The sequence below is a fragment of the Clostridium aromativorans genome, assembly GCF_020908015.1.
GTDB lineage: Bacteria > Bacillota > Clostridia > Clostridiales > Clostridiaceae > Clostridium_B > Clostridium_B aromativorans.
In genome coordinates, this window is the sequence record NZ_JAJJPB010000001.1 from 1 (window position 1) to 115343 (window position 115343).

At 33.4% G+C, this 115343-nt stretch carries 100 protein-coding genes, 5 tRNA genes, 3 riboswitches and 4 other annotated features (1 of these 112 running past the window's edge); of the genes, 27 read left to right on the plus strand and 78 right to left on the minus strand.

The genetic code is table 11. The features are described from left to right. The 6 genes from LN736_RS00005 to LN736_RS00030 all read right to left on the minus strand — a co-directional run. A partial coding sequence (locus tag LN736_RS00005) for a Gfo/Idh/MocA family oxidoreductase (protein WP_229980736.1) occupies positions 1-158 on the minus strand: 158 nt, incomplete at its 3' end. 72 nt (positions 159-230) lie between these two features. Next, a complete protein-coding gene (locus tag LN736_RS00010) occupies positions 231-1550 on the minus strand; it encodes a nucleotide sugar dehydrogenase (RefSeq protein ID WP_229980374.1) in 1320 nt (439 codons plus the stop codon). 125 nt (positions 1551-1675) lie between these two features. Beyond that, the gene (locus LN736_RS00015; RefSeq protein ID WP_150356191.1) at positions 1676-3532 is read right to left on the minus strand and encodes a polysaccharide biosynthesis protein; all 1857 of its coding nucleotides are present in this window, start codon (positions 3530-3532) and stop codon (positions 1676-1678) included. A gap of 101 nt (positions 3533-3633) precedes the next feature. After that, complete coding sequence (gene galU / locus LN736_RS00020; protein WP_150356192.1) at positions 3634-4557, minus strand: UTP--glucose-1-phosphate uridylyltransferase GalU; 924 nt, start codon at positions 4555-4557, stop codon at positions 3634-3636. Between the two features lie 37 nt (positions 4558-4594). Beyond that, complete coding sequence (locus LN736_RS00025; protein ID WP_150356193.1) at positions 4595-5701, minus strand: tetratricopeptide repeat protein; 1107 nt, start codon at positions 5699-5701, stop codon at positions 4595-4597. 28 nt (positions 5702-5729) lie between these two features. After that, on the minus strand, positions 5730-7454 hold the full coding sequence (locus tag LN736_RS00030) for a phospho-sugar mutase (protein ID WP_229980376.1): 1725 nt from the start codon (positions 7452-7454) through the stop codon (positions 5730-5732). Positions 7455-7736: 282 nt separating this feature from the next. On the opposite strand from LN736_RS00030, the gene LN736_RS00035 reads away from it, so the two are divergent. Beyond that, positions 7737-9197, plus strand: coding sequence for an aminotransferase class I/II-fold pyridoxal phosphate-dependent enzyme (locus LN736_RS00035; RefSeq protein ID WP_150356195.1), 1461 nt, complete (start codon positions 7737-7739; stop codon positions 9195-9197). A gap of 61 nt (positions 9198-9258) precedes the next feature. Here the strand turns inward: LN736_RS00035 and LN736_RS00040 are convergent, their stop codons facing one another. The 4 genes from LN736_RS00040 to LN736_RS00055 form a co-directional block, all read right to left on the minus strand. Then, positions 9259-10155 carry a bifunctional enoyl-CoA hydratase/phosphate acetyltransferase gene (locus tag LN736_RS00040; RefSeq protein WP_150356196.1) on the minus strand — a complete coding sequence of 299 codons (897 nt, stop codon included), beginning with the start codon at positions 10153-10155 and terminating at the stop codon, positions 9259-9261. Positions 10156-10260: 105 nt separating this feature from the next. Continuing rightward, complete coding sequence (locus LN736_RS00045) at positions 10261-11280, minus strand: alpha-hydroxy-acid oxidizing protein (protein ID WP_150356197.1); 1020 nt, start codon at positions 11278-11280, stop codon at positions 10261-10263. A 326-nt stretch (positions 11281-11606) separates the two neighbouring features. Continuing rightward, positions 11607-13967, minus strand: coding sequence for an endonuclease MutS2 (locus LN736_RS00050; RefSeq protein WP_150356198.1), 2361 nt, complete (start codon positions 13965-13967; stop codon positions 11607-11609). Between the two features lie 34 nt (positions 13968-14001). Further along, positions 14002-16371 (minus strand): DUF3656 domain-containing U32 family peptidase, encoded by a 2370-nt coding sequence (locus LN736_RS00055; protein ID WP_150356199.1) that lies wholly within the window; start codon positions 16369-16371, stop codon positions 14002-14004. 192 nt (positions 16372-16563) lie between these two features. On the opposite strand from LN736_RS00055, the gene LN736_RS00065 reads away from it, so the two are divergent. The 3 genes from LN736_RS00065 to LN736_RS00075 all read left to right on the plus strand — a co-directional run bounded on the left by LN736_RS00065 (position 16564) and on the right by LN736_RS00075 (position 20472). Continuing rightward, the gene (locus LN736_RS00065) at positions 16564-18618 is read left to right on the plus strand and encodes an exosporium glycoprotein BclB-related protein (RefSeq protein ID WP_407647086.1); all 2055 of its coding nucleotides are present in this window, start codon (positions 16564-16566) and stop codon (positions 18616-18618) included. 323 nt (positions 18619-18941) lie between these two features. Beyond that, positions 18942-19991 carry a glycosyltransferase gene (locus LN736_RS00070; RefSeq protein ID WP_229980738.1) on the plus strand — a complete coding sequence of 350 codons (1050 nt, stop codon included), beginning with the start codon at positions 18942-18944 and terminating at the stop codon, positions 19989-19991. A 205-nt stretch (positions 19992-20196) separates the two neighbouring features. Then, entirely contained in the window at positions 20197-20472 is a 276-nt protein-coding gene (locus tag LN736_RS00075; RefSeq protein ID WP_150356201.1) for a metal-sensing transcriptional repressor, read from the plus strand. 151 nt (positions 20473-20623) lie between these two features. Here LN736_RS00075 and LN736_RS00080 read toward each other — a convergent pair whose 3' ends face one another. The 12 genes from LN736_RS00080 to ytxC form a co-directional block, all read right to left on the minus strand. Then, positions 20624-22861 (minus strand): methyltransferase domain-containing protein, encoded by a 2238-nt coding sequence (locus tag LN736_RS00080; protein ID WP_229980378.1) that lies wholly within the window; start codon positions 22859-22861, stop codon positions 20624-20626. A gap of 40 nt (positions 22862-22901) precedes the next feature. Next, entirely contained in the window at positions 22902-23888 is a 987-nt protein-coding gene (locus tag LN736_RS00085; protein WP_150356203.1) for a glycosyltransferase, read from the minus strand. After that, positions 23889-24893: a glycosyltransferase gene (locus tag LN736_RS00090; RefSeq protein ID WP_150356204.1), complete on the minus strand. Its 1005-nt coding sequence runs from the start codon at positions 24891-24893 to the stop codon at positions 23889-23891. It lies immediately after the preceding gene. Between the two features lie 148 nt (positions 24894-25041). After that, positions 25042-25641: a cell division protein ZapA gene (gene zapA, locus LN736_RS00095; RefSeq protein ID WP_150356205.1), complete on the minus strand. Its 600-nt coding sequence runs from the start codon at positions 25639-25641 to the stop codon at positions 25042-25044. Between the two features lie 199 nt (positions 25642-25840). After that, positions 25841-28222, minus strand: a complete 2382-nt coding sequence (pheT, locus tag LN736_RS00100) for a phenylalanine--tRNA ligase subunit beta (RefSeq protein WP_229980380.1) — start codon at positions 28220-28222, stop codon at positions 25841-25843. A gap of 67 nt (positions 28223-28289) precedes the next feature. Beyond that, positions 28290-29312, minus strand: a complete 1023-nt coding sequence (gene pheS, locus LN736_RS00105) for a phenylalanine--tRNA ligase subunit alpha (protein WP_268253714.1) — start codon at positions 29310-29312, stop codon at positions 28290-28292. Positions 29313-29376: 64 nt separating this feature from the next. After that, positions 29377-29599: a binding site (T-box leader), on the minus strand. 61 nt (positions 29600-29660) lie between these two features. Beyond that, on the minus strand, positions 29661-30449 hold the full coding sequence (locus tag LN736_RS00110) for a TrmH family RNA methyltransferase (protein ID WP_150356207.1): 789 nt from the start codon (positions 30447-30449) through the stop codon (positions 29661-29663). A 103-nt stretch (positions 30450-30552) separates the two neighbouring features. Continuing rightward, positions 30553-30912, minus strand: a complete 360-nt coding sequence (gene rplT / locus LN736_RS00115; RefSeq protein WP_150356208.1) for a 50S ribosomal protein L20 — start codon at positions 30910-30912, stop codon at positions 30553-30555. 24 nt (positions 30913-30936) lie between these two features. Next, positions 30937-31134, minus strand: coding sequence for a 50S ribosomal protein L35 (gene rpmI, locus LN736_RS00120; RefSeq protein ID WP_150356209.1), 198 nt, complete (start codon positions 31132-31134; stop codon positions 30937-30939). 15 nt (positions 31135-31149) lie between these two features. After that, complete coding sequence (infC, locus tag LN736_RS00125; protein ID WP_150356210.1) at positions 31150-31674, minus strand: translation initiation factor IF-3; 525 nt, start codon at positions 31672-31674, stop codon at positions 31150-31152. 17 nt (positions 31675-31691) lie between these two features. After that, positions 31692-31819: a sequence feature (ribosomal protein L20 leader region), on the minus strand. Between the two features lie 49 nt (positions 31820-31868). Beyond that, complete coding sequence (thrS, locus tag LN736_RS00130) at positions 31869-33782, minus strand: threonine--tRNA ligase (protein WP_229980383.1); 1914 nt, start codon at positions 33780-33782, stop codon at positions 31869-31871. Positions 33783-33862: 80 nt separating this feature from the next. Beyond that, positions 33863-34088: a binding site (T-box leader), on the minus strand. Positions 34089-34153: 65 nt separating this feature from the next. After that, a complete protein-coding gene (ytxC, locus tag LN736_RS00135; RefSeq protein ID WP_179977891.1) occupies positions 34154-35056 on the minus strand; it encodes a putative sporulation protein YtxC in 903 nt (300 codons plus the stop codon). Between the two features lie 250 nt (positions 35057-35306). On the opposite strand from ytxC, the gene LN736_RS00140 reads away from it, so the two are divergent. From LN736_RS00140 to LN736_RS00160, 5 genes are all read left to right on the plus strand, one after another. Beyond that, positions 35307-35382 (plus strand) — tRNA-Val (locus tag LN736_RS00140). Between the two features lie 6 nt (positions 35383-35388). Further along, a tRNA-Asp gene (locus LN736_RS00145) sits at positions 35389-35465 on the plus strand. 3 nt (positions 35466-35468) lie between these two features. Then, positions 35469-35544: transfer RNA gene (locus LN736_RS00150), tRNA-Phe, on the plus strand. A gap of 14 nt (positions 35545-35558) precedes the next feature. Further along, positions 35559-35633, plus strand: a tRNA-Gly gene (locus LN736_RS00155). 9 nt (positions 35634-35642) lie between these two features. After that, positions 35643-35716: transfer RNA gene (locus LN736_RS00160), tRNA-Cys, on the plus strand. A 73-nt stretch (positions 35717-35789) separates the two neighbouring features. Here the strand turns inward: LN736_RS00160 and LN736_RS00165 are convergent. The 4 genes from LN736_RS00165 to LN736_RS00180 are packed head-to-tail and all read right to left on the minus strand — an operon-like array spanning position 35790 to position 39963. After that, positions 35790-37157: a HAMP domain-containing sensor histidine kinase gene (locus tag LN736_RS00165; RefSeq protein WP_179977892.1), complete on the minus strand. Its 1368-nt coding sequence runs from the start codon at positions 37155-37157 to the stop codon at positions 35790-35792. Continuing rightward, positions 37141-37830, minus strand: coding sequence for a response regulator transcription factor (locus LN736_RS00170; RefSeq protein ID WP_229980385.1), 690 nt, complete (start codon positions 37828-37830; stop codon positions 37141-37143). The genes LN736_RS00165 and LN736_RS00170 overlap by 17 nt, the downstream gene beginning before the upstream one ends. A gap of 38 nt (positions 37831-37868) precedes the next feature. After that, entirely contained in the window at positions 37869-39032 is a 1164-nt protein-coding gene (locus tag LN736_RS00175) for an ABC transporter permease (protein WP_229980387.1), read from the minus strand. Beyond that, on the minus strand, positions 39025-39963 hold the full coding sequence (locus LN736_RS00180) for an ABC transporter ATP-binding protein (protein WP_268253716.1): 939 nt from the start codon (positions 39961-39963) through the stop codon (positions 39025-39027). The genes LN736_RS00175 and LN736_RS00180 overlap by 8 nt, the downstream gene beginning before the upstream one ends. Before the next feature lie 151 nt (positions 39964-40114). Here LN736_RS00180 and LN736_RS00185 point away from each other — a divergent pair, with 151 nt between their 5' ends. Then, positions 40115-41263, plus strand: a complete 1149-nt coding sequence (locus LN736_RS00185; protein WP_229980389.1) for a pyridoxal phosphate-dependent aminotransferase — start codon at positions 40115-40117, stop codon at positions 41261-41263. 122 nt (positions 41264-41385) lie between these two features. On the opposite strand, the gene dapB is transcribed toward LN736_RS00185, so the two are convergent. From dapB to pckA, 5 genes are all read right to left on the minus strand, one after another. Continuing rightward, positions 41386-42132 carry a 4-hydroxy-tetrahydrodipicolinate reductase gene (dapB, locus tag LN736_RS00190; protein ID WP_229980391.1) on the minus strand — a complete coding sequence of 249 codons (747 nt, stop codon included), beginning with the start codon at positions 42130-42132 and terminating at the stop codon, positions 41386-41388. Positions 42133-42275: 143 nt separating this feature from the next. After that, positions 42276-43157 (minus strand): 4-hydroxy-tetrahydrodipicolinate synthase, encoded by an 882-nt coding sequence (dapA, locus tag LN736_RS00195; RefSeq protein ID WP_229980393.1) that lies wholly within the window; start codon positions 43155-43157, stop codon positions 42276-42278. A gap of 37 nt (positions 43158-43194) precedes the next feature. Continuing rightward, positions 43195-44190, minus strand: coding sequence for an aspartate-semialdehyde dehydrogenase (locus LN736_RS00200; RefSeq protein ID WP_150358329.1), 996 nt, complete (start codon positions 44188-44190; stop codon positions 43195-43197). Between the two features lie 212 nt (positions 44191-44402). Then, positions 44403-45236, minus strand: coding sequence for an undecaprenyl-diphosphate phosphatase (locus LN736_RS00205; protein ID WP_229980395.1), 834 nt, complete (start codon positions 45234-45236; stop codon positions 44403-44405). A gap of 289 nt (positions 45237-45525) precedes the next feature. Next, positions 45526-47112, minus strand: coding sequence for a phosphoenolpyruvate carboxykinase (ATP) (pckA, locus tag LN736_RS00210; RefSeq protein WP_150358327.1), 1587 nt, complete (start codon positions 47110-47112; stop codon positions 45526-45528). A 347-nt stretch (positions 47113-47459) separates the two neighbouring features. Between pckA and LN736_RS00215 the strand changes: the two genes are divergently transcribed. Continuing rightward, entirely contained in the window at positions 47460-48809 is a 1350-nt protein-coding gene (locus LN736_RS00215; protein ID WP_229980743.1) for a MurT ligase domain-containing protein, read from the plus strand. Between the two features lie 32 nt (positions 48810-48841). After that, entirely contained in the window at positions 48842-49582 is a 741-nt protein-coding gene (locus LN736_RS00220; protein ID WP_150358044.1) for a type 1 glutamine amidotransferase, read from the plus strand. An 88-nt stretch (positions 49583-49670) separates the two neighbouring features. On the opposite strand, the gene LN736_RS00225 is transcribed toward LN736_RS00220, so the two are convergent. The 18 genes from LN736_RS00225 to LN736_RS00310 all read right to left on the minus strand — a co-directional run bounded on the left by LN736_RS00225 (position 49671) and on the right by LN736_RS00310 (position 69002). Further along, positions 49671-50588 (minus strand): DMT family transporter, encoded by a 918-nt coding sequence (locus tag LN736_RS00225; RefSeq protein WP_150358043.1) that lies wholly within the window; start codon positions 50586-50588, stop codon positions 49671-49673. A 423-nt stretch (positions 50589-51011) separates the two neighbouring features. Beyond that, entirely contained in the window at positions 51012-52133 is a 1122-nt protein-coding gene (locus LN736_RS00230; RefSeq protein ID WP_179977895.1) for a sodium ion-translocating decarboxylase subunit beta, read from the minus strand. Continuing rightward, the gene (locus tag LN736_RS00235; protein ID WP_179977896.1) at positions 52120-52281 is read right to left on the minus strand and encodes a hypothetical protein; all 162 of its coding nucleotides are present in this window, start codon (positions 52279-52281) and stop codon (positions 52120-52122) included. The genes LN736_RS00230 and LN736_RS00235 overlap by 14 nt, the downstream gene beginning before the upstream one ends. Positions 52282-52337: 56 nt before the next feature. Then, positions 52338-52751: a biotin/lipoyl-containing protein gene (locus LN736_RS00240; RefSeq protein ID WP_179977897.1), complete on the minus strand. Its 414-nt coding sequence runs from the start codon at positions 52749-52751 to the stop codon at positions 52338-52340. Between the two features lie 12 nt (positions 52752-52763). Beyond that, positions 52764-53126 carry a hypothetical protein gene (locus tag LN736_RS00245; protein ID WP_150358040.1) on the minus strand — a complete coding sequence of 121 codons (363 nt, stop codon included), beginning with the start codon at positions 53124-53126 and terminating at the stop codon, positions 52764-52766. A gap of 26 nt (positions 53127-53152) precedes the next feature. Continuing rightward, positions 53153-54694 carry an acyl-CoA carboxylase subunit beta gene (locus LN736_RS00250; RefSeq protein ID WP_150358039.1) on the minus strand — a complete coding sequence of 514 codons (1542 nt, stop codon included), beginning with the start codon at positions 54692-54694 and terminating at the stop codon, positions 53153-53155. Positions 54695-54722: 28 nt separating this feature from the next. Continuing rightward, a complete protein-coding gene (gene mce / locus LN736_RS00255) occupies positions 54723-55130 on the minus strand; it encodes a methylmalonyl-CoA epimerase (protein WP_150358038.1) in 408 nt (135 codons plus the stop codon). Position 55131: 1 nt separating this feature from the next. Continuing rightward, positions 55132-56088: a methylmalonyl Co-A mutase-associated GTPase MeaB gene (gene meaB, locus LN736_RS00260; RefSeq protein WP_229980397.1), complete on the minus strand. Its 957-nt coding sequence runs from the start codon at positions 56086-56088 to the stop codon at positions 55132-55134. A gap of 17 nt (positions 56089-56105) precedes the next feature. Beyond that, complete coding sequence (locus tag LN736_RS00265; RefSeq protein WP_150358036.1) at positions 56106-56504, minus strand: cobalamin B12-binding domain-containing protein; 399 nt, start codon at positions 56502-56504, stop codon at positions 56106-56108. 27 nt (positions 56505-56531) lie between these two features. Beyond that, complete coding sequence (locus LN736_RS00270) at positions 56532-58196, minus strand: acyl-CoA mutase large subunit family protein (protein WP_150358035.1); 1665 nt, start codon at positions 58194-58196, stop codon at positions 56532-56534. A 16-nt stretch (positions 58197-58212) separates the two neighbouring features. After that, on the minus strand, positions 58213-59736 hold the full coding sequence (locus LN736_RS00275) for an acetyl-CoA hydrolase/transferase family protein (RefSeq protein WP_150358034.1): 1524 nt from the start codon (positions 59734-59736) through the stop codon (positions 58213-58215). 212 nt (positions 59737-59948) lie between these two features. Further along, positions 59949-60281 carry a DUF3870 domain-containing protein gene (locus LN736_RS00280; protein WP_179977898.1) on the minus strand — a complete coding sequence of 111 codons (333 nt, stop codon included), beginning with the start codon at positions 60279-60281 and terminating at the stop codon, positions 59949-59951. Between the two features lie 42 nt (positions 60282-60323). Further along, a riboswitch (cobalamin riboswitch) is annotated at positions 60324-60499 on the minus strand. Positions 60500-60510: 11 nt separating this feature from the next. Further along, a complete protein-coding gene (gene clpB, locus LN736_RS00285; protein ID WP_150358032.1) occupies positions 60511-63105 on the minus strand; it encodes an ATP-dependent chaperone ClpB in 2595 nt (864 codons plus the stop codon). A gap of 90 nt (positions 63106-63195) precedes the next feature. After that, complete coding sequence (locus tag LN736_RS00290; RefSeq protein WP_150358031.1) at positions 63196-64458, minus strand: helix-turn-helix domain-containing protein; 1263 nt, start codon at positions 64456-64458, stop codon at positions 63196-63198. A 19-nt stretch (positions 64459-64477) separates the two neighbouring features. Further along, the gene (locus LN736_RS00295) at positions 64478-65782 is read right to left on the minus strand and encodes a helix-turn-helix transcriptional regulator (protein WP_150358030.1); all 1305 of its coding nucleotides are present in this window, start codon (positions 65780-65782) and stop codon (positions 64478-64480) included. Between the two features lie 246 nt (positions 65783-66028). After that, entirely contained in the window at positions 66029-66181 is a 153-nt protein-coding gene (locus LN736_RS00300; RefSeq protein ID WP_150359005.1) for a YtxH domain-containing protein, read from the minus strand. Between the two features lie 105 nt (positions 66182-66286). Continuing rightward, positions 66287-67228 (minus strand): YkvA family protein, encoded by a 942-nt coding sequence (locus LN736_RS00305; protein WP_150359004.1) that lies wholly within the window; start codon positions 67226-67228, stop codon positions 66287-66289. Between the two features lie 76 nt (positions 67229-67304). Then, positions 67305-69002, minus strand: a complete 1698-nt coding sequence (locus LN736_RS00310) for a MutS-related protein (protein WP_150359003.1) — start codon at positions 69000-69002, stop codon at positions 67305-67307. Positions 69003-69337: 335 nt separating this feature from the next. Between LN736_RS00310 and LN736_RS00315 the strand changes: the two genes are divergently transcribed. Next, positions 69338-71095, plus strand: a complete 1758-nt coding sequence (locus tag LN736_RS00315; protein ID WP_150358948.1) for an ATP-dependent metallopeptidase FtsH/Yme1/Tma family protein — start codon at positions 69338-69340, stop codon at positions 71093-71095. A 66-nt stretch (positions 71096-71161) separates the two neighbouring features. Here the strand turns inward: LN736_RS00315 and LN736_RS00320 are convergent, their stop codons facing one another. Next, positions 71162-72184 carry a rhomboid family intramembrane serine protease gene (locus tag LN736_RS00320; protein WP_150358947.1) on the minus strand — a complete coding sequence of 341 codons (1023 nt, stop codon included), beginning with the start codon at positions 72182-72184 and terminating at the stop codon, positions 71162-71164. A gap of 88 nt (positions 72185-72272) precedes the next feature. Continuing rightward, entirely contained in the window at positions 72273-73334 is a 1062-nt protein-coding gene (locus LN736_RS00325; RefSeq protein WP_150358946.1) for an HD-GYP domain-containing protein, read from the minus strand. A 229-nt stretch (positions 73335-73563) separates the two neighbouring features. Between LN736_RS00325 and LN736_RS00330 the strand changes: the two genes are divergently transcribed. Next, positions 73564-73899 carry a hypothetical protein gene (locus LN736_RS00330; protein ID WP_150358848.1) on the plus strand — a complete coding sequence of 112 codons (336 nt, stop codon included), beginning with the start codon at positions 73564-73566 and terminating at the stop codon, positions 73897-73899. Between the two features lies 1 nt (position 73900). Here LN736_RS00330 and LN736_RS00335 read toward each other — a convergent pair whose 3' ends face one another. From LN736_RS00335 to LN736_RS00360, 6 genes are all read right to left on the minus strand, one after another. Further along, on the minus strand, positions 73901-74329 hold the full coding sequence (locus LN736_RS00335) for a Fur family transcriptional regulator (RefSeq protein ID WP_150358849.1): 429 nt from the start codon (positions 74327-74329) through the stop codon (positions 73901-73903). A 20-nt stretch (positions 74330-74349) separates the two neighbouring features. Then, the gene (locus LN736_RS00340; RefSeq protein WP_150358850.1) at positions 74350-74901 is read right to left on the minus strand and encodes a manganese efflux pump MntP; all 552 of its coding nucleotides are present in this window, start codon (positions 74899-74901) and stop codon (positions 74350-74352) included. Between the two features lie 93 nt (positions 74902-74994). Continuing rightward, entirely contained in the window at positions 74995-75711 is a 717-nt protein-coding gene (locus LN736_RS00345; protein WP_150358851.1) for a M48 family metallopeptidase, read from the minus strand. Positions 75712-75913: 202 nt separating this feature from the next. Further along, positions 75914-76828 carry a branched-chain amino acid transaminase gene (locus LN736_RS00350; protein ID WP_150358852.1) on the minus strand — a complete coding sequence of 305 codons (915 nt, stop codon included), beginning with the start codon at positions 76826-76828 and terminating at the stop codon, positions 75914-75916. 136 nt (positions 76829-76964) lie between these two features. Further along, positions 76965-78005, minus strand: a complete 1041-nt coding sequence (ltaE, locus tag LN736_RS00355) for a low-specificity L-threonine aldolase (RefSeq protein ID WP_150358853.1) — start codon at positions 78003-78005, stop codon at positions 76965-76967. A gap of 80 nt (positions 78006-78085) precedes the next feature. Continuing rightward, entirely contained in the window at positions 78086-79342 is a 1257-nt protein-coding gene (locus LN736_RS00360; protein ID WP_150358854.1) for a glutamate-5-semialdehyde dehydrogenase, read from the minus strand. Between the two features lie 325 nt (positions 79343-79667). On the opposite strand from LN736_RS00360, the gene LN736_RS00365 reads away from it, so the two are divergent. The 4 genes from LN736_RS00365 to dapD all read left to right on the plus strand — a co-directional run bounded on the left by LN736_RS00365 (position 79668) and on the right by dapD (position 82533). Next, positions 79668-79937 carry an alpha/beta-type small acid-soluble spore protein gene (locus LN736_RS00365; protein WP_150358569.1) on the plus strand — a complete coding sequence of 90 codons (270 nt, stop codon included), beginning with the start codon at positions 79668-79670 and terminating at the stop codon, positions 79935-79937. A 78-nt stretch (positions 79938-80015) separates the two neighbouring features. Continuing rightward, complete coding sequence (locus LN736_RS00370) at positions 80016-80759, plus strand: class I SAM-dependent DNA methyltransferase (protein ID WP_179977901.1); 744 nt, start codon at positions 80016-80018, stop codon at positions 80757-80759. A gap of 45 nt (positions 80760-80804) precedes the next feature. Continuing rightward, positions 80805-81695, plus strand: coding sequence for an Hsp33 family molecular chaperone HslO (hslO, locus tag LN736_RS00375; protein ID WP_179977902.1), 891 nt, complete (start codon positions 80805-80807; stop codon positions 81693-81695). A gap of 121 nt (positions 81696-81816) precedes the next feature. Beyond that, positions 81817-82533: a 2,3,4,5-tetrahydropyridine-2,6-dicarboxylate N-acetyltransferase gene (gene dapD, locus LN736_RS00380; protein WP_179977903.1), complete on the plus strand. Its 717-nt coding sequence runs from the start codon at positions 81817-81819 to the stop codon at positions 82531-82533. Between the two features lie 62 nt (positions 82534-82595). On the opposite strand, the gene LN736_RS00385 is transcribed toward dapD, so the two are convergent. The 9 genes from LN736_RS00385 to pdaB all read right to left on the minus strand — a co-directional run bounded on the left by LN736_RS00385 (position 82596) and on the right by pdaB (position 89969). Then, complete coding sequence (locus LN736_RS00385) at positions 82596-83012, minus strand: methyltransferase MtaB domain-containing protein (protein WP_179977904.1); 417 nt, start codon at positions 83010-83012, stop codon at positions 82596-82598. 30 nt (positions 83013-83042) lie between these two features. After that, positions 83043-83687: a cobalamin B12-binding domain-containing protein gene (locus tag LN736_RS00390; RefSeq protein WP_229980399.1), complete on the minus strand. Its 645-nt coding sequence runs from the start codon at positions 83685-83687 to the stop codon at positions 83043-83045. A gap of 11 nt (positions 83688-83698) precedes the next feature. Then, on the minus strand, positions 83699-84814 hold the full coding sequence (locus LN736_RS00395) for a hypothetical protein (protein ID WP_229980401.1): 1116 nt from the start codon (positions 84812-84814) through the stop codon (positions 83699-83701). A gap of 30 nt (positions 84815-84844) precedes the next feature. After that, complete coding sequence (locus LN736_RS00400; RefSeq protein ID WP_150358575.1) at positions 84845-85600, minus strand: amino acid ABC transporter ATP-binding protein; 756 nt, start codon at positions 85598-85600, stop codon at positions 84845-84847. Continuing rightward, positions 85600-86319 carry an amino acid ABC transporter permease gene (locus LN736_RS00405; protein WP_150358576.1) on the minus strand — a complete coding sequence of 240 codons (720 nt, stop codon included), beginning with the start codon at positions 86317-86319 and terminating at the stop codon, positions 85600-85602. Before LN736_RS00405 ends, LN736_RS00400 begins: the two co-directional genes overlap by 1 nt. A 45-nt stretch (positions 86320-86364) precedes the next feature. After that, a complete protein-coding gene (locus tag LN736_RS00410; RefSeq protein ID WP_150358577.1) occupies positions 86365-87180 on the minus strand; it encodes a transporter substrate-binding domain-containing protein in 816 nt (271 codons plus the stop codon). Between the two features lie 291 nt (positions 87181-87471). After that, a riboswitch (SAM riboswitch) is annotated at positions 87472-87579 on the minus strand. Between the two features lie 111 nt (positions 87580-87690). After that, positions 87691-88431 carry a single-stranded DNA-binding protein gene (locus tag LN736_RS00415; protein ID WP_150358581.1) on the minus strand — a complete coding sequence of 247 codons (741 nt, stop codon included), beginning with the start codon at positions 88429-88431 and terminating at the stop codon, positions 87691-87693. A gap of 90 nt (positions 88432-88521) precedes the next feature. Then, positions 88522-89019 carry a hypothetical protein gene (locus LN736_RS00420; protein ID WP_150358578.1) on the minus strand — a complete coding sequence of 166 codons (498 nt, stop codon included), beginning with the start codon at positions 89017-89019 and terminating at the stop codon, positions 88522-88524. 194 nt (positions 89020-89213) lie between these two features. Then, entirely contained in the window at positions 89214-89969 is a 756-nt protein-coding gene (pdaB, locus tag LN736_RS00425) for a polysaccharide deacetylase family sporulation protein PdaB (protein WP_407647087.1), read from the minus strand. Positions 89970-90135: 166 nt separating this feature from the next. Here pdaB and LN736_RS00430 point away from each other — a divergent pair, with 166 nt between their 5' ends. Next, positions 90136-90663: a DUF4364 family protein gene (locus LN736_RS00430; RefSeq protein WP_150356917.1), complete on the plus strand. Its 528-nt coding sequence runs from the start codon at positions 90136-90138 to the stop codon at positions 90661-90663. Between the two features lie 3 nt (positions 90664-90666). Here LN736_RS00430 and LN736_RS00435 read toward each other — a convergent pair whose 3' ends face one another. Continuing rightward, positions 90667-91554, minus strand: coding sequence for a YncE family protein (locus tag LN736_RS00435; RefSeq protein ID WP_229980403.1), 888 nt, complete (start codon positions 91552-91554; stop codon positions 90667-90669). Between the two features lie 147 nt (positions 91555-91701). On the opposite strand from LN736_RS00435, the gene LN736_RS00440 reads away from it, so the two are divergent. Further along, entirely contained in the window at positions 91702-91959 is a 258-nt protein-coding gene (locus LN736_RS00440) for a TIGR03905 family TSCPD domain-containing protein (RefSeq protein WP_150356919.1), read from the plus strand. A gap of 89 nt (positions 91960-92048) precedes the next feature. On the opposite strand, the gene LN736_RS00445 is transcribed toward LN736_RS00440, so the two are convergent. Beyond that, a complete protein-coding gene (locus LN736_RS00445) occupies positions 92049-93395 on the minus strand; it encodes a bifunctional folylpolyglutamate synthase/dihydrofolate synthase (RefSeq protein ID WP_229980405.1) in 1347 nt (448 codons plus the stop codon). A gap of 20 nt (positions 93396-93415) precedes the next feature. Continuing rightward, the gene (locus LN736_RS00450; RefSeq protein WP_229980406.1) at positions 93416-96064 is read right to left on the minus strand and encodes a valine--tRNA ligase; all 2649 of its coding nucleotides are present in this window, start codon (positions 96062-96064) and stop codon (positions 93416-93418) included. Between the two features lie 57 nt (positions 96065-96121). Continuing rightward, positions 96122-96333 (minus strand) — a binding site (T-box leader). A 168-nt stretch (positions 96334-96501) separates the two neighbouring features. Between LN736_RS00450 and LN736_RS00455 the strand changes: the two genes are divergently transcribed. Next, a complete protein-coding gene (locus tag LN736_RS00455; RefSeq protein ID WP_150356922.1) occupies positions 96502-96819 on the plus strand; it encodes a hypothetical protein in 318 nt (105 codons plus the stop codon). 119 nt (positions 96820-96938) lie between these two features. On the opposite strand, the gene LN736_RS00460 is transcribed toward LN736_RS00455, so the two are convergent. Together LN736_RS00460 and LN736_RS00465 are read right to left on the minus strand one after the other, a co-directional pair. After that, positions 96939-97958: an ABC transporter substrate-binding protein gene (locus LN736_RS00460; RefSeq protein ID WP_150356923.1), complete on the minus strand. Its 1020-nt coding sequence runs from the start codon at positions 97956-97958 to the stop codon at positions 96939-96941. Between the two features lie 77 nt (positions 97959-98035). Then, positions 98036-102331 carry a 2-hydroxyacyl-CoA dehydratase gene (locus tag LN736_RS00465; protein WP_150356924.1) on the minus strand — a complete coding sequence of 1432 codons (4296 nt, stop codon included), beginning with the start codon at positions 102329-102331 and terminating at the stop codon, positions 98036-98038. A 318-nt stretch (positions 102332-102649) separates the two neighbouring features. On the opposite strand from LN736_RS00465, the gene LN736_RS00470 reads away from it, so the two are divergent. The 3 genes from LN736_RS00470 (at position 102650) to LN736_RS00480 (ending at position 104702) form a co-directional block, all read left to right on the plus strand. After that, positions 102650-103408 carry an ABC transporter ATP-binding protein gene (locus LN736_RS00470; RefSeq protein ID WP_150356925.1) on the plus strand — a complete coding sequence of 253 codons (759 nt, stop codon included), beginning with the start codon at positions 102650-102652 and terminating at the stop codon, positions 103406-103408. Next, the gene (locus tag LN736_RS00475) at positions 103408-104211 is read left to right on the plus strand and encodes an ABC transporter permease (RefSeq protein WP_150356942.1); all 804 of its coding nucleotides are present in this window, start codon (positions 103408-103410) and stop codon (positions 104209-104211) included. Before LN736_RS00470 ends, LN736_RS00475 begins: the two co-directional genes overlap by 1 nt. A 131-nt stretch (positions 104212-104342) precedes the next feature. Further along, positions 104343-104702 carry a tetratricopeptide repeat protein gene (locus LN736_RS00480; RefSeq protein WP_150356926.1) on the plus strand — a complete coding sequence of 120 codons (360 nt, stop codon included), beginning with the start codon at positions 104343-104345 and terminating at the stop codon, positions 104700-104702. Between the two features lie 50 nt (positions 104703-104752). Here the strand turns inward: LN736_RS00480 and LN736_RS00485 are convergent, their stop codons facing one another. From LN736_RS00485 to LN736_RS00495, 3 genes are all read right to left on the minus strand, one after another. Then, positions 104753-105940 (minus strand): transglutaminase-like domain-containing protein, encoded by a 1188-nt coding sequence (locus LN736_RS00485; protein WP_229980408.1) that lies wholly within the window; start codon positions 105938-105940, stop codon positions 104753-104755. Between the two features lie 115 nt (positions 105941-106055). Next, complete coding sequence (gene recX, locus LN736_RS00490) at positions 106056-106907, minus strand: recombination regulator RecX (protein ID WP_150356928.1); 852 nt, start codon at positions 106905-106907, stop codon at positions 106056-106058. Between the two features lie 95 nt (positions 106908-107002). After that, on the minus strand, positions 107003-108235 hold the full coding sequence (locus LN736_RS00495; RefSeq protein WP_229980410.1) for a M16 family metallopeptidase: 1233 nt from the start codon (positions 108233-108235) through the stop codon (positions 107003-107005). A 152-nt stretch (positions 108236-108387) separates the two neighbouring features. Between LN736_RS00495 and LN736_RS00500 the strand changes: the two genes are divergently transcribed. Both LN736_RS00500 and LN736_RS00505 read left to right on the plus strand, forming a co-directional pair. After that, positions 108388-109968, plus strand: coding sequence for a DEAD/DEAH box helicase (locus LN736_RS00500; protein WP_150356930.1), 1581 nt, complete (start codon positions 108388-108390; stop codon positions 109966-109968). 154 nt (positions 109969-110122) lie between these two features. Further along, on the plus strand, positions 110123-110704 hold the full coding sequence (locus LN736_RS00505; protein ID WP_179977910.1) for a flavin reductase family protein: 582 nt from the start codon (positions 110123-110125) through the stop codon (positions 110702-110704). A 30-nt stretch (positions 110705-110734) separates the two neighbouring features. Here LN736_RS00505 and LN736_RS00510 read toward each other — a convergent pair whose 3' ends face one another. Beyond that, complete coding sequence (locus LN736_RS00510) at positions 110735-111196, minus strand: YbaK/EbsC family protein (RefSeq protein WP_150356932.1); 462 nt, start codon at positions 111194-111196, stop codon at positions 110735-110737. A gap of 151 nt (positions 111197-111347) precedes the next feature. Beyond that, positions 111348-111449, minus strand: a riboswitch (SAM riboswitch). 103 nt (positions 111450-111552) lie between these two features. Continuing rightward, positions 111553-112017, minus strand: coding sequence for a transcription elongation factor GreA (gene greA / locus LN736_RS00515; protein ID WP_150356933.1), 465 nt, complete (start codon positions 112015-112017; stop codon positions 111553-111555). Positions 112018-112442: 425 nt separating this feature from the next. Here greA and LN736_RS00520 point away from each other — a divergent pair, with 425 nt between their 5' ends. Further along, on the plus strand, positions 112443-113288 hold the full coding sequence (locus LN736_RS00520; protein WP_150356934.1) for a YitT family protein: 846 nt from the start codon (positions 112443-112445) through the stop codon (positions 113286-113288). Positions 113289-113336: 48 nt separating this feature from the next. Here LN736_RS00520 and LN736_RS00525 read toward each other — a convergent pair whose 3' ends face one another. After that, a complete protein-coding gene (locus LN736_RS00525; protein ID WP_229980413.1) occupies positions 113337-114452 on the minus strand; it encodes a DUF917 domain-containing protein in 1116 nt (371 codons plus the stop codon). Positions 114453-114476: 24 nt separating this feature from the next. After that, on the minus strand, positions 114477-115343 hold the 3' portion of the coding sequence (locus LN736_RS00530; RefSeq protein WP_229980415.1) for a M29 family metallopeptidase. 177 nt of this gene lie beyond the right edge of the window; 867 of the gene's 1044 nt are visible here — the last part of the coding sequence; the start codon falls outside the window, past its right edge; the stop codon is at positions 114477-114479.

Genomic DNA, 115343 nt, shown 5'->3' on the forward strand with positions numbered 1-115343 from the left:
ATTTTATCCGCATATTCATTTTTTCTTTTCTCAGCCTTTTCACTTACTACATCACATACTGCCACTAAAACTGCTTCATCTTTATTGGCTGCCAGAGCTTCAACATGTTTATATGAAATCCTTCCACAGCCTATAATGGCAAATCTCAATTTCTTCATAGAAGTAACCTCTCTCTCTTTCTTTATCAATAGTATAAGTCCTACAAATTAGGACTTATACAAATTTCACTTTTATAATTTATGAATTTTATTTCTGTTGTTCTTAACATCTTTTGTAGCATTTCTGGTATCATATACAAGTTTTGCCCTTTCCACAATCCGCTCATAATCATAACAGCTGTGGTTTGTAGTTATAATTACTATATCACTTTCATCTATAACTTTTTCCCAGTCAACACTGTGATATTCTTTTCCCTTGTGCTTAAAATTCGGTATATAGGGATCATTTATTATGATATCCGCACCATTTGCTTCAAGATGTTCTATTACCTTGAGAGCAGGTGACTCCCTCATATCATCTATATCATTTTTATATGCTACTCCCATAAGGAGTACTTTTGCCCCATTCATGGCCTTTTTCTCATACTTGTTCAAAAGTTTCATGGCATTGTCCACTACAAATAGAGGCATTGAATCATTTATGTCTCCAGAAGTCTCTATAAGCTTAGTGTGAAAATCATACTCTTTTGCCTTCCATGAAAGATAAAATGGATCAAGTGGTATACAATGTCCTCCTAATCCCGGTCCCGGATAAAATGGCATAAATCCATAGGGCTTAGTCTTTGCCGCCTCAATTACTTCCCATATGTCTATTTTCATTCTATTACATAATATTGCCATTTCATTTATAAGTCCTATATTTATATTTCTAAATGTATTTTCAAGTATCTTCTCCATTTCAGCTACTGCCGGCGAAGATACCGTAAACACATCACTATTAAGTACACTTTTGTAAAGAGCTGCTGCAACTTCCGTACATTCGGGTGTACAGCCTCCAACTACCTTGGGTGTATTTTTGGTATTGTATTTTTTATTCCCGGGATCAACTCTTTCAGGTGAAAATGCCAAAAAGAAATCCTCTCCACATTTCAATCCACCTTTTTCAAGTATAGGTTTCAGCACTTCTTCTGTTGTTCCAGGGTATGTAGTACTTTCAAGTACTACAAGCATTCCTCTGTGAAGATATTTCGCCACACTTTTAGTAGAATCAACTACATAGGACAAATCCGGCTGTTTGTATAGATCAAGTGGTGTGGGAACAGATATCGTAACTGCATCCACGTCCTTAACAAATCCAAAATCAGTAGTTGCCTTAAGTTTTCCTGCTTCAACAAGTTTGGATAAATCTGAATCAACTATATCGCCTATATAATTATTCCCTTTATTTACCATTTCTACTTTCTTATCCTGAACATCAAATCCTATAACATTAAATCCTACTTTTGCTTTCTCCACAGCAAGGGGAAGTCCTACATATCCTAAGCCTACCACTCCCAGCTTAGCAGTTCTATCCTTCAATTTTAATATCAATTCATCTTTTAATTGTGACATTTCTTTCCTCCCGAGTTCTATAATTTATATAAGTTCACCATATAGTTTTGTAACTTTTTTGGCATTTGTATTCTACGTAAAATACTTTTGGATTGTATTCTTTCCTGTATTGCCTCCCTGTCTGTTTATGCAGATTCCTCCTCATTTTTCTTTCTCCTATAAGTCGGAACCTTTTCCTCCATAAGCTTAAATATATCTTCCCTGCTTCCAACAACAGCTCTTTCAAATTGTGCTATGGATTGTTCCACAAACTTAATATCTACATTATCCGATTTTTCTACAAATATTTTATTGTGTTCCGTTGCAGTAAGTGCTATTTCATTCATAAGTGGTTCCTCATATAACTTTTCTCCGGGCCTCAATCCAGTATACTCTATTTTAATGTCAACATCAGGCTTATACCCGGAAAGTGTTATCAAGTCTCTTGCCAAATCAACTATTTTAACTGGCTTACCCATATCCAGAACGAATATCTCGCCTCCATGGGCTATAGCTCCGGCCTGTATAACCAGCTGGGCAGCCTCAGGTATTGTCATAAAAAATCTGTTTATCTCTGGATGTGTAACAGTAACCGGTCCCCCATGGGATATCTGTTTCTTGAAAAGTGGTATAACCGATCCATTGCTGCCAAGGACATTTCCAAATCTGACAGCAACGTATTCAGTACTACTTATTTGATCAAAAGCCTGAACCATGATTTCACAAAATCTCTTGGTAGCTCCCATAATATTGGTAGGATTAACAGCCTTGTCTGTGCTTATCTGGACAAATTTTTTGACATTGAATTCATTGCAGCATTTAAGTACATTATAAGTTCCTATTATATTGTTCTTTATTGCTTCTTCTGGATTCAATTCCATAAGCGGAACATGCTTATGGGCAGCAGCATGAAAAACCACATCTGGCTTATATTGTGAAAATATGCTTCTCATTCTATTTATATCCCTTATAGATGCTATTATAACTTCTTTATTCAACTCCGGATGATTGTAGTTCAATTCCATTTGAACACTGTATACATTATTTTCATATATATCCAGTATCAATAATTTTCTTGGATTGAACTTCGATATCTGCCTGCATAATTCTGAACCTATAGAACCGCCGCCTCCAGTTACCAATATTACTTTATCCCTTATGTACTTGTTTATATTACTGTTATTTAATTTTACCTCTTCTCTTCCAAGCAGATCCTCTATATTGACATCTCTCAGTTTGCTTATATTCACTCTTCCATCTACAATTTCATATATACCAGGAAGTGTTTTTAGCTTGCAATCGGTTTTTTTGCATATATTTATAATATTCCTCTTCGCATCTATATCCACGGAAGGAATTGCAATTATTATCTCTTCAACTTCCTTCCTTTTGCAAATATCTACAATATCATCTCTTCCCCCTAGTACCTCAATTCCACTTATAAACTTTCCCTTCTTGGAAACATCATCGTCAATAAGTCCCACTATATCGTAATTTAGATTATTATGTCTTTTTATCTCCTTTATCAGTATTGACGACGCATCACCTGCCCCTATTATTAAAAGCTTCTTACATCTTTTCCTTACTTCCTTTTCTCCCTTGCTCTGATCCACTATCCTTATTAAAAATCTGGTTCCACCCAATGTAATTACAGATAATATCCAAAAAATTATATGTACGGAAAATGGAAATCTATAATACCTATTCTCCAAAAATCTAAAATTTACAAAATGACTGTAAATCACAAATACAACATTTGAAAGTGAAATAGAATATATTATAGACATCAATTCCTCTATAGAGGCATACTTCCATATGCTGTTGTACAATTTAAAAAACTTATTAAATATAAGTGTTATGGCTATTACTGGAATTAAAGAAAGCTTCAAAAAGCCCATATATTCATCAGGTATCTTAAAGTCGAATCTTAAAAGCAGTGCAAAATACAACGAACCAACCAGTAAAACTATATCATATATAATAAGTTTTCTATCTTTCTGCATACCAACACTTCCTAAAGTTTTTTGCAAAAGTTTTAGACAAAACTCCCTTTTTCTATTTTACCTCATAATAAAAATTATTCAACATAATTTTATTTACGAATTTATGAACTTATTTTGTCAGATTTATCTATTATCTCCTCGTTTACTTTCTTAAATAATTCGGTTTTTTTCAAATCCAGAAGGTATTTCATAAAAGGCTTTTTAAGTTCATCCCTCTTCAAAGCATATTCTACAGTAGCCTGCAGGAACCCCAATTTGTCACCTACATCATATCTTCTCCCTTCAAAAGCATATGCATACATGGCTTCATTTTGAGCAAGTGTCCTGAGGGCATCTGTAAGTTGAATTTCTCCTCCTTTTCCAGGAGTGGTATTGTCAAGTATTTCAAATATAGATGGAGTTATTATATATCTGCCGAGTATAGCTATATTGGAAGGAGCTTCTTCCACTTTAGGTTTTTCTATTAAATCTTTAACCTTATATACTTTATTTTCTATATACATACCCTTAACTATACCGTATTTATAAACCTCGTTTTTATCTACTTCCTGAACTCCTATGATTGAAGTCTTATATTCATCGTAACAAGCTATAAGTTGTTTCAAGCAGGGAACTTTACTGTCTACAACATCATCTCCAAGCATTACTGCAAAAGGTTGATTACCCACAAAGGTCTTAGCACAACTTATGGCATGACCTAGTCCCCTAGGCTCTTTTTGCCTTATATAGTAAATATCCGCCATATTGGATATATCCTGCACCATCTTGAGAAGATCACCCTTACCTTTACTGTCCAGTTCTTTTTCAAGCTCCACAGATTTATCAAAATGATCCTCTATTGCCCTTTTATTTCTTCCGGTTATTATAAGTATCTCTTCTATTCCAGAGGCCACTGCCTCTTCTATAATATACTGTATAGTAGGCTTATCTACTATAGGAAGCATTTCTTTAGGTTGAGCTTTGGTAGCAGGTAAAAATCTTGTTCCAAGCCCCGCTGCCGGTATTATAGCCTTTTTTACATTCATTTTAAAGCATCCTTTCCATAATTTATTTAATACGTCTTTATTCTAAATGTTTTTTCGAATTGGGTATATTTTTGATTATATTCTCCAATTGAATTACTACCTCATCTTTTGGATTCAACTTTTTTGCCATCTCCAAATGAATTTTTGCATCTTTTAAATTTCCCAAATTTAAATAGCACATTATGAGATTCGTACATATTTCCACAGACTTAGTAGCTTCAAAAGCCTTCCTTAAATAAGCTACAGCAGTTTCGTAATCCCCTAAAGAAGCATAATTTATTCCCATTTCATTCACAATTTCCACTATACTGCTGTCTATATTTAAAGCTTCATTTAGATAATAAATTGCTTTTTCATAGTTTTCAAGCATCCTATAGGCAACAGCTATATAGTAGTATAAAAGAGCGCTGTCACCTAAGGTATCCATGAGTGGTATCAACAGCTTTAAGGCCTTTGTAGGATTAGCCGGTGTACCTTCTAAAAGCTCTTTCCCTCTGTCATAATTCACAATGGATATCAGCCACTGCTTTAAATCCGTTACCTCTATGGTTTCTTTGCCGCCATTTTTTATATAGGAATTTATACAAAATAATGCCCTCTCATAATCCCCATCTTCTTTTTTTAAAATGGCTTCATAAAAATATGGAAGTGCATAGTTTTCTTTGCCTTCAGCCTTTTCCAGAACATTTAATTCCTCTTCTCTATATACATTATTTTTCTTTCTCATTTCATCTACCATAATTATAAGTTTGTCATATATTTTTTTAGTATCTTCTAAAACAGACAGTCCTTTTAAATTTATATAAGCGTCCTCATAGTCTTTATCTTTAATATTTTTAGAAATTACACCCTTTATAAATTTATTATTGTCCTCATGGCTTATCAATATATCTTTATAATATTTGTCAAATTTGAAATTTTCGTCTGCGCCCAATACATAGTACATTCCTTCAATAAAATATCCTACAGGTATTTCATCCATATTCCTCTTGAATTTAATATTATTTACTATATATTTAGAATTAACAGGCAAATATATGTTTTCTGAAATTCTAACTCCAAATATCTTTTCCACATTTCTCTTGCTGATTTCAAGAAATAAAAATCCAGATAACTTCTCTGCAAAATATGATCTTATATCCATAAATTTTTATCACCTACACCGTTTATCATCAATCTGCATTTCTAATTATATCCATGACGTTTTTTTCCAGTACTGTCATCTTATTTTGGGAATCCTCAAGGCTTCTGCCTATTACAGAAAGATATATTTTTATTTTGGGTTCTGTTCCTGAAGGCCTTACCACAAACCAGGATTTATCCTCCATAATAAATTTAAGTACATTTGATTTAGGAAGCTCTATATTCTTTTCACTTATATTCACCAAATCTTTTTCCACACTCAATTTATAATCCAGTTTTTTAACTATTTTCACATCTCCAAGTACTCTTTTCATTGAATGCCTGAGGCAATGCATTATTGTCTCGATTTTTTCATGCCCTTTCTTTCCCTTAAGTTCTATTGGTATAAGCTTTTCCCTGTAAAAGCCATATTTTTTATAAAGATCTATCAAAGCTTCATAAAGACTTTTACCTTTCATTTTATAGTACAAAGTCATCTCACATACTAAAGTAGATGCAATCACTGCATCTTTATCCCTTACAAAATCTCCAGCTAAGTATCCATAGCTTTCTTCAAAACCAAATATATATTTTTTATCTCCCTCTTCTTCAAATTCTTTTATTTTCTCTCCTATATATTTGAATCCAGTGAGTACATTTATCAAATTGACTTTATATTCTCTTGCTATATCAGCTGCCATTTCTGTAGTAACTATAGTTTTAACTATTTCACCATTTTCAGGAAGCTTATTAAATTCCTTCAAAGAAGATAGAATATAATCGGTCAGAAGCACTCCAACCTGATTTCCTGTAAGTACTCTGTATTCACCCAGAGAATCTTTTACAACTACACCAAGTCTATCACAATCCGGATCTGTCCCAAATATTATATCCGGCCTTATATCTTTTGCCATATCTAGGGCAAGATGAAATACTTTTGGATCCTCTGGATTTGGATAAGCTGCCGTTGGGAAATTCCCATCTGGTTTCTCCTGTTCCTCAACCACAAATACATTTTTATATCCAAGTTCCTTTAGAGTTCTTCTCACCGGAATGTTTCCAGTTCCGTGAAGAGGTGTATATATAACTTTCAGATTTTCTGCATGAGAACGTACGAATTCTTTTCTTATCACCAGATTCTTCACTTTTTCTATATAAGACGTATCTATTTCTTCCCCTATAATATATAGAAGATCTCTATTCTCAGCTTCATCCATACTGATGTGTTTTATCTCTGAAAAATCTTCAATACTCTCTATATTTGAAAGTATTTCATTTGCCCAGTCATCCGTTATCTGGCCGCCGTCTTCACCATATACTTTATATCCATTATATTGTTTTGGATTGTGGGATGCTGTTATGACAATGCCAGCTTTACATTTTAATTCTCTTACTGCATAAGAAAGCATTGGCGTAGGATGAAGTGTTTTAAAAAGATTTACCTTTATTCCATTTGCGCATAAATTACATGCTGCAGTCTGTGCAAATTCCCTGGACATTATTCTGCAGTCATAGGCTATTGCCACGGAAATATCTTTTTTATATTTTTTTATAAGATATTTAGACAACCCTTCCGTAGCTTTCCCAACAGTATATATATTCATTCTATTTGTACCCAGACCTATTATTCCTCTAAGTCCACCTGTACCAAATTCTAAATCTTTATAAAATCTATCTTCTATCTCTCTTTCATCATTTATGTTTTTTAATTCGAATTTTCCTTTCTCATCTATATAAGGTGAGTTCAGCCAATATTCATATTTCTCTCTATACATACCATTTCCCCCTATATGCACTATTTAATAAGTACTATTATACTATAAAACAAGATTAAAAACACTTAAGCCATATATTTTTACTATAGTTTTACTTTATACATTTATATGAAATATTATTTAAAATCTGTCAATAATTTATTCCATAAAATTTATGCCTATATTGTTGAATTTATAGATCATTTAACATATAATTATATTAGTTTTTATTAATAATACAGTCCAGCCCTTTAATTTCAAGAGTTAGAGGGATATTTTTATGAAGGAAGGTGCTTTATCAAGTTGTATAGATTAGATCAAAGTGAAACACCGTTATTTGATGCATTGATGGAATATGTAAATAGAGAAACTATACCTTTTCATGTTCCAGGTCACAAAAAAGGTGTTGGAGCAGATATGGAATTTAAAAAATTTATGGGTGAAAATCCTTTTAAAATCGATGTTACCGTATTTAAATTAGTAGATAGCCTTCATCACCCTAATGGGCCTATAAAAAAGGCTCAACAATTAGCTGCTGACGCTTATGGTTCAGATGCTGCTTTTTTCTCAATTCACGGCACTTCTGGAGCCATCCAGGCAATGATCATGTCCGTGGTAACTTCAGGTGATAAGCTCATAATCCCCAGAAATGTTCACAAATCTGTTACTGCTGGAATTATACTGAGCGGAGCTATCCCCGTATATATGCAGCCTGCCCTGGACAAAACTATTGGTATCGCACATGGTGTTACTCCCGAAACCGTAGAAAAAACCTTAAGGGAAAATCCTGATGCAAAAGCAGTTTTAATCATAAATCCCACTTATTATGGAGTGGCTGCGGATATAAAAAAAATTACAGACATCGTACATAATCATAACATTCCATTAATTGTAGACGAGGCTCATGGACCTCATCTTGGTTTCAATGACAATCTGCCGATATCATCTATACAAGCTGGTGCAGATATGTGTTCTCAAAGCACGCATAAAATAATTGGCGCCTTGACCCAGTGTTCACTACTTCATGTTAATTCAGAATATATCGACATAAATAGGGTACAGCAAGTATTATCATTACTTCAAACAACTTCCCCTTCATATATTTTAATGGCCTCTCTGGACTGTGCTAGAAGGCAAATAGCTCTCCACGGAAAAGAGCTATTGGATAAAGCTATTGAACTGGCAAATTATGCCCGATATGAAATAAATAATATTCCAGGCTTCTACTGCTTCGGCAAAGAAATAATAGGAAATGAAGGCGTATTTTCCCTAGATCCTACTAAAATAACCATAACCTGCAGGGACTTAGGAATTACTGGATATGACTTGGATATGATCTTATCAAATAAATACCACATTCAAATGGAGTTGTCGGATATATACAATATTCTAGCTGTAGGCTCCTTCGGTGATACAAGAGAAAATATGGATTCTCTGATTCATGCTTTGAAAGAAATAAGCAATGAATACTATGGTAAGGGAAATAAAAAATCAGATTTTCTGGATATACCTGCTATACCAAAACAATTAATAATTCCTCGAACAGCTTTCAATTCCACAAAAGTTTCAGTAGCTTTAAAAGACAGTGTAGGAATGATAAGTGGTGAATTTTTAATGGCATATCCACCGGGAATACCCATACTTTGCCCTGGAGAAGAAATAACAGGGGAAATTGTAGACTATGTACAGGAACTGAAAAATACTGGCCTATACATTCAGGGTACAGAAGATCCTGAAGTTGAATATATAAAAGTTGTAAAATAAAAAATCCGGTATATAAAGCATCCCATAAATACTTTATATACCCTTTATTATTCTCTTCAAGCTATGAAACAACTGATCCAAGAGCTATTGAATAAAGTTTTGACATTGCACTATTTGTTCTAGATACCAATACTACAGGACATTTAGCTCCAACTATAATTCCTGCATTTTCTGCACCTGCAAAATATGTCATGGATTTTCCAAGTAAATTACCTGCTTCTATATTGGGAACCAGCAATATATCTACATCACCTGCTACTTCACTTGTTATTTTTTTATGTTCTGCAGAGGTTTTAGACACAGCCACATCCAATGCTAGAGGTCCATCAACTATGCAGCCGCCTATCTGTCCTCTTTTATTCATTTGAGCCAGAACTGCCGCATCCAGCGTTGACTGCATATGTGCATTTACAACCTCCACTGCGCTTATGGCAGCTACCTTAGGCAAGGTTATTCCCAACCTGTTAGCTACAAAAACTGCATTTTTTATTATTCCGATTTTCTCTTCTAAATTAGGATAAGTCAGCATTCCTCCATCTGTCAAAAATAATAATTTATGGTATGCTGGAACTTCATAGATCATTACATGAGATAAAAGTTTACTTTTTCTAAGCCCCGTTTCTTTATTTAAAACAGCCTTCAGCATTTCTGCCGTTTTAAGCATACCCTTCATTATAAATTGAGCTTTTCCCTCAGATACAAGTTTCACCGCTGCCGCTGCTGCTTTAGATGGATCTTTCTCATTTACTATCTCTATATTATTTTTATGTAAATTTTCTCTTTCTAAAATATCAACTATACTTTTCTTATCCCCTACTAAAATTGCATCTATGATTCCAAGTTTTACTGCTTCTGTAACAGCTTTTAAAACTTCTTCATCTTGAGCTACAGCCACAGACAGTACTTTTTTACTTTTTTCTTTAGCTATATCCACAAGTTCCACTAGTTTTTTTACCATTTTACATGTTCCCCTTCCACACCTCAAAAATAGCAAAAGTAAATTTTTTTAATCCTATGATAAAATTTACTTATTGCTATTTTCATTCTATGTTATTAAATTTGATTATCTGCTGTATAATATTCTACTATCTACATGCTCAATAGATTTACATCCAGTTAAAACCATGGCTGACTTCAGTTCACTCTTTAAATTTTCCACGTATAATTTTACTCCTTCTCGCTGTCCTCCAAAAGATGCAGTTACGAATGGTCTACCTATAAGCACGGCATCTGCGCCAAGTGCTAACATTTTGAGTATATCTACACCGCTTCTGATTCCGCCATCTGCTAATATTGTAACCTTTCCCTTAACTGCTTTAGCTATGTCCGGAAGAACTTCTGCCACTCCTGGAGTTTGATCTAAAACCCTACCACCGTGATTTGAAACTACTATTGCATTGACTCCGGCTTCTACAGCAAGCTCTGCCTCATCTGGCGTCATTATACCCTTTAGTATAAATGGAAGTTTAGTGCTTTCCACTATCTCTTTTATCTCCTCTATAGTTTTAGGGCCCACGGGTTTTCCATGAAGTGCTAAAGTTATAAGACCTGCTGCATCTATATCCATTCCCACGGCAAAAACGCCTGCCTCTTCTGCAATTTTTATTTTACTTATAACATTTTTATTTTCCCAGGGTTTTATTATAGCTATACCATTGCCACTATATTCCTTCAGCTTTTTTAAATTGGTTATCAGAAAAGAATCTACAGCAGTATCTCCCACTATAGGATATATCCCTCCATCCAGACATCCTCCTATAACCCAGGATATATATTCTTCTTCAGTAAATTTCCCTCCCATGTTAAGGGTAGTCCCAGAGACTGGAGCTGCCAGTACAGGTATGTCCATTTTTCTTCCAAATATCTGTATGGAGGTATCTGGATTTTTAGCATCATGTATAACCCTCATATTCAGCTTGTATTTATTAAGTGAATTGAAGTTTTCTTTAAAAGAATCTCCTGTTCCCTTTCCTCCCATACCTGGAACTTCTCCAGCACAGGCATTTCCATTACAAGCAGGACATACCCTGCAACTTCCATTTAAATTTTCACGTGCATTTTTCAATACATCCTTATAATTCATGACAATAATACCGTTAAATAATGAAATTACATTAGCATGTAGAATTTTCATTATTCAGCGGATTTTTCACCCCTCTCTCTTTTAATAAAATTTTCTTTCAACGCTGCCCCTGTCAACATCCCCCAGCCTCAACTCTATGAAGTCATGGACAGACATTGGCAAATACCTATATAATTCTTCTAATATTCAGATGCAGAAAGTATATTTCCATGAGTAAACTTACCTAAGTCTAAATAACATTTAATATAATAATTATATCATATAAGATAGCGCTATTACTGTTAAAAAGTTTTAGAAAAATTTTTCATCTTACTTCATAGATTTAATCATTTTAACTCTACTATTGTGACGCCTGTACCGCCTTCACCATATTCCCCTAACCTATAATTTTTTACATGAGAATGATGTTTCAGCATATCTGCTATAGAATTTCTAAGTACACCGGTACCTTTTCCATGTATTATAGTGACTTCCTTCAGCCCACCTAGATAAGCGTCATCTAAATATTTATCTGTAATATAAGTTGCCTCTAAAGAATCCATTCCCCTCAAATCTACGGAAGTAGAAACACTTCTTAAATTCAGTTTAGCTTCTCTTTTAACCTTCTTCTTATCATTACTTGGGCTATTTTTACATGCTCTTAAATCTCTTAGATTCACTGTTATCTTCATAATTCCAGCTTGAACCTGAAGTTCCCCTTTAGCATCCGGTTTAGACAAGACCAGTACTTTTTGATTCAAAGAAGGTATAAACACTTCCTGCCCTTCTTTTACCGACTCAAGCCTATCCCCTTCCTCATCTCTGGTTTTATACAGATCCTCCTCAGTTTTTTCCAGTTTATTTTTCAATTTTTTTCTGTTTTCCTCTAGCTTATGTCTCGCTGAAGAAGTATATCCCATCCTCTCCAATTCTCTCATGTCCTTTAAAATTTTGTCCGCCTCTTCCTTGGCCTGTTTTAATATTTCTTTTGCCTCTCTCTTGGATTCAATAATAGATTTATCTCTTATATTCTGAAGTCTATCTGCTTTTTCCTGATATTTAGATTTAATCTTATCTGCCTCATTTTTTAAAATTTCTGCTTCTCTGGCAAAATTTTCAGCTTTTGCCCTCTTTTCTTGAAGACTCTGAATCAAATCTTCAAATCTCAAAGCATCGCTGGTTATATTTCTCCTTGCATCCTCTATAATAAATTCGGGAAGTCCAAGTCTTTTTGATATTTCAAAAGCATTTGACTTTCCGGGCAATCCTATCATAAGTCTGTAAGTAGGCCTCAATGTTTCCACATCAAATTCCACCGATGCATTTTCCACCCCTTTACTTTTCAGTGCATATACTTTCAATTCACTGTAATGAGTTGTAGCAACTATGGTGCATCCCCTATTCTTTAAATTTTCAAGTATGGACACCGCTAGTGCTGCACCCTCCGTAGGATCTGTACCTGCACCCAGCTCATCAAATAGCACCAAGGATTTCTCATCTGATTTCTTGATTATATTCACTATATTAGTCATATGAGAAGAAAAAGTGGATAAATTCTGCTCAATGCTCTGTTCATCTCCAATATCTGCAAATATCTCATTAAAGAACCCCACAGTTGAATTTTCTCTTGCAGGTATCATAAGCCCACTCAATGCCATAATATGTAAAAGGCCTATGGTTTTAAGAGCTACAGTTTTACCTCCTGTATTCGGCCCGGTTATGACCAGACATGTAAAGTCCCTGCCTATGTGCATATCCATTGGCACTACAATTTTCCTATCTATAAGAGGATGTTTACCTTCTATTATATCCACCAATCCCTCATCATTTACATTCGGCACAACTGCATTTAATTCACTTCCAAACTTAGCCTTTGCAAACACAAAATCCAATTCCCATATTATATCTGCATTGATTTTAACTTCATTTATATTCCCATATATTTCACTGGACAATTGAGCCAATATCCTGTCTATTTCTGCTTTTTCCTTCAATTTTAGTTCTTTTATCTCATTGTTTAAATTTACAAGCCCCATTGGTTCTATATAAAGAGTAGCTCCGCTGGAACTCTGATCATGGACAAGACCTGGTACTGAAGCTTTATTTTCTGCTTTCACAGGCAGTACATATCTATCTCCTCTCATAGTATATAAATTATCCTGTAAATATGAAGAATAAGACCTCATAAGTGAATTCACCTTATCCCTGACGGAAGTATTTTTATCTTGTAAATTTCTTCTTATACTATATAATACAGGGCTTGCTTTATCCGACACCCTTTCTTCACTTTCTATGGACATAAAAATTTTATTCTCCAGCTCCATCAAAACCGTAATATTTGAACATATATCCTCTATTATTTTAAAATGCTCTTCTTCCTCTTTGGCACTTATATACTTTTTAAATCTTCTAGCAGCTCTTAAAATAGCACCTATCTTCAAAATTTGTTCCGGCATCAGCACAAAACCTTTTTGGGCCATCTCTATGCCCTGTCTTACATCATACACTCCTTCAAAAGGCGGTGCTCCCTTAAGCACAAGAAGTCTTAAAGCCTCACTGGTTTCCTTCAAATGCTCCTTTACTTCATATATATTATTGTATGGAGCTAGAGATTCTATTAGATCTTTCCCTGCACCGGTATTTGCATATTTTTTTAATTTTTCTTTTATTTTATAAAACTCCAGTATTTTTAAAGACTTTTCATTCATTTAAATCTATCTATCCTTTCAGTCAAAAATAAATTTATTCTACACCATTTTTATAATGACCCCGTGTAAACTTGCTAAAATCACCCTTAAACATTTCTTTTTGAAAACATGACAATATACTTTTAACCTCATTATAATCTTCATCAATAAAATCTGCTCTGAAGCTATTAATACCTATACTTCTCAACTCCTTCATATTCGATATCAAATTAATAGGTACAGAATTGTATATATAACTTCTACAAAATTTATCTGTTTTCAACACAAACTTTTTTTTCTTTCTGTCCAGAAGTAAAAAACCTTCCCTTCTGCAGGGTTCACTGCAATTTTTAAAACGGCCTTTATTCCCTATAGTACTTCCTACAACACAGTATTCACTTACCATAAGTTCTATTTTGCCGTATACGAGCACTTGTGCTTTAACATCACTTTTCCCAATAATATCTTCTATTTCATTTCTATTTAATTCCACACTTAGACAATCTCCACTTGTGATTTTACCATAAAAATCTAATGCAGAACTATTGGTTATATTTAATTTGTAATCCCCTAAAATTCTTATTTTATCTTTAAATTTACTCATTATGCCTAAGTTAGCTGTAACTATACCTTCAATCTTATTTAAGTTTTTATTTATAAAATTCTCTATATAACTAAACTCTCCTCTTATTATATTAGGTACTCTGACATATATTTTTTTGAATTTCAAGCTTTCTAAATTATTAATTTTTTCCCGCTGAAATGGATTTATGCATATATACTGAAAGTCCGATTCCAGTACTGCTTTTAATTGTTCACAGTTGTTTACAAATATCATTTTACGAGGCAGCTCATTTCCAACAAATTTACTTTTTATAATAAACGGATGATGAATTTCATTGTTGAAATTATTATCGTTTCTACCTTTACGCAATATATATTCCCTGACTTTTTTCAAAAGCTTTCTTCTAACTTCATTTAAAGCAGATATAGGTAAAAATCCACTTTCAAAATATTTAAATTCTATACTTTTGAATTCAAACATCTCTTTTCCCGTTTTATTTAAACTTTCACATATTCTCTCTTTGCTCAAAGGCTGCTTTAATGCCTCTACAATTTTTTCCCCCTCTACCCTAAAATCCAGTTGATCATAAACTGTATGTAGTGCAATAGGCTCTCCCCTCTTAAATTTCACGGTTAAAAGTAATTCAATTTTTTTCAGAGATCCATCCTTATAATTTTCTCTCAGTTTTTTAATCTGAAGAAAATCAGAAGTTCTATACACAATATTTCCAACTTTATAATTAGAAGGGAGAATTTTTACATTTTCTCCTGTACAAGCTTTTATTACCTCCCTCTTTCCCTTTAATATTTTAGAAATCACAAATCCTGAATTTCCCATCCGGACTCCATCACCTACAGATATGTCCTCCATTAAAGAAATACTTTTATCCTCTTTAATAGTACCTATTTTTACGCCAGTGTTTTTAGGAAAAGCATAGGACATCATATCTTTCCCAGTATTTCCAAACAAGTAGGCTTTCGAAAATCCCTCTCTATTGAACAATTGCAAAAGATTTCTTTTACTGTAATTCAAATAAGACATATCTTCTAATTTTTCAGGATTTTCATAAAAGCTATCAATCATTTTTCTATATTCTTTTACCACTCCTGCCACATATTCGGGTCTTTTCATCCTGCCCTCAATTTTTAAAGAAGATGTACCGGTTTTTATTATTTCTCCTATATTTTCAATGGTACACATATCTTTAGGACTTAAAAGATATCCATGTTTTCTATTTTTACCCTTTTCATCTATTATTTCATAGGGCAGCCTGCAGGGCTGTGCACATCTTCCTCTATTACCACTCCTACCTCCGATAATACTGCTCATAAGACACTGTCCCGAATAGCAAACACACAATGCACCATGTACAAACACTTCTGTTTCTAAACCTAGATCTCTTGATATACGTTCTACTTCATTCAGTGAAAGTTCTCTTGAAAGCACTATTCTTTTAAACCCCATTTTTTTTAAAAATAAGGCAGCTTCTCCATTATGTATGGTCATTTGAGTGGATGCATGTAATTCAAAATTTGGAAGTATCCTTTTCAAAATAGAAGAAAAACCTATATCCTGTACTATAAGGGCATCTACTCCAATATCATATAAGAATGTTGCATATCTACAAGCTTTTTTCAATTCTTCTTCCTTTATTATAGTATTTACAGTTACATATATTTTAACATTGCGGAGATGGCAATATTCCACTGCATTTTCCATATTCTTATCATCAAAATTAGGTGCATAAGCCCTGGCAGAAAATTTACTTCCCCCAAGATAAACAGCATCTGCTCCTAATTCAACTGCCGCATACATGCTTTCTAAATTTCCTGCTGGAGCCAATAGTTCTATCTTTTTCATCGATTTCTCTCCTCCATATCAATATTATATAATAAACCAATATAATTGAAAATCACAGGGTTATTTTATCTTTTTAAATATATATTATTTTAAAACATGTAACAAAACGCCAAAAAATTTATATATTATAATTGAAACAGTTTTAAATTATTGTACAAGAGAATAATACTCGAAAAGTGAGGAGGAAAATTTATGGCTTTTTACAAGGCTTATCCAACTGATGATGTATATATATCTCAATTCTTTCCAAATCAAAACTTCGTTTCATCATCCGTTTTGTATACAGGAGAATATGTCCAATACAATGGATGCCCAGATGATTATAGAAGCCTATTAAAATTCGATATTGCCAGCTCAATACCTTCTGGAGCCACAATAGCGAATGCAACCCTATATCTTTATGTAAATCGAAAAGAACAATCTGATTGTCAACAGCCATATCAACAGATAACTGTTTATAATAATTTAAGTGATTTTAATGAAAGTTCAGTTACCTGGAATAATGCACCTAATATTTCCATGACCCCATACACTAAAAGAATATTAGATGAGGATGTTTGCAATTATATACAAATAGATATCACAAATTTAGTCCTTAATTGGTATGAAAACACAGTTGCAAATAATGGAATAACCTTAGCTAGTTCAGAAGACATCATTAATACTATAATAGGTTACGACAGCAGCAGAGGAAATTACCCACCTTATTTACTAATAAGAGATGACTACTGCCATGATCCTTGCGATGATCCCTGTTATGATCCTTGTCATCCCATATGCCCACCAGTATGCCCAACTGGCGCCACAGGCCCGACAGGACCGACTGGTGCTACTGGACCAACTGGTCCTCAAGGCATACAAGGTGTTCAAGGACCTACCGGCGCTACTGGTCCTCAGGGAATTCAAGGCGTAACTGGACCAACCGGGCCTACTGGACCTCAGGGTATTCAAGGCGTTCAGGGACCTACCGGCACTACTGGTCCTCAGGGAATTCAAGGCGTAACTGGACCAACCGGGCCTACTGGACCTCAAGGTATCCAAGGTGTAACTGGACCTACAGGATCAACCGGTCCTCAGGGTATTCAAGGAACTCAAGGGCCTACCGGCGCTACTGGTCCTCAAGGGATCCAAGGCGTAACTGGATCTACAGGATCAACCGGTCCTCAAGGCATACAAGGACCAACCGGTCCCACTGGATCTCAGGGTATCCAAGGTGTGACTGGACCTACCGGTCCTCAGGGTATCCAAGGCGTTCAGGGACCGACAGGTGCCACCGGGCCGCAAGGTGTTCAAGGTGTGACTGGACCAACCGGGCCTACTGGTCCTACTGGACCTCAAGGTATCCAAGGTGTAACTGGACCTACTGGGCCTACTGGGCCTCAGGGCATTCAGGGTATTCAAGGACCTACTGGGCCGACCGGGCCTCAAGGCATTCAAGGCGTTCAGGGACCGACCGGCGCTACTGGTCCTCAGGGAATTCAAGGCGTAACTGGACCAACCGGGCCTACTGGACCAACCGGACCTCAAGGTGTTCAAGGACCTATAGGGCCAACCGGGCCTCAAGGTGTTCAGGGTATTCAGGGCGTTCAAGGACCCACCGGCGCTACCGGACCTCAAGGTATTCAAGGTGTGACGGGACCTACTGGACCGACCGGGCCAACGGGACCTACTGGACCTCAAGGTATTCAGGGCGTTCAGGGGCCGACCGGTGCTACTGGCGGAGGCGGTGCTATAATCCCATTTGCATCAGGTGTTCCCACTTCATTAACTACTGTTTTAGGTGGGTTATTAGGTACCGTAAGCCTAGTTGGGTTTGGCAATTCAGCTGCTGGTGTTAATATTGCAAGCAATGGTACTATTGATTTAACAGGTGCTTCGGGAACTTTGCTTAACCTGGCACTTTCTGTTCCTCGTACCGGTACTATAACTTCAATAACTGCATATTTCAGTACTACTGCATCATTGACTCTTATGGGATCAACCGTAAGCATTACCGCACAATTATACCAGTCAACTGTACCCGATAACACTTTCACCCCAGTTTCTGGTGCTGCTGTAACATTATCTCCAGCATTAACAAATATAATTTCAATTGGCTCTGTCAGCAGCGTTTCTATTTCAGGTCTGTCGATACAAGTAACTACGGGGACTCGTTTATTAATGGTATTTTCAGCAGACGTCACATCCGGTATTGATTTAGCTACAACTATTGCAGGTTATGCAAGTGCTGGCGTCAATATTGACTAGCTTAGTCCTTTAATAAATATGAGTGTTACAAAATCATTTTTAAATAATTTTGTAACACTCCTTTTTAAAATTTGTCTAAACCCAGTAATTACTTAGTTTTATATCATCAAATGATTCTTAGATCTTTGAAAAAAATTTTTTTATAAGCAGATTTGACTTCTATGAACTTAAGAATTATTTTATCCAAGTGCATATTCAAATATCAGAGTTCAAATATCAAATAATAGTAATTTTAGGATAGACTTTAAAATCAACTAAATTCAATGTTTAAATATAAGAATGGAGATGATATATTGAAACATTCCATAAGCATAAGCCTGTGTATGATAGTAAAAAATGAAAGTGCTACAATAGAACGCTGTTTGTCATCAATTAAAAATATAGTCGATGAAGTTATAATAGTTGATACTGGTTCTTCTGATAATACAAAGAATATATGTAGAAAATTTACTGATAAAATATATGATTTCAAATGGATAGATGACTTTTCAGCAGCAAGAAATTTCTCTTTCAGTAAAGCAACCAAAGATTATATATTGTGGCTTGATGCAGATGATATCCTACTTTCCGATGATATAAAAAAATTTGAAGTTATGAAGAAATCCTTCGATATTTCCTTAGATTCTGTAACTATGAATTATAATGTTGGATTCGACGAATATGATAATATTACTTTGAGCTACAGACGTAATAGATTAGTCAAAGCTTCCCGAAATTTTAAATGGATAGGTTTTGTCCATGAATATCTAGAAGTATATGGTAATATATTTAATTCTGATATTAGTATAACACATAAAAAAGTAAATTATAAGCCAAATCGTAACATTGAAATATATGAAACTAAACTAAAAGAAGGAGTTCATTTTTCTTTAAGAGATATTCTCTATTACGGAAATGAGCTTTATGAGCATAAAAGATATATCGAGGCTATTCAGTATTATTCTAAATTTCTAGAATCAAATGAAGGATGGTCAGAAGATAAAATTAGAGTGTGCAATAATATATGTGATTACTATTTATCAATAAATAAACCTGAAGAATCTAGAAAGTATATATTCAAAAGCTTTGAATACGGTAATCCTAGAGCCGAAGGATGCTGTAGAATTGGATTTTCATTTCTAAATGAAAACAAACTATATCAGGCTATATTCTGGTATGAAACAGCTTTGAAATTAGAAAAGCCTAAGAACAGTCTAGGGTTTTTTAATGAAGCTTGCTGGACCTGGCTCCCTCATCTTCAACTGTGTGTCTGCTACGATAAACTCGGTAATCACAAATTAGCTTACTATCATAATGAAATGGCCAGTAAATTCAGACCTAATGACAAGCATATACTTTTTAACAAAAAATATTTTCAGAATATGAATATATAATTTATCTCTTTTTCAAAGTTAAATAAAAAATAACATGTCAAAAATATCCTCTTTCAGCGATATTCTTGACATGTACATAATTAATTACTATATTGTAATAAAGGCATAAAAACAGATTCGTTGGCCTTTATATTTGTGCTAAACAATTTCATTTTACAAAGTTGATCTTAATATAAAAATATAAATTAGAAAAGAGGATACTGTTATGAAACAGTGCATGGATTCTGACAATTTACATAGACGTATTAAAAAAATCATAGGACAGATAAATGCTATTGATAAAATGATTGATGAAGATATTCCCTGTGAAGATATTTTAATACAGATCAATGCAGCTAAAAGTGCAATGCACAAAGTGGGGCAAATAGTTTTGGAAGGTCATTTAAACCACTGCGTCAGGGATGGAATTCAACATGGAGATGCTGAGAAAACCATATCACAATTTGCAAAAGCATTAGAACATTTTTGCAGGATGTCCTAAAATATCTTAAACTGTCTATATAAACTCGTGCAGTTTTTTTATTGACAAGAATATAAGCATGACATTAAATTTTACTGCTGTAACTTTGGTTATATAATGATGGGTTTTCAGCAATAGCTGAAAACCCATTTGAATTTTAATATTTTTGACTTCAGTTTCTACTTTTGACTCCCCACACCAAATAAATTTTATTATTTTCTCCCATATTAAAAACATAAATATCGTGAATATTTACAATAGAATTATATCTTTTTAAAATATCAATTTTGGAATTGAACCATCTAACATGACCTTCAGAATAAAAATTAGGTACAGAAAATATAATATTCGAGCCACCTTTAATTCTACCTATTAACTTCAGATCTCCATTCAAATGCTCCAAGACTTCAAACAAAACAACCGTGTTATACTCATCGTCCATTATGTCGGATGTATAGGCATTGTCCACTTTAAACAAATTCCTGTATTTATCATTTCTTATTTTAGCTATTCTAATTGCCCTTTCACTGAAATCTATCCCCCTGTAACTGGTTATACCATTATCAAATACAAAATTGGCAAATTGACCGACTCCACAGCCTATATCTAGGATACTAATACTATCTATACCTTTAATAATTTCTATGCTCTTACTCCAAACAGGAAAATAATGAGTTTCACTATAATGCTTTAAATAGGTTTCATTCCATCCGCCGCTTTTGTATACAGTATTATAAAACTGGCTCTGCTTTTCCTTAAAATCAAAATCATCCCCGTGAAAATTAGAAATTACCCCATCAAATACATTGGCCAGGCTTTCCGTGAGGTGTCTTCTTTCATACTTTTCAATTTCACTATTTATTTCAAAATGGTCTTTATAATTATTTTCCCAATTTTTATAGACTTTCAATGTATGATCTTTTATGCCATCTACATCATCTATTTCAAAATTTTTGCCCCTATGTGTTTTAAGGATCAATTTTTCCACTAAGCTGCCCTTAGGTGACAGAGATATAACTTGTCTACATAATCTCAAATACTCAAAAATCTTGCCTGTATACACGGATTTTACCCTCACATCACTTCCAATTATCAGCAAGAGCAAATCCGCCCTGCTGGCATTTCTCAAGCTATCTACATGAGTCATGTAACTTTTTACTTCTATAACTTTATATATATCCAATTTAATAATTTTATCTAAAATATCTTCTTCAATTTTCCCGACAAATTCTATACTTATTTTTTTTCTATGAATTTTTTTCTCCTGTATTAATTGATTTACAGCAATTATAAAGTAATATGGATTTATTTCAAGATAAAGAGAGCCATTAAAAATTACTGTAAATTTGTCATTTCTATTTTTATTTTCTCTTATGCTCTTAAAATCATCTTCATCATACCCATTGGTAATGGTTTTTACCTTGCTTTCAGCTAAATTGAATTCATTTATATAATTTCCCCTTGATATTTCACTTACAGTTAATATCTTATCTGAACATCTCAATATATTATTTTCCATCTTTCTCTGCATTTTATATAATATAGATTGCTTATCTAAATCAAAATAAGGATTATTTGTCCATTCATCTCTAAAATCAGCTATCCAAGGTTTTTTATACTTTTCTTTTAAATAATATCCTATTATATGATCAGAATAAGGTCCAGAAGTCGAATAAACCAAATCTATATCATCAAAATCAATAATATCTCCTATTTTATCCATAACCTCAACAGCCCAGGTAACATTTATATCAGTAACAAAAATTAGATTTTTAAAATTATTTTGTAGTTTCAATAACTCTATTTCATACTGCCTTGTCAAATAATCGTCCTTTACGATTCCTCCATATAAATCAACAAAATCCTTATAATATTTATTATCTATATCTGTTTCCTCTATTCTGATAACTTGGATATCTTTTGGAATTTCACAAAGCAGAGTATGATCTTCAGGTGTAAATTTCCAATTCAAAACCGTAACAATTACCGGCTCATAATTAAATTCTCTCAAATACTTCACAAATTTTAAAGTTCTTTGAACTCCTGATCCTCCTATTGGGGGAAATATATATGCAATAATTAAAACTTTTTTCCTTCTATTATATTTCTTTATTTTTTCTATATCTTCACATCTGGAAATCTTATATTTAACCATTTCCATCATCTTATCCCTGGAAATACAACTTATTTTTTTGTACAAGACATATGCATTTATATATTCATTTTGAATTTCATATAAATTGGCCAAAACATATAGCAAATTCACATTTAGCGGATCAACCTTCAGTCCTTCATAGAGCATATTACAGACTTCATCTAAATTACTTCCTTCTATAAGAATTTTTAATTTGTCTTTTAGCTCTTTTCTATGGACTGTCAATTTAGTTTTATCATTAAAATTTTTATTCATATTCTCACCTTTTATAATCTGTAAATAATTTTAAACAGCACTACAATATACCATTTAATTTTAATTTTTCAATTATAATGGACATTCTTTTATCCCAGCTGTTATCTAATGCAAATTTTCTTCTTAAAATAGATAAACTCTTTTTGTCTTCGTGAATTGATTTTGTTATATTTTCCATAAAATCCTGCTTATCCTTTGATATATAACAGTTACTTTTCATTTTCACAACTTCTTCTATAGCGGTGCTGACTACCGGTTTCCCCAAAGACATATATTCGTATAATTTTATGGGATTACAGCAATTCGTCATTTCATTTACCTTAAATGGTATGATACAACAATTAAAATTATTAATATAGCAGGGAAGTTCTGTATATCTTTTTTCTCCCAAAAAATATACATTACTGTTTAGATTTATATCTACCTTACCGCATCTAGATCCTACAAACACAAAATCATAGCTACTGTTTGATATATACTTCACCAGATCCCAATCTATCCATGGAGCTATAGCTCCTACATATCCCACAACTTTTCTATTTTTAGGAATATCTTTCGGAATTATATTTTTATTTAAAGAAAATTTACCTGCATCCACTCCATTCTTAACTATATAGACCCTATTGTGCCTTAAAAAAAACTTTTCATAAAGCCTGTCTGATGTTACAAATACTATATCTGCTGCACTTAACATGTCTTCTACATATTGATTCCAAATTTTAAATTCATGAGAACTGTCGTCTACTACATCATATACTATATAATCATGATCTATATTATTTATTCTGACTATTTGTGCTGGAGAAGAGCACCATAATATTATAGGTCTGCTCAATTTTTTAATTTCAATTTTATAATTTGCTCCAACTTCATATAAATTTCTGTTTATTTTTATAAAATATTCCCCATTTACATTATCTATATAATACACGGTATATCCCATCTCACTTAATTTTCTCATTATCTGTTGAGGCCTCTGGTACATTCTATTATAAGCCACTGTAGGCATTTGAATAAAAGTAGCCAATTATGATCCCCCTATTCTATACTGATTTAGAATATGTCTATAACTTTCAAATAATGGGTTTATACATTTTTTCCAGTTGTAATTTTTAATTATATGATCCTTTAGGTCTTTATGGTTTTTTATTTCAATGCACGTACTTATAGCAGTTTTTATACTGTATTCATTATAAGGACTGCAGTAAATACACATATCTTTAAAATATTCCCTTGTACTTCCCTCTGCAGTTGAAACTATATTGCAGCCACTGGCAGCTGCTTCTAAAGACGATAAACCTGGTGTTTCTACGAAACTTGGCATTACATGAATTTTTGCATTTCTATAAGCATTATATAAATTATAATCATCCATAAATCCCAGATATCTTACATTATCATAGGACATACATTTGTTAAAATAATCTATATCATTTATACTTCCTATAAGCACTAATTGCAGCCCCAATTCACTGCATACTCTACTTAAGGCAAGTTGATTCTTTCTGCTGCATACCCTTGCCACACAAAGTACATAATCTTTCAGCCCATATGTTTCCTTAAAATTGTATAAAGCTCTATGTTCTACTTCCACACCATTATAAATTACCTTGTAGGGGACATTTATATGAAAATCATTTTGTATTTGAATATTCTCTAATTCACTGTTAGGATATATTAATCTACACCCTCTCAATATTTCTTTCCTGCACATATTCAGTTTATCCCACAACAACAAATTTTTATTATCTCTCACATAATTATAGTATCTCTTTAAGTTCCAATATATAGGCGATAATACTATAGCTTTTTTGTATTCTTTAGCTTTTTTGTAATATTTATAGGTCTCTTCAACTCTAGTCAAATTAAACAGATGTATTATATCATAGGGAGAATAATCCTGTACCAATCCTGTATTTATATCTACCTTCACTTTTTTCTCTCTTAAATATTGAGCTGTTTTCACAAGCTGCATTGAATCTCCTGCAAAATTTTTAAAGCAGTCTCCCCTTATACAAAATAAAACCCTCATAATAAATCCTCCAGACAATAGCAAAAAAGTTCTCTCCCAACTCATTATATGCACATATTTAAATTTAGTTATTAATTAAGTGATCCCTGGATATGTCGAAATTTTATTCATAAAAAAATTCGAACTAACATCATCATCAGTTCGAATTTCATCTTGATCCTCTATTTAAAAGAGGATTTTTCTGCTTTTTTTCTTTTGCCAAATTTATTTGGTTTTCTATCAATTTATGTTGAAGATCTATTATCTTATATTTTCCGGATTGAACTTGAAATTTTAATTCTTTATTTTCTTCTATAATCTTTGTGTTTTCCTTTATATATTTCTGAGTTGTTTCCTTTATAATTTCTATTTCCTCTTTAAGCTTTTCAATTTGCTTATCTTTCTCCTTTAATTGATCATCACTTTCAGCTTTTTTCAATTTTTCTTTAAATTCTCCATTGAGTTCTTCTGTATATTTAAGCTGTTTTTTTAAAGAATTAATCTGATCCTCATAAACCTTTTCAACTTTTTTTAATTCTCTTACCTGCTTTGACAATTCATCATTATTATTCTGCACCTTTAGCATATCATCTGCCACATTAAGTGCAGACAAAATAGCCGCTGAGGAAGTGCTTAATTTACTATTATTTTCTAATATATTTTTTACCTTTTTATCTACATAACTGGCTACCTTATGTAGATACTCTTCCTGCTCGTCACCTTTTAAATTGTATTCAATTCCATTTATAAACACTGTCACTACGTTCATTCAAACACCCTCTCAGATATCCATCCTGTTTTCACAATTCCCTATAAGAATATTTTATCACAAATACTGTATATATTAAATATTATATTTAAGTTTAAATAGTTATCAAGTGATTCTAAGATTCAAATAACAAATAATAAAATTAAGTTAGATAGTAGGTATTAACTTACCATCTAACTTAATTAAATTTTGATTTTACTTATCTAAGTTGTGCTCCAAACTTATGTTCCAACGCTTTTAATATTCTATCATGAACTTTATTTACTTCTTCATCTGTAAGTGTTCTATTCTCAAGCCTGTAGGATATAGAGTAAGCTACACTCTTTTTTCCCTCTGCCACCTGCTTGCCTCTGTAAACATCGAAAAATTTCGCCCTTTCCACCATATTTCCTCCTTGTTCCTTTATAACATCTTCTATTTCTTTTACCAGGACATCTTCATCCACCAGTATTGCCAAATCCCTCGTAACTGCAGGAAATTTAGGAAGTGGCTTATACTCTTTATTCCAATTGGCATATTTATAAAGCACATCCAAATCCAATTCTGCTATATAACACTTTTCGTCAACTCCATAATTATCTAATACATTAGGGTGAATCTCTCCCAGTACACCTATAAAATCCTTTTTTATATATAGGGATGCTGTCTTTCCCGGGTGAAAACTTGGATTACCGCTTTCCCTTTCAAAAGAAAACCTTTCTATTTTCAACACTTCTAATATATTTTCCACTATACCTTTTAAATCAAAATAATTTACTTTGCCATAAATGCCAATAGTCACAATATTTTTTTCCTGAGGCAGTTTATTCACATCCTTATTTGGTATATATACTTTACCTATTTCAAATAACCTGGCCAGTTCATTTTTCCTAGAATAATTTCTGCTTAAAGATTCCATCATGGAGGGTATTGTAGTAGTTCTCATTATACTATAATCTTCTCCTAGAGGGTTTTTTATAACCACAGCATTTCTAAGAACACTATTCTTTGGTAAAAGTATTCTGTCAAATACTTTTCTGCTGATAAAAGAATAGCTTATAGACTGATTTAGACCGCTGGAAGTAAGTGCCCTCAGCACTTCATCGTCCAATTTCTGTTTGGTATTTTTTCCGCCTCTGGTACTTACACTTTTTATTATGGTAGAAGGTATATTGTCATAACCATATATTCGGGCTACTTCTTCAGCAACATCTTCCTTTATTTTTATATCTCTGCTTCTAAAAGTAGGTACATCTATTTTTAGATCTTCGCCTTCTATTTTAGTATTTAGTTCCAGTCTATTTAGACACTCAGCCATTTCATCTTGAGGTATTTTCGTACCCAAGAAATTATTTATCCAATTATAATTTACCCGCAAACTACCGGGTTCAATCTTTTCATTGTATATGTCTATGGTACCTTTCATGACCTCTCCTGCATTTAATTTTCCTATTAAATAACAGGCTCTGTCCACAGCCATCTCACATAAATTAGGATCTAGATCTTTTTCAAATCTAGCTGAAGCTTCTGTTCTAAGACCTAATTTTTGAGAAGAAATCCTTATATTAGTTCCATCAAAATTAGCACTCTCAAATACTATTGATGAGGTATCTTCCCTGATTTCCGAATTAAGACCTCCCATTATTCCTGCAATACCTATAGCTCTATCTCCATCCCTTATAGTAAGTACATTTTTATCCAACAATCTTTCTTCATTATCCAGAGTAACAAACTTCTCTCTATTTTCTGCCCTTTCCACTATTATATTGTTTGACTGTATATATCTCGTGTCATAAGCATGCATTGGCTGACCTGTTTCAAGCATTACAAAATTGGTTATATCCACTATATTATTTATAGGTCTTACTCCTGCATCCAAAAGCCTTTCCTGCATCCATCCAGGAGACTCTTCTATCTTTACATTTTCTACACCCCTAGCCATATACCTTCTGCAAAGCTTATCCCTTACTTCAACCTTTAAACCATCGTTTATGTATTTACTTGAGGAAATCTCATATTCCAATGCAGGCATTTTATAACTTTCATTTAAAGTTGCCGCAGTTTCTCTTGCCATTCCTATAATACTCAAGCAATCAGGTCTATTGGAAGTTATCTCAAAATCCAATATACTGCTGGTCATATTGAGCGCATCTTTTATATCCTCACCAATAGGTGTATCTACAGGCAAAATCATAAGTCCATGTACAGGTTTATCACCGGCTATTCCCAGTTCCTCTTCAGAACAAAACATCCCGTTTGACATGATTCCTCTCAATTTTCCCTTTTTTATCTTCACTCCTCCGTGAATTACAGAACCGTGAAGTGCAACAGGAACTATATCATCTTCCTTCATATTAGTGGCAGCCGTTATAATTTGAAGCAGTTCATCTTTTCCTATATCTACCTGGCATACTACCAATTTATCTGCATGTGGATGTTCCTCTATCTTTACTATCTTTCCCGTAACTACATTTTGAATTTCATCTCCAGTTGTAATCACTTCTTCCACCTTTGAACCACTTAAAGTCAATTTATCTCCCAATTCCTTGCCTGTAATATCTATCTTCACATAATCCTTTAACCAATTTACAGGTACCTTCATAAAAAAATCCCCTTTCTTTGTTTAATTCAAATTATCAATTAAATTACAGTTATTCTATTTATTTAAGCTAAAACTGGTTTAAAAATCTCATATCACTTTCATACATATTTCTTATATCATCTATGCCGTATTTCATCATAACCATTCTATCTACACCCATTCCAAAAGCAAATCCACTGTAAACTTCAGGATCTATACCACAATTCCTAAGCACCTGAGGATGGACCATACCGCATCCCAGAAGCTCTATCCATCCCTCTCCCTTACACACTCTGCAGCCCTTGCCGTTACACACAAAACAGGTAGCATCCATTTCTGCAGAGGGTTCTGTAAAAGGAAAATGATGCGGCCTAAATTTTGTCTTGACGCCCTCTCCAAACATTCTTTTAGCAAACAGTTCAAGAGTTCCCTTCAAATTTGCAAAAGTTATGCCCTTATCCACTACAAGGCCTTCCATCTGGTAAAATATAGGTGAATGAGTGGCATCTACTGAATCTGCACGGTATACCTTCCCCGGAGATATCATCTTTATTGGAGGTTTTTGCTTTTCCATAGTCCTTACCTGTATTGGAGATGTCTGGGTCCTCAGCACTACATTGTCATTTATATAAAATGTATCCTGTTCTCCTCTTGCCGGGTGATTCTTAGGTATATTTAATGCTTCAAAATTATAATAATCCTTTTCGATTTCAGGTCCCTCTTCTATAGTAAATCCCATGGAAATAAATATCTCTTTCATGTCTTCTAAAATCTGTTCCAGCGGATGACTTCTTCCAATATTTTGCTTAACGCCAGGCATAGTTATATCAATCGTTTCACTTCTGAGTTTTTCCTCCGTTTTAAGTGCCTTCATCTTCTTTGATGTCTCTTCTATAGAGTTTTCCAAAAGTGTCCTGATCTCATTGGCTAATTTCCCCACTACAGGCCTTTCCTCTGGAGAAAGACTTTTCATTCCCCTAAGTATTTTAGTCAATTCGCCTTTTTTCCCCAAATACTTAACTCTTATATCCTCTACACTTAAATTATTTTTTTTATTCTGCAATTCTTCAAGTGCACTTTCTTTAATTTTCTCTAATTTTTCTTTTATCATGCCAAATTCTCTCCCTTCCAAATAAAATTCAATTTTTAAATCTAAATATAAAAAATTCGTCCCTTAAAGGGACGAATTCCTAATTCCGCGTTACCACCCAAATTAATATCATTTAAATAATATTCTCTTTGAAAATTTATCGGCATTACCGCTAACTGCTAATTACAATTTCACAGGTAGTACTCCAGAGCGAACTTCAATATATAGTATTTTAAAAAAGCTTTCAGCCTTGACTTTTTTTCTCTAGAAAATACTGATATACCTACTTTCTCCTTCACAGTATAATACTATAAATTTTTTGTTATCTATACTTTTAAATATTACATATAGTTTTCCCTGTTGTCAATATTAATTTTTTAAATTCTGCCTAACCAATTCAAACATCATTATAGATGCTGATACAGCTGCATTTAAAGATTCAGCTCCACCCGGCATTGGGATTCTTGCTTTTATATCTGCAATTTGTTCTATATCTTCACTCAGCCCATTTGCCTCATTTCCCACTGCAAATATAATTTTTCGATTTAAGCTTACATCATAAAAATTAGTTTCAGCATCCAACAAACTGGCTATGAGTTTAAATCCATTTTCTTTCAAAACTTTTATCTTATCAAGTTGCTCATCTTGAATTACCGGTACATGAAAAATTGAACCCATAGTAGATCTTAAAGTTTTTTCATTATATACATCCACTGTTCCTTTTGTGAGTATAACTCCTAAAGCCCCAGCAGCATAAGAGCTCCGTATTATAGTGCCCATATTCCCAGGATCCTGTATTCTGTCCGCCAATACATAAAATCCTTCCATATCTTTTTTATATCTTAACTTGGTGTTTTTCACTACTGCAACTATGCCCTGAGGATTTTCTGTAGTGCTTATACTCTTTAATACTTCATCAGTCACAATATATACAGAAGGCATATTTTTAATTTTTTCTTTCATTAAATTTCTTTCCCATATATCATAAAAATCACATGTTAAAAAAATATCAGTTATTGCAAAATCGGAATTCACAGCCTCCATTACGAATCTCAGGCCTTCTATCAAGAACTTTCCATTTTCAACTCTATATTTTTTTTCCTTCAATTTTCTAGCCTGTTTTATTTGTAGATTGTCTTTGCTCCTTATTATATCCATCTACATACCCTCATAATCCATATTGTAAAAATCAAGTGATTTCTTTAAATTCACATGAATTAACAAGTCATGTAAATCTAAAAACCACTTGATATAGTATAATTTATGCACTCAGTTGTTTTTTTGCTATGTCAACCAATTCAGTAAATGTCTTTGGATCATTTATTGCTATTTCAGAAAGCATTTTTCTATTCACATCAATACCTGCTGTCTTTATCCCATTTATGAATTTTGAATAGGAAAGCCCATTTATTCTGGCTGCAGCATTTATTCTAGCTATCCAGAGTTTCCTGAAATCTCTCTTTTTTAATTTTCTTCCTATATATGCATTTCTTAAAGCTCTTATGACTGTTTCATTGGCTGATTTAAACAACCTGCTCTTGCCGCCATAATAACCTTTTGCGAGCTTTAGTATCTTCCTATGATGCTTACGAGCATTCACAGCTCTTTTTACCCTTGCCATTTTAAAACCTCCTTTTAGAATACTTTATACATAAGGTATTAATTTTTTCATCACTTTTTCTTGAGCTTCTGCTACATATCCTGCCTTCCTAAGATTTCTCTTAGTCTTTGCGCTTTTTTTAGTCAATATGTGACTTTTATAAGCTTTTGATCTCTTTAACTTGCCTGTTCCTGTAACTTTAAATCTCTTTGCCGCACTTCTTTTTGTCTTCATTTTTGGCATAATAACTTCCTCCTCTCAATTATGCTTTTTTGTTGATAATGTCATTATCATATTCCTGCCCTCAAGTTTTGGCTGCTTTTCTATTACGCTGATATCTTCAAGTTTAGAGTAAAAATTATCTAAAATTTTTTTACCCATAAAAGAATGACCAGCCTCTCTGCCTCTAAATCTTATAGTGACTTTAACTTTATCACCTGTAAGCAAAAATTTTTTTGCATTCTTAGCTTTAATAGAAATATCATGTTCTTCAATAGTTGGGCTGAGTCTCACTTCTTTTATATTGGTAATTTTCTGCTTTTTTCTAGCTTCTTTTTCCCTTTTAGATTGTTCATAAATAAACTTTCCATAATTCATTATTTTACAAACTGGAGGGTTTGCCTTTGGAGATATCATAACCAGATCCAATTCTTTTTCCTCAGCAAGTTTTAAAGCTCTTTCTAAAGATACAATTTCAGCCTCATCTCCATCATTTGGAACTACTCTTACTCTTTTTGCAGCTATCTCATCATTTAAAAGAAAACCTTTATTTATATTATTCACCTCCTAAGTGAATCAAACAAAAAATATGAAAAAGGACGACTTACGCCGTCCTCTAAATACATGCAATAGAAAATTTATAATAAAATTTTCATAACCTTACTGGCCATGCCGTAAGGTGAGAAACGGCTAGTTTCTGCTTGACAAATTGTATTATACTATTTTTGTCATTACAAGTCAATACAAAATTATATCAGTTATATGTCACTTACTTTTTTGGAAATTTCCTCTTTAAGTTTAGATATAAAATCATCTAAAGACATAGCTCCTAAATCTCCATCTTTTCTATTTCTAACGGATATATTCTGTTCTTTTACCTCTTTATCCCCCAGGATAATCATATAGGGCACTTTCTGCATCTGAGCTTCTCTTATCTTGTAGCCTATCTTTTCATTTCTAACATCGGCTTCCACTCTTATATCCTGATCTTTAAGTCTTTTAATCACTTCTTCCGCATATTCTTTCTGATTATCTGTAATGTCCATAACTTCTACCTGGACTGGTGCAAGCCAAGCCGGAAACGCCCCTGCATATTGTTCTATGAGTATTCCTATAAATCTCTCTATGGATCCAAATATAGTTCTGTGCACCATAACCGGCCTGTGTTTTTCTCCATCTGCCCCTATATAAGTTAGATCAAATTTCTCTGGCATCTGGAAATCCAACTGTACTGTTCCACACTGCCATGTTCTTCCAATGCAGTCCTTCAAATGGAAATCTATCTTAGGGCCATAAAAAGCTCCATCCCCTTCATTGATTTTATAATCAAGCCCTGATACCTTTAATGCAGTTTTAAGGCCCTCAGTTGCAGCTTCCCATTCCTCCTCGCTTCCCATGGAATTTTCAGGTCTTGTGGAAAGTTCAACAAAATATTCAAATCCAAACACCTTATAAAAATCGTCTATAAGTTTTATAACTTGAGTGATTTCATGGGTAATATCCTCTCTCGCAACAAATATATGAGCATCATCTTGAGTAAAGCACCTTACCCTCATAAGTCCGTGAAGTGCTCCTGATTTTTCATGTCTATGGACAATTCCCATTTCACCATACCTTTTAGGTAAATCCCTATAGGAACGTATATCACTCTTGTAAACAAGTATAGATCCTGGACAGTTCATAGGTTTTATAGCATAATTTTCACCGTCTATTTTGGTAAAATACATATTTTCCTTATAGTGATCCCAGTGTCCTGACTGATGCCACAATCCTTCATTTAACAAAATCGGAGTCATTATTTCATCATAATCAGCTTTTCTATGCATTTCTCTCCAAAAGTTTTGAAGCTCATTTCTAATTATCATTCCCTTTGGATGGAAAAATGGAAATCCAGGTCCCTCTTCATGCATACTGAACAGATCCAATTCTTTGCCCAATTTTCTATGATCTCTCTTCTTAGCCTCTTCCATCATCTTCAAATAGTTTTCCAGATCACTTTTCTTTTCAAATGCAGTCCCATATATTCTCTGGAGCATTTTGTTCTTTTCATCTCCACGCCAATAGGCACCTGCTATGGAAAGGAGTTTTATTGCTTTTGCTTTCCCAGTAGAAGGTAAATGTGGTCCCGCACATAAATCCACAAAATCACCCTGCCTGTAAAAGGATATAACTTCACCTTCTGGCAGATCCTTTATCAATTCCACTTTATAAGGTTCTTTTCTATCTTCCATAAATTTTATAGCTTCTGCCCTTGGAAGTTCAAATCTCTCCAATTTGATATCTTCTTTTACTATCTTGTTCATCTCATTTTCAATCTTAACTAACAATTCTGGTGTAAATGAAAAATCTGCGTCTACATCATAGTAAAATCCTGAATCTATGGCAGGTCCTATGGCAAGTTTAACATCTGGATACAGCCTTTTTATAGCTTGAGCAAGTATGTGAGAAACTGTGTGTCTCAATATTTTTTTACCATCTTCATCTTCAAAAGTGAGAATTTCAAGTTTACAATCACCATTTATTGGATGATAGAGTTCAACTACTTCACCATCTAACTTAGCACCCAGCGCTTTTTTCTTCAGAGAAGTACTCAATTTTTCCGCCACATCAATTACCTTTAATCCCTTCTCCACTTCTATTTTGTTACCATTTTTAAGGCTTATATTTATCATTTTTATTCCTCCTTTACAAACTTTTCTAATTTCGAATTTTTATTTAACTATAAAAATAAATAAAAAAATACTCCTCCCTCTACTGGGACGAGTATTACCGTGGTTCCACCCAACTTAATAGTATAAGCAAAGATCACAAATACTATTCTCTCTACCTTTAACGCTGGCTAACGGAAATACTTACAAAACTTCAGTATACAACTCCTGGGTGGTTTTCAATAGATTTCATTTAAGGGATATTTCAGCACACAATCCCTCTCTCTTAAAACAATTGATCTATTTACTCTTCCCTTTCATAGCTTTTACTTCTACTTGGCTTCATTATATTATTCCAAAATGATTATGTCAATAAAAAAATAGAATTTTGTAGTTTATATTCTATTAAGATGATTTTTTATAGACTCACATGTACTGCAATTATTGCAAAATCTAACTCTGTCAGTAAAAACTTTTTCAATGGTATTTATCAATTCTGGATTTTTACAATTTTCAGCACAGTGAATTACTATTTCATTGGGTGAAGTAGTTATAAGTGCACTTATCAAAATATCATCTAAATCTGAATTTGTATCTTTATTACGATTTAATTCCTTTAAATCTCTAAAAAAGCTTTCTGTTATATCCTGCTCTTTATCTCTTATTATATATTTACCATTATTATCTATTATTATACTTAAATAATCTATTTTACTTTCCTGAATTTCTACAAAATATTTTAAAAGCTTTATAAATTCATTATATTCTTTATTTACCATATATTTTTCCACTACTTTATCAACTATACTTTCTAAATCGTCTAAAAGTTCTTTTATTCTAAAAGTCACAAATCCATCTATATTTATTTCATTGTTCTCACTTATACAACTTGATATTTTATCTAGTATCTCATTTCTTTTATTTATACAGGATATAGAATTATCATCTATAATTTTCATCTCGCCCTTTAGCACTCTTATACTTTCTAGTTTGATTTCTTCCAATTCATCATATTTGAGAAAAAAATATTCATCAGACAAAAAATTCAAGATATCTTTTTCACAAAATTCCTCTATTACTATACCATATATAATATTTGCAACATACATATTGAATATATTCATAAGTTTGCTATTAATTTCTCTATCACAAAATAACTTAAGGAAGTGAGTATCAGATTCTATACTTTCATATATCCCAATAAGCACACCTTTATGTCTAAAATATTCCTTTAATTCCTGGATTCCCTGTATTACATTTTCTCTTTCTTTATTGTAAACTATAGTTAATAACAGCATTATTCACACTCCCTTCAAAAATAGTATGCATCTAAACAAAATCTATATTCAAATTTCTATTGTCAAATATCGACATACTAAAATCAACATTTTCAAAATATTGATCAATATATAGAATAAATTCCAAATAAGAATATATTAGCAACAATTTTGAAATCCACTACAGCCCGGCTGATTTTTTTATGCAAGGTATTGACAATATATAGAACTCAATATATAATATGAATTGTCGTGGTAATAATGTGCTTATGGGCGCATAGCTCAGCTGGGAGAGCATCTGCCTTACAAGCAGAGGGTCACAGGTTCGAGCCCTGTTGTGCCCACCATATTATGGCCCAGTGGCTCAGTTGGTTAGAGTGCCGGCCTGTCACGCCGGAGGTCGAGGGTCCGAACCCCTTCTGGGTCGCCATGTGGCCAGATAGCTCAGTCGGTAGAGCAGAGGACTGAAAATCCTCGTGTCCCTGGTTCGATTCCTGGTCTGGCCACCATTTATTTTAAATGTGCGGGAGTGGCTCAGTGGTAGAGCGTCACCTTGCCAAGGTGAACGTCGCGGGTTCAAATCCCGTCTTCCGCTCCATTTATACACGGCGCTATAGCCAAGTGGTAAGGCAGAGGTCTGCAAAACCTTCATCCCCAGTTCAAATCTGGGTGGCGCCTCCAAATTAAACAAAAGATAGTCTAGTTACTGAGATTTTAGTAACTAGACTATCTTTTTTATCGATTCACTTAAGTTTTAGCACTTTACATCCATGAATATTTTAAACACCAGCTTCTCGTTTTCCCTACATGCCTTTACAAACCCACCGTGGTGTTTGACTATTTCTCTTACAATGGACAAGCCCAGGCCGCTGCCCTCTTTTTTTCTGGACAAATCACCTTTATACAGTCTTTCAAAAAAATTTTCTATATCTTCATCGCCAACTGGAGTTTCAGGAACATTTGATACTGAAACCACTGAATAAAAACTATCATTGTATTTTTCCCTGCTTACATTGAATTCAACAATTGTACCATCTTTAGAATACTTGAGCGCATTGCTTAAAAGATTATTCACTGCCCTCAGAAACAGATTGGGATCTGCTTTGATACCAATAGATTCCTGAGGTAATTTGAGTGAAAGCTTCAAGCCTTTCCGTATAAATTCATCTTCCTCTTCTTCAGCCACCTGCCGTGCCAATTCATTTAACTCCAGACATTGCCTTTCAAGTATTATGTCCTTAGAAGACAGTTTCGAATATTCGAAAAAATCATCCAGCATACTTTTTAAATACAATCCTTTTTTATTCATTATATCTATATAATCCTCAAGTTCACGTTTCGAATCATATTTTCCATTTTTAATCATGTCTATATACCCCAGTATAGTAGTTAAAGGAGTTCTCAGATCATGGGATATATTGGTTAAGAATTCATTTCTGTTTTTCTCCTCTCCTTCAATCCTTGAAGCCATATAATTTATGTCTTCAGATAATTCTCTAAGTTCGTTTTTATATTTAAGAGGGACTCTTTCGGATAGATCGCCTTCGGCAATACTTCTAACTGTTGATTTTATTTTGGATATATAAGATATGCGTTTCCATATGAGCGTGAAAAATACAATTATGAAGATTAAAATTGCCATTACACCTACAATATTGCTATTATCCAATTTACCATAGCCAGTATATATGTAATACAGATAATACCCATCTTTTAGGTAATCACACCTGGTTATTTTAACCAGATTATCTCTATGGGCATTTAAAAATTTAAATGTTCTTTTTCCATTTTCAATCTGATCATTATCTATACTTTTAATTTCTCTATTATTTGAAGCTATCACCCCTCCATCTTTTCTCACTACAAAAATAAAATAGGTCATACTATATTCTCTGTCCATATATTTTTGTAATTTTCCGGAATTATTCATATCCATATTTTTCAAGTCCTGTTCAACTGGGGCAATCATGTTTTTATATATATATTCAGGAGTGCCATTATAACTATTCAAAAAAGAACCCAAAACAAATTCTCTCAAAAAAACTGCAAGTACAAGTGATATAATCACCGAAAAAACTGCAGAAAAAGCCAGTTCACTCCTGAGTTTAAATATCCTTTTCAATTTTATAACCTACTCCCCATATAGTTTTTATGTATTTACCCTGCTTAACACTATCTCCCAGTTTTCTCCTTAAATTTTTAACATGCATGGTTACAGTATTGTCATTTTCCAGAAAGGTATCCTTCCAGATTATCTCATAGAGTGTCCTGGTGGAATATACCCGTCCCCTATTTGATGCCAGCGTGTACAAAATTTCATATTCCTTTGGAGTAAGCACAACTTCCACATTATCTTTTTTTACTGTATGCTCCAGGGTATTTATTTCTATATCCCTAATTTTCAGCATATGGTTTTGCAAGGTATTACCGGCTTTAGCTCTCCTGAGTACAGCCAGCACCCTTAAAGAGAGTTCCGTAAAATCAAAGGGCTTTACTATATAATCATCACATCCAGCTATGAATCCCCTTATCTTGTCCATTTGCTGATCTTTTGCAGTGAGAAGTATAACAGGTAATTTTGAGAATTTCCTGAGTTTAGACAGCATGGTATATCCGTCCATCTTGGGCATCATAATGTCCAGAATTATCAGAGAGACTGGCTTTGATTTTAAAATTTCCAGGCCTTTCTCTCCATCAGAAGCATTATATACTGGATAACCTTCCTTTTGAAAATAATTTATAAGCATGTTTCTTATGTCATCGTCATCATCTATTATCAATATATTTTCCCTCACATCAATCACCCAACTTAAAATTATAGCACTTTGTATTTTCAATCAAAATCACTTTTGCCAAAAACATAACTGCTTAAAAACAGCATGACTAGAGTCCATGCTAAACAGGTTATCAATATAAAAGCTACATTTATGGTACTGGTAAGTTGCACAGAAATATCACCACTCAATGTGCTTATTACGTCAACTATATATGGAACAGGCAGAAATTTTACCAAAACCCCGTATTTTGCCGATACAACATATCTGCCTGCAAAACCAAAAAGATACCAGACGGCCGTTCCTCCAATTAACATAAAACTTATAAGAGATGAAATAAGTGAATTTCTGCATAAAACCGATATAAACAGAATTATTGATACAATGGCTATTGAAACAATTATTGCAATCAACACCATTTCAATAATTGCACTCCAGAGGGGAATAATTGATCTGCTTCCATTTACATACCTCATCTGTGAGGTTATTGGACTCAATATGAGAGAGCTGTCAAAAACATACTTTGCGCCTACATCAAAAGGCAGCCTTAAATCTGAAATGCCAAGGTGAATTCCACCTTCCAGTATGAATATTAAGGTACTTACAATCAACGTACCTGTACTTAAGATTATGGCAGCAACAAACTTGGACATAATGATTTTCTTCCTTGAAATAGGTTTTGTAACCAAATTCTTAATTGTGTTCGGAGAGTAATCTCCTGACACTATGTCGGACAAGAATACAATGAGAATAAGTAAAAAAAACACCGGTATAAAATACGCCAGAATTTCCATAGCTGAATACATTCCCTTTGGTATAAGCTCATTTTTTTCTATATTATATTTTTTCTCATATTTCAATTGAAGCAGCTTGTATTCATTCTCAGGGTTATTTTCCCTTTCCAATTTTTGAATTCGCTCATCCAATTTTGATTTATCATAATTTTTTATTTCATTGAGCTGCTCTTCTCTATCTTTTATCTCCTTCTGGGTACTCACTATATCCCTGGAAAATTCGGCTTTTTTCAATTCTGAATCAGCTTTGTCCCTGCCCATTTTTTGGTTGACAAGAAGAGCTTTATATTTCTGGGATTGTGCTTCCAGAGTATTTGTTTTCAAGGTGATTATCAATCCAAATCCAATTGTAACCATAAGGACAATGACAATCCAAATTTTCTTTTTAACAACTATCCTTTTTAATTCCTCCCATATATATCTATTCATCACCATTTTCCCCCATCATCTTTATAAATTTATCTTCCAGGTTTTGCTTTACTTCAAAGCAACCTTCCACAATTATTCCGCTGTCATGTAATTTTTTCAATACCGTAAATAAATCACATGATTCAGTATTTATTAAAATTGAGACTCCATCATTTTTTACTTCCAACAGTTTTACATCAAATATATTTTTTATAATTTCCGATGCCTTTTCAGATAAATTCGTTTTTATAAACATGTTTTTTGCACTACTGGCTTTGGAATTGCTGCCTATTTTTTCAACGCCCACAATTTTACCCTCATCTATAAAAACAACCTTTGTACATATACTCTCTATTTCACTTAAAATATGTGAAGATATAAGAACACTTACCCCCTTTTCCTCAGCTAAAATCTTTATAGTATTTTTAAGTTCCACAACCCCGATTGGATCCAACCCATTTGTAGGTTCATCCAATATCAAAAGGGATATGCGACCCATAAGCGCCTGGGCAAGCCCCAGCCTCTGCTTCATTCCCAGAGAATATGTTTTTACCTTTTTATCAATTTTTGAACCTAATTTAGAATATTTTATGACATCTTCTATCTTATCTTTTGTAACGCTTTCCATCATGCCGGCTATATAATTCAAGTTCTGTCTTCCAGTCATATAACCGTAAAACTCCGGTTTCTCCACTATAGCCCCTATATTTTTCAGTGCTTTTTCTCTTTCAGTTTTAAGATCTTTTCCTTCTATTAGAATTTCACCTTCATCCGGGAACAACATACTGGTTATAATTTTGATCAATGTAGTCTTTCCAGCACCATTTTTCCCTACAAGACCGCAGATCTCACCTGCATTTATGGAAAAAGCAATGTCTTTTAAGACTTGTACCTTTCCTCTTTTTTTAAAAACTCCTTTTAACTCCAATACTTTTTGTATCAATGGTATCATTCTCCTCATAATCTATTTACTATGTTCATTTAAAATTGTAAAATATAAAAGTATAATAAAAATATATTAAAGATAAAGAAAAAATAAAGTTTTTTTCAGGGAGTATTAGCAATAATGATACGATAATTCAAAATAGATAGGAAGTGTAAACTTGAACAGCATATCAAGAAATGTACAATCCGTGGAAATTTCAGGTATCAGAAAATTTTACAACAAAGTTATCCAATATCCGGATGCAATATCACTAACTTTAGGACAGCCTGATTTCAATGTACCCGGTAAAATCAAAACAGCTATGATAAAAGCTATTGAAGACAACAAAACTACATATACTTCAAATGCGGGTATCATAGAACTAAGAGAGGAAATATCAAAATATCTTAAGGGATTTCATATAAATTATAGTAAAGATGAGATCTGCATAACCATAGGTGGAAGTGAAGCACTGATGGATGTGTTTGCAGCATTGATAAACAGCGGCGATAAAATACTCATACCAAATCCCGCTTACCCAGCTTACGAAAGCTGTGTAAAAATTTTAGGTGGAAATATAGTCACCTATAATTTAAAAGATGATTTCTCTATAGACTTTGACAATTTGAAAAGAACACTTGAAAATGAAAAGCCCAAGGTAATGGTTTTATCATACCCTTCCAATCCCACTGGTGCCGTTTTGTCTGGAGATGACAATAGGAAACTTTATAATTTGATTAAGAAAAATAAATTGATTGTAATAAGTGATGAGATCTACGCTTCATTAAATTTTGAAAAGGATTATTTTTCCCCGGCTCAATACAATGATATAAAAGATCACATTATATTAGTCAGCGGTTTTTCCAAAATGTTTTCAATGACAGGCCTCAGGATAGGTTATGTATGTGCCCATAAATCATTTATGGATGAAATAATGAAAGTTCATCAGTACAACGTGTCCTGTGCTCCATCCATATCCCAATGGGGAGCCTATACAGGATTAAAAAGCTGTATGAAGGATGTAGATTACATGTGCTCAAAATTTATTGAAAGAAGAGATTACATATATAATAAATTAAAATCTCTGGGATTTGAACTGAATCTACCTAGAGGCGCTTTTTACGTTTTTCCCTCAATAAAAAATTTCAACATGAAAAGTGAAGAATTCTGTGAAAAGCTCTTAAAGGAAGCCAAAGTAGCCGTTGTACCCGGCTCCGCTTTTGGAACAAAAGGCGAAGGGCATATTAGAATATCCTATGCCTACAGCATGGATAAACTTAAAACTTCCATGGGAAAAATAGAAGACTGGATAGCAAGTCATTTTTAGAACCGTCAAGCATTTTTTAGGTTCAGATGGAGTTTGTTATGAGGAATACTCCTTCTCCATCCAAACCTTCTATACAATGAATATATTCAACACCTTTTCAAGTAAAAAGAACTACTTGATCTTTATGAAATTACATCATCCATGGAATAGAATCCGCTCTTTCGACCATACATAAACTCACAGGCTTTTAAGGCCCCTACTGCAAATACTTCTCTTGAAATAGCTGTATGTTTTATCTCTATGGTTTCACCCTGTCCGGCAAATATAACCTCATGCTCTCCTACTATGCTTCCGCATCTCACTGCATGGATACCTATTTCATTATGAGCTCTTTTTCTGATTCCCTCTCTTCCATTTACAAAATTTATATCCTCTGATATGGAATTCTTTATGGTATTTCCCAGTAATAATGCCGTCCCACTTGGGGCATCAACTTTCTGGTTGTGATGCTTTTCTATTATCTCTATATCAAAATTTTTATATAGAAGGACACTTATATCTTTTAATACTTTATTTATCACATTTATACCTATGGACATATTTGCGGATCTAAAGATGGGAATACTATTTGAAGCTTCTTTTATCTTATTTATTTGCTGTTCACTATATCCAGTGGTGCAGAATATTACTCCAATGTTTTTTTTATTTCCATATTCAATAAGCGAATCCAATGCTTCAGGTCTTGAGAAATCTAGTATAACATCCGCATCCACATCACATTCTCCTATATTGTGAAAAACAGGAAATTTATTCTCTGCAGAATTCTTATCCACTCCTGCTACTATGGACACTTCTGAATTCTTTTCTGCCAGACCTGTTATTACCTTCCCCATTTTACCATTACATCCATTCAATATAACCCTCACCATTTATATCTCTCCTTAAAATTATTTATTTTAAAAAATTAAAACCCATTACATACAATTTAACGTGAAAGTAACTTGTCTTTCACGTTAAATTTACGAAATGAAATTTTCTATTTACACAATATTCTCAATAATTCATTCTATTTTTATTTCAAAAGTCCATAATTTTTAAGTTCTGATTTCACGATCTTCAGGTTCTCTTCTGACATACTGCAGAGTGGAAGTCTCAAATGACCTACATTCATTCCCAAAATATTCATAGCTGTCTTTATAGGTATAGGATTTGTCTCTATAAACATAGTATTCATCAATGACAATGCCTTTAACTGCATAGCTGCTGCCTCTTCCACTTTCCCCTCTAAAAATAACTTACACATATCATGCATGTCTTTAGGAATAATGTTGGCAAGTACAGATATAACGCCTATTCCTCCCAGGGAAAGTATAGGTATTGTCTGATCATCGTTTCCTGAATACAGATCTATCTTGTCTCCACACAGTGCTTTTACCTGAGCAATCTGACTTATATTTCCACTGGCCTCCTTAATAGCCTGAATATTTTCTATCTGGCATAATTTTTCCAGTGTTTTAGGTTTTAAATTCAATCCAGTTCTCCCTGGTACATTGTATATAACTATGGGTGTTTTTATACTTGAAGCAACTGCTTTAAAATGTTCCACCAGTCCCTTTTGTGTAGTTTTATTATAGTAAGGCGTAATTACCAAAACTCCATCTACGCCTATACTTTCTGCCCATTTGCTCATATTTACAGCAGTTTCAGTACAGTTACTTCCTGTTCCTGCAATAACTGGGATTCTTCCTTTAACTGTATCTACAGTAAACTTTATAGTATCTTTTCTTTCCTTTTCTGTCATAGTAGAAGCTTCTCCAGTAGTTCCACAAATTATTATGGCATCAGTACCTGACTCAATCTGCCACTTGAGCAATTCCTTCAATTTCTTAAAATCCACTCCACTATCATTAAAAGGAGTAATTATAGCAACTCCCGAGCCTTTAAATAAACTCATAATAACACCTCATCATTAAAATATTTAATAAAATATATTATTTTTCATCTTTAATTATACATTCTGCTATTTGGACAGCATTTGTAGCAGCACCTTTTCTTATATTATCCGCTACAACCCATAGATTGAGTCCTCTGTCCACACTAAAATCTCTCCTTATTCTTCCTACAAACACCTCATCCTTTCCGGCGCAGTCCAAAGGCATAGGATACACTAAATTCTCAACATCATCTTTTAATATTATTCCTTTACAATCTCCGTATAATTGGAATATATCTTCTATGTTGAAATCTTTCTCAAGTTCTACATTTATGCTCTCACTGTGTCCATACACTACTGGCACTCTAGCTGTGGTAGCTGTAATCTTTAAAGTATCATCATGAAGTATTTTTCTAGTTTCATTTATCATCTTCATTTCCTCTTTAGTATAGCCATTGTCCAAAAAAACATCTATATGTGGAAGTATATTTCCCGCTATTGGATAGGGAAATTTCTTAGGCGGATTTCCCTTATAGCCTTCCATAAGATCATTATAGCCACCCATTCCAGCACCAGATACAGCTTGATATGTAGAATATACTATTCTCTTTATGCCATATCTATCATATAAAGGCTTAATTGCCACCACTGCCTGTATTGTAGAACAATTGGGATTGGCAATTATTCCACTATTCCATTTTATATCTTCCGGATTTACTTCTGGAACCACTAAAGGTATCCGTTTATCCATTCTCCAGGCACTGCTGTTATCCACAACTACTGCTCCATATTTTGAAAATACAGGTGCAAATTTAAGACTTACACTTGCTCCTGCTGAAAACAATGCAATATCTATTTTTTTGTTTTTTACATTTTTTTCATCTAACTCTTCTACAACAAAATCCCTATCTTTAAATTTTAGCACTTTTCCACTGGACTTAGCAGAAGCATACAAATACAAATTTTTTATTGGAAAATTTCTTTCTTCCAATACTTGAAGAAATTTTCTTCCTACCATTCCAGTACATCCAACTACAGCCACATTATAATTCATCTCAGTACCCCTCCTAAAAATTTATCAAGTTTCGCCTTATTAAATATTCTACACTAAATTACTGAAATATGTTATAAAAAATAAATATTATTTAGAATTAAAAATAACATAAATCAACTCTCTTACAGGTTATTCGTGCAGCATATGATTCATACATATTTATTAATGAGACAATTTATATCTAACTTTACTTCAAATATATATGCTTAATTTTAAATACTTATAACTTTTGCAAAAGCTAGAACAAGTACTATTATTCCTATAAATATTCTGTATACGGCAAATACTCTCATAGGTTTTCTCTTCAAAAATCCTATGAACTTATCCACAACTACCAGTGCCACTAAAAATGAAATTACAAATCCTATGACAAGTCCAATTATCTGAATGGGGCTCATGGATATTTTAATTTTTATAAGAGACCATCCAGATGCCGCTATCATAGTTGGTATAGCCAGAAAAAAAGAGAATTCCGCTGCAGCTACATTGGTGAGCCCGTTTACCCAGCCTCCAATTATTGTAGATGCAGATCTTGACATTCCAGGCCACAATGACAAGCACTGAAAACATCCAATTTTAAATGCCTGTACAATATTTACATCCTCAATTCTTTTAATACTATTTCCCCTTCTATATTTATTCTCCATATATATCATGAGTACACCCCCAAATACAAGGGCACAGGAAACAGTAATCGGATTAAACAATCTTTCCTGAATAATATCATTAAGAAAGAATCCAGCAGCTGCAGAAGGTATAAAGGCAACCAATATACTGAACCAGAGTCTAAACCCCCATTTACCAGGTGCAAGGTTCTTAAGGGAATTAAATATCTTATTCCAATAAAGTACTACTATAGCCAATATCGCTCCAAGTTGGATTACAATCTCAAAGGTATCTATGTAAACTTTATTATAAGTAGGTGCTTTAAAATTTATTAAATTTCCTACTATTATCATATGTCCTGTAGACGATATGGGAAGAAATTCAGTTATTCCCTCTACTATTCCAATAATAACAGCTTTGATAATAAAGATTATTTCCATACATCATTACTTCCTTTCTTGGCAAATTAATTTATACACCGTATTTTATTTCAACTATATAAATTTAGAGATTTCCTGATAATTATCAAGTATTAACAGATATTTGTCAAGTATTAACAATTGCCATCTATAAATCTACATATCCTCTATTATAATTTTATTAGACATCCATGTCTACTCTTACATTTAACATAACGATTGCATATAAAAAAATTAACCGCCAACAGTAAATTACAATTTACTCCTGGTGGTTAAAATACTATTATAATACGAACAGACTTGTAAAATATTATATATGACTTAAAGATCTGATTTTTGGTCCAGCATTGATTATATTTTGTGAAATTCCATCAAATCTTTTAAAATTATTATAGAACTTTACAGATAATTCCTGTGCTTTGGAATCATAGGCTTTTTTATCTTCCCACATATTCCTTGGATTCAATATTTTATCTGGAACCCCAGGACATTGTGTAGGCATCATCACCTTAAACACAGGATGTTCTATAAAATTCACATTTCTAAGCTTACCCTCCAGAGCTGCTCTTACCATCGCCCTTGTATATGGCAGATCTATTCTGTTTCCAACTCCATATCCGCCACCTATCCAGCCTGTGTTCACCAAATACACTTCTGCATCATATTTATCTATTTTTTCACCTAGCAATTTAGCATAAACTATGGGATTCATCAACATAAAGGGTTCTCCAAAGCATGCTGAAAATGTTGTTTCAGGATCAGTTATACCTCTTTCCGTTCCCGATACTTTGCTGGTATAACCTGACATAAAATGATACATAGCTGCTTCCTTAGATAATTTGGATATAGGAGGCATTACTCCATAAGCATCTGCAGTTAAGAATATTACAGTCTGCGGATTACCCCCCACTCCGCTTTCCTCTATATTGTCTATATATTCAACAGGATATGCTGCTCGTGTATTTTCCGTATATCTATTGTCATTATAATCAGGAACTCTATATTCATCTGTCACTACATTTTCAAGAACAGTACCAAATTTTATGGCCTCATATATCTCATGTTCTTTTTGTCTATCAAGCCTTATAGTTTTGGCATAACATCCACCTTCAAAATTAAATACACCCTTATCGCACCATCCATGTTCATCGTCACCAATTAATTTTCTCTGACCATCTGCAGATAATGTGGTCTTTCCAGTTCCCGAAAGTCCGAAGAATAAAGAAGTTTTCCCATCTCCACCTACATTTGCCGAACAATGCATAGGCATGACTCCTTTTTGGGGTAATAGAAAATTCATTACCGAAAATACAGATTTTTTTATTTCACCGCAATAATGAGTTCCACCTATCAATATAATTTTTCTATCAAAATTGATAAGTATGAATGCTTCTGAATTAATTCCATCCTTTATACCCTCACCTTTAAATCCAGGTGCAGCTATAACATTGAATTCCGGCTGAAAGTTTTTTAGCTTATCAGGGCTCGGCCTTCTAAACATGTTGGTGCTGAATAACGCCTGTGATGCATTTTCACATATAACTTTTATAGGCATAGAATATTCCTCTAATGCCCCCACAAATCCATCAAATACAAATATATCTTTTCCCTTTAAATAATCTAGAACCTTTTCATATAATTTATCAAATACTTTCTCCTCTACAGGCAAATTTGAGTTTCCCCAGTTTATTTTGTCTTCTATACTTTTCTGTTTAACTATGAATCTATCCTTAGGAGATCTGCCTGTATATTTTCCCGTGTTAATTACCAATGCCCCCTTGTCGGATAAAAGCCCTTCACCTCTTTTAATTGAAAACTCTACCAACTGAGCCGGTGATAAATTTCTATACACATTTTTATATCCCTCAATATTCAAATATGTCAAGTCACCATTCATGTTCCTTCCCCCCAAACAATCTTATAATTATATATTATACTATTTATAGAAAAATGCAACAAAAAAATTATTAATTTTTTATTATCTATAGTTTTTGGATTAATGCTTGCAATAACATATTCTTCATTTATAATTAAATATTATTATGCTATTCTACTTTTATATATGATATATTATATCATGAATAATAAATTTCTTATTTGTGAATTATAAACTTCTATTTTCTAATATTTCTATCTTTTATATATAATTTATAAACCATTTTTTTTATTTTTATAATGTAAAAACCACTGTATTGTATTATAATATTTAGGAGTTAATTTGTATCAAGGAAGGTGGTGTGAAAAATTAATATAAAGTCTTTTTTTAGCATTGTTATTTCCAAAGCTATAATAAAATTATCAAAAATTTTATTTAAAGGTGGAAGTAATTTTCCTGGAAAAGTAGCATTAAAGTTAGATAAAAACATCTTAAAAGTCATATGCAAGAATTACAAAGTTATACTTATAACCGGTACAAATGGGAAAACCACTACTACAAGTATGATATACAACATATTAAAAGATGCTGGCAAGCGTGTGATAACCAATAGTACAGGAGCTAATATGATAACTGGAATAGTTTCTTGCTTTGTAGAAAATTATTCATTTAAAAAATGTTGTGAAACAAGTTATGCGGTTATAGAATGTGATGAAGCAAATGTATCTTTTTTTACGGACTATATAACTCCAGAGATTATAGCTGTTACCAATTTATTTAGAGATCAGCTGGATAGATATGGAGAAGTTTATACTACTTTGAACAAAATTCTTCAGGGTATTAAAAAAGCCCCTCTTTCAAATTTAGTCTTAAACGGTGATGAATCACTGCTTGGGGATTTGAACTTGCCTAACAGAACTATTTATTATGGATTTAACTGTTCCCCCACGGGGAACAGAAAAGTAGACGTCAATGCTGATGCTAAGTTCTGTAAGAAGTGCAAGAGCCCCTATGAATATAATTTTATCACATACAGCCATTTAGGTGATTATTATTGTAAAAACTGCGGCTATAAAAGACCTAACTTAGACTACATCCTAGAGAAGATAGAAATTCAAACCCCGGAGAAATCCTTAGTAGTGATAAATGGTGAAAAGTACTACATAAATCAACCAGGCGTATATAATATATATAATGCCCTATGTGCCTACTCTGTAACTAGGATTTGTGGAATCTCCACTTCTCATATATATAATTCATTTAAAGAACAGCAAAGTGCTTTTGGAAGACAGGAAAGCATAAACATAGGTACTAAAGAAGTAAAAATAATTTTGGTGAAAAATCCTGCTGGTTATGATCAGGCTATAAATACCATCAGTCTTGACAATAATACTTTTAATTTAGCGATACTTTTAAATGATAATTACGCTGATGGAAGAGATGTATCCTGGATATGGGATGTAAATTTTGAAAAATTGTCTTCTCTCAATATAGATAAAATAATGATATCGGGCATAAGACTCTATGATATGGCTGTTAGATTAAAAATTGCAGGACTGCCTGAAAAAAATTTTGTAATTTGTAAAACTTATGAAAAATTAGTTGAGGAAATAAAAAGCTGTAAATCAGATACTGTGTACATATTGGCTACTTATACAGCTATGATAGATTTAAGAAAATTTCTCAATTCTAAGGGCTATATTAAAAAGTTATGGTGATTTATTTAAACCAATGGGAGGTGTAGTATAAAATGGAACTTAACATATGCCATTTGTATCCCGATCTGTTAAATGTATATGGTGACTTGGGAAATATTCGTATTCTAAAATACAGAGCTCAGCAGAGAGGAATATCTGTAAATATATTCAACGTATCTTTAGGTGATACCTTTGATGATTCCAGTTACGATATAACTTTCTTCGGCGGCGGACAGGATTATGAACAGTCTATTGTATCAGAGGATTTAATTCAAAATAAAAAAGATGGCGTAATAAAATATATTAAAGGTGGAAAAGTATTTTTATCGATTTGCGGCGGTTATCAACTTTTAGGCAAATATTACTGTACTCCAGATGGCGAAAAACTTCCCGGTCTTGACGTGTTAAATATATATACAGAAGGTGGAAATAAAAGATTCATTGGGAATACGGTAATATACAATAAAAAGTTTAATGAAACCTATGTGGGTTTTGAAAATCATTCTGGAAGAACTTATATAAATGATCTGAAGCCTTTTGGGAAAGTTATCGTGGGATATGGAAACAATGGAGAAGATGGCTTGGAAGGATGCGTTTACAAGAATTGTCTATGCACTTATTTTCACGGCTCCCTCCTTTCCAAAAATCCTGAGTTAGCAGATAGGCTTATATACACAGCTCTTTCACAAAAATATAAAAATGTGAAATTAGAGCCATTAAATGATAAATTTGAAATAGCTGCTAAAAATTTTATAATAAAACGTGAAACTAAAAATAAGAAAGATCTTATTTAAAAAATAAGATCTTTCTTATTTTATATTTAGAGTCACCTGATTATTGATTACAATAATCTTCGCTGCTCTTTTAAGCTAAAATTATAATCTAGACTTTTTGGGCTGAACTGCCGCTTTCCTTTTTACTGGAGCTAATTTTAAAATAAGAACCAGCAATTATACATATTATACCTATGACCATATTCGTCTTTATACTCTCGCCCAGTATAAGTATGGCAAAAATAGTGGCAAGTGCAGGTTTTATTAAAAATACCATGGATGCAGTTATAGCTGATGTCTCCCTTATTGCACCCATATAGCATATATAGCCAACTGCCTTTATGAAAATACCCATATACAATAGCACCAGTATATTCTGCAGTGTTATTCCTGAAAAAATTGGTCTGCCGGTTACTATGAGAATAATCAACAGTGCCAGTACTCCAAAACTAAAACCAAAGAAATTGGAAACATATCCTCCGTATATAGCAACTCTCTTTTTGCTGTATACCGTATAGAAAGACCAGCTCACCGCAGAGCCAAGTGCAAAAAGCATACCTACGATATCCCTGGGGTTTCCAAGGCCGTTTATGATTTCTGACGGGTTGAGTATTATAACAGCTCCAGCCAGGGACACCAGCATGGATATGAGGGTTCCTTTTGTGATCTTTTCCTTTAACATGAAATATGCAAAGGGTATTGAGAATACCGCATTCAGACAATATAAAACCGCCGCAGTAGATGCCTTGGTATAAGTAACTGCAAACTGGAGCAGTACCATGGATACAGTAACTGCCGATATACCGCAGATTGCAAAATACCTTAAATCATCGGCTTTTATCTTCAATTTTTTAGCTTTAATATCTTTGGTAGCCAGAGGACACAGTATTATTGCACCTATCAAGAAGGCAATGAACATAACCTGAAATGGATCCATGTTGCCTGCCTGTGCCAGAATTCTTCCTGCAACTTCAGCCGTACTGTAGAAAATAGCAGTTAAAATAATAAATATATATCCCTTTTTCATTTTTAATCTCTCCCCAAATATATTGATAATAACCTCTTTCCGTTAATCTAATCCCGTATTGTGAATACTATATACCTCATGAAAATTGACAGTTATCACAGTTTAATATCATGAATATTCTTACTACTTTGGCTATTTAATTACAAAATCATCGCTGTCAATTTTTATTGTTGTATACGTTATAATTGTAATAAACGTATTTTAGTATTATATTATTAAAACGATTTCTATAAAGTCTGAATTATCATTTGATAAAAAATCTGTTATAATATAGATGTGTAACTGCACATTTTTTAGAAGTCTATGATTTTACGTTTTAAGAAATGACATTCTGTTAAGATCTTACTATTGTTTATGAATATAATTTTAATTGAAACCCGTACTATATTTTATATTTAATAAGTACGGGTACTAATATAAATTTTAATGGGGAATCAAAGTTATAAGTATTCCACCCGCTATGGCAGTTCCGAAGACACCTGCCAGATTAGGGCCCATGGCATGCATTATAAGGAAATTGTACTTATTCTCCTGAAGGGCCACATTGTGTGAAACTCTGGCCGCAATTGGAACTGAAGCTATACCTGCAGATCCGACAAGAGGATTTATCTTTCCATGGGATAACCTGCACAGGATCTTTCCTCCCCAGATACCTCCTGCAGTACCTGTCATAAAGGCTACAAGTCCAAGTACTATTATCTCAAGTGTTTTAACTGTAAGAAAAGTATCTGCTCCCATTCTTGAACCTATAGACAATGTCAGCATTATGGTAATTACATTCATAAATGAATTGCTGGCAGTTTTGGCAAGTCTGTCTACAACTCCACATTCCTTAAATAAATTTCCAAGCATCAGCATGGTTATAAGTGGTGCAATTGGAGGAAGCAATAAATCAATTATTACTGTTATAAGTATCGGGAAACAAATTTTTTCCCTTTTAGTTACTGTCCTTGACTGCTTCATCATTATATTTCTTTCCTCATGAGTTGTGAGCCATTTCATAATTGGCGGTTGTATAAGGGGCATAAGTGCCATATAGGAATAGGCAGCTACAGAGATCTGAGCCATCAAGTGAGGGGCCAGTGTCTGCGTAACATATATGGCCATGGGGCCGTCCGCTCCGCCTATTATTCCTATAGCACCCGATTCAGCCAATGTAAAGTGAAGTACCTTAGCTCCAATGATTGCTATAAATATTCCCACATGGGCAAATGCACCCAGTACCATGAGACTCGGGTTTGCAATCATGGGCCCAAAATCCGTCATGGCACCCACCCCAAGAAATATCAAAGGTGGAAAAACAACCTTTTGAACTCCCAGGTAAAAATAACTGAAAAGTCCGCCTGGTTTAATAAGTTCATTGCCAGGTATATTTGCAACTATGCATCCAAAACCTATTCCTACAAGTAAAAAAGGTTCATATTTTTTAACTATGGCAAGGTAAATGAACACTATACCCAGAATAATCAAAAATATATTTCCAATTGATAAGTTTATCAAAGACGTTGAATGCCACATTGAATTAAGTGCATTAAGTATTATCATGTTTTTCCCTCCCATGAGATTTCAGATGAATTTTATTAACCATTGGGAGTAATCTTAAAATCAAACCTATAACATACAGGAAAAAAAGCAGCAGTATCATATCTATTATGGAAATAAGAACTGCACCTGAAACAGAATCCGCTATCATCTTTCTACCTCCCTACTTCAAATTTAAACTATAATCAGATATTGCTAATAAAGGTGCTATTTCAATACTGCCAGAGTATCTCCTGTATTTACCGAGGTCCCTTTTGAAACTACTATCTGCGCTACAGTTCCACCTTTTGAAGCCCTTATCTCATTCTGCATTTTCATGGCTTCCAGTATAAAGAGGACATCATCCTTTTTAACTGTGTCTCCTTCTTTTATCTTTACATCCAGCACTGTTCCAGGCATAGGGCTTGTAACTGTCTCTCCGCCGCTTACTATTGCCGGGGTTTTTTTCGCAGGTGCGGCCTTTTCAGGCGCCGGTGCTGCTTTTGGTGCCGGTGCTGGTGCTGCTTTTGGTGCAGATGCTGGTGCTGCTGGAGCCTGATAAGTGCTGGACGAGCTTTCAGTTATTTCATCTACTTCAACTTCATATGATTTTCCATTCACAGTAATGTTAAATTTTCTCATAATTCATTCTCCTTACAAATTAGTCCCTTCATTTATTTTAGACATCTTGTTGCGATTAAATGTCTTCATCTGTTCCCGACGCCCTGCAGTAGTCCAGGGTGAAGCTGCTGGTGTTATTTTTTTTATAGCTCTTATAAATACGTGGGAAGTTGATGTTCCCATAACTGCTGCAGCTGCAGCAGTTATAACAGCTATCAGCTCTTCATTACCTTCCCCGCTATTCTTTTCTTCTACTAAAACTTTCCGTTCTTCAAATTTAGCTGTATTCTTGACTTCAGTATTGTTGTCTTTTGACGGATTATAGGGCGGGGGAGTTAACTTAAACAACAGCATCATACAAGCAACTGCAGCTATTAGAATCAATAAATCAGACATACAAAACCTCCTCTGCATACCTCTTTTTACACAGGTATATTGCCGTGTTTTTTGGGAGGGCTGCTTTCCCTCTTCTCCTTTAACATTTCAAATGCTGCTGCCAGCCTCTGCCTGGACTCTGACGGTACTATTATATCATCCACATATCCCCTCTTTGCCGCCATATAGGGATTTGCAAAATCATCCTTGTATTCCTGCACTCTCGCACGCCTTTCGGCTTCCGGATCAGCTGCAGCTTTGATCTGCTTTTTAAATACAATATTTGCTGCACCATCAGGTCCCATTACAGCTATTTCTGCTGATGGCCAAGCATACACTATGTCCGCTCCCAGATCCTTGCTGCACATTGCCAGATATGAGCCACCGTAAGCTTTCCTGACAATCATGGTTACCTTTGGAACAGTGGCTTCAGAATATGCATAGAGCAATTTAGCCCCATGTCTTATTATTCCATCGTGCTCCTGGTTTTTGCCGGGCAAGAATCCTGGTACATCAACTATATTTAAAATTGGAATATTGAAAGCATCACAAGTTCTTATAAATCTAGCTGCCTTATCTGAAGCATTTATATCAAGACATCCTGCCAGTACTTTAGGCTGATTGGCTATTATTCCTATGCTTTTTCCATTCATTCTTCCAAAACCTATTATGATATTCTGGGCATATCTTTCCTGTATTTCAAAAAAGCTGTTCTCGTCAACTACCCTGTTTATTATATCCTTCATGTTATAAGGTTTATTGGGATTGTCAGGAATTATAGAATCAAGTTCAGGAATAATTCTGTTTAAATCATCCTCTGCCTGAAATTCCGGAGCACTTTCCATATTATTTGAAGGCAAATAGGACAGTAGTTTTTTTACCTGATCCAGAGAAGTTTTTTCATCCGCAGCTTCAAAATGTGCAACTCCCGACTTTGTGCTGTGAGTTCCTGCACCGCCCAATTCCTCTACGGTTACATCTTCTCCTGTAACTGTCTTTAAGACCTTAGGACCTGTTATGAACATCTGACTGGTATTGTCAACCATGAATATAAAATCTGTAAGTGCTGGTGAATACACTGCTCCACCGGCACAAGGTCCCATTATCATGGATATCTGCGGTATTACACCAGATGCTTTTGTATTCCTGTAGAATATTCCACCATATCCTGCCAGTGCATCTACTCCCTCTTGAATCCTTGCTCCACCTGAATCGTTTATTCCTATTACAGGTGCTCCTGTCTTCACAGCAAGATCCATTATGTCACATATCTTTTTAGCATGCATTTCTCCAAGCGCCCCGCCTGTGGAAGTAAAGTCCTGTGCATATACATAAACAAGTCTTCCATCTATGGTACCGTATCCAGTTACTACACCTTCATCAGGTATTTCAACCTTTTCCATTCCAAAATTAGTACACCTGTGGCTTACAAATACTCCCACTTCGACAAAACTGCCTTCATCCAGCAGATATTCTATCCTCTCCCTGGCGAACATCTTTCCCTTTTTATGCTGTTTGTCAATTCTAGTCTGGCCTCCACCTTTTTCAATTTTCTTCTTATCCTCTATAAGTTTGTCAATCTTGCTCATATTCCTCTCTCCTTAATAGACAAAATTATTATTTCTGGCAGAGTTCCAAAAGTACACCATTTGTACTCTTTGGATGCACGAAAGCAATTTTTGCACCACCTGCACCATCCCTAGGTTTTTCATCTATGAGTCTCATGCCCTGTTTTTTAAGCTCTTCCAGAGCTGCCTCTACATCATCCACTCTAACTGCAATATGCTGTATTCCCTCTCTCTTTTTTGCAATAAACTTTGCTATGGGACTATCATCACTCGTAGGTTCCAGAAGTTCAAACTCACTCTCTCCAATAGGTACAAAAGCTGTTATTACTTTCTGAGATTTTACTTCTTCAGTTCCTTTGCATTTAAGTCCCAGAACGCCCTCATAAAATTTCAATGACTCCTCAATGCTCTTTACAGCAATTCCAACATGGTCTATTTTTTTCAAATCAATACTCATGTTATTTTTCATCTCCCATTTTAAAATTTTTATATAGTGTATCGGATGCAGTGTAAGGATCCATCTTTTTATTAAAGACGTCCTCCACAAGTCTTTTCAGCATGCCCGTTTTATAATCCAGTTTTAAAGCGGATCTTACCAGGTTGTTCTTCAATATAGAAATTATCTTGTCTTTCAACTTGGATTTTCTTCTCTCTTCCAGTACTCCCTCCGACGCCATACTGTCATAACATTCATCTATAGCTGAAAGCAATTTATCAATTCCAGTATTGTCTTTTGCAGTTATGTTCAGTACTGGAGGCAGCTTCCCCCCTTTGTCATTGAAGCTCAGCATGGCCTCTATCTCTGCTGCTGTACGCTGGGCACCTTCCTTATCAGACTTGTTGACTGCAAATATGTCTCCTATTTCCATTATTCCTGCTTTCATTGTCTGTATATCGTCTCCCAGGCCTGGAACCATTACCATAACTACGACATCGGCCACTTTGACTATATCCACTTCAGACTGTCCTACACCAACAGTTTCAATAAATATATAGTCCATGCCAAAAATGTCCAGAATATTTACAGTTCCATATACCGCATCAGAAAGTCCTCCCAGGGCCCCTCTTGTACCCATACTTCTTATAAATACCCCTTCATCGGTATTGAGATCATTCATTCTGACCCTGTCTCCAAGTATTGCTCCATGTGAAAAAGGACTCGTAGGATCAACAGCTATGATCCCGACCTTTTTGCCCTGTTTCCTGATAAGTTTTGCTATTTGATCTGTCACTGTACTCTTGCCAGCTCCTGGAGGGCCGGTTATTCCTATTACCCTGGCCTTCCCAGTTAGATGATATAGATCTTTCATAAGTTCAAGAGATCTGCTGTCCTCATTTTCCATCATGGTTATTAATTTTGCAGCAGCTCTTTTCCGACCGCCCATAATACCTCTTTTAATATCTTCAATATCCATCACATTCACCCTTTAGCTTAGTTCAACTTAACATTTTTTCTAATAAAGTCAACTGTGTCGGAGGTTTTTGTTCCCGGTGTAAAGATGGCTTTCACTCCTGCCTTCTTCAGCCCCGGTATATCCTCTTCAGGTATGACTCCACCTCCTATGACAAGAACATCTTCCGCACCCTTTTCTTTAAGCAGGTTTACTACCTTGGGAAACAGAGTATTGTGCGCCCCAGACAGTATGCTCATTGCAACACAGTCCACATCTTCCTGTACTGCTGCTTCTGCAATCTGATTTGGCGTCTGCCTCAGTCCCGTATATATAACTTCCATTCCGGCATCTCTGAGTGCCCTTGCTATTACTTTAGCTCCCCTGTCATGTCCGTCTAATCCCGGTTTTGCAACTAAAACTCTTATTGGTCTATCCATATCTAAAATCTCCCCTCACTTTTTAATTTATTTATATTCTCCAAATACTCCCCTAAGGACATCACATATTTCACCCAGGGTAGCATATTGTTTTACAGCGTCAATTATGAAAGGCATCAGGTTATCTCCCTTTTTAGCTGCATTTTCAAGTGAAGCAAGTTTTTCGCCTACAGCTTTTGAATCTCTTTCAGCCTTTAACTGTTTCAATTTTTCCTTCTGTTTTTCGCCTACGGAAAGATCTACTTTTAAAAGTCCCTTTGGAGGTTCTTCTTCTATCTGGAACTTATTCATTCCTACAACTATCTGTTCTCCTGACTCTACTTCCTTCTGGTACTCATAGGAACTATCTTCTATTTCCTTCTGTATATAACCTTTTTCAATTGCCTTTGCCGCTCCACCCAGTTCATCTATCTTATTTATATATTCCATTGCCTTTTTCTCTGTCTCATCCGTCAGAGCTTCTACATAATAGGAACCTGCCAGAGGATCTATAGTATCTGGTACTCCACTTTCACAAGCTATGATCTGCTGTGTTCTAAGTGCAACTCTTACCGAATCCTGGGTAGGAAGTGCCAGTGCTTCATCTTTCGAATTGGTGTGAAGGGACTGGGTTCCTCCAAGTACAGCTGAAAGTGCCTGAAGTGTAACTCTCACTACATTATTATCCGGCTGCTGTGCTGTAAGGGTACACCCTCCTGTCTGGGTATGGAATCTGAGCTTCAGGGATTTAGGATTATTTGCATGGAATCTCTCCTTCATGACTTTTGCCCATATTCTTCTTGCTGCCCTGAATTTTGCAACTTCCTGGAACAATCCATTGTTCGCATTGAAGAAGAATGACAATCTTGGTGCAAACTGGTCAACATCAAGACCCGCTTTTATAGCAGCTTCCACATAGGCAATTCCATCGGCAATTGTAAATGCAACTTCCTGCACAGCAGTAGAACCTGCCTCCCTTATGTGATACCCTGAAATGGATATTGTATTCCACTTTGGAAGGTTCTTGGAACAAAATTCGAATATATGGGTGATAAGTCCCATGGAAGGCTGAACCGGGAATATATACGTTCCCCTTGCCACATACTCTTTCAAAATATCATTTTGGATAGTACCCCTTAATTTTTCAGGAGTTACTCCCTGTTTTTCTGCTACAGCGATATACATTGCAAGCAGTATTGAAGCCGGAGCATTTATTGTCATGGATGTACTTACCTTGTCCAGTGGTATTCCATCGAAAAGAGTTTCCATATCTTTAAGTGAGTCTATGGCAACACCAACTTTACCGACTTCTCCCTCTGCCAATTCATGATCTGAATCGTAACCTATCTGCGTAGGTAAATCGAAAGCTACACTAAGTCCTGTCTGGCCCTGTGAAAGTAGATATTTATATCTCTTGTTTGATTCCTCTGCAGTAGCAAAACCTGCATACTGCCTCATTGTCCAGAGTTTACCTCTGTACATAGTAGGCTGAACGCCTCTTGTATAAGGGTATTCTCCTGGAAATGAAAGCTCTTCATTATAATCAATGCCTTGTACATCTTCCGGTGTATAAAGTCTTTTGACCTCTATGCCAGATGTGGTCTTAAAAGATTTCTTTCTTTCCGGAAATCTTCCAAGAGCTTTCCCAAGAGTTCCTTCTTCCCATTCTTTTTTCTTGGCTTTTACTTCATTAACTTTTTCTTCCTTAAACATTTTCTAACCCCTTTCTCTATACTTCTGGACTTGATTTATCAGTTTTAAATTTCATGCTGCCAGTTTCCTCAAATCTCTCATGCCATGACAGCGCCTCTTTAAGTAAAACCGGCGTATGAATATTTTTGCCTTGACTTGCCCTCTTAAAATAATCTTTAAGGAAAGGTCTATAATAAGGATGACTGCAGTTTTCTATTATGACTTTTGCCTTTTCCTTTGGTGACAATCCTCTTAAATCAGCTACTCCCTGTTCTGTAACTATTACATCTACATCATGTTCTGAATGATCACAGTGAGGCACCATTGGAACTATTGAGGATATTTCACCATTTTTAGCAATTGACTCTGTAGTGAATATGGATATATATGAACTCCTCGTAAAATCTCCTGAACCACCTATTCCATTCATCATTCTGGAACCCATTATCTGGCTTGAATTTACATTTCCATATATATCCGCTTCTATAGCTGTATTCATGGCTATTACTCCAAGCCTTCTGATCACTTCAGGATTGTTGCTTATTTCCTGAGGCCTCAATATAAGCTTCTTTCTGTATTCATCAATTTTTTTATAGAATTTTTTTTGTCCCTCCTCAGAGAAAGAGACAGATGTAGCTGAAGCCACTGAAATCTTGCCTTCATCCATGAGATTAAATACTGAATCCTGTGCAACTTCAGTATATACCTGCAGATCAGTAAATCTGGATTCTTTTAATCCTGCAAGTACTGCATTTGCAACAGAGCCAACTCCTGATTGAAGTGGAAGCAGATTTTCAGGAAGTCTTCCCTGTTTGACTTCATTTTCAAGAAAATCTATCAGATTTCCAGCCATTTTCCTGCTTGTTTCACTTATTGGTGCTACACTTCTAATATTATCTTTTATATCGCTGAAAACTATACACTTTATTTTTTTAGGATCTGTCACTATATAGTCTGTCCCTATCCTATCAGATGCATGAGTTATAGGTATTGGCTGTCTAAAAGGCGGCTTCTCTGGAACATATATATCATGTATTCCTATAAGTGAAGTGGGCTGAGTTTCGTTTATCTCCACAATTACAATATCTGCATTTTTAACATATGTAGGTGAATTCCCTACAGATGTAGTTGGTATTATATAACCCTCTTCAGTTATACCGACAGCTTCAACTATCGCCACATCGATTTTGCCCATAAAACCATAATCCACCATCTGTGGAGACATACTGAGATGTGCATCTACGTAATCGATTTTGCCTGCATTGATGGCATTTCTTACATCCTTGTGTGTCTGATATGGAAATCTCTTTTTAATTGCGCCGGCTCTGGCCAGTTCTCCATCCAGTTCATCCCCTACAGAGGCACCTGTGTACAAATTGATTTTAATTTTTTCACCATCTTTTACCCTCTTCGCCAGTGCTATGGGCACTGATTTAGGATAACCTGAAAACGTAAAACCACTGGTTCCGACAGTCATGCCGTCTTTGATAAGTTGGGCAGCATCGTTTGGTGTCCCTATACGTTTTAGAAGTTCTTTGTTTTTTATTCTATCCGTAATCATACTATCCCCTTCTTTATTAAATAATTAACATAATTATTATTTATTAAATTTTTTAATTTATGCTTTACACTCTCCTTTCTTTTTTGATCTAGGTATGTATAATAGAAAAACAAAAAACGGCATAAGTGCATTGAAAAATGTACTCATGCCGTTATTTTTATTAATTTTATATAAAGGTTTAGCCTTCATACCATAATAAAATGGCAATATTATTAACTTTTTTTCTTTACTTTCTTTACTATTATTTTATACCTTTCATAACAATTTATCAATACCGCTATAAAAGATTTTTTAGCCATTCCAAAATAATTATCTTCTATATCCGACACAATTTCTCGAATATCATTCAAATTTCTTCCTATTAACAATTCTTTGGCATATTTTTTTGCGGTGTCAGTGACAAAAGAACACTCTATATCCTGTATTTCTCCTGAATACCTATTTACAATAACTCCTATGACAACTTCTCCACCGTAAAGCTGACTTGCCGTTATCCCCTTCGGAAGCTTTGCATAGCCTGTAATAAATATATTATCCTTTTTCAAAAAACATACCCCCACAACATATATATCCCTTTCCTCCGAAGGAATCAACATATATATTAGGCAGGCTTCCTGGCTCAGATTCATCTTACTCCTTAGTCTTCCCAGACAATACATCCAGTGACATGATAAAGTTTCATCCTCCATACAGTAGCGGCGGACTGCAGTATTCAACTTTTCCTTTTACTTATTAAAATAACACCTAATTAAATATTTAATTTTAACAAATTTCCTATATTTTTTCTATTTCAAATTTGTCTTTATAATCCACTCTTATATTACAGCCTTCATAAATATCACCCTTGATTATTTTCTTGGCAATAGAAGTTTCAAGAACATTTTCCATGTACCTTTTCAAAGGTCTGGCTCCATAAACCGGATCGTATCCTTCTTTTGCTATAATATTTTTTGCCCTGTCAGTTATCTCTATATAAATGTTTTTATCTTTTAATCTATTTTCTATATCTTTTAGAAATATGTCTATTATAGATTTGATTTCCTCTGTATTCAATGGTTTAAACATTATTATATCGTCCAGTCTGTTTAAAAATTCCGGTTTAAACTTCAACTTCATGTCATTCATTACTCTGTCTCTTACATCTTTGTCTATTCCCACAGCACTTTTATTTTCCAGAAGATAGCTGCTTCCTATGTTGGAAGTCATAATTATAATGCAATTTTTAAAATCCACTACCTTGCCCTGATTATCTGTAAGTCTTCCATCATCCAATATCTGAAGAAATATATTAAATACATCGTTGTGTGCCTTTTCTATTTCATCAAATAATATTACACTATAGGGTTTTCTCCTAACTGCTTCCGTAAGCTGGCCTCCTTCTTCATAACCCACATATCCTGGAGGAGCCCCTATAAGCCTGGAAACAGAATACTTCTCCATATACTCCGACATATCTATTCTGATTATATTCTCCTCACTGTCAAATAAAGTCCTGGCAAGAGTTTTGGCCAGTTCCGTCTTACCTACACCTGTAGGTCCCAGAAATATAAATGAGCCTATGGGCCTCTTTGGATCCTTCATTCCTGCCCTTGCCCTTATTACAGCATCAGAAACCGCCTTAACAGCTTCCTCCTGACCTATGACTCTTTTTGAAAGTTCATCTTCCAGCTTAACAAGTTTTTGTCTTTCTCCCTCTACCAATCTGGATACAGGTATCCCCGTCCATTTGGATACTATTTGTGATATCTCCTCTTCTGTAACTTCCTCTTTTAGCATAGCACTTTCATTATTTTCTTTTATAAGATTCTCTTCAGCTTTTATTTTACTTTCCAGTTCAGGTATGACTCCATATTTTAATTCTGCAACTTTATTTAAATCATATTCTCGCTCTGCTTTATCAATCTGGCCTCTCGCGACATCCAGCTGCTTTTTTAAATTTCTCACTTCAGTTATATTGGACTTTTCTTTCTCATATTTAGCTGTCAGTTCATTATCCTTGTCTTTTAAATCATTCAGCTCTTTTTCCACTGTTTTAAGTCTTTCCACAGATGCATTGTCTTTTTCCTTGGATAATGCCTCTTTTTCAATCTTCAATTGAAATAATTTTCTTCTCACATCATCCATCTCAGTCGGCACACTGTCAATTTCAGTTCTTATCATGGCGCAGGCTTCATCAATTAGATCTATAGCCTTGTCTGGCAAATATCTATCCGTTATATACCTGCTGGAAAGTTTCGCCGCTGCCACTATGGCAGAGTCATGAATTCTTATGCCGTGGTATATTTCAAATTTTTCTTTAAGTCCCCTCAGTATGGAAATGGAATCTTCCACAGTCGGCTCATCTATTACAACCGGCTGGAATCTTCTCTCCAGTGCTTTATCCTTTTCTATATATTTCCTATACTCATCAAAAGTAGTGGCACCTATGCAGTGAAGCTCCCCTCTTGCAAGCATTGGTTTTATGAGATTTCCTGCATCCATGGACCCCTCCGTTTTTCCAGCTCCAACTATGGTATGAATTTCATCTATAAAAAGTATTATCTTTCCCTCACTTTTCTGTACCTCTTTTAATACAGCCTTTAATCTCTCCTCAAATTCACCTCTGAATTTAGCTCCTGCAATCAGTGCTCCCATATCAAGTGAAAATATTATCTTATCTCTAAGTCCCTCGGGTATATCGCCTCTTATAATCCTCTCTGCCAGTCCTTCCACTATGGCAGTTTTCCCAACCCCCGGTTCTCCTATGAGTACAGGATTATTCTTAGTTCTTCTCGAAAGTATTCTTACCACTCTTCTGATCTCGTCATCTCTACCTATAACAGGATCCAGTTTGTTCTTTTTCGCTTCTTCAATTAAATTTCTTCCATATTTAACCAAAGCCTCATAAGTTCCCTCCGGATCCTGGGTATCAACTCTTTGATTTCCTCTAACTTGAGACAGTGCTTCTAAAAAACCATTTTTCGTTATGTTAAATTTTTGCAATATTTCATCCACATCTCGAGAATGAATTTCCATAATACTCAACATTAAATGCTCTACACTTATATAGGAATCCTTAAAGTTCTTAGCTATACTCTCTGCCTTTACAAAAATATCTTCAAACCTCCTGGTAGCATAAAGAGAGCTGCTCTCTGCACCTTCTCCCAATACCTTCGGCATTTTATCCAGAACCTTCTTTGTTTCATTTACAAGAGATTTTACGTCTACAGACATCTTTCCGAATATATTTGGAATCAATCCATCTTTTTCAAATACCAGCGCTGAAAATAAATGAATTACATCTATTTGCTGATGATTATGTCTTACAGCTATAAGTTGTGCTTCATTTATTGACTGCTGGGCCTTTACTGTAAGCTTATTTATATCCATAACAATATTGTGCAAACCTTATAAATAAGTATCTACACAATCCCTCCTTTTTATTTTAATATTGCATATACCATTCATTATAATTAACAATTACAAAAATTTATATTTTTCTTTTAGATTTATAGCAAAGGTAAAATATTTAACAGATTCCTCCACATTACCTACCTTATAATACATCTCTCCCATTTCCATATATCTTTTATATATTTCTCTGCTGGTTCCAAATTTGAGAAGATTATCTAAAGAAAGATTCATACACATTTCTCCCTTTGAAAAGTCTCCCTCTTTTAATAATATCAAAGCTTTGTAATAATATGCCCTTTCTATAAAAGCTATATCGTCTAAATTTATAGCATAATCTAAAGCTCTGTTACATGTAATACATGCCCTCTTTAAGAATTTATTATCTATTAATATATCTGTACTCATAAGCATAAAATGTACTAATTCCTTTATATTATCCTTAGGATATATTCTCAATGATTCATCCACATAACTCAACGCCCTATTTTTCTCCCCTAAATTAAACAGTACACGGGCATAATCAAACATTGCTTCACATTTATTCTTTAAATTTTTTTCACAGAGTTCATATACTTTTTTTTCATACTTACTAAATTTATTTATGTCCATTTTTAATGAAAGTATAGCAAGCATTTGATAAATACATACATTTTCTATATCCTCCTGCATTGAATCCATTAAATTTACAATTTTCATCGCCAGTTCATATGCCTTGTCATAATACTTCAAATTAATATAACAGGTAGCCTTATAGTACATAGCTTTTAATAGATATTCACCGCATCCATCCTCTTCACAAATCCGAATTACATTGTCATAATAATTTATAGCTTGAGAAAATTCTCCGGACACATAAAAATATCTGGCAATATCCATATAGTAAATTGAATTTCTTTCATTGGAAAAGCATTTCTGTAGATAATCATAATAGGTTGAAATTATAAACTGCAGCTTTCCAAATTGTTTTTCATCCAGATAGTGATTAAAAAGCATATGCATTATAACAAAGCATATATCGCTATAAGAGTAATTATCCGCAAATTTTAAATTATATTGAAGTAATTTTTCATAATTTTCTCCAGGAGAATTTTTAGATATGTCATCTATATTTTTGATTATCTGACTTCTGACATCCTGTTTTAAATATTCAACATCGAGTTCAAGCTTACTTGATACAAATTTTAAAATCCACTGTTCAGGCTTTATTTTATCATTTTCTATACAGCTCATCTTTGAAACGGAAATTTTATCACCGCATAACCTTTTTAAGGTATATCCCTTATATATCCTGGCTCTTTTAATTTTTTGTCCAGTAGAAAGTATCTCCATAATTCTCACCTATTTTTATTTAAGAATCTTTTAATAATCCTATTTTTTTAAAATTCTCAACACCTTCATTTAAATATTTAGCAGCTTCTTTATTTAAATTATTTTCTATATAAAATTTTCCTAACATTATTGATATTTTAGCAGCTTCCTCAATATAATCCATATTATTTGCAAAATTCAATGCCATGATCAAAGTATTTTCTGCCTCTTTTTTATTAGACTCAAGCATATCTATTCTGAACTTCAGCAAATAATAATATATTAAAGTTTTGCTATTCCCCTCATCTACTTTGTCCATTATCTCATCGAGAACTTTTTTTGAATTCTCAATGTCTTTTAGCTTTATATAATTTTCACATATATCCACCAGTGTTGTAACGACATCTCTGTCCTTCAGCTTTATTCTCAATTCTTTCGCCTTATTTAAATGAATAAAAGATTCTTCAATGTTGTCAAACTGATAAAATAGTTTTCCCAAGTTATTTTCAATTTTGGCAACATTCATAGCATCATCCAATTTTCTGTACACTTCTAATGCATTTTTAGAATATTTTATAGCTTTATCTATGTCTCCCTTTTTACTATATTCTTCAGCTAGCAGAAAAAGTGTATTAGCATATTCTTTTTTGTTATCCATTTGATTAAATTTTTCTTTTGCCAAATAGGAATAGTTTATGGCTTTTTCTACATTTTCTAACTTAAAATTTGCACATGCTATATAATAATATATTTCTCCCACTAAAAAATCATTCTCAATTTTGTTTTCATTATATACATTTTCCGCCTGTTGAAAATAACTGCAAGAAGAATGGTAAGATTTCAATTTCATTGTAATTTTACCTAAATTAATAAAAGTCTTTATAATCTGTTCATATTTATTATTTTTAATAAATATCCCATTAGCTGATAGAAAAAATTGTTGTGAAATTAAATAATCACCTTTAGCCATGTGTATTACACCTTTTAAATACAAATTCTTTGCTTTCTTGTATTCTAGTCCATATTTATCCGCAAAATATAAAGTCTTTTCAATGTATTGTTCTGCCTGAATTAAGTTTTCGCTTATTATGCAGGATTCAGTTATGTTTTCAAAATAAGTACAAATTTTTTCTGCTTGAGTTTCCTCTGATTCCATTAGATATTCAACAGAAGTCTTCAATTCTGCTGCCAAATATTCCAGAAGATCCATACTTGGATTTGATTTTCCGGACTCTACAAGACTTATTTGTCCAGGTGTAATTCTATCTCCTGCTAAATCCTTCAAAGTCATGTTCAGTTCTTTTCTTCTTTTTTTTATTTTTTCTCCTAAAGAAAGTATCTCCATAATTTCATCTTCCTTTACACTGTGCAACTATAGATCATAAATTTTAACCACATTAAAATTTTTACTAAGTATTTATCCTATTATACCATATTTTTTGTAATAAAAGAAAATCTTTTAAAATATGATCTAAATTAAATTTAAGTTAATAATTGTCTTATTTAAAATAAGATGTACATTTTTTCACTAACATCTGTAATATTATGAAAAAATGTACATCAACCTTTATTTATATTAAATTATAAATTATCACTTCCTCCAATTCATCATTTCATCTGCAGTATCTTTTAGGTGTCTGGAGACTCTTTTTATTTTTCTCCGATTAGATCCCCCCAGCTCAGGCATCACCATCATGCCAACTGCCGCTCCGATTATTGCACCAGCTATAAATTTTCCATGCATTTATATCCTACTCCTTTCTTAATTTTTCCTAAAATATTGATTTTTAATATAATGGGAATTTAACTATATTAAATAGGATATGTAAATTTAATTTTTTTAAACAGACTAATTTTCACAATTATTTATAGGATGGGATTTAAATATGTTTCGAATCTGTTCTAAAATTTTAGATACATTTTTACCCCCTAATATTTCCGTGATATAATTCACTGCTTCCTTTGTAATTGAAACTATATTTTCTTCTCCCTGCCAATTATCCATTATGATCTTTTCAGGTATTTCATCTATTATAATATTAAGTGCAAAAAATGCTATGGAAATATCATCTATTTTTCCTACAAAAGGTATAAAATCAGGTAGTATATCTATAGGACTTGCCAGATAAGCTGTCAGAGCAGTAAGAATAATTTTAACTTTTAAACTCACTCTTTTATCTTTGAGCAATCTCCAGAATAGCACTATTATATCCGGCACAAGCATACCATATTCTACAATTTTTTCGTATTTAGATGGCACTTTATGTAAAATTTTTTTTCTGAATTTATGATAACCATTTAAAATCAATGGGTTTTTCTTTTTATCTATATGGGGAAATTTTTTCTCTTTTTCATATTTTATATTTTCTGCCTCTATCTTTAAAGCATTGGGTAATGTCTCTATTCTTGTTAATTTAAGATTAAAATATGGTATGAGCTTTACAGCCAAATTTAAATCAATATTTATATTGTCTCCATTCACATTTATTCCGTAAGAAACAAAATTCTCCAATATTTTTTTTACTGCAATATTTTTAACACTTTTTATTACCTTCAATTTATAGATCTTTAAATCAAATATCTTTAAATTTATAATATTGTTTTTTATGCTGCCTAGCCCCAATTTAATCTCAAAGGCAGTATTTATTTTTTTCTTGTAGGTACCGCTTACAGTAATTATTTCTTGTATATTTATATTTTCTATATCCAATCCTTCTATTTTTAAATAATCTTTAGCTATACTGAGTATATCTTCTTCAGTTAAGATAACTTTTGCTGCAGACACATTCATATATAATTCTCCTCTCCATTATGACACATTATAACTAATTTTTACTATATTTCAAGAATCAAGCATTTTATCAAAATCATTCAATCTGTTCTTTTTTCCACAGACCATTTTTGAGAAACGATGCTGCTTTTTCTTCAGCTCCACTTACAATATTATCTCCATATCCAAAAATGCTTAAAAGCTTTATTGCATTTTGAGTCGTAGACTTCCCCGGGTAAATTTTGTAATCAAAAGATATTTCATTGTCCTCAATGCTCTCACGAAAATGATAATTTCTAAAATAATCTTCAAGTATGTACGTAAGTTCTATATCATGAGTAGCTGCTATACAAATACAGTTATTCAATGTAAAATATTTAAGCACCTGTGAAGAAGCCGCTATTCTCTCCACTGTATTGGTTCCCCTGAGTATTTCATCCACAAAACACACGGTGGGTATACTTTTGTCAATGCTGTCCATAATCCTCTTCAAGGATCTAGTTTCCACTATATAGTAACTTTCCTTTCCCAATACATCATCCCTTAAAGCCATGGAAGTATATACCTTTACATAATAGCCCTCAAAATAACTAGCAGTGCATGTACATATAGTTTGAGCAAATATGATATTCAAAGCTAAGGTCTTCAAAAAAGTTGATTTACCCGATGCATTGGAACCTGTGATCAAAATGGATTCTGTGATCTTCAAAGAATTAGGTACAGCCCCTTTTATAAGTGGATGGACCAAATCTTTAACTACAATACTTTGATTTTTCTTACTGCTGCATATATGTAATTTTGGGACAGCATAGCTTTTTATCCTCACTCTATATGAAGCAATTGCTATACAGCTATCTATATTCCCAATTATCGAATAGATGGTTTTAAATTCATCACTTTTCTGTTCAAGTACAGAACTCATTTTTTCATAGTTTATCAGATCCGTCAGGAATAATATACTCATATATTCCATCAACATGGCCATATCCGTGCCATTATTGAACAAGCTAAAATAGAATTTCTTGATTTTTCTAACAGAATCAGAAGCATTTTTCAATTTATCAATACATTGACCCAGTTCTTCCACATGGATTTTCAATATCGAATTGGAACACTTCACTATATTGATTATATAGGCGAAATCCCTGAGCTTATAATCTAATCTTCCTTTAAAAAAATAATGAATTGTAATATTTATGAAGCAGCATATAATTAAAGAAAATGCCCCCACATATAAATTCACAATCATAAATGCAATTGAAGCTATAGGTAAAATCCTAAATAATCTATAAATATTTAATAAGGAATGCCTGTGTTCATAGTGATTAACATTATAAAAATAATTGGTTATAGAAATTCCTCTTTTTATCCCAAGCTTACCAAGCACATATTGTAAAGTTTTCCTCTTTTCAGGATTCTTCATAAAATATTCTATAATCTCATTTCTATATTTTAGAGCTTCATCATCATATATGGGTTTTCTCAACATGGCATAGAGAGATTCAGCTCCTGGAGTACTAGAAGTAGTATCCATATCTTTAAATATTTCATTCATTTCCAAATCATTCCATGTAATATCATCAACGAAAAAACTATTCTTTTCATATAGATTTATATTTCTAAAATATCCTGATATATCATTGATTTCTTGCCTATTGTATTTCTTATCTGATTTTTTACCCCATTGTTCTTCTATTCTTTTTTTTATTTCAGCATTATTTTTTAAAATCGATATAATGGAAACTACTGCAATTATTGTTACTACTACCAATAAGTATCCGATAACCTGAATCAATTTATTCACCTCTGTCTTTTCGGAATGTCCTATAATTAATTTATCTATATCATATCAATTTATACACAGTTCGTCTATACTTACCTAGAAGTAAAGCCAACTTAATTTACCGGGTATCTATCCCCGCCATTTCATCAGTTTTTAGCTTTTTCCATAAATTACACTAGAAATATTTATGATTTTCATTAGACTAATTGTCAAAAATATTATAATATCATTATAATATTACAATTATTATAGTTTAAATTTGTTTTCAAATTATATGTAAAATAATTTAATTATAACTAATTTTTTGTAATTAAGCTAAAAATTATTTCAAGAAGGTGAGAAGTTCAATGAAAAAAATAAAAAACAAGCTTGTTTTAATACCAATTTTAATATTTGTACTCTCTGTGGGTTTATTGGTGTTTATGAATTATAACAATAATTCTATAAATTATAAATCATATACTTCATTTGAAAAAGATCTTTCTGCTAAAAATATCTCCACAATTTATTTAACAGACTCTCCCAAAATAAGGGTACAATTAAAAAATGGTACAATATACGACACAGATAATCCCAGAACACCTAGTACTAAAGAAACTTTCTTGAAAAATGGAATAAATGTACTTGAAAATTATCCTGTAAATAGTAGGCAAGTATACCCTATTGCCCTGATGGCTGTTTCCATTATATCTATTATAATTTTGTCACTTAAACCTTCTGCAAAAGCTTCTAAAAAGGCATTTTCCCTGGATTCTCTGGATGCTACTGCTGTTGAAGACTCCAATTATAATTTTAATAATGTGGCTGGAAATGATGAAGCAAAAGAAAGTGTAAAAGATATAGTAGACTTCCTGAAAAACCCAGAAAAATATACCTCTTATGGGGCCAGAATGCCAAAAGGCATCATGCTTTATGGACAACCAGGTACAGGGAAGACCCTTCTCGCCAAAGCTGTTGCAGGTGAAGCAAATGTTCCTTTTTATGCAGTCTCTGGTTCTGACTTCATACAGGTATATGTAGGTGTTGGAGCCAGTCGTATAAGGCAGTTGTTTAAAAAAGCTAGAAATAACAATCAGGGAAAAGCCGTCATATTTATAGATGAAATAGATGCTATCGGCAAAAAGCGAAGTGCTTCAAATAGCTCTGGTGGTTCTGACGAAAGGGATCAGACTTTAAATGCCCTTCTTACAGAAATGTCCGGATTCAATGAAAAAGAAGGCATTGTAGTTATAGCCGCGACCAATAGATTGGATATGCTGGATCCCGCCCTTTTAAGGCCGGGTAGATTTGACAGACATATAGAAATAACCTTACCAGACATTTCCTCAAGAGAAAAAATCATAAATCTACATTTGAAAAATAAACCTATAGGTGATATAGACATCCATGAGTGGGCTCAAAAAACTTCCTATTTTTCAGGGGCAAAAATTGAAAATTTAATAAATGAAGCTGCCATAATTGCCTGCAAAGAAAATAGTGCTACTATTGAAAATGATCATATGGATAAAGCCTTCTCCATTGTATTGGCGGGATACGAAAAGAAAAATAGAGATTATATAAGAGATGTGGATAGAAAAATAACTGCATATCACGAAGTGGGACATGCATTGGTATCCTCAAGAATACTGCCAAATGAAAAGATATCTAAAATAACGATTATTCCAAGTACCAAAGGTGCAGGTGGATATACATTAAGTATTCCAGAGGACAAGCTTTATGAAAACAAGGATTATTTAAAAAAGCGGATAATGGTACTCCTTGGAGGCCGTGCCGCTGAAGAAGTTGTATTCGGCTCCAACTACGTTACTACCGGAGCCCGCAATGACTTGCAGCGCAGTACCAATATAGCCTTTAACATGATAACTCAATACGGTATGGGAAAAACATTAGGTCTTTTAAACATGCAGGAGCTATATGATTTGAATATAAATCAGGATAAAATAATTCAGGAATGCAAAAGTCTAATTGATTCCATATATGGAGAAGTGAAAAACATCATAATCGAAAACAGACACTGTCTTAAAAAAATAACAGATTTACTTTTAAAAAAGGAAACTTTATTTTCAAAGGATTTAAGCGAATTAAAATCAACGGCATATAGGTAATCACAACATATTCCCTATAAGAGTGCTCATCATCGGTTTTTCAAATTACCAGGAGCACTCTTTTTTCTACTTCATCTTATCCAACAGCCAGGTTATAGATATACCTCCTATAAGTCCTCCTAAATGTCCAAAATTATCTACATTTGCCACAGAAAATCCTATCATCAGATTCATTATAATTACAAACATTATATTCACAATAAATCCTCTTCCTACCTGCCTTTTCATTTTAAGGGCAAATACCAGAGAAGCACCTAAAAGTCCGAATATCGCACCAGATGCTCCTACAGAAATAGAAGGTGAAAATACACAGCTGAAGGCAGATGAAATAATACCCGATACAAAATATATGATCACATATTTTATTTTACCATATATTTTTTCAATAAAAGTACCCATTATATAGAGAGAATACATGTTTACAGCTAGGTGTATTATTCCTGCATGTAAAAACATGCATGTGAATAATCTATAGTATTGTCCACTGTCTATAAGAGAATTGACCTTAGCTCCCATAAATATAAGTACATTTAAATTGCTATCAAATATATTTCCAGAAAAATATGATGTTACAATATAAGTCATTATGTTTAAAGTTATAATCACGTAAGTGACAATAGATTTAGTCATTTCCTCTCTTCTACCTACACCACTGCCATAAGAATTATTGAGGCCAATATGCTGCATTGCCTGAGCTATCTGTTCGGCCAAATTTCTCACAGCATTTGTACACCCTAATACCCTGTTTAAATTGGGGTTGATTAAAATCAATTCACACTGTGGATAAATTTTATAATTTAACTGTGGATTACTACCATTTTGCAATATATCGGCATTTTTATCTACAACTATCTGTATTAATCTCATATCCTCACCGGGAAGCAGCTTTCTAAAATTATACATTATATTTTCTACTACTATATCTCTATAACTTTCTATATCAGAAAAAAACATTATATTTAGGGCATCACCATCTCTATTATATATTGCCCATCTGCTGCATACTCCTGGCTGCTGATCCATCTCTATGATATTAAAATCATACAATTTATAAAGTTTATCTATTAAATCTTTAATATATGAATTCATGTTTATCTCCTGAAAATATAAATATTTAATGATTTAAATATTCTTAGATCTATTATACGCTTTACAAATTATTCTATACAATTCCATTTTATTCAACTATTGTTACTATAACCAAATCTGTACTTTTCAGCAAATCTATTTCAAAAGCTGGTATAGCTTCCCTGGTCTTTGCATCATACAGCACTCTTATCACCGGCCTATCTGGAAATCCCCTATTTTGCCTTATAACATAACCTTCAACCCCATTTGACAATTTGACACAACATCCCAGGGGATAAATAGCAAAAGTATTTTTAAAATAAGATACCAGATTTTGATCAAAACTGCTTCCGCTTCCTGAAAGAATGAGTTCATAGGCATCGTTAGGGCTAAATTTTTTTCTGTAACACCTGTCATTGCTCACCGCATCATATACATCACATATACAAACCAGTTTTGCAAATTTTGTTATCTGTCTATTACTGAGTCCATAAGGATATCCTTTCCCATCTACTCTCTCATGATGCTGCTCCACCATCTTTATTATATTATCTGAGATAGCAAAATTCTTTTTCAACAGTTGTGAGCCATATATAGGATGTTTTTTTATTTCATAAAATTCCTCCTCCGTAAGCCTGTCCCTTTTATTTAATATAGCAGTAGGAACTTTCGTCTTTCCCACATCATGCAGTGCCGCTCCTACTCCAATTTCCTTTAAATCCCAATTGTTATATCCTGCTGAAATGCCCAAAAAAGAAGCCATAATGCATACATCTATAGAATGAATAAAAGTATAATTATCATAAGTTTGTATATCATAAAGGCTTTTATTAACATCTCCAAGCTCAATTATATAACTTATCATATCTTCCACATCTATTAATGATTCCTTTAGTTTTTTGCCATTGCAATCATGTATATTTGCAAGTATATTTGACATGCTTTTAATTGTAAACTGTTTTAATTGGGTTAATTTTTCATCCTCCACCTGTACATCTTCTAATCTTTCATCCTCTACATATAAATAAAACACACCTAATTCTTTTAGTTTACTTATGAAACTACTATTTAATTCAACTCCTGCTCTTAACAAAACTTGCCCTTCACTGGTTAATATGCTTTTCCCTAGTATATCCTTTTCTTTAACCCTATTTATAAACTCTAACCTCATCATTTCACCTCAATAAAGTTTTGCATAATAATTTTATTTTTTACGAAACCATAACAACATATTATTTTAAAAATTAAAATACCATGACTTTTAATTAAAAGCGTATCTATCAATATTCAGTTATTATTATTGAAAATTCTACCAGTAAATATGAAATTAGTATTTACTTATGAATAAATTTTAGATATTATAATATTGAAAATATTTTTTCCATTATATGGAGGTAAATATGAAAAAATTTTTATTTTTAACTATGCTAATTATTATAAGTCTTGTAATAACAAAAAATATATACACGTCAATTAATTGTAGAAATATTGATTATGCAGTTACGCACTACTTTACAACGGGAATTTTTAATAAATATAAGATATACGATATGCAAGATATGACTACCTCATTTTCCAACGGTGCAGTTGCATTCATTAAAGTTGAGGGAATCTCAAGTGAATCCCCTCATAGAAGAGTAGGATATACTGTATTTTTGGAAAAAAACAACAGGGGTATATGGAAAGTAAAAAAGGTATATCCTGCCCAAGTAACTCTTAAGCAAAGTGATTTTTAATTTATACTTTTTTTATTTTCTTTCTGCAATCTCTGCATATACCTTTTATCTTAAAATCAAGCTTTTCCTCTTCAAATACAAAGCCTGTTTTACTCTTTATTATTTCCTCTACCTGTTGCATGGGACAATCTATTTCTATTTGCTTATGACATATTTTACATTGTAATATATGCTTATGTTTTTCTCTTATTATTGAATAACTGTATTCCCCTTGACCTAAATCAATTTTTCTTACAATCTTTTTTATTTCAAATAGCTCTAAAGATCTGTAAATTGTAGATAAATCCACATTTACGTTTTTTTCCTTGCACTTTTTAAATATACTTTCCGCATTTATTGCCTCCTCACTTTTACATAATATATCCATGATATTCAATCTTGCCTTTGTAACTTTTATGTTATATTTTCTCAAACATTTTTCTACATCCATGAATTCACCCCAAGTTTCTCTTAAAAAAACATCATTTTAATACCAAATATAATAAGTATTATACCACCTATATAATCTGCATACTTGCTTATAATATGTATTTTCCGAAGATACCCTGAAATCAGAAAGGCAATCAAAGATATTAAAAATGTAGTTACACCTATAAATAAAGTACTATACAGCAAATTCAAATTACTCTCTATATTATTCAAAGTGGTAAATCCAATTATCAAAGCATCGATGCTCACTGAAATTCCAAATACCATAACCATTCCCGGTTTAAAAAATAGAGATTCCTTTTTATTTTTCAAACCATCTCTCAGCATTAATACTCCTGTTATCAATACCAATGCCCCTCCTATAACCTCTGGCACGGAAACAATATATCTATTGAATAGAAATCCTGCATATGCTCCAGATATTGCAAAAAAAAATTGGAAAAATCCAAAAGAACCTATAAATTGAATTTTAATCTTTCTACTTATTGCTTTATTTAATCCTATACAAAGTGAAACACCAAAAGCATCTAGAGAAAGTGCCAGTGCAATCAAGAGTAGTGAATAAAACTCCATATCAGTTTTCCTCTCACATTACTTTTCTCGTATAAATATTATTTTACTTCATATTTCTTTTGATGTCTACACTATAATAGTGTATCTAGGATTTTAAGGGAATCTAAGCATATATCCATTATTTTTAAGCCAATTCCTTTTATCCAAATATTGAGGTATTATGGAGCCAACCATCCTCCAATATCCTCCGGAGTGATCCATATACACTAGATGACAGAGTTCATGCACAACTATATAATCTATTACATCCAAAGGTGCCATCAGAAGCTTGTAATTAAAACTTAGATTCCCTTTGGAAGAACAGCTTCCCCACCTGGTTTTCTGGCATCTTACTGTTATTTTATTGGGATGTACATTTATCTTTTTAGCATAAAATCTCACTTTTTCAGCAAAAATTATTTTGGATTTCTCTTTATAAAATTTACGGATGCTTTTGTTTATAGCCTCCTGATTTTTTATTAATAAACTATTGCCATAGATAATAATTTTGTCATTCAAAACTTCCACATGACATTCTTTTATATCTGACTCGCATTTTTTTACTTCTAGAAGTTTCCCCAGCCAAAGCATATTTTCCCCCTGTGAAATACCCATGGACTTCATATACTCAATCTTGTCTTTTATGATATTTTTACTTTTATATATCCAGTCCATTTTGCTTTTAACTATCTTTTCTACAGAGTCATAATTTATATCCCATGGAGCTATTACAATTATATCCCCCTTTTCATCTATACTTATACTTACATTCTTTCTGTTTTTCCTGATCACTCTGTATCTAAGTGATGAAATTTTATGAGTAGTTTCCATATTCCCACCTTCTCACAGCAAATTTATTCTATTTCCTTTTTTAGATATTAATATTTCTTATACCTTCAATTTAAAATAAAGCAAATGGCAATTCACCACTATAACTTTATGATAAATTGCCATTGATATTAAATAAGTTTCGTTATCTATTCACCACTAACTGATCACTTTGACCGGTCTTTTCAAATTTGCATTTATATAATTAATAAACTGGTGTACAATATTTCGCATACTTAGGATTTTTCCCAGTAGTAAGTCCAAAGAAAAGCTCCTTGATTTTTTTATAAACCTCTCCTTGTTTACCCGTACCTATAATTCTATTATCCACCTTTACTATTGGGGTAACTTCCATAGCAGTTCCACTAAAGAATATTTCATCTGATGCATAGAGTTCTGTCCTAGCAATGCTTCTTTCTACTACCTCAATTCCAAGTTCCTCTCTGCCAAGCCTCATGACAAGATCCCTGGTTATACCTTCTAGTATATTGTCAGAAGGCGGCGGTGTAATCAACTGCCCTTTTTTAACAATAAAAATATTTTCTCCAGGTCCTTCGCAAACATGTCCACTTACAGTCAAGAACAGTGCTTCATCATATCCACTTTGATTTGCTTCTAAAGATGCCAAAGCGGAATTCAGATAAGCTGCAGTTGGCTTAGTCCTTGGAGGAAGCATGGTATCTTCCAGTCTTCTCCAAGAAGATATACAGACGCTTAGCTCCTCTTTGCCTGCAAATTTGCCCATGGGTTGACAATATATAAGGAACTTAGGTTCCGCATCCGAAAGGGTTGGATTTATGTTTGTCCCTCCGTCAAATACGACAGGCCTTATGTAAGTAGTCTGTTTAAATTGATTTTTCTTCAACAAATCCACTGTAATTTTACATAACTCATCTACACTATAAGGAATATTTAAATTAAAAGTCTTTGCAGATTGAAGTAATCTAACATAATGGTCTTTCAGCCTGAATCCATAAAGTTGTTTTTCATCCTCATCCCAGTAGGCTCTTATACCCTCAAAGCATCCTAATCCATAGTTAAATGCCTTTGATCTTATGCTTATAGTTACCTCACTTTCATCTACAATTTTTCCATCATAAAATACATATGATTTTGACATTAAAAAAGCCCTCCTTTTAAAATCATCTAAAAGCAAGTTGTCCAAAATCGCAACAATTACTTTTATGTGCCCCAAAAATTTAAAATATTTACTATTAAATATACAGCTATAAAAAAAATAAGTCAATACAAATAATTTAGTTACAATTTTTACGAAGTATTTCCTTAAAAGTGTTTACAATATAAGGTATGTCCTGCTTTTTCACCCAATAATTGGTTACAAACCTCATCTTTCCGCCTTCTTCTGGATTTATTTTAATTCCCTTTTTATAAAATTCCTCTACTAACTTGGCACTGTCATAACCAGTTTCTGACATATCAAAAAAAACCATATTTATTTGAATGTCTTTCATATTCACTTTTATTCCAGGTATTTTGGACAGCTCCTCTCCAAGGAAAATGGCATTTTCACGATCTTCGCCCAGCCTGCCCACCATATCCTTCAGTGCCACAAGTCCTGCTGCTGCCAGAAAACCTGCCTGCCTTAATCCACCACCCATAAGTTTTCTACATTTTCTAGCTTTCTCAATGAAACTTCTGGAACCTGCCAGCATAGAACCTACAGGAGCACACAATCCTTTGGACAGACAAAACATTACAGAATCACAATACTTCGTTATCTCCCTGGCATCAACTCCCAAATAGGAAGCTGCATTAAATACTCTGGCACCGTCAAGGTGAACTGGTATGTTATATTCTCTGGCAGCATTATAAATTTCAGACATGTTTTTCAAGGAAAGTACTCTCCCATTGGAATAAGCATTTTCCATACATATAAGTCCTGTTTCTGGATAATGTATATTTTTTTCAGTTCTTATTGTCCTTCTTACTTCTACAGGATCCATTTCCCCCGCATTAGTTCTAAGTGTTCTCAGCTGAACTCCTGCTATAACCGATGCAGCACCTACTTCATGAACTACAATATGGCAATCATCTCCCAGTATTACTTCAGAACCTCTCTTACAGTGTGTAAACAAGGAGAGCTGATTTCCAAAAGTACCACTTGGCACAAACAATGCCGCTTCTTTACCTACAAGTTTAGGTGCATATTCCTCCAATTCTCTCATTGTCGGATCATCTCCGTACACATCGTCTCCAACTCTGGCATTATACATGGCATCTCTCATAGCTTGGGTAGGCTCAGTTGCAGTGTCACTTCTCAATTCTATAAACCTCATATAAAACACTCCTCTTTTTTTTATATACTAGTTTAATTATAAACTCACAAGCTGCAGAACACCATATTATCAAGGCAATATTATTTTCGTATTTGGCCTTTCCCATATACCATATACTTAGTAGTTGTCAATTCATTTAATCCCATAGGCCCCCTGGCATGAAGCTTTTGAGTACTTATTCCTATTTCCGCACCAAACCCAAATTCCCCGCCGTCCGTAAACCTGGTAGAGGCATTTACATATACAGCAGCTGCATCAACTTCCCTTAAAAATTTCTGGGAAGAAGTATAATTATTAGTTATTATGGCCTCAGAATGTTTTGTACCATATTTATAAATGTGATCTATAGCTTCATCCACAGAATCAACCACCTTTACAGCCAAAATCAAATCTAAGAATTCCTCTTCATAATCTTCCTCGGTAGCCAATTTTATATTTGGTATCAATTTTTGCGTTCTTCTGCATCCTCTTATTTCAACATTTAACCTTCTTAAGGTATCTCCCAGGTGAGGTAAAAATTTTTCAGCTGCATCCTTATGAACAAGTAATGTTTCCATTGCATTGCAAACTGCCGGCCTTTGTGTCTTGGCATTTACAACTATTTTCTCTGCCATATCCAAATCTGCATCAGCATCCACATATACATGACAATTTCCAGCCCCTGTCTTAATTACAGGCACAGTGGAGTTTTCTGCCACAGAATTTATAAGTCCCTTGCCTCCCCTCGGTATTAAAACATCTATATATCTATTGAGTTTCATCATAATCTCTACTGCTTTTCTCTCAGTAATATCAATAAATTCCATAGATCCTTCCGGAAAACCTGCATCAACAGCTGCTCTATTTATAATATTATATATAGCTGAATTTGAATTAATGGCCTCTTTTCCTCCTCTTAGGATAACTGAATTCCCGCTTTTAAGGCACAACGCCGAAGCATCCACTGTCACATTTGGCCTGGCTTCATATATTATCCCTATTGTTCCCAAAGGCACTCTCACTTTTTCAATACGCAGATCATTAGGTCTTTTCCACATCTTTACGCCCTCACCTATGGGATCAGGAAGGGAAGCTACTTTTTCAAGGCCCTCTGCCATAGAATTTATTCTCTTTTCATCTAAAGACAATCTATCGATAAAGGCATTGTTTTTTCCGCTTTTTTTGGCATTCTCCAAATCCAATTTATTGGCCTCTAAAATATCATCTTTATTTTTTTTAACCTGCTTCGCCATGGAAAACAGTGCTCTATTTTTATCTTCAGTACCCATATTTGATAAGATTCTCGCTGCTGTACTTGCCCTTTTAGCCTTCTCTACAACATAATCATCTATATTCATAATTTTATTTTACAATCCTCCCTCTTTAATTCTGTACAACGTGCATAAAACCAATTAAATTTGATCCCGTCAAACCTCCTACTCTTCAAGTAGAAAAAAATATTTATGAATTAATTTATCCATAATTGTATCAGTAAATCATTATACGGTCAATGTATTTCTACCTTCAAAAAATATAGGAGTAAGTATATATAATATTTTAAATATAGATTATAATTATTATATAGTTAGATAACTGCTTTTTTAATGAATAGGATTTCAATTATGTATAAATCTCGCTTTTGAGGTAAAAATAATTTATAGTAAAAGTGGGAGGGTGGTATTAATGTCAAAAACGCCGCTGAAGAAAATAATAAAGGCAAAATTAAAAGCAAACAGAGAACTTACAGAAGCTGAGAAACTGAGAGAAAAATTGAAATACGAAATAGCAGAAGAATTGGGATTAAAAAGAAAAGTGGATCTTTACGGCTGGAGCGGTTTGACAGCTGAGGAAACTGGAAGAATTGGTGGTATGATGACTAAAAGGAAAAAGGAACTCAATATACCAAAAAATGAAACTCTATTGAACAATGAGATAACCAAGAATACACAGTAATTTGATTCACGGAGTGTATAAAAATAGCTTTAAGAGAGGGGAAATATCCATTATATATAAGATTATAATGGGATACAAATGAATTGTTACGAAAAATTCGCACATATATATGATAAACTGATAAACGAAGATATTGATTATGGTAAATGGGCTTTAAAAATTTTAGATCTGTGCTGTACTTTCAATGTAGAATTCAAGAATTACCTGGATTTAGCCTGTGGAACAGGAAATATGACTGAAAAAATAGCACCCCATTTTCAAAACAGCTGGGCAGTGGATCTGTCCAATGAAATGCTTTCTGAGGCAGATAAAAAATTGAGAAACAGAGGATTAAAAACAAATCTAATATGTGAAGACATAAGCAATTTAAAATTAAATAGACAATTTGACCTAATAACCTGCTGCCTTGATTCCACAAACTACCTGCTAAAGGAAGAAAATCTGGAAAATTATTTTGAAGGCGTATTCAGCCACCTCAATCCCAATGGAATATTTGTATTCGATATAAATTCCTATTATAAGATCACCAGCATATTGGGCAATAATACCTATACCTATGATGAGGGTGAGCTAACTTACATATGGGAAAATTATTTGCAAGATGAAATTGTGGACATGTATCTTACCTTCTTTGTAAAATATAAGGACATATATAGACGATTTGACGAACACCACAGAGAAAGAGCTTATAGATGTAATACAATAGAAAAATTTTTAAAAAACTGTAAATTAAGTGTTCTAGGAAAATTAGACAACTACCAGACTGACAGTATAACTGATATTTCTGAAAGAATAGTATATGTAGTAAAAAAATACAAATGAAGTGGTTCACAATAAATTGCTAGCACTGAGGAGATGAATTTGATTATGGAAGATAAATTGATAAGAGCTACAGCCAAAAACGACAACATCAGAATAATAGCTGCTTCTACTACAAGACTAGTAAATGAAGCTGTTAAAATTCACAAATGCCGCCCCACTGCAGCTGCAGCTTTTGGAAGAATGCTAACCGCTGGATGCCTTATGGGTGCAATGCTAAAATCACAAAGTGACAGTTTGACTTTAAGAATATCAGGTGGAGGAAAAGCAAAAGGTGTGCTGGTGACCTCCTATTCAGACGGACATGTAAAAGGATATATTGGAAATCCTACGGCAGATCTACCTCCCAACGGCAAAGGTAAATTGGATGTTGGGGGAATCATAGGCACAAATGGAAATCTAACCGTCACAAGAGATCTGGGACTTAAAGAACCTTATTCCAGCCAGGTACCCATACAGACTGGAGAAATAGGAGACGATTTGGCTTACTATTTTACAGTTTCTGAGCAAACTCCTTCTGCTGTGGCACTGGGAGTCTTAGTAAATGTAGATCTCAGCATAAAATCTGCCGGCGGATTTATACTACAGATGATGCCGGGGGCAGATAACAGCCTGTCAGACCTACTCACAAGCAGGCTGCAGGAAATATCTCCTATATCCACCATGATAGATGTGAAGAAAAATATATATGAAGTATTAAATGATATATTTGGAGACATAGATCTAAAAATACTGGATGAGCTGTCTCCATCCTACAAATGTGACTGCTCCAGAGAAAGAGTTGAAAAAGCTCTCATGAGTATAGGATTTGAAGATTTGAAAAAAATCTATACTGAAGGTAAATCAGAGGAACTCAGGTGTAATTTTTGCAATAAATCCTATGTATTTACCCATGACCAAATAGGTAGAATACTTAAAAGTGCTAAAAAAGATCTTTAAAGACCATATTGTAGATTTTAAAAAACTTATATGTTATAATTGTTTAAAAATTAAAGATGCTTCTATATAATAAACGCCAGGAATTATTGTATAAACATATGAAAAGAGAGGATGATTTAACATGGAATTAAAGTATGATCTTACAGATCCCTATCAAATAGCCAAGTACATAAAAGAAGCCAAAAAATCCACACCGATAAAGCTGTATATCCAGGGAAATATATCAAAATGTAATCTAAATGGTATGGAAATCTACGGGAGTGATAATTTTCATATTATATTTGGAGAAAGTGATGTGATATCCAAATTTCTAGTAGAGAACAGAGATAAAATTGATCATTTCAGAATAGAACAGGATAGGAGAAATTCAGCTATTCCGCTTATGGATCTAATAAACATAGACGCAAGAATTGAACCGGGAGCAATAATACGGGATAAAGTCAAAATAGAAAAAAAGGCAGTTATAATGATGGGAGCAGTCATAAACATAGGCGCTGAAATAGGTGAAGGCGCTATGGTTGATATGAATGCAGTAGTGGGTGCCAGAGGCAAATTAGGGAAAAATGTTCATTTAGGTGCTGGGGCAGTAGTGGCCGGGGTTTTAGAACCGCCTAGTAAGTCTCCCTGCGAGATAGGTGATGATGTCCTCATAGGCGCTAATTCAGTCATCCTAGAAGGTGTGAAGATAGGAAATGGTTCGGTTGTAGCCGCAGGTTCGGTAGTAATAGAGGACATTCCAGCTGGAGTAGTTGCTGCCGGAACTCCTGCAAAAATAATAAAAAAAGTAGACAGCAGTACCATGGACAAAACTAAAATTCTAACAGATTTAAGACAATAATTTAAAATCAAGCGGATAAAATAAAGCTAAAAAACCTTATCCGCTTAAATACCTATTTACATTCAATCTATCTTTAAGTCATATTCTGATGGTATAAAATTATTTAAGTTTAATTCTTGTTTAATTTTATACCAAAATTCTTGTTCGTTTTCTGGAATATTTTCAAGTTGATCACTCATGATGTCAAGCCATTTATATTCTCTATCCTCAATACATACTTCCTTATTGTCAATTGCCTTTCTTATTTCATCCATTGCATCACGAACTATTTTATTAATTTCAATCCCCCATTCTGGATTTACAGTCATAGGTGGAAGAAGCTCTAATTCCACCAACAAACCTTTGCAATATAATTCTTTCGCCCTCTTTAATACTCCTCCTATTACCAGTCCATTTTTTGTTGTCACTGGATTTTCAGCAACACCATATATAAAATCTTTTAATGAACTATAAGCTAACCTGTTAAACTTTTTATTCATATGAAACCTCTCTCGTAAGATAAGACAAATTTAACTTAAATATTTCTTTATCAAAATATCTTTTGCTGCTTCTGCAGCAGTAGCGGCATCCGGCATATAAATATCTGCATCAACTTGCTTTGCATAGCTATCTGTAACTGGCGCACCACCTATCATAAACACATATCTATCTCTTACACCATTAGCTTTAAAATTTTTAATTACCTCACCAATAGATGGCATAGTAGTGGTCAATAATGCCGAAATACCTACAATATCTGCATTGACCTCTGCAGCTTTTTCCACAAATACTTCTGGTGAAACATCTACTCCTAGATCATGTACTTTTATTCCTGCCCCCTGCATCATCATTTTAACTAAATTTTTTCCGATATCATGCAAATCTCCTTTTACCGTACCAATAACAACTGTTCCTATGGGTTTTATACCTGATTCAGTTAATATTGGCTCCAATATTTTTAAACCAGCACTCATGGCTTTTGCTGCAATAAGCATTTCAGGTACATATATTTCATTATTTTTAAATTTTATACCAACTTGTTCCATAGCAGCTATTAAAGCTTCATCTAAAATTTTCTTTGCACTGATTTTTTCTTTTATTAACTGCAGCACAAACTCTTTTGTTTTTTTTAAATTACCTTCTTGAACATATAGAGAAAGTTCTTCTAAATTCATCTCAATTACTCCTATCTTCCATATTTTGTCCATTTACGGGAAAATGTTAAAAATTCATCTGCCTCTTTTCTATTTGAACAATTTACAACAAAAAATACGCCATCTGGAGAAATATTATTTAAAATAGGCTCAATTTGCTCAGGTATAACCTCTCTTATAACTAATTTTTTTCCACAGGATTGAATTTGTTTATACACCTCTATCGATGTTTCACTGGAAAAATACTTAATCACTTTATTAAATTTTGGACTATACTTTGGTACAGGATCCCATTCTATTGAATGAAGCCCTTCTAATCTCAACAATATAGATAAATATTTAACCTGGTCTTCACCATCCAAATTAAAAAGAGCTTGATCTAAATAATCCGCTTCCCTTTGAATTGCAGGAAATACTATATCTTCAAACATAGTTGGGGAAATCATTGTTGAAAATTCACTTAAAAGCGGATACCATGTTTTTTGATTTACAATAGGAACCCATGAAGTAAAGGTTCTTTTATACCTGCTTAGAATTTTTATATTTTCATCAAATACTTCTTTCCAGAATTGATCAATTCTAAAAAGAAACCTTTTAACTTCATCCGGTTCAACAATCAAGTCCATTAGTAAATTTTCTCTTCCTCTCAAGGACGCCAATACATCCATATTAGCACCAACATCAGTAATACTTGTAATATACCTTCCCTGCGAAGCCTCACAAAAGCTTTTGGTAATACCAATAAATTTTTTATAAATTTCGCTGTCTTTTAGAAGACTAAGCTTAGGTAAATCATTCCAATCTGAAATTATAGGTTTGGCATCATACCATATAGTATCCTCTGCTAATTTATATTCAGAGCCCAGAAATGAAGCTAATATACCAGAACCAAAGTCAATATTGGCAATAGGAACTGCATCACCAGCAAAATAAGTAGTATTAAGTTTTTGATTATTTTCTTCCAATCTATAATCTATATCAAACCATTTTTGTTCAAGAGAACCTGGAGGCTTTATTGGTGGATATTTATCAAGTGCTGTTTCATCTGGTGCCATAATGGCAAAATATGCCCCTTCTCCTTCAAATCTTTTGTCCCAAAAATTATAATGCCTATTAAGTCGTTTCTCCATTTCCTCTAAATCCAACAAGTATTTCACCTCCAAAATAAATAATAATCTTCAAATTGCATTTACAATAAACCTTTTAAGCGCCTTACCTATAAATTGACGTGTCCTATTTTCCGAAGGATTAGTAAACATCTTTTCCACAGAACCTTCTTCAACTATTATTCCATCTTCCATTAAAACCACTTTGTCAGCCACATCACGAGCAAAACCAAGCTCATGTGTAACTATAATCATTGTATTATCATCATTAGCAAGCTGTTTTATAGTATGAAGTACCTCATCAACCAATTCTGGATCCAGTGCAGAGGTAGGTTCGTCAAAAAGAAGCACTTCAGGATTCAAAGCCAGGGCCCTGGCAATGCCAACTCTCTGCTGCTGACCTCCTGAAAGCTGGCACGGATAATAATCAACCCTATCTTTCAGACCAACTTTATCTAAAATCTGCCTTGCAATTTCCACTGCTTTTTCTTTATTTAATTTTTTAACTGTTGTAAGCCCTATAGTTACATTCTGAAGCACATTTAAATTTTTAAAAAGATTATACTGCTGAAAAACCATAGCAGTGGAAGTCCTAAGCTGAAATATATCTTTTTTGCTTGCAGTTTGAGAATTAACCCTAAGTCCGTTGATTTCAATTATTCCAGAGGAAGGCCGTTCTAAAAAATTTATACTGCGCAGTAAAGTAGATTTCCCAGAACCACTCGGCCCAAGTATGGCAATTACCTCACCTTTTTTTACTGTTAAATTCACATTTTTCAATACATGATGCTCAGAAAAATATTTATTAATATTTCGTAGATTAATCATCAAACAACACTTCTTTCAAATATTCTGCTTCGTTTTTCCAATAAATTAAGACACTTTTCAAGTATTATGCATATAAACCAGTATATAATGGAGACGGCTATATAAATTTCAAAAAAAGCCAAACCTCTGGCTCCAATTATTTTTGCCTCCCCCATTATGTCTACAATACCTATCATAAAAATGAGAGAAGTATCTTTAACGGTGCTGATTAATGTATTTCCTAAATTAGGTATAGCTACAATCAGTGCCTGCGGAAGAACAATTTTGAGCATTATTTGAGCTTGGCTCATTCCTATAGAATTAGCTGCTTCAAACTGACCCCTGTCAACAGCTTCAATTGAAGATCGTATGGTCTCAGACAAATATGCCCCTAAATTAACTGAAAACGCCAATATCGCATAGTATTCAGGTGGTATTACATTTACATTAATGTTCTCAAACCAACCGTATTTTATCTGAAAAAAGTACAAAAATTTAGGCATACCAAAATAAATAAGATATAGTTGAACTAACAAAGGTGTTCCCCTTACAAAAGACACATAAACCATAGCAATTTGCCTTAATACTGATATTTTATAAATTTTAACAATAGCTATAAAAAAACCTACCAATAACCCAAATAACATGGATATAACAGTTACCATCATCGTAGCTGATAAATATGGAATTAACTTTGGAATACACTTCACCATATAAGTAAAATCAAATATCTTGTCCATAAAACACCCTCCTGATATGAAGTCATGATATTCTATACCATCTATTTATTTAGGTATATACTCTCCACCAGTCCATTTTTTTGATAACTTTGCAAGCGTGCCGTCTTCTCTAAGCTGTTTAATTATAGGATCGATTTTTGATTTGAGTTCCTGCCCTTGCTTGTCTTTCTTAAAAACAAGATGTATCTTGTCACTTTGAACTGGTTTTGCAACTACCTGTACCTGTAAATTCTGCTTTTTGATAGTGGCCTCTGTCATTACTGGATCATTTACATAAGCGTCAACTCTTCCATTTTGCACATCTATCAAATTATCTGATGAATTTCCTGTATCATTATATTTTAAAATTATTTTATTACCATTTTCCTTATTATATTTTTCAAGCAATTGTGTGTATGAGTCACCTACAGAAGCTGCTACACTTTTACCTTTTAAATCTTCCAACGACTTTATATCATTTCTACCTTTTTTTACAATTATGACTGACTCAGCTGTAAAATACGGCTGATCTGAAAAAAGATATTTTTTCTCACGCTCAGGGTTTTTAGCAATTTCATCTGCAACAATTTGAGTTTTATTTGATTCCAGCGAAAGAAAAATACTATCCCAAGCAGCAGGTGCAAATGTAAATTTATATTCATCTAATCTCTTATCTATTTCCTTTATTACATCAATATCATATCCAGTTAAATTACCTTTGTCATCATTGTAACAAAAAGGCGGATAATCATTTTGCGTACCTACATATATGGTTTTTACTTCTTTTTTGCTCGTATTGGGTTTTGTATTTGAAGAGCATCCGTTAAAAATCGCTATTATTACCACTAACGCTAAAATTATTGCAGTTTTCTTTTTTTCCATATTTTTCTCTCCTTTGAATTTTATTATATCTTTATCAATATTCACAACTATTTTAAATAAATCTGCAATATCACCGCCTTTTGATAATTATTTTGGGAATAAACAAAGGCCAAGAATTACCATTATAAAATTATAAATTCATAATTTCACAACGGCAAAACTTAGCCTTTAGTTTTCTAATCAACTAATTTTAAATTAATAATCTTTAAATTTTTCCCAAGTCTCAAAAAATAATCAGAAATAAAAAAACTTCTTGCAGAGAAAACTACAAGAAGTAACATTCTAATAATATCCTCATCTTTCAGGCTTCGCCTGATGGAATTAGCACCATTGAATACATAATAATATCCAGGTTGCCGAGCTTCATAGGGCCAGTCCCTCCGCTTCTCTTGATAAGAAAATTAATTTTTAATTTATATTGCATACATTACGAGATTTAGTATATAACATATCAATTTTTTTGTCAACAGAAATCGAATTGTCAATTTTTTTATTCTTATCCATAATTACTTAGGATATACGTTTACCTTCCACATTTTCATTAAAATTGTTCTTTTGTTCTTCTTTTGCTTCTTTTAAATTTTCTTCACCTTTATCATCAGCCTTTTTCACGCATTCTTCATCGTTATCGTTTTTATTCACTTTTTCCATTTTAGAAATGGAAACTTCATAGGCCACTTTTTTTACGACTTCTGTATCAGATATTTTTTTTTGATATTCTCTGCTCTGCAGCCTTCCCCAAATTCTTATGTTGTCACTGACTTTCAACGACTTACAAAACCTAGAATTTCTTCCCCAGGCAATAGTAGGTATGTAGTCAGATTTATTATAGGCTCTATTTACAGCTAACAGCATATCGGAGATCTCCCTTCCAAAGGGAGTTGTCCTATAAATTGGTTCTTTGCATATGAAACCGTCAAGAAAAATTTGATTTGGATTTTTACTTTTTTCTTTACATAAACTTATATTCCTTGCAAATACAGTTAATATCAATCTATTTGCTCCATCTACAAATTTATTGTATGATCTCAATTGTCCTTCCACTACAATATCTATTCCCGGGATAATATTCATTCCACCTATAAGTCTTTCTGAAATTGTAATAAATAATACATCCTTGCTTTCGCTTAATCTCGGGACTTCAATATTAAAGGTATAAAAACCTTCACCATACATTTCATGACTAAATTTTAATTCTGATACTACTTTGCCTTCAAGATAAATTTTATTATTTAACATTAAATTGTCCATCATAAACCCCTCTTTCCCTTAGTTTTAAATATCTCATTATCCTATAACTATTCACAGGGAGGTAAAAATATACTTGCAAATACTTAATATTTAACTAAAAATTTTAAATGCTTTATTTTTGAGCAATATATGCATGTATCTATTATCCATCAGCCCCAAAGTTATAGCTATCATAGCTGCATATAGTTCATCAATGTCTCTTAAAACCATGTTAATCGGAATTTCCTGAGATTCAATTATATTCTGTCCATTTTGTACAATATCTCTCTGAAGGCAATATACAAATCCACTGTTATAATCTAAGCTGGATATGGTAACTGTATTTTTGCTGCCTAATCCATAGGTTATGATATAACCTTGCAAATTTAAATCATCACCTAAACCATCTATTAAATCCATATTTATAAAATAATAGCGTCCATCCAAAATATCATGTTTTTTATTTATAGAATTCATTATTATATATTTTGCTTTTTCAACGCCATCTTTATTTTCAGACACATTGTACTGTAAATTGTTCAGATCTAATAAATTTATCAAATGGCTTTTAAAATTATCATTACTATCAATAATTTTTACGAATCCCATAAAAATATTACCTCCTGAAAAAATATATAATCTAAAATTATTTTAAACAGGATATAGTTTTTTATACTAATTCTCCATTTGCTAAAAATCTCATTATAAACCTTTACTATATGAGTATTATATACAGACTTGCTTTACTGCCATTATAATACATATTTATCCTATTTTTCAATAACTGTTATAATATAAGATATTTAATTGTGTATCTGCTTTCCCTCATAATTTAATTTGTAATTATTTTTGTAAATTAAATCTCCTACTTTGACAAATTTATAACCTTTTTTTTGAAGTTCTTTTATTATTTTAGGCAAATTTTCCGGCGTATATCTGGCATTACCATGAAACAGAAGTATTGAACCTGGCTTTGTATTCTTAATTATTCTGTTATATTCAATATCTGCCCCCTGTTCTTTCCAGTCCACACTGTCCACATTCCATTGAATACAATAATATCCTGATTCTTTTACTAAATCTATCACCCTGTCATTATAAGCTCCTTCTGGACATCTAAATAACTCGGTACCTGCTCCTGTTATGCTTCTTATTTTCGCTTCGTTTATATTTATATCTTCAATGATCTTTTCACGAGATATTTTAGTCATGTTAGGATGTCTATTGGAATGATTTCCTATTTCATGTCCCCTTTTATATATTTCTTCTAGTTTAACAGGATTTTTATCCACCCAGTCACCTACTACAAAAAATGTGGCTTTAATATCGTATTTATCAAGTAAATCCAATATTTTTTCAGTATAATCATCTTTACCTAAACTCACATCAAAAGTTATAGCCACTTTTTTTTCTTTTGTGTCTACAGAATATATAGGTAATTTTTTGCTTGAATTTATAAAGACTCCTCTATACCCGTAATTGGTAAAAAATGATACTCCAATAGCTACAAATAATAATACAGATACCATAAATATTTTTTTTATAAGTCTTGTTTTCAATTTTTTTCCTCCAAATATTTGCTTTTATAATTTTATATAGTATCTCATATTGATAAATATTACATAAATTAAAAAATTTACTTATATAAAATTATTTCAAAATATAAGTTCAAATATTTTATGTTATAATATAAATATATTTTAAATTCAATGGAGAGGATTTTAAATGTTCGAAGATACTTTAGAACTAGCAGAAAATAAACTATTACTGCTTTATATATTTAAAAGAATTAAATTTCCCATTTCCAATAATGAAATAACACAAATTATACTTGAGAACGGCTTTATAAACTATTTTACTCTTCAACAATATTTAAATGAACTTTTATCTTCTAATTTTATCAAAAAAGTAGTTTATTCAAATAATCATAAATTCATAATAACCAAAAAAGGTCTTAAAGTATTGTTGTTATTTGGAAATAGAATTTCAAAAAATAAAATGGACATCATAAATCAGTATTTAGATACGAAAATTGAGTCTATAAAAAAGAATCTTTTTATAAATGCCAGTTATACCATCGATCCAAAAAACAATTTTATCGTGAACTTAAAAATACTGGAAAATAATTCTGAACTAATAGACATAAAATTAAATGTAGACTCCAACAGCAAGGCCAAAGAGCTGTGCAAAAAATGGAAAAAAGATTACTTAGATCTCTACTATAATATTGTTGAACTACTTATGAGCAATTAAAATTCAACTTAAAACCATACCTGTAGGTTCTCCACCTATGGGTATATATTTTTTATTTTTACTTTTTATATTCACCTTTATCAATAGATCATTATAGTTGTCTCCCACATACAGGTTTTCCTTATATTTTATTATATTTTTAGGCATTCCACCAACAATTATCTTTTTTTCCTCCTTATAATTATTTATATCCAAAATACTTATTGTACCCTCTCCAAAATTAGATACAAAACAATGTCTACTGCTGCAATAAATATCTATTGGCGAATTTCCCACAATAATCCTGTTTATTATTTTATAATTTTTCAAAGATAAAATAGCTACACTCCCCCTAAATTCAGATCCTATGTTACTTTCGCATATCAATACATGTTGTCCGTCTAATGTAAACACAGCTTTAGTAGGATAAGATCCCACTCTTATATTTTTAACACATCTATTGTTTGTACAATTTATTAAAGTTATGCTATCATCTTCCATATTGGATATCAATAATAATCTTCTCTCTTTATTCAAGCATATGCTATAGGGAAGACTTCCACAGGGGATTTCTTCAGTTACTTGCTTCTCTTTAAGATCAAAAACCAGTAAGCTGTTTAAGTCACTACATATTATATATGCATTGTTTCCGTAAACCACAACATCATTACAACAAGCTCCTACATAATAACTTTCTTCCTGTATTTCCCCTTTTATATCAATTATAGATATGGTATTGTTATATCTATTTGCTGTTATGAGCTTATTATCATTGGTATATATTCCATGAGGACCTACATTATAAATCATATCATTGGACCTTAAATATATTCTCTTCTCTTCGCAGAAGTAGTCCAAATTAATTTTTGACACAAGATCAGAAGAAGTGCTGCATACATAAAGATAATCCAACACCATCACCCCCTTACAAATATAATATGAATATCTGCTAAAATAGGTAATAACAATTGAAAATTTATTTTATTGTATTGTATAATGTTTGTGTTACATAATTACTTTGTTCAATATATTCATTCCCTATAGAAATCAGGTGATAAAATGTATACTTATACCACAAAGGGAGTTTGCTCGAGTAAAATAATTTTTGATATAGTGGGAAATAAAATTGCAAATGTAAATTTTATAGGAGGCTGTAATGGAAATCTTCAAGCTATATCCAGACTTGTAAACGGGATGGATGTAGAAGAGGTAATAAAAAAATTGCAGGGTATTTCCTGTAACGGCAAGGGTACCTCCTGTCCAGATCAGTTTGCAAAAGCCCTCAAAAAATTAGTTTTAAAAAATAAGACGGTTTAGATTTCTCCAATTTGATTTATAGCGTAAAAACTCAAAAAACAAAATGCACCTTGATTTAGGTGCATTTTTATATGGCAAACTCATCAAAATTAAAATTTTGCACTGTATCTTTTTATTATCTTCCTCATATCCCCTATCATATAAAGCGAACCGGATATTAAAAGCAAATCCTCCTTCTCACAGTAAGAAAGTGCTTTTTTATAGGCAATTTCATAATCCTCAAAAGCTTCACAGTTTGGATTATACTTTTCCACTACAGCTCTCAGTTGTTTTGAGCTCTCTGCCCTCGTATTGTTTGGAGTTACGGCTATAACCTTCCAGGCAAGTGGTACAATGGTCTTCACCATGATATCTACTTCCTTGTCAGCCAGAATACCCAATATAAGCACCATATGGTTATAGCTGAAATAGCTCTCTATATTATCCTTAAGCACAGAAATTCCCTCCCTGTTATGGGCTCCATCTATAACTACTAAAGGATTCTTTGCCATCACCTCAAGCCTTCCCATCCACTTTACACTGCTAAGAGCTCTTGATATTATGGATCTACCTATTTGAATCCCATATCTGGACAATTGCTCTACAGCAAAAACGGCCGCAGCACAGTTCAAAAGCTGATGTCTACCTAAAAGGGATAATTTAATATCATAGTTCTGTTTTCCCGTATGAAGGCTTATATGCTGCATGCACCCTCTACTGCGGCTGCTTATTTTATCTTTTTCAATACGTTTTACTGAATTTACCGGCACTTTTATAAGCTGACTTCCTTTTTGTCCACACACCTGCTCTATAACTTTCCCGGCTTCTTCCTCTTCAGGATACATTATTACCGGAATGCCGGGTTTAATTATACCTGCCTTTTCATAAGCTATTTTTCCCAGTGTATCCCCCAATACTTTCATATGATCATAACTTATAGAGGAAATTATGCTTAGCATAACTCCACCTTTTTGTTTCTCAGAAAAAGGCGGCATTACATTTGTAGAATCTAATCTTCCCCCCAACCCCACTTCAACCACAGCTATGTCTACTTTCTTTTCAGCAAAATAGTAGAACATGCTGCAGGTAATTATCTCAAATTCAGTAGGGTTGTCATAACCCATCTCAACAACCCTTCTTACAACTTCAGATACCTTTGTAACCACTTTGCTCAAGTCATCTCTTGGTATATTGACGCCATTTATCTGTATTCTCTCTTCAAATACTTCCAAATAAGGAGAAGTATACATCCCTACTTTAAAACCAGCTTCCATCAATATTTTACTTATCATAGCTGTGATAGAGCCTTTTCCGTTAGTGCCTGCCACATGTATGGCTTTTATCTTTTTATGGGGGTCACCTAAAATCTCCAGCATTTTCTCAGTTCTATCAAGCCCCAGATTGCTCCCAAACTTAGCTACATTTTCTATATATCTTAAGGTCTCTTCATAATTCATAGTAGTACATCCCCATATTTTTATTTTAAACTCTGTATTCTCTCCAGTACAGTATTAAGCATTTCCCTGTACTTACAAGCTTTTTCTTTCTCCTTATCCACTACATCTTTAGGAGCTTTTAAAAGAAATTTTTTATTCGAAAGTTTTTTCTCCACTCTTTCTATTTCATCTTCTAATTTCCCTTTTTCCCTGTTCAGCCTTTCAATTTCTTTATCCCTATCTACCAGATCCAAAAGTGGAATGAATAGCTCTGCTCCTTTAGTAACTGCCGACACTACATTTTCTGGTACATCACCTTTATTGTTTAAAAACTCCAGTTCACTCGTTGAAGCCAATTTTTTAAAATAGTCTTCTCCATTTTTTAACGATTCCGACGCACTTTTTTCAGTAGCCCATACCATTACCTTGGCCTTTCTCGAAAATGGTACATTCATCTCAGTTCTGACATTTCTGACAGCCTTAATAGCCTCTATGACATATTCCATATCTTTTTCTGACTCTAGGTCTTTAAGTTCATCATTATACTCCGGCCACTTCGATATGGTTATGGATTCATATTCTGTGCAGAGATGCGTATATATTTCCTCCGTTATAAAAGGCATCATAGGATGAAGCAGCTGTAAGCTTATAGTAAGTACTTTATTCAATACATTATAAGCCACTCCCTTGGTCTTTTCATCCTCACCGTACATGGCAGGTTTAACAAGTTCTATATACCAATCGCAAAATTCACCCCATATAAAATCATATATCTTTTGGGCAGCTATTCCCATTTCAAATTTCTCTATATTGTAAGTTACTTCCTTTACCAGCGAGTTTACTCTGGACAATATCCATTTATCCGCAATACTGTAATCTTTACAGTTCTTGTATTTATCCATCAGATCTTCATCCAAATTCATAAGTACGAACCTTGAAGCATTCCATATCTTATTGGCAAAATTTCTAGAAGCCTCTACTTTTTCAGGATAATATCTTATATCATTTCCCGGTGCATTGCCGGTAATAAGTGCAAACCTCAGGGCATCTGCTCCATACTGCTCTATGACTTCTATAGGATCTACCCCGTTTCCAAGGGATTTTGACATTTTTCTTCCCTGAGAATCTCTCACAATCCCATGTATAAGCACATTTTCAAAAGGAATGTCATCCATGCAGTATATACCAGAAAATATCATTCGTGCCACCCAAAAAAATATTATGTCATATCCGGTAACAAGGGTATTGTTAGGATAGAAACATTTTAGATCCTCCGTGTTATCCGGCCATCCCAAGGTGGAAAAAGGCCAAAGCGCAGAGCTGAACCAGGTATCCAGCACATCTTTATCCTGTTCTATATTGGTTGAACCGCACTTAGTGCATTTTGTAGGATCCGTATCACTTACTATAACTTCACCACAATCTTTACAATACCAGACAGGAATTCTATGACCCCACCATAGTTGTCTTGAAATACACCAATCCTGAATATTTTCCATCCAGTTAAAATAGATCTTTTCAAATCTTTCCGGTACAAATTTTACCTTTTTGTTTCTTACCACATCAATAGCAGGTTGTGCCAGAGATTTCATTCTCACAAACCACTGTTTTGAAAGCATTGGTTCGACAGTAGTGCCGCATCTGTCATGACATCCTACATTATGTGTATGCTCTTTTATCTTTACCAAAAATCCCTGTTCTTTTAAATCCTCCACCAGTACTTTTCTGGCTTCATATCTATCCATTCCATCATATTTGGTTCCCGGAAGCTTTATAGTTCCATCTTCATTCATCACTACAATTTCAGGTAGGTTATGCCTTTTTCCCACCTGATAATCATTTGGATCGTGCGCAGGAGTTATCTTGACTGCACCTGTGCCAAACTCCATATCCACATAATCATCGGAAACTATGGGTATTTCTCTGTTGACAATAGGCAGTATGGCAGTTTTGCCAACCAAATCCTTGTATCTTTCATCTTTTGGATTAACTGCAATAGCTGTATCACCAAACATTGTCTCCGGTCTTGTAGTAGCTATTTCCAAATATCGGTCGCTGCCAACTATCTTATATCTTATATTCCAGAAATGGCCCTGCTGTTCTTCATATTCAATTTCTGCATCGGACAAGGCAGTCTGGCATTTAGGACACCAGTTTATTATTCTGTTTCCCTGATATATGAGTCCATCATTGTATAATTTGACAAAAAATCTTCTTACAGCTTTGTTGAGCCCTGCATCCATTGTAAATCTCTCCCTTGTAAAATCCACAGAACATCCAAGCTTTTTTACCTGATTTCTTATTCTCTCCCTGTACTCATGAGTCCAATCCCAGGTTTTTTTAAGAAATGCCTCTCGCCCCATTTCCTTTTTTACAATGCCCTTTTTTAATAATTCCTTTTCCACTTTTACCTCAGTGGCTATGCTGGCATGGTCTTCTCCTGGAACCCACAGCGTATTGTAACCCTGCATCCTTTTAGTTCTTATTATTATATCCTGAAGCGTATCATCCAGAGCATGACCCAGATGTAATTTACCAGTAATATTGGGAGGTGGTATCACCATGGTATAAGTTTTCTTGTTGTCCTCTGCTGCAGGCGTAAAATATCCTTTTTTTTGCCAATTGTTATAAAGTTTTTCTTCAAATGTCTTTGGATTGTAAGTAGTTGCTATATCTTTCCTCTTCGACATTAAATCTCCTCCTCCTATGTTCTGAAAATAACTTGATATATAAAAAAGCCTTCATCCACAAAGGACGAAGACCCGCGTTACCACCTTTTTTTCTGAAAATTACAGACTCTCACAAAAATAACGGTACAAAACCGTCTCTACTTACTTCTATTTCAGTAAAGAAGCTCCAAAACTACCTTCAGGATATACCATATGAAAAGCCTTTCAGCTAATAAGCTTTTCTCTCTTTATACAATGCTATCCTTACTCTTTTTTTTCACAGCTGATAAATTAATTAATACATTTTCTATTATAACGTTAATTTTTATACTGTCAAGAAATTTTACACATTCAGCAATTAGAAACAAATACTTTAAAAAACAAGATTGCTTTTTTATAAATTTTATTGTATTTTACAGTTATAAAGTAGGTAATTATATATGGAAGGAGATATAAAAATGAATTGTTTAAGCACAGAACTCAGGAAGTGCCTTATTGGGAAAGGCGCTTCAATTGTCGGTTTTGCAGACCTAAAAGATATTCCAGAAGATCAGAGAGAAAGCTACAGATACGGAATTTCAATTGCGGTAGCAATGAATCCTCATGTAATTGCTGGAATAGAAAATGGACCGACAAAAGATTATTATGCTGAATATACAAGAGTAAACGAGCTTCTGGATAATCTCGATGAATATGCAGCAAAAATAATACGACAGCGTGGATTTAAGGCACTGCCAAAAGTAAAAAGAAGCATTCAAACGGATAAAACAACTTAATGTATATTTGTATGCCCTTGGACACAAAAATATTTAAAATCACAGAATTCAATTTAAAATATTTTTAGAGCTGGCTCCCCCCCCCCTTTACAGTGGGTTGACCCAACTCTACATCATGCCTATTTAACGGCTTTTTCCGCAAAAGAATTATTCACTATTTTGTCAAAAGGAGGTCTTTCAGGTATCAAATCTGATTTATATGATTGTATTACATCCATAAGTCTATTTAAATCCTGTTCTTTTATAATCGGAGTATCAGCATAGGCCTTTATATTCCTGTAGTTTTTTATTACAGATTTTAGTACATCCTCATCAGTTCCCGGGAAGAAGGATTTTATAGCCTCAGCTACTTCTTCATCACTGTGTTTTTGAACCCATATCTGCCCTTTATGAATGGCATTTGTAAATTTCTGTATTAACTCAGGATTCTTCGATATATAAGACTTAGTGGCAAAATAACAAGTATAAGGCAGTACACCAGCAGATTCACCTACAGAAGCCTGTATATAACCATTTTTATCCTTTTCCAGCATACTGGCAGTGGGTTCAAAAAGAGCCACATAATCTCCTGTATTGGCTTTAAATGCACCTGCTGTTGCAGTATAAGCCAAATTAGTTATTAAATTTACATCTTTTCCGGGCTGTATATTATTTTTTTTAAGTACATATTCTAAAGCCATTTCTGGAACTCCACCAGGTCTTCCGCCAATTATGGTCTTTCCCTTAACGGATTCCCATTTAAAATTCTTCTGCTCACTCCTACCCACTAAGAAGGATCCATCCGTAGCAGTCAATTGAGCAAATAATACAGGAAAATCCTTTCGCTTTTGATTATATATATAAATTACCTGCTCTGGTCCGCAAAAGCCTATATCACAGCTGCCGCTTAATACCTGCTGCATTGTCTTATCTGCTCCCTGACCTGTAGTAAGATCTATATTTATACCCTGTTCTTTAAACATTCCCTTGTTTATCGCCACATACATTGGTGCATAAAATGCAGATCTTGCCACTTCATTCAACTTTATATTAACTACGGAATTAGCACCTTTTTTGCTATTTCCACAAGCTGCAAAAATGGTAACTATAAAAATAAAGCACAATAGAACAGAATAGAGCCCTAATTTTTTTCTTATCATATATCCTCCAAAAAGCAATTTTAATATCTATTCATAATATGAGTATAATGTAAATTGTGTTAAAGCCTTTTGGATTTTTATTTATTTCCATCCTCTACAAGCACTGCCTGGGGAACCAGTTTATTTTTACGGCTCTCCACTGCGACTTCACTTTCCATGGATTTAAATGCCACTGACAACATGAGCTTTAACCTGTTTAACTGATTTACCTCACTTGCACCTGGATCATAATCTATAGTTGCAATATTGCTTCCTGGATACCTTCTTTTTAGTTCCTTTATCATTCCCTTGCCTGTTACATGATTAGGCAGGCAGGCAAAAGGCTGCATACACACAATATTTTTTACTCCGCTTTTTATAAGTTCTATCATTTCAGCTGTCAAAAACCAACCCTCTCCTGTCTGATTTCCAATGGACAATATTTGTGAAGCATCTTTTGCCAGCTGTTCAATATTAGATGGTGGAGCAAACCTTTTGCTGTTTTTCAGTGCATCTCTCATATATCGTCTAAAATATTCAATAAATTTTATTGCCCCTTCATTTATAATTGTACTTAAATAGCTTCCAGACAAATATCTGTGCTTGAATTTAGCATCATAAGCACTGTACAATAAGAAATCCGTCAAATCAGGGACTACTGCTTCGACTCCCTCTTCTTCCAATGTATCCACAATTCTATTATTGGCAGTTGGATGAAATTTAACCAATATTTCTCCCACTACTCCTACTCTTGGTTTCCGTATATCGGTCACTTCCAGATTGTCAAAATCATCTACTATATCGTAAATATTTTCTTTAAATTCTCTGTGAACACCGTTGGCAACATTTCTCTTGCATTTTTCAATCCATCTTTTATAGAGTAAATTTGCAGATCCCGGTATTTTTTCATAAGGTCTCACCCTATACAATACTCTCATAAATAAATCCCCATATAAAAGCGCTATCATGGATTTATTTATAAGTTTCGGTGTGATTTTAAATCCAGGATTTTTCTCCATTCCAACTACATTCACAGATATTACAGGTATATTTTTCATTCCAGCTTCTTTTAATGCCTTTCTCAAAAAGCCTATATAGTTGGTTGCCCTGCACCCCCCACCTGTCTGGGACATCACTACAGAAGTATTATTCAAATCATATTTGCCAGATTTTAATGCCTCTATCAACTGTCCTACCACTATTATGGAAGGATAACATGCATCGTTATTTACATATTTCAGTCCCTCGTCAACAGCTTTTTTATCAACAGAAGGCAGTACTTCCAAATTATAACCTGAATTTCTAAATGCTTCCTGCAAAAATTGAAAATGTATAGGCGACATTTGTGGACATAATATAGTATGATTCTTTCTCATCTCTTTAGTAAACATCACTTTTTTATAATTGTCCTCAACCCTATGTGGCTTAAAGCCTGCCTTTTCTCGTTCTTCAAGAGCTGCTTTCAAGGAACGTATCCTTATTTTAACTGCTCCAAGATTACTTCCCTCATCAATTTTCAGTACCGTATATATTTTCTCATATTTATTGAGTATTTCCTGAGTTTGATCCGTAGTAACTGCATCCAATCCACATCCAAAAGAATTCAATTGAACGAGCTCCAAATTATCCTGGGTATTTACAAAACTTGCTGCAGCATACAACCTGGAATGGTAAACCCATTGATCTACCACACGAAGCGGCCTCTCCACAATGCCAAGGTGAGCTACTGAATCTTCAGTAAATACTGCCATACCATAGGATGTAATTATATTGGGAATCCCGTGATTTATCTCCGGATCAACATGGTAAGGTCTTCCAGCCAGCACTATTCCCTTTCTTCCAGTTTTTTTAAGATATTCCAGTACTTCCTCTCCCTTTGCCCTTATATCCCTTTTCATTCTTTTATCTTCTTCAAAGGCTTTGTCTACAGCATCGAATATCTCCTTTTCAGGAATGTGAAATTCCTTAAGTTCTTCTACAAGTCTTTTCTTGAGTCTCTCCTTATTGTTCAGTGGTAAAAATGGATTTTTAAAATTAATATGTCTTTCTCTGATTATATCCATATTATTTTTTATAACTTCAGGATAGGAAGTTACCATTGGACAATTATAACTATTATTGGCCTCTTTTTGCTCCTTCTGCTCATATGGTATACAAGGGTAGAATATAAAATTTATTCCCCTCTGTATCAGATTCATTATGTGGCCGTGAACTATCTTGGCAGGATAGCAGGCAGATTCCGAAGGTATAGTTTCTATACCAAGTTCATAAATGCGTTTTGAGGAACGGGCTGACAATTCCACTCTAAACCCCAGCTGAGTAAAAAAAGTAAACCAGAATGGATAGTTTTCATATATGTTCAAAACCCTAGGTATACCTACCTGTCCTCTATTTGCCTCATCTTTTTTGAGAGGTATATAATTAAATATTCTCTTGTATTTATAGTCATAGAGATTCGGTATATCTAAGGTTTTCCTCTCAAGACCTGCACCCCTTTCACATCTGTTTCCAGATATAAATTCTTTTCCATCTGAAAATTTATTTACAGTCAACAGACAATTATTAGCGCATTTCCCGCATCTTCTCATTGTAATTTCCGTTGAAAATCTATCCAGCTCAGCTGAGTTTAACAGTGACGTCTCATGCTCCGGTTCAAATCTTTCCCTGGAAATAATAGCAGCTCCAAATGCCCCCATAAGGCCTGCTATATCCGGTCTTATCACTTCTCGCCCGGATATGATTTCAAAAGCTCTCAATATGGCATCATTATAGAATGTGCCGCCCTGGACTATTATCTTTCTACCTAGTTTCTCAGGATCTCTTATCTTTATTACCTTAAATAATGCGTTTTTTATAACCGAATAGGAAAGTCCTGCTGAAATATCTCCTACAGAGGCTCCCTCTTTTTGGGCTTGCTTAACCCTTGAGTTCATAAAAACAGTACACCTGGAACCCAAATCCACGGGCTTTTTAGAAGTTTCTGCAGACTTAGCAAAATCTTTTACACTCATATTTAAAGACTTGGCAAAAGTCTCTATAAAGGAACCACACCCGGAAGAGCAGGCTTCGTTCAACATTATTTTATCGATTACTCCATCCTTCACTTTAAGGCATTTCATATCCTGTCCGCCAATATCCAATATAAAATCCACCCCAGGCTGAAAGAACTCTGCTGCTTTATAGTGGGCAATAGTTTCAACTTCACCTATATCTACAGATAAAGCTGCCTTTACAAGTCCTTCCCCATATCCTGTAACTGTTGAATTTACTATTTTAGCACCTTCCGGTAATTTTTTATATAAATCTTTCAATATATCCACTGTAGATTTCAAGGGATTACCTCTATTACTTCCATAAGAAGAATACAGCAAATTTCCATACCCATCAATTAGAGCTGCCTTAGTGGTTGTAGAGCCTACATCTATCCCCAGATAACAGTTTCCGCTAAATCCTTCCAAACTTCCTCTCTTCACCGAATTCCTGCTGTGCCTTTCTCTAAATTCTTTTAATTCATTTTCATCTTTAAAAAGAGGCCTTAATGTTTGTATATCCTCACCCGAAGACTTATTTAAATTTGGAAGTCTATCTATTAAATTTTTGAAAGAAATAGGTTTTTCATTTTTAGATGAAATCGCAGCACCAAGTGCTACAAATAATTGAGAATTCTCTGGGAAAAACACTTGTTTATCTGTAAGTTTTAAAGTTTTTATAAATCTTTTTCTAAGTTCAGATAAAAAATATAGGGGTCCACCCAGGAATGCTACATTACCCCGTATAGATTTTCCACAAGCAAGTCCGCTTATAGTTTGATTTACCACCGACTGAAACACAGATACTGCAATATCTGACTTATCAGCCCCTTCATTTAAAAGCGGCTGTACATCAGTCTTTGCAAATACACCGCATCTGGCCGCTATAGGATAAATCACCTTATAATTTTTAGCCAGCTCATTTAAACCCTTAGCATCTGTTTGAAGCAGCGATGCCATTTGATCTATAAATGCTCCGGTTCCTCCTGCACAGGTTCCATTCATTCTCTGATCAATTCCGCCCTCAAAGAAGGTTATTTTAGCATCTTCCCCTCCTAATTCTATTGCAACATCAGTATCTGGAATAAATCTTTCTATAGTATTAGTGCAAGCTACAACCTCCTGTATAAAGGGTATATTAAGCCATTTAGATACAGACATTCCTCCAGAGCCTGTGACCATTACAGTGATATCTGAATCCTTTAGCTTTACATAGGCATCTTTAATAATTTTAGCTATAGTATTTTTTATATCAGAAAAATGTCTTTGATATTTTTGATAGATTATACTGTCTTTTATATCCGATACTACTATCTTTACTGTAGTTGAACCTATATCAAGACCTACGTGAAATAAATTTTTCATAATCAATCACCTTTTAAAATTAATAATTTAGACTAATTTTATAGACTTTAAAACAACATATTATCTATAAATTGCAGATGTATGTACATATATTATAACATATGAACATGTATCTGCAATTCTAATATATTCCATTCTAATATATTCTGAATACCCTAATTTTATAATAATATTCCTAATGATGTGGATTTTTAACACCATATTGTACTCATTCATATAATAGATTATAACTTAATTTTACCTTATATTAAATAATATAAAATTAGAATTTCAACCTATCTTTAACACCTTAAAACACAGTTATTAGGAGATGATATCTTGAATAAATTAGTTGTAAACAACATCTATATGAATTATCATTCACCCAAAAACTCTACTAAAGCCTTGGAAAATATAAGTTTTGCTGTAGAGAAAGGTGAATTTTTAAGTATAGTAGGCCCTTCCGGATGTGGTAAAACCACTCTTTTAAATATAATATCAGGTCTTATAAAACCGTCCCACGGCGAAGTATATATAGATGATGAAAAATTAACTTCTTTTTCTTCCAAAATGGGATATATGTTTCAAAAGGATCAGCTGTTTGAGTGGCTGAATGTATGGGATAATGTATTTCTCAGCATTAAAATACAGCATAGATCCACAGTTAAATATAAAAATAAAATAGCTGCCATGTTAAAAAATTATGGCCTGTGGGATTTCATTCATCATTATCCTGAAGAGTTATCTGGAGGAATGAGACAAAAGGTAGCTTTAATAAGAACTCTGGCACTAGAACCGGAATTTCTATTATTAGATGAACCCTTTTCATCATTGGATTACCAAACCAGATTAAACATAAGTGATGAAATATTTAAGATAATAAAAAAAGAAGGTAAAACTGCCATAATGGTAACTCATGATATTTCAGAAGCCATATCAATGTCAAACAGAGTCATAGTTCTTTCCAAAAGGCCTGCAAAATTAAAAAGAATCTACAATATAGATTTTGAAGGGAATCATGATTCCCCCCTAAAATGCAGAGAAGATCCTAAATTTAGAATTTATTTCAATAATATTTGGAAGGAGTTGAACAATTGATTATGGACTATATAAAAGAACGTGAAGTATATTTAAAAAATGTCAATACGCGAAAGAAAAAAATCATAATAAGCAGAATAGCCATTTTAATAGCTTTTTTTATGTTGTGGGAAATTGCTGGAGATTTAGGGTGGGTGGATCCTTTTTTGACAAGCACTCCTTCCAGAATGTTAAAAAACCTGATAAAACTTTATGCTGAAGGAAATCTATTTAAACATATTGGTATAACTTGCATTGAAACAATATTGGGTTTTTTACTCAGCACAATTATAGGTACTTTCATCGCTGTACTCCTATGGTGGTCTGATTTTGTTTCAGATGTATTGGATCCTTATGTAGTGGTATTAAATGCTCTTCCCAAAGTTGCTCTGGCTCCTATAATAATATTTTGGGTGGGTAATGGAATACCTGCTATCATTTTAGTAACCGTATTGATTTCAGTAATTGTAACCATATTGACTGTACTAAATGGGTTTAAAGAAGTGGATAAAGATAAAATTAGGCTTCTTCAAACTTTTGGCTCATCAAAATTTCAGATTTTAACTTACCTTATAATACCAGCTTCCATACCAACATTGGTATCTTCCTTAAAAATAAATGTTGGACTTTCCTGGGTGGGAGTAATAATGGGAGAATTTCTGGTGGCAAAAGAGGGACTTGGATTTTTAATAATATATGGCGGCCAGATATCACAATTGGACACAGTTATGTTGAGTATAATAATTCTTTCAATCTTAGCTTATGCAATGTATGAAGCTGTATCAATAGTTGAAAGAAAGCTGAGAAAAAAAATGTTTCACTAAAAGATTTCGTTAAAATGCCTTTCTGGCATTTTAACTTTTTAAATGGAAAATATTTTAGAATATTTTTTCTAAAAATGGATATAAATTTATTAAGGGATTACAAAATAATATATAATCTAAGGAGGAGTAAAATGAGTTATTTTCAAAAAGCCAATGAGTATTACAATTCAAAAAACTATAAAAGAGCCATTGATATGTATGAAAAGGCAATAAAAATAAAGGATAATGAATCATCTTCACTATACAATTCAGCCGTATGTTTTATAAAATTGAAAGAATACAGAAAAGCAATTGACTTGTTGAATTCCGCAATTAAATTAAAAAGAGAAAGTAAATATTTTTTTAATCTTGGATATTGTTATACCATGTTGAAAGATAATAAAAAAGCTCTCATATACTTTAATAATGCATGGTGTTTAAATAATGAAGACTCAGATTGTGAAAAAGCCATAGATAACATACTTAAAAATTACATAGCAAAATCAAAATAAACAAATACCACTCTTTTTCAAATCAGAGTGGTATTGATCTTTTTGACTTTCTACCATTCTCCTATCACCTGTGCATTTTTGTGATCAACCTGAAATCTTCTGCTGTTAAAATAATTTCCTCCCTTATAAAAAGTAGTATCTACATTTATCCATTTATTCTGTTCTGGAATATAAACTTGATTCCAGGCATGGCTTACCCAGCTTATTCCATTAAATCCCTCGCCAGTTATTAATCTCACTTTCATGTTATTGGCCCTGGCCATAGCTACATACAGGCAAGAATAATCAAAGCAAATTCCCTTTTTGGAATAGAATGTGGGAATTGCTCCTGACTTCACATTAAAATCATTGTTCAACACCTTGTTGGCTTTCTCATTATCATAATTTATATTAGTTCCTATCCAATTGTACAGCATTTCTGCCCTTTCAGTAGTATTACTTCCCTCTGAAGCAAGATCCCTGGCAAAACTGTTGATCTCTGAGTTTGATTTAACACCTTCATCCAGTGTAACTCCGTTATAATATACTATGGTATTTTCATCATTTTTTACTCTATTTAAATTACCTGCATCTTTTACTTCATTTGAATTTGGTTCTCTTATAACTATCTTGAAAGAATTATCCAATACATTTGGCAGTTGTTTTGCAATAGTTGAATTGGTAACAGGTATTATTATTTCCTTGCAGATATAATTATAGGGCTTTGAACCTTCCATATACTTATTTAACTTTGAATTTATATTAAACATGGACATTATATTTAGTACAAATGTAACTAAAAGCACATAACATATCGCCTTAGGAACTTGAGATACCACTCCAAGTATTCTTTTAAAAGTATTGCTTTTGGATCTCAGAAATCTATCTATGCTGTCAAGTACAGGGTAAAATGTAAGATAATTAAGTAAATCTAAAAACAATTTTATAATTTTATAACATATGAACACAAACAGTGGAATTGCAACTGCATATACTATAAAGTTATTGTTCTCAAGATACTGTGAAAGATTGTCGGGTATTAAATTATATATTCTCTCATATATTCCTCCATCATGCTGTATAAATACTTTTTTCCCAAAATATGTGCCCATTATTAAAGATATTATAAATGAAACACTTCTACTCACATCACTTATATCTAACTTCAATGCATTAGAAGAAAACTTAAACAAAAACCCCTTTACAAGGGGATATAAAAATATCAATCCTATCATCAATGTTATAGGATTCACTTTCATAATCATAATCACCTCTAAACGGCAAAAAGTTTCAAATCCAAATAATAAATTTTAATTATATATAGTAAATTCTAAATTATTTTTTCAGTACAGTCAAAAGGTAATATATTCTAAATTAAATAGAGAAATCCTCCATAATCTTTCCTAAAACCTTTTTTATATCTTCCCATAAGTATCCCCTTCGCAGCAAATATGTCCCTATTTTTCTATATATTTTATTCCTGTCCTCTTCTGATTTTATTGCTATCTGGTATCTCTTCTGAGCGATATTGTACAACTTATCTATATCATTTTCACTTAAATGGATTCTTTCATCCTTTCTATTGAAATCATCACATTTGTTTAATATCTTTCGAAGTACGTCTTTAACTATGCTATAGTCATACCCTTTTCTTGTCAAATAATCTCCTAATTTTTTATATATTATTTTTGTACTATTTTCATTTTTTGAAATAGCATCATATTTTTTTTGTGCTATATTTAAAGCAGTCTTCTCCTCAAAACAATTATCTATTGAATTCAATTTTTCATTCAGAAGATTTTCCTCTATTCCTTTTTTCATTAAGGAATACTTAATTTTATTTCTACCCTGGAAATTAATCTTCTCCTTTATATACAGTTCTACAAATTTATTATCATCTATAAATCCATATTTTTTCAAAAAATCCATGACTTTTGCAACAGTTTCCTCGTCATATTGCTTTTCAAGCAATTTATCTTCCATTTGTTTTTCCGTCTTATAGGTTTTTTCCAATACTTTAAGTGCAGAATTCTTGCATCTCATATAATTATTTTCAGCTGCTACACTTTTTAAATATTCTATATCTACAATTTTTCCTTTAAATATATTAAATGTATATATGAGTTCTAAATCACAGGAAAAAGCAAACTCTCCATCTACATATACATTGGCTTTTTCTCTATTCCTTCTTTGAACTTCAATTTTAGTTATTACATGTTTATCCATAATTTCCTCCCTAAATACTAGTTCAATGCGCAATTAATGAAGGCTTTCGGATAAGATCAAAAATCAGCTCTGAAGTTTGTCTAAAATAATTTCTTCTAAGACCTTCTCTTGAGTATATGAATAGTAGGTTCCCTAAAAACAGCCCTGGCTACTTCATATATATCTTCTTTCCCTATATCTTCAATTTTTTCTATATCATAGATAAATCTGTATATGCTGTCTCCCCTCATAGCTTGATGCAGTACATAATTTCCTAAGTCCATAGGATCCTCTAGAGTAAATACCACTGCTGTTTTTAATACCTTTTTCATCAGAGTCATCGTATTATCATTAAAATTTACCTTCTCATTCTTCATCTTGTTTATGCAATCTTCAATGACACTAACGGCATCTCTTATGTTTTCTTCTCTTACAGAGGTATATATATACAAAGTTTTTATATAGTCCGATAAATCTAAATCACTATATATATCATAGGCAAGTCCTTCTTCTTCCCTTAGCTTTCTAAACAAAATAGAATTGCTGCTCTCTCCAAATTTGTGATTTAATATTCTAAGAGCTAATTCATCTTTTTCACTCAATCCGTAAAAAGAAAAAAGATATATTATAGTGTTCTGTTCTATATCCCTTTTATAAGAAACTTTTTTGCATGGAAAATTTTTTTCAACTATTATTTTATTTCTACTAAACTCCTTATATTTCCATACTCCAAAATATTTTAGAACCAAATTATAGATTTTCTCATGTTCATAGAAAGAAACCACTGATATAAAGCAATTATTGGGTACATAATATCTATTGTAAAATTCAATCAGATCATCTCTTTGAAATTTACTTACACTATCTTCATTTCCTGTTATATCATATCTCAGAGGCCCTTTTTTGAATGCCAATTCATTTGTTTTTCTAAAACTATATTCTTCAATATCGTCTTTGTTGGTTCTTATTTCAGAAAGTATTACATCTCTCTCTTTTTCAATTTCATCTGCGGGAAATATTGAATTCATAAGCATATCAGAAATAATATCTAAAGACTTTTCTAATTCTATCCACAATGCTGTAATGCTATACACTGTAGAACCATTATCCGTATAAGCATTGTATTCTCCACCTAAGGTTTCTAAATTCACATTCAATCTTTCATTATTTCTAGATTTCGTGCCCTTAAAAAGCATGTGCTCAATAAAATGGGATATACCTTTTTCATCAATGTTTTCATATATGGCGCCAATTTTAATGCCAGCATGTAAAGCCATTATTTGTGTATCCTTCTTTATAGTGATAAGTTTTATACCATTAGGCAGAACACTTTCTTTAGCATCAAACATATGAAATTCTCCTTTAATTCATCAGTATATTCTATTATAGTTTATATCATTATAAATAAAAAGTATTTAAATCAAATTAAAATTTGATAATATGTATATACTATGATATGATAAGTTTTGTTTTGTAATATAAAAAAGAAAGAGGAATTTTAATGAAAAATATTGATTTTAATAATTTAGGCTTACATTCTAAAGTCCTCCAGGCCATAGATAATATGGGATTTGAAGAGCCTTCTCAAATTCAAGCGGAATCAATTCCCATAATATTAGAGGGAAAAGATGTAATAGGTCAGGCACAAACAGGTACGGGAAAAACCTTGGCCTTTGGAGCACCAATGCTGAGTAAAATTGATTGCAATAGTAAAAACATTTCATCTATAATAATCACGCCTACTCGAGAGCTTGCCATTCAAGTAAATGACGAACTATCCAGAATTGCCAAATTTAGAAAAATATCACTGCTTCCAATATACGGCGGTCAGCCCATAGAGAGGCAAATTAAAGCCTTGAAAAGAGGCATAGATGTAGTAGTAGGCACACCTGGGAGAATATTAGACCACCTACATAGAAATACCCTGGATTTAAGCAGTATACAATTTCTGATAATAGATGAGGCAGATGAAATGCTGGATATGGGTTTTATAGATGATATAGAAGATATAATCAAAGCCTGCAATTCAAATAGACAGACACTGCTCTTTTCCGCTACCATGCCAAATCAGATAAGAAAATTAGCCTCAAAATACATGAAAAGCGATACAAAATATATAGAAATAGCTAAAAACACGTTAACTGTTGAAAAAACAAAACAGTATTACTATGAAATAAAAAACAAAGATAGGTTCGAATCTCTATGTAGAATTTTAGATGTAGATGAACCCTCCAGTGCTATCATATTTTGCAGAACTAAACGCGGCGTAGATGAATTAGTAGAAGGCCTCCAGTCAAGAGGATACAATGTAGAAGGTATGCACGGAGACATGGGGCAAAATCAGAGGTTGAACACACTTAGAAAATTCAAAGATTCCTCCCTGGACTTTTTAGTTGCCACTGACGTAGCTGCCAGGGGAATAGATGTTGAAAATGTATCCCATGTAATAAATTATGATCTTCCCCAGGACACCGAATCCTACGTACACAGAATAGGAAGGACTGGAAGAGCCAATAAAGAGGGAATTGCCTATTCTCTGGTAACTCCCAAAGAATATATGCTGTTAAAGCAGATAGAAAAATTCACTAAAAGCAAAATAAAGAGAAAAGAAATTCCTACAGTAGATGATATATTTGAAGCTAAATATAAAAATATAGAAAAAAAGATAAGAGATGTTATATCGGAAAACAATTATAAAAATTTTGTTCCAGTAGCAATGGAATTGGATGAAGAATACAATTTGGTGGATGTGGCTGCTGCCCTTATGAAGATAATTTTCGAAAAGGAATTGAGTTTTAATTATAAGGAGAATTCCATAAACATAGAAGAGGAAAATATGAGATTATTTTTTTCCATAGGAAGAATGGATAATATAACTCCAAGAAAGCTGTTGAAATTCATAGCTGAAACCTCTTCAGTGGAGGCCTATGAAATAGGAGATATAGACATACTAAACAAATTTACCTTTATAAGCGTTCCCGAAAGAGTTGGAAACATCATACTTAAAAAATCCAATGGTAAAAAGCTTCAAGGCAGAAGAGTTTCTGTAGAACTGGCAAAAAATAAAAAATCCCATCGTTAAATTAATTTGTCCTATAAGAGCCATGTGAAACCCTGTAAATATCATGAAATATATCCCTATGGTTTCTTTTAGGACTTTTATCCAATATTGACAACAACAACATCAAAAATAGAATTTTAACTCAAAATGTATAAAATAAGTTGGAGGAACCCATATGAATAAATTAAATTTTAAAGGCAGTGCAATGTTAAACCCAACTCCAGTGGTCCTTGTGGTTTCCAAAAGCATATCCAATAAATTAAATATTTTTACAGTGGGATGGGTAAGCACTGTATGTACTAAAAAACCCATTGTCGCCATGGGAATAAGACCTGAAAGGCTTTCTCATAAATACATTAAAGAAAGTGGACAATGTTCTATAAATCTTCCTACAAAAGATATGACTACAATTGTAGATTATTGTGGAGTTGTTTCTGGAAAAAAGGAAGATAAAATCAAACATTTTAATCTTAAACTTAACAAAGGCATATCCATCTCCACTCCATCTCTTGAAAGATCTCCAGTAGCCCTGGAGTGCAAATTGCTGTCAATTACACCTCTTGGAACTCACGATCTATTTTTGCTGGAAATTTCAAACGTAAAAGTGGATAAAAATCTGCTTGATTTAAACAATAAAATACATTTCGAAAAAGCGAACCTTATCTGTTACAGCCATGGAGAATACTACAGCCTAAATTCAAAACCTCTTGGCCACTTTGGATATTCAATCAAGAGAAGAAATAAAGCCCCAAGATAAGGGCTTTTATTTGATCATTTACAGTATTAACTAGCTCTCACAAACATCTATCCACTGTCCATTTACCAAATTGCCAATTACCTCTGGTTTTATTTTAAGGGCAAACTCTTTAGATCCAGCAGCAGGGTATACATATTCAAAATCCCTTATAGATTTATCCAAATATACTTTAATAGGGTTTTTCAATCCAAAAGGACACAGTCCTCCCACAGGATGACCTGTATCTTCCAGCACCTCATCATGACTCAGCATTTTAGCCTTAGTTTTAAAAAACTTTTTGTATTTTTTATTACTAACTCTTAAATCCCCTCTCATAACTATTAATATATCATCATCTTTAACTTTAAATGCCAACGTCTTTGCTATATATTTTGGCTCCGTATGTATGGTTTCTGCAGCCTGCTGAACAGTAGCACCACTATCAGGAAGTTTGAATACTGGATTTTCCATTCCCCTATCTAAAAAATAATTAACTACACTTTCTACACTCATCTTCAATTCCTCCAATTTTTTATCAAATAATTCTTAAGTTCAAGAAATGACATCCATGATTATACATTGTAAACTGTGAATCAAGAAAAGATAGCCTTCAGATAAAAAATCTCCTTATAGATAAGCTATAAGGAGATTTACATACTCATATATCTTATCTTCCAGGTATCACCTGCTGGAATTAGCACCTTAAAATATAATTTTAGGTTGCCGGACATCATGGGGCCAGTCCCTCAGTCTCTCGCGATAAGAATTTTAATATTAATTTTAAATACAGGATACCAGACTATCATTTGTTTGTCAACTCATGTTTTTGTAAAAAAATATTTCGCTAGATAAAATATCCAGCGAAATATTTATAAAATCTTTTCTATTTCCACATCATAATTTCCATCTGGAGATGCAACCGTCGCCCTTTCCCCCACTTTCATCCTAAATAAGGCTTTACCCAGAGGTGATTCTATACTTATTTTCATCTTTTTCACATCTGATTCTACTGAACTTACAAGAGTAACCTGTTCAACTTCATCTATATCACAAAATTTTACTTCTGCCGTTTTATTTATATCGAACACATCTTCATCCTGTGAACTCTCTATTATTACAGCATTTTTAAGTTGACTTTCCAGTTCCTGTATTCTAGTTTCAGTCATAGATTGATCATCTTTAGCTGCACTGTAATCGGCATTTTCGCTAAGATCCCCCTGTGCACGAGCAGATTTCAAGGCAGCTTTTATTTCCACCCTTTTAACCGTCTTTAAATATTCCAATTCCTGTTCAAGTTTTTTTTTGCCTGATTCTGTCAAAATTACATCTTGCATAAATAATTCACCTACTATTCTAAATTTTCCATAATGTAATCAAAAAACCAGCTATTTTTCATGGATTCGCTGTTTTTTTACGTGCTCATTTGCCTTACTATTTTATTATAATATTACTAATTAAATAATACAACCCAAGTTCCAGACAGTCTAGTAAAATTCAGGCCAGCCTTTTATAGATGATTCTTAAAATCAACATAATTATACCTATCAGTATCAATATTGAAAACATGTTGACACAATAATATTTACCATTATATAATATATTTAGTAAGGCATTTAAAAGACATACACACAATTATATTTGCAATTTTTGTATGTATGAGAGCATATGAATCTGAGAGAGTATTTACTTAGATTTTTATATGCTTTTTTTAATGAATAAATTTACAGTCAAGTGTATACAAGGAGGGAGGTTATTTATTATGAAAAATATAAAAGATATTTTTTTCATGTTGATTGGAACATTTCTTGTAGCTTTCGGTACCTATTTCTTTTTAGCTCCAAATCACATTGCCGCCGGTGGCACAAGCGGTATTGCCATAATTATAAACACATTGTTTCCAAATCTTCCTATTGGTCTGTTGATGATGGGAATGGAAGTTATATTATTCACTTTAGGAATTATAATAATTGGCCCTATATTCGGCGGGAAAACCGTATTCTGCAGCTTCTCCATATCTGCACTGATATTTTTCTTAGAAAAAATATATCCACATATAAAGCCATTTAGCAGTGATATTCTAGTTCAGCTTATATTTGGCATATTGATATGTGGAATGGGCATGGGTATAATATTTAATCTAGGCGCTTCAACTGGAGGTACGGATATAATCGCAAAAATAATAAACAAATATACAAAAATAAGCATAGGCAAATCCGTGCTGATAGCTGATATAACCGTAACTATAGCTGCAACTATAGTACTCGGGGTAAACAAAGGTCTTTATGCCATACTGGGGGTAATATTAAATTCTACAATAATAGACAGGGTTATAGTAAGTCTAAATTCCTATAAGCAGGTTGCTATAATAAGTAATCACGGGAGGAATATACAAAATTTTATTATAAAGGAACTTGAGAGAAGCGCCACCATCTATTATGCCAAAGGCGCCTATAAAGATGATAAAAAGGAAGTCATAATTACCATTTTAAATAGAAAACAATTTTTAAAATTGAAAAATTATATAAGACTTTTAGATAATAAAGCTTTCATCACTGTAAATGACATAAATGAGGTATTAGGAGAAGGATTTAGCAATATAGTGTAGAAGATATCCGAAAGGTAACTAGATTACTTTTCGGGTATCTTCTACATATTAATCTAGTGACAATATATCTTCCACTTTTTTGTAAGGTACGTGATATCCAAAAAACTCAGGTCCAAAAATTTCAAGTCCCCTTTTACTTCTCCATTGCTCAAAAGCCTTTAGAGAAAACACCGTAACTTCCATACCCACTTTTGCATAGGGATTCAAAAGTGGCATATTTTTATCATTGTCCACTACATTTATTGAATCTGGAACCGTTACAAACACTTTTCCATTTTTCCAGGAAATTATATTTTCATTTTGAAACCAAATTCTTAAGTTTTGATTTTGATATTTTCCATTACCTTCAATATATATATTTCCAAAAGTAAATCCGGATTTATCTTCCCAACAAACCTTACTGACTTTTCCTTGAAACATGATGAATCCATCAAATTTTTCCACAATATCATAGGCAAAGTTTATATTTTTATTCCTAGCGATTCTGGCGATTTTGCCTACTTCCAGGCACATTGTAACAGTATTTTTGATAAGGGTATTTTTAATTACCTTCCATCTTGCAACATGATCTACCACCCCAACATGATTAAAGCTAGCAACAGCCGCTGCCCTGGCAAGGGCTTCTGCTCTTTCGTCACTTTCAACTTCTGTAAATATCATGGAATCTCCAAGCTTGTCTGCTACACCCATTGGAGTTATAGGTATCCCATTTAAATTATAAGTTGAGTGTTGAAGGCAGGGAACACTTCTTCCCGCAGGATCCGCATCTATTATGGGCTTTCCGGTTCTAGCTGCCACGTCCAGTGCAGATGCCATATTGCCGCCGCCGAGCTCCGTTGTAACTACTCCATATAAGTCCTCTCCCAAATATTCTTCTATTGCATTGACAGCAGCCATTTCTGCAGTATATTTTATTTTGTACATATTTTTATATTTTTCTACCTGATCCTCAGAAAGAGGGCTTATAGAACCACATCCATATGGAGTTCCTACCAGGACCTCATCTTCTATTTCACTTAAACCTGCGAGATAAAATTGATATCCTTCATTAAAAGAACCTTCTACCAATTTTATTCCATTTTCAAGACTTCCTCCTCCACCTGTGCCAACTATTGCAGCTCCAAGCAATATATCTCTCAAGTCCTGCATACTCAGCCTCTTCATAATTAAAGTCCACCTTCCTCCATATCATTTTTTAAATATTTCATCTACATATTTAACAAGATCAGGATGTATAATCCTACCATTGTCCATTATTTTTACGTTATCCATCCATATAGAAGAATTAAGACATATTCCATCACAATGGGATACAGCATTTTGTCCAAAAGGAGGTGCCTCACTTTTGCTCACATATCCTATTCCCCATTCAACAGCACCCCAGACCCTCTCATCCTCTACTATATTCCCGGTAAGCATTGCTCCTGGTCCAAATCCATACGCTATATGGGCAAGCTTATACATACTGGGATCCTTCAATGATTTCAGCCATTCCTTAAATTCATCAGCTTGATGACCCCCTTCTATCTTAACGATGGTACTGTTCTCAATTTTCATCCTTATGGGTTCTTTTAAAAGCCCGCAAGGCGGAACAAGAGATCCGTCAAACACCAGCACACCGTTTATTGTGCCAAATCTAGGAATCACGTTTATCTGCCCCGGCATCATGAACATTCCAGGCTCATAAGCTTCTCCAGCATCACAAGCTACTACATGTGTGGGATCTAGTTGAAATTCAAGGTGAGTTCCAAGAGGCGTTTCAGCTGTCATAGCTGCGGCAGATCTATTCATCTCTGCTACTTTTCTCAAAAACTTCGCAAGTACTCTTATATTCACTTTTCCTATATTTCTTATCATAATATCCGGATTCATTCCCACAAGATTTATATATCTTAATTTTTTGTTGTTTTTAAATGCCACCTCAAAGGGTGTAGAATACAAAAGCCATTTCTCATTATATTCTATCCACACATCTGCTTTTGACAGTGCAGCTCCAAGAGCTTCAACTGGAAGCTTTGGATCTGCTGCCTTTCCAACTCCATCCGGAGTTGCAGT

Bases quoted from the DNA above. Each gene is read 5' to 3' on its own strand.
- LN736_RS00010 (WP_229980374.1), bottom strand. From the start codon at position 1,550: ATGTCACAATTAAAAGATGAATTGATATTAAAATTGAAGGATAGAACT.
- LN736_RS00015 (WP_150356191.1), bottom strand. From the start codon at position 3,532: ATGCAGAAAGATAGAAAACTTATTATATATGATATAGTTTTACTGGTT.
- galU (WP_150356192.1), bottom strand. From the start codon at position 4,557: ATGAATGTAAAAAAGGCTATAATACCGGCAGCGGGGCTTGGAACAAGA.
- LN736_RS00025 (WP_150356193.1), bottom strand. From the start codon at position 5,701: ATGGATATAAGATCATATTTTGCAGAGAAGTTATCTGGATTTTTATTT.
- LN736_RS00030 (WP_229980376.1), bottom strand. From the start codon at position 7,454: ATGTATAGAGAGAAATATGAATATTGGCTGAACTCACCTTATATAGAT.
- LN736_RS00040 (WP_150356196.1), bottom strand. From the start codon at position 10,155: ATGGTAAAAAAACTAGTGGAACTTGTGGATATAGCTAAAGAAAAAAGT.
- LN736_RS00045 (WP_150356197.1), bottom strand. From the start codon at position 11,280: ATGAATTATAAGGATGTATTGAAAAATGCACGTGAAAATTTAAATGGA.
- LN736_RS00050 (WP_150356198.1), bottom strand. From the start codon at position 13,967: ATGAATGAAAAGTCTTTAAAAATACTGGAGTTTTATAAAATAAAAGAA.
- LN736_RS00055 (WP_150356199.1), bottom strand. From the start codon at position 16,371: ATGAAAAAGATAGAACTATTGGCTCCAGCAGGAAATTTAGAAAGCATG.
- LN736_RS00065 (WP_407647086.1), top strand. From the start codon at position 16,564: ATGGCTTTTTACAAGGCTTATCCAACTGATGATGTATATATATCTCAA.
- LN736_RS00070 (WP_229980738.1), top strand. From the start codon at position 18,942: ATGATAGTAAAAAATGAAAGTGCTACAATAGAACGCTGTTTGTCATCA.
- LN736_RS00075 (WP_150356201.1), top strand. From the start codon at position 20,197: ATGAAACAGTGCATGGATTCTGACAATTTACATAGACGTATTAAAAAA.
- LN736_RS00080 (WP_229980378.1), bottom strand. From the start codon at position 22,861: ATGAATAAAAATTTTAATGATAAAACTAAATTGACAGTCCATAGAAAA.
- LN736_RS00090 (WP_150356204.1), bottom strand. From the start codon at position 24,893: ATGAGGGTTTTATTTTGTATAAGGGGAGACTGCTTTAAAAATTTTGCA.
- zapA (WP_150356205.1), bottom strand. From the start codon at position 25,641: ATGAACGTAGTGACAGTGTTTATAAATGGAATTGAATACAATTTAAAA.
- pheT (WP_229980380.1), bottom strand. From the start codon at position 28,222: ATGAAGGTACCTGTAAATTGGTTAAAGGATTATGTGAAGATAGATATT.
- pheS (WP_268253714.1), bottom strand. From the start codon at position 29,312: ATGATAAAAGAAAAATTAGAGAAAATTAAAGAAAGTGCACTTGAAGAA.
- LN736_RS00110 (WP_150356207.1), bottom strand. From the start codon at position 30,449: ATGGATATAATAAGGAGCAAAGACAATCTACAAATAAAACAGGCTAGA.
- rplT (WP_150356208.1), bottom strand. From the start codon at position 30,912: ATGGCAAGGGTAAAAAGAGCTGTGAATGCTCGTAAGCATCATAGGAAG.
- rpmI (WP_150356209.1), bottom strand. From the start codon at position 31,134: ATGCCAAAAATGAAGACAAAAAGAAGTGCGGCAAAGAGATTTAAAGTT.
- thrS (WP_229980383.1), bottom strand. From the start codon at position 33,782: ATGATAAATATAAGCCTTAAAAATGGTAACAAAATAGAAGTGGAGAAG.
- ytxC (WP_179977891.1), bottom strand. From the start codon at position 35,056: ATGCTGTTATTAACTATAGTTTACAATAAAGAAAGAGAAAATGTAATA.
- LN736_RS00175 (WP_229980387.1), bottom strand. From the start codon at position 39,032: ATGAATAGATATATATGGGAGGAATTAAAAAGGATAGTTGTTAAAAAG.
- LN736_RS00180 (WP_268253716.1), bottom strand. From the start codon at position 39,963: ATGATACCATTGATACAAAAAGTATTGGAGTTAAAAGGAGTTTTTAAA.
- dapB (WP_229980391.1), bottom strand. From the start codon at position 42,132: ATGGTGAGGGTTATATTGAATGGATGTAATGGTAAAATGGGGAAGGTA.
- dapA (WP_229980393.1), bottom strand. From the start codon at position 43,157: ATGAGTTTATTTAAAGGCTCGGGAGTTGCTATAATTACTCCTTTTAAT.
- LN736_RS00200 (WP_150358329.1), bottom strand. From the start codon at position 44,190: ATGAATTATAATGTGGCTGTAGTTGGATGTACTGGAATGGTAGGAAGA.
- LN736_RS00205 (WP_229980395.1), bottom strand. From the start codon at position 45,236: ATGGAAATAATCTTTATTATCAAAGCTGTTATTATTGGAATAGTAGAG.
- pckA (WP_150358327.1), bottom strand. From the start codon at position 47,112: ATGAATGGTGACTTGACATATTTGAATATTGAGGGATATAAAAATGTG.
- LN736_RS00220 (WP_150358044.1), top strand. From the start codon at position 48,842: ATGGAACTTAACATATGCCATTTGTATCCCGATCTGTTAAATGTATAT.
- LN736_RS00225 (WP_150358043.1), bottom strand. From the start codon at position 50,588: ATGAAAAAGGGATATATATTTATTATTTTAACTGCTATTTTCTACAGT.
- LN736_RS00230 (WP_179977895.1), bottom strand. From the start codon at position 52,133: ATGATAATACTTAATGCACTTAATTCAATGTGGCATTCAACGTCTTTG.
- LN736_RS00235 (WP_179977896.1), bottom strand. From the start codon at position 52,281: ATGATAGCGGATTCTGTTTCAGGTGCAGTTCTTATTTCCATAATAGAT.
- LN736_RS00240 (WP_179977897.1), bottom strand. From the start codon at position 52,751: ATGAGAAAATTTAACATTACTGTGAATGGAAAATCATATGAAGTTGAA.
- LN736_RS00245 (WP_150358040.1), bottom strand. From the start codon at position 53,126: ATGTCTGATTTATTGATTCTAATAGCTGCAGTTGCTTGTATGATGCTG.
- LN736_RS00250 (WP_150358039.1), bottom strand. From the start codon at position 54,694: ATGAGCAAGATTGACAAACTTATAGAGGATAAGAAGAAAATTGAAAAA.
- mce (WP_150358038.1), bottom strand. From the start codon at position 55,130: ATGAGTATTGATTTGAAAAAAATAGACCATGTTGGAATTGCTGTAAAG.
- meaB (WP_229980397.1), bottom strand. From the start codon at position 56,088: ATGGATATTGAAGATATTAAAAGAGGTATTATGGGCGGTCGGAAAAGA.
- LN736_RS00265 (WP_150358036.1), bottom strand. From the start codon at position 56,504: ATGGATAGACCAATAAGAGTTTTAGTTGCAAAACCGGGATTAGACGGA.
- LN736_RS00270 (WP_150358035.1), bottom strand. From the start codon at position 58,196: ATGTTTAAGGAAGAAAAAGTTAATGAAGTAAAAGCCAAGAAAAAAGAA.
- LN736_RS00275 (WP_150358034.1), bottom strand. From the start codon at position 59,736: ATGATTACGGATAGAATAAAAAACAAAGAACTTCTAAAACGTATAGGG.
- clpB (WP_150358032.1), bottom strand. From the start codon at position 63,105: ATGGATATAAATAAGCTTACAGTAAAGGCCCAGCAGTCAATAAATGAA.
- LN736_RS00290 (WP_150358031.1), bottom strand. From the start codon at position 64,458: ATGGAGATACTTTCTACTGGACAAAAAATTAAAAGAGCCAGGATATAT.
- LN736_RS00295 (WP_150358030.1), bottom strand. From the start codon at position 65,782: ATGGAGATACTTTCTTTAGGAGAAAAAATAAAAAAAAGAAGAAAAGAA.
- LN736_RS00300 (WP_150359005.1), bottom strand. From the start codon at position 66,181: ATGCATGGAAAATTTATAGCTGGTGCAATAATCGGAGCGGCAGTTGGC.
- LN736_RS00305 (WP_150359004.1), bottom strand. From the start codon at position 67,228: ATGAATGTGTCTGCAGCAAAAGTTATCTTAACTGAAGAAGATATACTC.
- LN736_RS00315 (WP_150358948.1), top strand. From the start codon at position 69,338: ATGAAAAAAATAAAAAACAAGCTTGTTTTAATACCAATTTTAATATTT.
- LN736_RS00320 (WP_150358947.1), bottom strand. From the start codon at position 72,184: ATGAATTCATATATTAAAGATTTAATAGATAAACTTTATAAATTGTAT.
- LN736_RS00325 (WP_150358946.1), bottom strand. From the start codon at position 73,334: ATGAGGTTAGAGTTTATAAATAGGGTTAAAGAAAAGGATATACTAGGG.
- LN736_RS00330 (WP_150358848.1), top strand. From the start codon at position 73,564: ATGAAAAAATTTTTATTTTTAACTATGCTAATTATTATAAGTCTTGTA.
- LN736_RS00335 (WP_150358849.1), bottom strand. From the start codon at position 74,329: ATGGATGTAGAAAAATGTTTGAGAAAATATAACATAAAAGTTACAAAG.
- LN736_RS00340 (WP_150358850.1), bottom strand. From the start codon at position 74,901: ATGGAGTTTTATTCACTACTCTTGATTGCACTGGCACTTTCTCTAGAT.
- LN736_RS00345 (WP_150358851.1), bottom strand. From the start codon at position 75,711: ATGGAAACTACTCATAAAATTTCATCACTTAGATACAGAGTGATCAGG.
- LN736_RS00350 (WP_150358852.1), bottom strand. From the start codon at position 76,828: ATGTCAAAATCATATGTATTTTATGATGGAAAAATTGTAGATGAAAGT.
- ltaE (WP_150358853.1), bottom strand. From the start codon at position 78,005: ATGAGGTTTATAGAATTGAGAAGTGACACTGCAACTGAGCCTACCCAA.
- LN736_RS00360 (WP_150358854.1), bottom strand. From the start codon at position 79,342: ATGAATATAGATGATTATGTTGTAGAGAAGGCTAAAAGGGCAAGTACA.
- LN736_RS00365 (WP_150358569.1), top strand. From the start codon at position 79,668: ATGTCAAAAACGCCGCTGAAGAAAATAATAAAGGCAAAATTAAAAGCA.
- LN736_RS00370 (WP_179977901.1), top strand. From the start codon at position 80,016: ATGAATTGTTACGAAAAATTCGCACATATATATGATAAACTGATAAAC.
- hslO (WP_179977902.1), top strand. From the start codon at position 80,805: ATGGAAGATAAATTGATAAGAGCTACAGCCAAAAACGACAACATCAGA.
- dapD (WP_179977903.1), top strand. From the start codon at position 81,817: ATGGAATTAAAGTATGATCTTACAGATCCCTATCAAATAGCCAAGTAC.
- LN736_RS00385 (WP_179977904.1), bottom strand. From the start codon at position 83,012: ATGAATAAAAAGTTTAACAGGTTAGCTTATAGTTCATTAAAAGATTTT.
- LN736_RS00390 (WP_229980399.1), bottom strand. From the start codon at position 83,687: ATGAATTTAGAAGAACTTTCTCTATATGTTCAAGAAGGTAATTTAAAA.
- LN736_RS00400 (WP_150358575.1), bottom strand. From the start codon at position 85,600: ATGATTAATCTACGAAATATTAATAAATATTTTTCTGAGCATCATGTA.
- LN736_RS00405 (WP_150358576.1), bottom strand. From the start codon at position 86,319: ATGGACAAGATATTTGATTTTACTTATATGGTGAAGTGTATTCCAAAG.
- LN736_RS00410 (WP_150358577.1), bottom strand. From the start codon at position 87,180: ATGGAAAAAAAGAAAACTGCAATAATTTTAGCGTTAGTGGTAATAATA.
- LN736_RS00415 (WP_150358581.1), bottom strand. From the start codon at position 88,431: ATGGACAATTTAATGTTAAATAATAAAATTTATCTTGAAGGCAAAGTA.
- LN736_RS00420 (WP_150358578.1), bottom strand. From the start codon at position 89,019: ATGGGATTCGTAAAAATTATTGATAGTAATGATAATTTTAAAAGCCAT.
- LN736_RS00430 (WP_150356917.1), top strand. From the start codon at position 90,136: ATGTTCGAAGATACTTTAGAACTAGCAGAAAATAAACTATTACTGCTT.
- LN736_RS00440 (WP_150356919.1), top strand. From the start codon at position 91,702: ATGTATACTTATACCACAAAGGGAGTTTGCTCGAGTAAAATAATTTTT.
- LN736_RS00445 (WP_229980405.1), bottom strand. From the start codon at position 93,395: ATGAATTATGAAGAGACCTTAAGATATATAGAAAATGTAGCTAAGTTT.
- LN736_RS00450 (WP_229980406.1), bottom strand. From the start codon at position 96,064: ATGTCGAAGAGGAAAGATATAGCAACTACTTACAATCCAAAGACATTT.
- LN736_RS00455 (WP_150356922.1), top strand. From the start codon at position 96,502: ATGAATTGTTTAAGCACAGAACTCAGGAAGTGCCTTATTGGGAAAGGC.
- LN736_RS00460 (WP_150356923.1), bottom strand. From the start codon at position 97,958: ATGATAAGAAAAAAATTAGGGCTCTATTCTGTTCTATTGTGCTTTATT.
- LN736_RS00465 (WP_150356924.1), bottom strand. From the start codon at position 102,331: ATGAAAAATTTATTTCACGTAGGTCTTGATATAGGTTCAACTACAGTA.
- LN736_RS00480 (WP_150356926.1), top strand. From the start codon at position 104,343: ATGAGTTATTTTCAAAAAGCCAATGAGTATTACAATTCAAAAAACTAT.
- LN736_RS00485 (WP_229980408.1), bottom strand. From the start codon at position 105,940: ATGAAAGTGAATCCTATAACATTGATGATAGGATTGATATTTTTATAT.
- recX (WP_150356928.1), bottom strand. From the start codon at position 106,907: ATGGATAAACATGTAATAACTAAAATTGAAGTTCAAAGAAGGAATAGA.
- LN736_RS00495 (WP_229980410.1), bottom strand. From the start codon at position 108,235: ATGTTTGATGCTAAAGAAAGTGTTCTGCCTAATGGTATAAAACTTATC.
- LN736_RS00500 (WP_150356930.1), top strand. From the start codon at position 108,388: ATGAAAAATATTGATTTTAATAATTTAGGCTTACATTCTAAAGTCCTC.
- LN736_RS00505 (WP_179977910.1), top strand. From the start codon at position 110,123: ATGAATAAATTAAATTTTAAAGGCAGTGCAATGTTAAACCCAACTCCA.
- LN736_RS00510 (WP_150356932.1), bottom strand. From the start codon at position 111,196: ATGAGTGTAGAAAGTGTAGTTAATTATTTTTTAGATAGGGGAATGGAA.
- greA (WP_150356933.1), bottom strand. From the start codon at position 112,017: ATGCAAGATGTAATTTTGACAGAATCAGGCAAAAAAAAACTTGAACAG.
- LN736_RS00520 (WP_150356934.1), top strand. From the start codon at position 112,443: ATGAAAAATATAAAAGATATTTTTTTCATGTTGATTGGAACATTTCTT.
- LN736_RS00525 (WP_229980413.1), bottom strand. From the start codon at position 114,452: ATGAAGAGGCTGAGTATGCAGGACTTGAGAGATATATTGCTTGGAGCT.